The organism is Occallatibacter gabretensis (genome assembly GCF_001449115.1).
Classification (GTDB): domain Bacteria; phylum Acidobacteriota; class Terriglobia; order Terriglobales; family Acidobacteriaceae; genus Telmatobacter; species Telmatobacter gabretensis.
This window is the reverse complement of sequence record NZ_LAIJ01000002.1, coordinates 173015-288357: the sequence shown is the minus strand read 5'-3', so window position 1 is coordinate 288357 and position 115343 is coordinate 173015. Positions and strand designations below refer to the sequence as shown.

Genomic DNA, 115343 nt, shown 5'->3' with positions numbered 1-115343 from the left:
CCGGAGACTGGTGCAGCCGCTGCTCGATGCGGATGGTCAACTTCCGGTGATGCTGCTGGACGGACAGCTCGAAGACGAGATTCTGGCGACGGTGTCGCCTGATCCATCCGGACGGATGCTGGCCGCCTCCGGCGCGGCGGGAACGCCGCTGGTCCGGCGGCTGGCCGATTCTGTGAAATCGCTTATCGGCGGCTCTTCTCCTTCGGCCCCGCCAGTGCTGTTATGTCCGTCACCCGCCCGTTACTACGTCCGGCGGTGGCTTGAACCACTTTTTCCCAGACTTCCGGTGATAGCGGCGGCGGAGATTCCGCCGGAGATTCGACTGAGGCCGGTGGGCACGGTTCGTTAAGAGCATTTCGTTAAGACAAGCCAATGGAGGCGGGCTCATTGCGGGCCTGCAAGCAGGGAATCAGCAAGGCATTTCTTGAAGAGGTAAGGCGGAGCAGATGCTGGAAACGGCGGGAACGACGTCAGGAACGGCTGAAGGCCGAAAGCAGCAAGAGGAACAGGCGCCTGTGGGCGGCTGGTATCCGATGGCGGGGATCAGCGCAAGTGGCGCCGCGATGACGCCGGAGCAGGAGCGTGTGCTTCTCGAACACCTCCCGGTGGTCCGGTTTCTGGCCAGGCGGATTCATGAGCGGCTGCCGCAGCACGTGGAAATCGAGGACCTGATCTCGGCCGGCGTGGTGGGGCTGATGGATGCCTTCGCCAAGTTTGACCCGGAGAAGAAGGTGCAGTTCCGCAGCTACGCGCAGTTCCGTATCCGCGGAGCGATTCTGGACAGCCTGCGGACGCTCGACTGGAGCCCGCGGGAGCTGAGGCGCAAGGGTCGCGCGGTGGAAGAGGCGATCCGGGTGCTGACCAGCCGGCTGGGACGCGCGCCGAGCGAGAGCGAGGTGGCGGCGGAGATGTCAATCTCGCTGGACGACTATCAGCAGCTGCTCGGCGATCTGAAAGGCCTGGAGATTGGCACGCTGCACGTGGAGCGGAATGAGGACTCGGGCGACGAGGAGCTGGCCTACGTGCCGGGAAATCCCGAGGAAGACCCGCTCTTCCGCTGCCTGAGAGGAGAGCTCGAAGACCGGCTGACGGAGGCGATCTCGAAGCTTCCCGAACGGGAGCGGCTGGTGATGACCCTCTACTACTACGAGGAGATGACGATGCGCGAGATTGGCCTGGCGCTGGGCGTGGTGGAGTCGCGGGTTTCGCAGGTGCATGCCTCGGCGGTGGCAAGGTTGCGGGCTTCGCTCAAGGACCTTGCTTCAAAGGGTGTCTTTGAGAAGAAAAGAAAGAAAGCAAGATCAGCGGAAAAGTGACGGGCAGAGCAGACAGGGCAAGGCAAAGACAGAAAGGAGTAGCTGGCGATGGAGAAGATGCTCAAGCAGGACGAGATCGACGCGCTCTTCGAGGCGGCGCGGGCGCAATCCGCGGCCGAATCCGAGGGCGCGACGGCCCAGCCTGAGGTGAAGGCGCGGGTGGTTCCGTTCAGCTTTTCAACGGCGGGACAGATTTCGAACGATCAGCTCAGGGCGATCAGCATTCTGAACGATCTGTTCGCGCGCAACCTGACGCATAACCTGGCGGCATGGCTGAGAACGCGCTTTCATGTGAGCCTTGTTTCCGCCGAGCAGATTCCGTTTAACGACTTTCTGCTGCGGATTCCCGAGGTGAACTACATGGCGGCGGTGCGCCTGGAGCCGCTGGGCGTGCTGAGCGTGATCCAGATGGAGATGGGGCTGGTGCCGCCGATCATCGATCTGCTGCTGGGCGGCGAGGGCCGTGAGGGCGCGTTGCGCGAGCTGACGGATATTGAGGAATCGATCCTGGCCAGTGTGGTGGAGATAGTCTGCCGGGAGCTGTCGATGGCCTGGCAGCCGGTGGGGTTGAGCTTCAACTTTGAGCGGCGTCAGATGCAGACGCAAGCGGCGCGCATCATGCCGGTGAATGAGAAGACGCTCTGCCTGAGCTTTGAGATCCGGATGCCGCATGGGTCGGGATTGTTGAACCTGGCATTTCCGGCGGTGGTGGCGAACACGGTTCTGCGCAGGCTGACCTCGGACTGGGGCAAGAGCCGGCGGCATGCGCCGGAGGTGCGAGCGCGGATGGAGACGTCGTCCAAAAAGATCGCGTTTGGGGCTTCGCTGCAGCTGCCATCGGTACGGGTGCCTCTTAAAACGATTGAGACGATGGAGCCGGGAACGGTGATCCGGTTCAATGTACCCTCCGGCACGGCGCCGGAGTGGCGCGTGGGAGGCCAGCTGCTGGCGACCGCGGAGGCGATTCGGCAAGGCACACGGCGCGCGGCGCGCATGGAACGCCGCAAGGAGGAAGTGGAGGCATGAAGACATTTCTTGATTGCTGGATTGGGGTGGCAAGCGCACTGCTGACACAGGCGCTGGCTGGCGAGTCGGAATTTACCGAATCACTGCCGAAGCCTCTGGCGGGTGGCTCTTTCGGATTTGCAGTCACGGTTACCGGAGAAAAGGAGGGACGGTTCGCCGTCGTGCTGGACGCCGGGGTACTGGAGGTTCCGCTGCTGGGTGAAGGCGTGGACCAGAAGAGCGCCTGGGGCGAGCTGATGAAAGAGATCACGGAATCGGCCGCAGGAGAGCTGCTGGCGGAGTCCGGGCTAAAGGTGACCTTAGGGAAGGTAGAGGAGATTGTTGCCGAGAACAAGATCTCGCGTGCCTTCCAGCTGAAAACGAGTTCAGGGACCTGGACGGTTCTGGTGCGCGACGATGTGCACGCGGCGAAAAAGGTTGAGACGGGGAAGACAGAGGCAGGAAAGGCTGAGACGGCGGGAAAGACGACGAAGACGGCGACAGGGCGCACGCCTGCAGCCGCGCAGCAAAGTGCGGATAGAGCTGTGGCTGCCGGAGTTGCGCCGGGAATTGATTTGCTGCTGGATGTGGAGCTTGAGGCTACGCTGCGTTTTGGCAGCCGGGAGTTGCTGCTGGGTGAGCTGCTGGAGCTGGGACCGGGCGATGTGGTGCAGCTGGACAGGCATATTTCGGACCCCGTGGATCTGATCATCGCCGACAAGATTGTGGCGCGTGGAGACGTGGTGCTGGTGAATGGCAACTTTGGCCTGCGGGTGACCGAGGTTGCGGAACCGCGGCGGCGGCTGGAGACGATTCGATGCCTCTTTTAAATCGACAGAACACGCGGGAGAGCGATCCGGAGTGGAATTTGCAGAGGGATCGAAGTGGACTCCGGAATCCGGACCGGAATCTGGATCCGCATGCGGCGGAGGAGATTCTGCGCCGCGTGGTGGAGCGGAAGGCTCCGGGGAAGAGAACGGTCTCTGCCGAAGAAGGCAAGCGCGGCGGGTTGATGCAGACCTGCGCCAATCCGCAGTGCCGGACGGGATGGATGCAGCTTTGGAGGAACCGGAGCGGACCGGTTTTTGAGGGCGGCTGGAGCTGTTCGGCGGCCTGCACAGAGGCGCGCGTGCGGACGGCCTTGTCGCGGGAGAATAAGGGCCGCACGGGGACGAAGCAGCCGTACCGTCACCGGATTCCGCTGGGGCTGCTGATGCTCGAGAAAGGATGGATCACGGAAAGCCAGCTGCGCGGCGCTGTTACGAGCCAAAAGCAGAACGGCGGACGGCTGGGTGGCTGGCTGGTGCGGCAACAGGGCGTCAGCGGGGAGCTGGTGACGCGCGCTCTAGCTCTCCAATGGAGTTGCCCGGTTCTGCCGACAGCCGGGCATGATCCGGAAGGGCTGGCTCAGCTGGTTCCGCGGTTGTTTGTCGATGCTTTTGGCGCGGTTCCGTTGCGTCTGGCGGCGGGAAAGGTGTTGTACCTGGGCTTTGAGGACAGGCTGGACCCGGTGCTGGCGCGAGCGATTGAGCGAATGACGGGGCTGCGCGTGGAGTGCGGCGTGGTGGCGGATGCGGATTTCGGCGCGGCGCAGGAGCGCGCGTTGCGGACGAAGTATCCGTCAGTGGAGCTGGTGGAGGCTGTGAGCGAAGAGACGCTGGCGCGGGCTATGGGGCGGGCTATTGAGAAGGCTGGTCCGGCAGAGGCGCGGCTGGTGCGGGTGCATGATTTCCTGTGGCTACGCATGCTGCGCAAGGCAGAGCCGGGAGCGGGAATCTTCTCCGAGACGGGAACGGTGGAAGATGTGATCGGAACGGTAGGCGGATAGAGAGCCGACAGGGCGTACTGCCTGACGAGATGGCTGTTTCTGAACACGCAGGGGACGGGTTGAAGAAGCTGCGCCGAGGGCCGATAGAGAGGTCAGGAGGGGGAAGGAAACCTGGGCATGAGTGAGATACGCACGCTGATTGTAGATGACTCTTCCGTGATGCGGAAGATTGTGGAGAGGGCGCTGCGGCAGGCAGGGCTCGACACGCTGGTGGTGCACGAGGCCGGCAGCGGAGCCGAGGGACTGGAAGTGCTGAAGGACAACGCTGTGGACATCATTCTCTCTGATATCAACATGCCGGTGATGGATGGCATCGAGTTTGTGCGCCAGCTGAAGGCGCAGAACCTGGCTGCGGGTGTGCCGGTAATCATGATTACCACCGAATCGAGCGAGGAGCATGTGAAGCAGGCGATCCAGGCCGGCGCGGCGGGCTATATCCGGAAGCCGTTTACGGCCGAACAGGTGAAGGAGCGGGTTCTGCCGTTGCTGAAGGCGGCCTGAGCGTGGAGGGCAGTCGGGTGGAAACAGGAAGGCGCCGGCTTGATCTCGCTGACTTGATCTCGCTAACTTGACCTGCGGGAGCATGGACGGCCGGAGCCGCGCAATGAGATCGAGTGAGTGAGAGAGGGCAGAGAGGATATGGGCGTTTCGTTGCGTGAGTCCGTGGAACTGATCGCGGATCCGAGAAATCTGGATGCAAGTGTGGAAGAGGTATTTCATACGATGATGGGCGGCACGTGCCTGCGCGAGAAGGATCCCGCTGTGCCCTATACGCCGGAGTCGGTGACGGCAGTGGTGGGATTTGGCGGACTCTTCAGCGGCGCCTGCGTTCTGCGTTCGAGTGCGGAGACGGCGCGGTTGTTGGCCGAACGGATGACGGGCATGGAGTTTGTAGAGCTGGACGATACGGTGAGGGATGCCTTCGGCGAGATCTGCAACATGCTGGCCGGAGCGTGGAAGGGGCGTGTGCCGAATCTGGCCGGGCACTGCGGGCTTTCGGTGCCGGCGGTGATTACGGGGAGGGATTACAACATTCATGTGCAATCGCCGGAGTTCCGGGTACACCACTTCTTCAGCCTGGATGGCGCGCGCTTTGACGTGACGATCATCTGCGATGGATTGAGATAAAGGTTTTTCAAATAGAGACGATAGTAGGTTTGCAGTTCCTTTTTCCTCGGCGTGCCCTCACACGCGCCGGGGAATTTTTTTGAAGCAGAGATCAGAGATCAGTCTGTTTGCTTCGAGGCACAATGTTGTTTCAGTATCGTGCGAAGAATTGAAGAGGGCGACTTTTTACAGAGACGTTTTTCTGATCTCTGACCCCTGACCCCTAGTTTTTCCTAATCTTCCCTGCATAGATTTCGGCCATTTAGCTGCACATCTTCTACACGAACAGGAGAGCGTGCGGATGGGTAGCGGGTATTACGCGGCATTGACGGGATTGGTAGCGCGCACACAGGCGCTGGACACTGCGGCCGGTAATCTGGCCAATGCGCAGACGCCGGGCTATCGTGCAGAGCGGGAGTATTTTCGCTCCGTCTTACTTGGTCAGGATGCGCTGGACTCGCAGCTGGGGCACACGGTGAACAACTTTGGCCTGCTGGGCGGCGACATGCTGAACATGGGCCAGGGCGCGCTCGACCAGACAGGCAATCCGCTCGATCTTGCAATCGAAGGTCAGGGATTTTTTGAGATTCAGACGGCCAATGGCGTACGTTTTACGCGCGATGGCAGCTTTCACCGCGCAGGGAACGGCACGCTGGTGACGGGGCGCGGCGAACCAGTGCTGGACGTGAACGGCAAGCCGATTGTGATGCCGCCGGGCGAGGTTTCGATCGGCGCGAATGGCGCGGTCTCAGTGGCAGGCGGCACTGTGGCCACGGTCGGCGTGGTGAGCTTTGCTCCCGGCGTGCAACTCAAGGCGGAGGGTACGAATCGCTACGTTGCGCCTGAGGGTGCGAAGGCGACGCAATCAAAGGATGCGACGGTGCACCAGGGAACGATTGAGGCGGCGAATCAGGATGTGATTCAGGGAACGCTGGACCTGATTGTCATGCAGCGCCAGGCCGAGATGATGCAGAAGGCGCTGACGACCTTTCATACAGACTTCAACAAGTTTGCAACCGAGGATCTGCCGAAGGTGTAGTGGCAGAGATCAGTTGTCAGAGACCAGGGATCAGTAAGTGCGCCACTCAGAAAGAGGAGCGGCGCAAATCAGTGGGCAATACGAACTGGAGACTGAGGCATTGGATCGGGGAAAGACAATCCGATCTCTGATCTCGGATCTCTGAAAACTGCGAGGGAATATGATTCGAGCACTCTATACAGCAGCGAGCGGCATGAGCGCGCAGCAGTTGAATCTGGACACGATTGCCAACAACCTGGCTAACTCCGCGACGACAGGCTTCAGACAGTTGCGCCTGCAGTTTCAGGACATGGTGTATCAGAACCTGGTGACGCCGGGCGCGGCGCAGAGCCAGTCGACGGTCTCTGCCGGGTTGCAGATAGGACTGGGCACGAAGTCCGCGGCGACAGAGGTGATCAACACGCAGGGCTCGTTGAACGAGACCGACAATCCGCTCGACATGGCGATTGAAGGGAATGGATTCTTCCAGGTGCAGCGCCCCGACGGAACGATTGCCTACACGCGCGCGGGACAGTTTCAGTTGAACAGCCAGGGAACGATTGTGACAGCAGAGGGTGATCCGGTTATTCCCACGATCACGGTTCCGGCGACGGCGACGGCGATCACGATTACGCAGTACGGCGTAGTGAATGCGACGATGCCGGGACAGAGCAATCCCTCGCAGCTTGGGCAGATTCAGCTGGCAACCTTTCCCAATCCCGGCGGCCTGGAAAACATGGGCGGCAATTACCTGACTCAGACGCTGAGCTCGGGCGATCCGGTGCTGGGCAATCCGGGCGGGGCCGAGGGCGTGGGCACGCTTCAGCAGGGGTATCTCGAAAACTCGAATGTGGACGTGGTGACCGAGTTTGTGCAGATGGTGCTGGCGCAGCGGGCTTATGAGTCGAACTCGAAGGTGATCAAGGCCGCGGATGACATGTATTCGCAGGTCAACAACATGACACGGTAAGTGAGAGAGAGCAGATGAGCCTTTCCATGCGAACTCGTCACTGGCTTAGGGTTGCAGGTCTCACTGGCATGACAGCGGTGCTGATCTGCGGCCTTACGGCGCAGCAGAGAGCTGCAGATGGCCGGATCGTAAACGAAAGAATCGTGAGTGAAAGAACGGACCCCGGTACTGGCGCGCGCTGGGTGCTGATGCGCGATGCGGAGCATCCTGCGGCGCTGGCTCACTGGGTGCTGGTCGAAGCCGGCAAGGAAAGAGCGGCTGGAGCGGGCGCGGAAGCAACAGGGGAGAAGCTGATGATTCACGCCGGGGACAAGATTGTGGTGGAAGAGCAGACGTCTGTGATGCGTGCATGGCTGGAAGCGACGGCTCTGACGAGTGCGGGGACCGGCGGCGAGTTGCGGGCCAGGCTGGCGATCGGCGGAAGGGTTCTCGCAGTGCGGGCGATTGCGCCAAACACAGCGGAGATGGAAGAGGAGACGCGGTGATGAGCGGAGTGGTGGCAAGACCCTACCGGAGATTTGCCAAAGCGGTCTTCTTCTGGGGCCTGTGCGGAGCGCTGCTGCTCTTCGGCGGGCCGAAGAAAAATCCCTTTTCGCAGGATACGAAGTCATCACTGCCGGAAGAAGCCCTGAAGACATACGTGCAGCGGGTGCGGGCGCAGCAGGCTGCTGAGACGCATGAGGCGGGATCGTTGTGGGCGCCATCCGGGCAACTGGTGCGGCTGGGCACGGATGTGAAGGCTTACCGGCTGCACGATGTGCTTTCCGTGGTGGTGGCCGAGAGCCTGACGGCTGAGACCGATGGCGGCGTGAAGAATGCGCGCGCATCGAACGCGAACTCCGGGTTGACTTCTCTCTTTGGCGCGCTGAAGACGAGCAACGCACTGCAGAATCTCGTAGGCATGAAGGCGTCTTCGGGGCTGACTGCTTCAGGGCAGAGCACGACGGATTCAAGCCTGTTAACGACCTTTGGGGCCGAGGTGATCGATGTGCTGCCGAACGGAATGCTGGTGGTGCAGGCCACGCGCGAGCTGACCTTCTCGCAGCAGACGCAGCTGATCAAGCTGCGCGGGCTGGTGCGACCGGAGGATGTAAGCGCGCAGAACCAGGTGCTTTCAACGGCGATGACGGATCTTGAGCTTGAGGTGACGGGCAAGGGCATTGTGAACGATACAACGTACCGTCAGAATCCAATCGTGCGGTGGCTGCAGAAGATCTTGATCTTCTGATCGATTGCGATCCGAAGATGGGACTAAGGGACATAGGGACTAGGGGACTGGAGCGCGTAATGAAGCGGAAACAAATGCTGTACCTGGTTCTGTCAGGAGCGCTGTATTTTGCAGCATGGACCCAGGCGGAGCCGCAGCAGGCGCGGGTGAAAGACATTGCCTCGATCGAGGGCATCCGCGACAACCAGCTTGTGGGCTATGGGCTGGTGGTGGGGTTGCGCGGCAGCGGCGACTCGCAGCAGACGGTGTTTCCGGCGCAGACGCTGATATCGGCACTGCAGAAGATGGGCGTGACGGTGCCGCTCTCAGGCGGAACGCAGTCTGCGCAGTCTGCGCAGAATATGCAGATTCGCAACATGGCGGCTGTTTTCGTGGTGGCGACTATGCCGCCGTTCAGCCGGTCGGGCTCGAAGATTGACATCACGGTTTCTTCAGCCGGCGATGCGCGCTCGCTTGAAGGCGGCGTGCTGCTGATGACTCCGTTGTATGGGCCGGACGGGCAGATTTATGCGCAGGCGCAAGGTGCGCTGGTGCTGGGCGGTTATACCGTCGCGGCGGCGGGCAATGTCAGGCAGCTGAACCATCCGACGACGGCGCGGATCCCATCCGGGGCTCTGGTGGAGCGTGCGGTGCCATTTGAGCTGAACCAGCTGAAGACTGTTGACGTGGTACTGAATGACGCCGATTTTCATACCTCGGAACGGATGGCGGCGGCGATCAACAAGGCTCTGGGGACCCCAAGGGCACACGCGATCGACAGCCGGCAGGTGGAAATTGAGCCAAAGCCGGAAGAAGACCGCGCAGCGCTGCTGGATGCGGTCGAGGCTGTCGAGGTGGATGTTTCACCGCGGGCCAGGGTGGTGGTGAATGAGCGGACAGGAACTGTCGTGATTGGAGGCATGGTGCGGCTGCAGCCTGTTTCGATTCTGCACGGCGGGCTGGTGGTGAATGTGGTCTCAGAGCCGATGGTTTCCCAGCCGAATCCCTTTGGCCAGGGAACGACCGAGGTAGTGAACAAGACTACGGTAGAGGCACAGGACAAGCCGGTCAACCGGATTGATCTGAAGCAGGGCGCGACGGTGGAGGACCTGGTGCAGGAGCTGCAGCGTACCGGCGCCGGAGCGCGTGATGTGATCTCGATTCTGCAGGCGATGAAACAGGCCGGAGCGCTTGAGGCCGATCTGGAGGTATTGTGATGCGGATTGCCATGCAGCAGCATCATCTGGACCCAGTGCACAATGCGCCCCCCGCTGTTCCTGGAATGGTGGGGAAGCTTGCAGGCGGTCAGGCCGGTACCATTCAGCCGAAGCTGGTGAAGGCGGCGCACGAGTTTGAAGCGCAGCTGATGAAAGAGCTGATGAAGCCGCTGACGAGCGGAGGCGCTCCGGGTGATGACGAGGACGATGACGACGATCGAGGAAGCGGACTTGGTTCGGCTGGAGCGCTGGGCGAATACGCGTCGGAGTCTCTGGCGCAGGCGCTGAGCCTGCAGGGCGGTTTTGGAATTGCGGACAAGATTATCAAGCAGCTTTCCCACCGCGATCTTTCCCATGAAGGGAATGAAACCGAAGCGGCACGCGCTGCCGGGAATGAACGCGACAAGACAAAGATAAAGCCGCTGAAATGACTTCAGTGATTGGATGGCCGCGCCGATGAGTGGGACCAGATAGGCGAAAAACGGGGGGAGACTGCGGATGGTGTGGAGCAATAACAGCAGCCTGAGTGCGGGTTTGAATCCGGGAGTCACGGAGCCGAGACCGGCGCAGCCGTATGGGCGAGCGGTGCAGGATCGCTCGGCGGAAACTTCTGCGCTTGATCCGGACTGGGCGACGCTGAGCACGGCGGGAAGCCAGGCAGCGCATGGCCCGGACGAGGGCGGTGTGCGCGAAGACAAGGTTGCCGCGGTACGGGCAGCGCTGACGGCGGGAACATATTTGGTTCCAGCTTCGCAGGTGGCGCAGCGCGCGATTGGCGCGATGCTGGGGCTGGGCGCGTAATTAAGTGCGTAATTTTGTGAGCAAGAAAAACAGCAAAGTCAACCAAGCCGGCAGGGCCGGCGAGGAAGCGACAGAGGGCCGAGATGGGGGCGCAAAAGGGGAAGGTACGACCGGAGATGAAGGAACTTGTACGCGAGGCATCGGCTGCGCTGGCGCGCCTCGATGCGGAGCGGCTGGAAGAACTGGCGCGATGCTGTCAGGCGCTTAACCGGGATTTGCGAAAGAGATCAGGGGCGCCGGGCGACGACGAACTGGGCGCAGTGCTGGCCGCGCAGGCGCGGGAGGCCGCGGGAGAGTTCGTGGTTTTTACGAGAGTGCTGGAGGCAACGCGGGCGAATCTTGATGTGATGATGCGTCTGCGTGTCTTTCAGCAGGAACAACTGGAGTACGGCGGACAGGCGCGGGTGCATCACTGGGCCCGCCAGGGGGCGAGCGATGGGAACAATTAATTCGGCTTTCAATATCATTTCCGGCGCGCTGGATGCGGATCAGGCCGCGCTTGGCGTGATTGCCAACAACGTAGCCAACGCGAATACGACGGGATATACCGAGGAACAGCCGATCTTTCAGCAGAGCTCGCCGGTCACGATCAATGGATCGAGCTTTGGCGACGGAGTGACGGAAACCGGCGCGGAGTCTTTGCGGGACCGCGTGCTGGAAGGGCGGATTGATCAACAGCAGCAGCTGGAGTCGTCCTCATCGACGCGCCTGACGGCTTTGAATACAATGCAGTCGCTGTTTACACCGGACTCGGGCTCGTCGAGCTCAGAGGCCGGGGACATTGGCAACGACATTACGAATTTCTATGATTCATTTTCAAGTCTCGAATCCAATGCGACAAGTAATTCGCTGCGTCAAGAGGTTATAAGTTCAGCGCAGACGCTGACAGCGGATATATCAAATGCCTCCAATGGGCTGGGCCAGCAGCAACAGGCGCTGGATCAGGAGGCGACTTCTGTCGTGGGCCAGATCAATTCGCTTTCGAGCTCGATAGCACAGCTGAACCAGCAGATTATGTCGACTTCGCCGGATGCTGATGCGGGAACGCTGGAGGATCAGCGGCAATCCGACTTAAGTCAGTTGTCGCAGCTGATCGGTATTAACCAGATCACGACGGAGAACAACGGTCTGACGATTACGACGACCTCCGGGCAGGTGCTCGTTTCGCAGAATATGAGCAACCAGATTACGACGGGCAAGGTGAACGGCGTGACGCACTTCTTTGTGGGCACGACGGATGCGACAAGCAACATGGCAAGCGGTGGCGGCGAACTGGGCGGCTATCTGACAGCACGCGACCAGGACATTCCATCGGCGCTTTCCTCTCTGGACAATCTGGCCTACACCGTTGCGACCACGGTGAACGCTCAGCAAAGCGCGGGAACAGACTACGACGGAAATACTGGCGCCAATATCTTTGCCGAGCCCACGCAGGTGGCAGGGAGCGCGCAGTCGATGTCTGTAGTGATGACGGATCCGAATGGAATTGCGGCTGCGGCTGCAGGCGCAGGAGCGAGTTCGGGAGACAACTCAAATGTGGTGGCGCTATCTGCGCTGCAGACCACGGTGCAGGCGCAGTTGAATGGGCTCGACCCGAACAGCTACTACTCGGATTTTGCGACGCAACTGGGTTCGACGATCTCCGAGGTGCAAACGGAGAACACGGCGCAGAGCGCTTCCGTAACGCAGCTGACAACGCAGCGGAATTCGCTTTCCGAAGTGAATCTGAATAATGAGGCGTCTTCGCTGACAAACATGGAGCGGACCTACCAGGCGGCGAGCCAATTCTTCACCATTCTGGACGCCATCATGGCTTCAGCGCTGAATCTTGGCGAACAGACGGCAGTGTCGTAAAAGAGCCCGGACTGCGAAAGCGAGAAACGCAAAAGACAACCAGAAGAGGAGAGCGAAAAGAGATGCGAGTAGATCCGAGCTATATCAATAACCTTGTGAGCGCACTGGATCAGGCGCAAGGCAATGAGCAGCAGTACTCATCCGAGTTGTCGAGCGGTGCGCGCGTTACGTCGTTGAGTACGGATCCGGTGGCAGCGGGAGAGAATGTGCTCCTGCTGAATCAGATTCAGCAGGACGACTCTTATTCGAGCACGACAAGCCAGATTACAGGGCAACTGCAAGTGGCAGACTCAGCGCTGGGCTCAGTAATCACACAGTTGACGCAGGCGATCTCCCTGGCGACGAGCGCGAATAGCGGCACGATGAATACGAGCCAGGTGAATGCGGTTGGAAGCCAGATACAGGGCATTCTGGGCGAGGTGATACAACTGTCGAACACCTCTTACCAGGGGCAATACATCTTTGCCGGCACGGCGACTACGACAGAGCCATTTGATGCGTCAGGAAATTACACGATTACCGCGGCACAAGGCGGGCAAACGGCGAACTACCTGACGACACCGAATAACCAGAAGATTCAGCTGAATGTGCCCGGCTCGCAGATCTTCAGCGGCGGCGGTAACAGCTCGGTCAGCGTGATGGGCGCGTTGAATGCGCTGATTGCAGACTACTCCGGCACGACTGTGAATGAGGCGCAGGCAACGGCAGACACGAATACACTGAACTCGGCGCTGAACTGGGTCTCGGAACAGCGGGTCACGATTGATAACTCGATCAATCAGGTTTCGGCTTCTTCTTCGGCGGCAACGAGCGAGGCGCTGCAGCTGACTTCCGCGCAGACCAACCTGATGCAGGCGGATGTAGGCCAGGTATCGACGCAGCTGTCGACATCCGAGACGCAGGCGACCGCATTGGAAGACACGATCGCGCAGCTTGGTTCCGGGAGCCTCTTCGATAAGTTGCAATATTGAAAAAGAAGCAGGTCAGATATAGAAATCGTGGGCGGCGGGCTTGAGGCCCGGCCGCCCGCGCTGTTTTTGGAGTGGTGTGCGGTCCGCGTATACTTTTGAGCGAAGGAACCTGAATGTTTGAACCTCTTCGCTTTGTGTGGAACGCGACGCGCGGCGCGCGGTTGACGCCGTGGCGCAGCTCCTATCTGCGCTGGCGCATGGAGACGTATTCCGGCACATGGGCGGAAGAGATTACTGCCGGCAAAATGATGGCATTTCTGTGGGCGGAGCGATGGGAACTGCTCAGGTTTCTTTTCTGGACGGGAAGTGTGCAGCGGGAAGCGCAGAAGAAGCACTGAGGCTGCGAACGTCGAAAGCCAATTCTGAGATGAGGACCTGAAGATGAGTCTTGTGGGCGCGAAGCTGTTGACGCGGAGACAAGTGAGTAAGGCAGCTCTCGGTATGGCCGCTGCTGCCGGGCTTCCGAAATGGCTGCATGCAGGCCAGATCGCGATGAATGCGGTTGGGGCGGATTCGCTGCGTGTGCATGCGTCGGCGCACGGACTGCTGTGTGGGACGGCGGTGGTTCCCGAACTCCTCGATGTGGATGGCTTTGCCGCGGGAACGACTTCCGACGCATACACGCGGCTGGTGGCTGAGCAGGCGAACATCCTGGTAGCGGAAAACTCAATGAAATGGCGTGCGCTACGGCCAACGGCAACGACCTTCGACTTTACGCAGGCGGACAAGCTGGTGAAGTTTGCGTCGCTCGCGGGGCAGAGGGTTCGCGGGCATAACCTCTGCTGGCATGAAAGCATTCCGGCGTGGTTTCAGACGACGGCGACAAAGGACAACGCGAAGCAACTTCTGGTGAACCACATCCAGACCGTGGCGGGGCGGTATCGCGGACAGATTCATAGCTGGGATGTGGTGAATGAGGCTGTGAATCCGAAGGATGGGCGTGGCGATGGGCTCAGGAAATCGCCATGGCTTGAGCTGCTCGGACCGGAATATCTGGAAATTGCATACACGACCGCAGCGGAGGCAGACCCCGAGGCGAAGCTGACTTACAACGAGTACGGAATCGAGCTGGACACGCCGGAAGACACTGCGAAGCGCGCCTATGTCTTGATGCTTTTGAGGAGATTCAAAGCGCGCGGTGTGCCGATTCATGCCGTGGGAATCCAGAGCCATCTGCAGGCGAATGGACCGCAGCCCGGTGCAGGGTTGGTTGCGTTTATCCGTGAGGCGCGTGCGATGGGCCTGGAAGCGTATGTGACCGAGCTTGATGTGAATACACACAAACTGCCCGGAGGGCCCGAGCTGCAGGATGCCGCCGTGGCCGAGGTTTACAAGAATTACCTGAGCCTGGTTCTGGCGGAGCCCAATGTGCTGGCGGCACTGACCTGGGGAATTACAAGCGCGCATTCGTGGATCAACCAGAGCAGGGAGTCGTGGTCGGTGCGTCCAGACGGTGCGCGTCAGCGTCCGCTGCCGTTTGATGACGATCTGCGTCCGACTCCGGCATTCTATGCGTTCCGAAATGCGATCGACACGGCGAAACCGCTTGCAGCTCAGCCGATAACTCCACCGACGGCCCCGACAGCAAAGCCGCAGGATCTGTATAAGCCGTTCACGGTGCCGGGCAGCCCCATTGCTCCCGCAAAGCCGCAAGGCGCGTCCTAAGAAGCGAGCGTCTATCCTGAGTGCAGAGGTCTTTCGCCTTTTGATGAAACCTGGTTATCTTCTTCGCGGCATGATTCTATGCGCGACATTTTTTGCCGCAATGCATGGAGCGGCACAGCAGAAGCCTGCTCCGCAGCAGCCGATTCCTCCGGCTGAACCGCCGCAGCCAATGCCTGGGGCTGAACAGAGCGATCAGGTGCTGCGCGTGACAACGAAGGAAGTGCTGGTGCCGACGCTGGTGGAGAAGCACGACGGTGGCGTGGTGTATGGGCTGAAGGCGCAGGATTTCGTTGTTGAAGATAACGGAGTTTCGCAGAAGGTGCATGTACAGGAGGAGATGGACACGGCTCCTGTGGCACTCGTTGTTGCCGTCGAGCAGGGCGGGATGAGCGTGCTTGAGTTCGACAAGTTCATGAAGCTCGCTCCGCTGCTGGACACTTTCATGACCGACGATAAGAGCCAGGCGGCACTCATCGGCTTCGATTCCGAACCGCATCTGATCAAGGACTTTTCGCATTCGGGTGAAGAATTAAACGAAGGCATCAAGCACATGGAGCCGGGCGATGGCGGCGACGCGATCATGGACACGATCAGCTACGCCGTTGACTTGCTGGGCACGCAGCCGCGGGAGTTTCGCCGCGTTCTGCTGCTGATCAGCGAGGCGCGCGACCACGGGAGCAAGCATACGAAGACCGAGGCGCTGATTCGGAAGATTGGACAGAGTGATGTACTGGTGCTGACGGTTTCATTCTCTCCGGCGCGGGCCGAGTTTCTACATGATGTGAAGGACAGCGGCGAAGAGCGGACGATGAATATGGTTTCCGCACTGGTGATGCTGGCGCAGGCCGTGCGGAAGAATGTGACGAAAGAGATTGCCAACATGAGCGGTGGTGAGTACACCACGTTTACAGGCGATAAGAAGTTTGAGCAGCGGGTTCTGGATGCGGCGAAGCATACGCGGAATCGCTATCTGCTGACGTTCAGCCCTTCGAACCCGACCCCGGGGCTGCATACGCTGAAAGTGCGGCTGGCTAGTGACTACGGGGCACGTATTGTTGCGCGGGCGAATTACTGGGTAGGAGAAGAGGCGCCGGCTGGTGGGGCACAGTGAGCGATGGGCGCTTGCACCAAATCCCCATCGCTCACTGCCTTCTATGCCAGGTTGCGCTGATAGAGCGCGGTTAGCTCGGTCCAGGCGCGCTCCGCGCCGGCCTCGTTGTAGGGCTGGCTACCGCGCACGGTCCAGCCGTGATTGCAGCCTTCAAATACTTCCACTGTGGCTTTCAGCTGCGCGTCGGCAAAAGCCTTTTTCAGGGTGTCTTTGGCGGTGGGGTCGCGCTTGTCATCGTTATCGGCCACACAGCAGAGCACTTCGGCCTTCATCTTGGGAATCATAAGATGAGGACTGTCGGGCTTGTCCGACACCAGGCCGCCGCCATGAAAAGTAGCTGCCGCGCCGATGCGACCGGGAACGGTTCCAGCCGTGCGGAAGACAAGCGGGCCGCCCATGCAGTAACCCTGCACTCCCATCTTCTTGCTTTTGTTGGTCTGCGGCTGCTGGTCAAGGAACGTAGTGTAGTCTTTTGCGTCGCTGATCTGGGCATCCGCTGTCATCAGCGCGGCAAACGGCATGATCTTGGCGCGGTCTTCAGGCTTGGAGAAATCGAATGCGCCGTCCACGACGGGAGCCTTCGCACTACGGTAGAAGGGATTGGGCACCAGAACGACGTAACCCTGTGCTGCCAGGCGGCGTCCCATCTCGCGGAAGACCGGCCGCAGACCCAGGATGTCAGTCCAGATAAGTACAGCCGGCCACGGCCCTTTGCCCTCCGGATAAAAAAGCGCCGAATCCGAGACGCCCGCGGCCATTGGCACGTTCACGTCTTTTTCAACCACCTTGGTTTGCGATTGCGCTCCCGCTACAGCGGAGGAGAGTACGACGGTTGCTGCGGAGTTGACCATAAAGGTCCGCCGGGAGACTGTGGGGTCATGCGTCAATCCTTGATGAATAAACTCATCGCACATCGGCTGGCTCTCTTTCCTTCGGTTGTGAAATAGATTTCGGTCCTGTTTGTGCCTGCTGCTGTGTTGACGTTAAAGCACCAGCCTGGACTCCGGCCTGTGAGGTGCCAAAACCTTACATTGCGATGACAAATCGAATGGCTGATGCACGCGCTGAATCGGACAGGGAAGTGGTGCGGATTCAGGCCCGTCACATCAAAAAAAATCCATTCGGCCGAATCTGAACTTTCGGCAGAAATTGTCTGAATGATATGGAGACATTCTGCCGCGAGAATTGTGGCATAATGTCTTTATGAGTTCCGCCACCACAGCTTCTACCGCTCACGCCTCTGAGAATTTCGCCTACGACTGGAAGGCAGTCGAGAAGGGAATCCCTCTCTCCGCGCTTGAGAAGTTCTCGGCCTACTCCGATATTTCCATGAAGGAGTTGTTGGAGGTGGTGATTCCGCCGCGCACGCTCAAGCACCGCCGCGAGCGCAAGGAACCTCTAAGCCTCGATGAGTCCGACCGTCTTGCGCGGGTAGCCCGGATATATGAGCTGGCAGTGCGAGTGTACGGAGACCGCGACGATGGCAGGGAGTGGCTGACAGGCCCTAAGAAGCGCTTTGAGGGCCGTACTGCTCTTTCCATGCTGCGCTCGGAGAGTGGGCAGCGCGTAGTAGAAGAGTTTCTCTACCAGATTGATGAAGGCGTCTTCGCATAACGCGCGATGGCGATCTTCTGGCGGATTAGCAATCATATAGATCTGGGCGGATGGGGAGGATTGAAATTTTCTTCCCGATGGACCAGCCTGGGCAAACGCATTGTTTATATGGCGGAAACGCCGGCCGGTGCGATGCTTGAAACTCTTGTGCACTTTACAGACCGAGACGATGGGTTACCGCGAACATACACTTTAATCGAAATCGACGCGCCAGACGCGCTGTCCATTCAGGAATTGCTACCCCTGGCCGATACGAACTGGCGGAAACAGCCAAATACGACGCAGCGGATCGGCGATGCGTGGCTTGCATCGTTGAAAACACCTTTAGCGCGTGTCCCATCAGCCATCGTGCCACGGACATGGAACCTGCTGTTGAATCCGCTACATCCGGATGCTGAAAAGATACGGATTGTCTCGGTGATCCGCAAGCGATTCGATAATCGTCTCTTCCTTGGGGGAGCACGTTGATCCGGCAGGACTTGTGCTCTGGATTGAGTGCCTCTTCCGGCACTCTCAGGGGTTTCCCGCAGGGGCCATTCATGGTACTCTCACAGTAGACACTTTGAGAGTGGACACAAGTAGACAAGAGGAGTAACACACGCCGTGCTGGCGACTGCAAAGAAAACCGACCTGATTGAACGCTTCCGCACTCACGCGACAGACACGGGTTCGCCCGAAGTCCAGATCGCGATTCTGAGTACGCGGATTGGTGAGCTGACTGAGCACTTTAAGACCCACAAGAAGGACCACGCATCACGTCGTGGCCTCCTCCAGTTGGTCAGCAAGCGCCGCCGCCTGCTGGATTACCTGAAGACGCATGATACGGATCGCTACCGCGACGTTATCGGCAAGCTCGGAATCCGCAAGTAACTCTCAGAAAGCCCCTATTGACCTGGAAGCGCCCAGACCGCGGATTGGTCACGGCCCTGGTTTCCCTTAGAGACCCGGGCCGTGGTGCATCTCGCGCGAATTTTGAAGCGACAGAGACGCTGAAAGCGTTTCGCGCATACCGCCCCATCCGTAATTCCTTCCATCCATCTCCGGACTGGATTTTGGGCGCCCTTCCTACACACATTTCCCAAGCACAAATGAAAACAAACAGGGTTCCGATTGGAACCGAAAAGAGGACTCTATGTCGACTAAGCATGAAGTAGCCGTCGAACTTGCCGGCGGCAAGCGGCTGGTCTTTGAGACCGGACGCATGGCCAAGCAGGCCTCGGGCGCTGCCCTGGTTACGGCAGGCGAAACCGTTGTCCTGTCTACTGCCGTAGCATCGCCGGACCCTCGCGAGGGTATTGATTTCTTCCCGCTCACGGTGGATTACCGCGAATACACGTACGCCGGCGGACGCATCCCCGGTGGCTTTATCAAGCGTGAAGGCCGTCCCAGCGAGAAGGAAATTCTGACCTGCCGCCAGATCGACCGCCCCATCCGTCCGTTATTCCCTGAAGGGTTCCGCAACGAGACGCAGGTGATTGCCCTGGTTTTCTCCGCGGACAAGGAAAATGATCCCGACGTGATCGGCATTAATGCCGCAACTTGCGCGCTAGCTCTCTCTGACATTCCGTTCAGCGCCACTGTAGGAGCTGTTCGCATCGGCCGCGTCAATGGCGAGTTCATCATCAACCCGACTTACGCAGAGCGCGCTTTGTCCACGCTGAACATCATGGTCGTCGGCCACAAAGACGGCATCGTGATGATCGAGTCTGGCGCCAAAGAAGAGACCGAAGAGGTCATTCTGGCCGCGATTGAGTTCGGTCATGGCGAAATCAAGAAGATTGTCGCCGCGATTGACGAGCTGGTAGCGAAGGCCGGCAAGCCCAAGCGTACTGTTGTAGCTCCGGAGTTTGATGAAGCCTACTATGGCGAGCTAAAGGCCAAGGTCGGCGAGCGTCTGTCAGACGCGCTAGACACCAAGAAGCACGCCAAGACCGAGAGCTATGCACTGGTAAAGCAGATCAAGGACGAGCTGGCCAAGGAACTGCCGGCAGATGATCCGACCGCGAAGAAGAAGCTAAGCACTTACTATGAAGCTCTTCGCGAGCGCAGCTTCCGCGAGCAGGTAACGAAGGATCGCATCCGCCCGGATCGCCGCGCGTTTGACGAGATTCGAGCGATCAGCATTGAGACCAGCGTTCTGCCGCGTACGCACGGATCGGCATTGTTTACCCGTGGCGAAACGCAGGCCCTGGTGACGGCTACACTCGGCACTGCCGATGATGGTCAGCGCCTGGAGAGCTATGAAGGCGAGCAGAAGAAAAACTTCATGCTTCACTACAACTTCCCGCCGTTCAGCGTTGGTGAAACAGGACGTATGACCGGCACTGGTCGCCGTGAAGTGGGCCACGGAGCATTGGCTGAGCGCGCAATCACTGCGGTTCTGCCGGATCCGGGCGAGTCTCCTTACTCCTACCGCGTTGTCTCTGACATTCTGGAGTCGAATGGTTCTTCGTCGATGGCTTCGGTCTGCGGCGCGAGCCTTGCTCTGTACGATGCGGGCATTGCGCTCAAGGGCTCGGTGGCCGGTGTGGCAATGGGCCTGGTGAAGGAGGGCGACAACTACGCCATCCTCACCGACATCGCTGGTGCAGAAGACCACTACGGCGACATGGACTTCAAGGTGGCCGGCACGCGGAAGGGCATTACCGCTCTTCAGATGGACATCAAGATTGGTGGCCTGACGCGACAGATTCTCCAGGAAGCTATGGAGCAGGCTCGCCAGGGCCGCATCTTCCTGCTGGACAAGATGGATGCCGAGCTCAACGGGCCGCGCGTGGAGCGCTCGAAGTACGCGCCTCGCATCGAGACCGTTCAGATTCCTGTGGACAAGATTCGCGACCTCATTGGTAAGGGTGGTGCGACGATTCGCGGCCTCGTGGAGCAGACCGGCGCCAAGATCGACGTGGATGACACCGGCCGCGTCTCCGTTGCATCGAGCGATGCAGACGGTCTGAAGCGCGCACTGGCGATGATTAACGACATCACGGCAGTGCCCGAGTTGGGCAAGATCTACCTGGGCAAGGTTGTCCGGCTGGCGGAGTTTGGCGCATTCGTCGAGCTCTTTCCCGGCACAGATGGCCTGCTGCACATCTCTGAGATCGCAGAGCACCGCGTGAAGGATGTGAAGGATGAGCTGCGTGAAGGCGACCAGGTGATGGTGAAGGTTCTGGCCATCGAAGGCAACCGCATCAAGCTCAGCCGCAAGGCACTCATCAAGGAGCAGAAGGCCAAGCTGGCTGCCACGCAGGGACCAGCTCCGGAGACGGAAGAAGTAGAGGAAAGCTCCTCTGCTCCGGAGGCTCCAGCACGCCCGCGCAACGAGTTCGACGAGCGCCAGCCGCGCTCCAACCAGAGCACGATTCTGATTGAGGGCGGCGACGACTTTGAGGACGACGAGGACGGAGAAGAGATCGACGAGGAAAACGAGCCAAACTTCAACCGTGCTGATGGTACTCAGGCTCCCGCAGCGCCGAGCGCGGGCACAGGACGCGGTCCTGGCGGTCCGGGCGGCCCAGCCGGAAACAATAACCGTCGTCGTCGCCGTCGCCGTCCCGGTGGTGGCAGCGGTAGTGGTGGTGGACGCGGCCCTGGTCAGGGTGGCGGAAGCCAGCAGTAAAACAATAAAAGAGGCCCGGACAAATGTCCGGGCCTCTTTTATTTTGCTATAGGAATTTCAGGATGCCTTGGCGGTGGATACATCAAACTTTACTCCACGCTTTTCCTCATACATGCGCATGTCGGCCTGAATGCAGAGGGATTTCAGGTCCCTGGCGTCATCGGGAAAGAGCGCGACACCAACACTGGCTCCGACTCGCACCGTGTTTTCGTTCAGCCGCAGCGGCTCCTCGAGCATATCTAAAAGTGCGCGGCTTACAAGAGCAGCCTCTTCATGGGTTGTGGGCGGCTCAAGGATGACGGCAAATTCATCGCCGCCTGTGCGGGCAACGGTGTCCGAGTTGCGAATTCTCCCGAGGAAAAGCTTGGAGACGCGCTGCAAAAGCAGATCTCCGGTGTGGTGGCCGTAAGTGTCGTTGACGAACTTGAAGTCGTCGAGATCGACAGTGAGCAGCGCCGCTTGAGTGTCAGAGCGGCGAGCACGTTCAAGCGCTCCTGCAAGACGATCCTGAAAGAGGCGGCGGTTGGGAAGGCCAGTGAGCTCGTCATGAAGAGCCAGATGCTTATTGTGCTCGATCTGCTCTTCCAGCATGAGCAGGGTCATGCCGACAGCAACGATGTATTTCGGCAGATTCCAGACTTCGGGTTCCACTTTAAACGTGGGCAGGAATGCTTCAAGCATGGGCGCGACAACGAAGACCGCGGCCCAGAGCCAGAAGCCGACGATTCCTATCAGGGCTCCGGTGGTGGCCTTGCGATTGTGGTACCAGAAATGGATGGCACAGCCGAAATAAACAGTGAAAAGGATGCCGTTCAGTGCAAGCGATGCGCCGTCCGGCAGACTTTGAACGCGCAGCAGAAAGACCCCGAGAGCGAAATGGAGAATCGACATGCTCCAGCGGAGCTGGGGAACGGCCCAACGCGGAAAAAAGAGTGTCATGAACAGCGGGAAGAAACCCAGCAGGGCTTCCGAGACAGTGAGAAGCCAGCGCGGAGCTTCCAACACCAGATTGCATATGACGAACAGAAAAGCCGCCGACATGACCGGCATCATGACCTTGCCAATTCGCTCTACAGAGAGCAGCTCCGCAACGGAAGAGCGCATGAACTGCATGGCAGCCAGAATGAGGCACATGATGCTGATAATTGTTACGATCTGGCCAATGAGGCCGTCAAACTGGCCAAAGAGCGTTGCCGTGAAGTGCAGAACGATGTAATACCAGCCATAGAGCCAGTTGGTGGACGCGACGGTGCGGCAACGGCGCTCCGCTGAGGCAAATGCCCAGGCCAGAAGGCCGACTGCGATGATATCTGGCAGCTTGCTCCAGTCCACTTTCCACTCCGTGGGTTATGACTCAGTGCATCGAGCGCGCCGGTTCACGCGTTCTCTACATTGAGTTTTACCGGTAGAAGAATTATAGGTCGGCTTCGCAGGAAGAAACGCAATTTTTCCACACCACAGTAATGTGCGGAATCTAATCTTTTGTGCAGTTTGAGAGAGCCTATTCTTCCGCTGGGTCGGGCGCATTGCTTACGCGCTCAATCCGGGCCCCCACGCCGCAAAGCTTTTCTTCGATACGCTCGTATCCCCGGTCCATGTGATAGACGCGATCGAGCACAGATTGTCCCTCGGCAACGAGTGCGGCGAGGACGAGGCTGGCGGAGGCGCGCAGGTCAGAACACATAACATACGCACCAGTAAGATGCGCCGCGCCGCGAACGGTTGCCGTGCGGCCCTCAACCTTGATGTCAGCGCCCATGCGGACCAGCTCCTGCACATGCATGAAGCGGTTCTCGAAGATATTTTCTGTTACCTGGCTCACACCATCAGCCTGCGTGGTCAGCGCCATGAACTGCGCCTGCATGTCGGTGGGGAAGCCGGGGTATTCCTCCGTGGAAATGTCGGTGGCGCGGAGCAGGCTGCCGGCCTGGACGCGGATAGCATCTGCGGAAATGATGTCGACCTGCGCGCCTGCTTCTTGAATCTTGGCGATGACTGCTCCCAGGTGCGACGGGTTGCAATTTGCGACAGTCAGGTCGCCTCCGGTGATCGCTCCTGCAACAAGAAAAGTGCCAGCCTCAATGCGGTCGGGGATGATGGCGTGACGTGCGCCGTGGAGCTTATCCACGCCCTGCACGCGGATCGTCGAGGTTCCTGCGCCTTCAATCTTTGCGCCCATCTTTATGAGCAGCGCGGCCAGGTCGACGACTTCGGGCTCGCGGGCGCAGTTCTCCATGAGGGTTTCGCCTTCGGCCAGGGTGGCGGCCATGAGCAGGTCTTCTGTGCCGGTCACGGTGATCTTGTCGAAGACGATGTGAGTGCCCTTCAGGCGTCCCCCGATCTGTTCCGTCCGGGCTTCCAGGTAGCCGTGCGCCTGCACGATTTCAGCGCCCATCTTTTCAAGGCCCTTGATATGAAGGTCGATGGGCCTTCCGCCGATGGCACAGCCGCCGGGCATGGCGACTCGGGCCAGTCCAGCGCGGGCTACGAGCGGACCAAGAACCAGCGAGCTGGCGCGCATGGTCTTGACGATCTCGTACTTGGCCACAGGATCGGAGAGCACAGCGCAGCGGATGCGGGTGCAATGGTCTTCCGGAAGGCCGACCTCAGCGCCCCCCACCTCGGCTCCCATAGACGAGAGCAGCTTGCGCTCCGTAGCGATGTCGCGGACCTGCGGGATGTTTTCGAGGATGACTTCGTCCTCGGTGAGGATGGCGGCGGCCATGCAGGGCAGGGCGGAGTTCTTTGCGCCGGAGACGCGGATGGTGCCTTGAAGCGGCTGGCCGCCGGTGATCAGGAATTTATCCATTGACTTGCCGAACCTTGAGAACGAATTGGGGAGAGCGAATTGGGGATGCCGAATTTGCCGGAGGTTTCAGTGTAATTACGATAGCCGCTTACTCCAATGTTGAACGATGTACATTGTCATGCGATACGCGCCGCAATGCCTCCAGATAGCTGTATCCCCAGGTAGTGTCAGGCAGCAGCACGTGATCCTCGGTCCACTCATTCCAGGCTGCGATGTAGACGAGATCGTCATGCTTACCCTGGGCGGTATCGGTTGCGACCACATGGCAGGCCCCCCGCAACAATCGTTCAAACTGGTCGGGCGAGCGGTTGATCGCCACAGAAGCAAACTCTTCAAAACGCGGGCTGTCATCCCATCCCACAGAAACGCACGGATGAAACGGAACCGTCACGGTTGTCTGCTTGTGTCGCCACGACTGCACCGCCTCCACGCAGCCCACACCGTACGGAATGCGCGAACCAGCGGGCTTCCCTCCATAGGTCCAGCCGAAGGTGCCGTACTGGGTTGCGCTATCAAAGCCTAGTTCTTTCAGCCGGCCTTCATAGCTGTCGTAACCGTTCGCCACTTGCAGGTGCAGCTTCGGAAAACCGAGCTGGGCGGCGCGAGCACGCATCCGGTCCAGCCCGCGGCGGCAGCCCTCTTCGCCAAGCTGTTGCACCACCTTACCTGAGTCAAAGACGCAGAACAGCGGCGCGCCATCCACGCGGAGATAATTCGGTTCGTGAAAGTAGTGCTCAGCGCAGTATTCGGTCACGCGGTCAAAGTCGGGCAGCGTGTGCACCATCGGCAGCATGGTCGCGGCCTGGTTCGGCGAGCGGGCAGGGTACACATTTTTCCAGTCGTGGTTGGCCCACATCACCGCAAACTCCAGCCGTTTGCGATTGGGCGCCTTCAGAAAGCCCTGCTCCAACTGTTCCTGATAAAACTGCACACCCTCATGCCAGTACCAATCGATCATCCAGGCGTCCACGCCATAGTCGGCTGCCAAATCAATCTCTCGTGCGGCCCACTCGGGGTCTGCTTCGTCGTAGTATCCCCACAGCGGATAGTGAGGCATCGTGTGTCCGGCAAAGAGTGGCCGCGCATTGCGGAGCGTGTCGAACTCGGTCCAGCCTTTACCAAAGCGCGCCTCCATCCAGGGCGACGGATGCCAACTGGGAAAGTTGAAGACTACCGTTTTCAGACGCTTTGGCGCGAGCAGCTTGTCAGTGCCCAGCGTGCGATGGAGCGCAGCCTCGTCAAAATAGCCGTCCATCGCCTGCTGCCCTATGAGTGCGGCAGGCAGGTTTGAGGTCTGCGCTGTCTTTGCCTGTTTAGCATCCGTGGATTGCGCACTCGCACCCCCGCGCAAAGACAACGACGAAAGAAGACCCGCCTGCGCTGCTCGCTCAAGAAAGGTTCTGCGTTGCATGAAAAGCTCCTACAGTGGAGAGCGAAGGAGTTCGAGGACTACTCCATCTTAGGTGAGGATGGCGGCGGCCATGCAGGGCAGGGCGGAGTTTTTTGCGCCGGAGACGCGGATGGTGCCGGAGAGCGGTGTGCCGCCGGTGATTAGGAATTTGTCCATCGACTTGCTGAACCTCTGGGGTGGGAAAAGATGCCTGGGATTCAGTGTAATTTCTGCTTCTGAGCGCCCCAGTATCGAGGGATATACAACATCAAGCGTTGGGTGGGCGAGTGCGGAAGTTTGTAGGCTTCCAACCGATATATTCCTCGCTACTCCGCCAGTTCTATTAGAAAGAAATAGGCAACCTCTATAATGAGGTTGCCTATTTTTCTTAGTAGGGAACAAATTACCAGCTAGTTCGAGAGCGTTTCTTCCTTCGCACGCAGCACGATGTTGGAGGCAAGGGTCCAGTACTCGGTATCAGTCCCTAGCGCGTTTACGCTCTTTGCCGTTCTACTCTTCATCACAAGAGATTTATAAAGTTCCTCTGCAGCCGTCTTGAAAACCTTCTTGTAATCAGCTTTCCACTGATATCGTTCATTCTTGAGCTCGAGCAATTCGCGGAAAGCAGCAGCAATTGGGAGGGACGCCGCAAGGTCCATTTTATGATCGGTAGAAAATGCAGTGCCCGGGCGTATAAATGGTTTTTTTAGTTTGGTAACCGCGCGAAGGTTTCCGAGCTTTCGGCCCTTGCTTTCAGCATGACTAAACTCCGATTGAATGAACTCCGGCAAAGTAACTAGGTCAACGATCACATCATACAATCGTTCGAATTCCAAGCTTGAAGCGTCCGTAGTAAACAACTCAAGAGCTTTACCCTTGGACCTATACATCTGTGTAGGCTGGGTGCTCTTCCAACGGTCCTTGAGAAAACAACCTATACGCTGAATGATTTCGCGCACTTCCCATTCCTTCTCTTCATTTTCACGAAAAGCGATGAGAGAAGTATCAAAACCACCTTTAGCCAGAGCAGCTTTCAGATTTTCGAATTTGTTCTGATACTCATCAATAGTGAACTGTTGCACCTGGGAGGAAGTGTTCAGAGCTTCAACTACCTGCTCGATTTCACCGCTCGCCAAAGCGGCGGCGTCTCCAGCTAGAAAGTGAACTCGGACAAAAGGCTCGGTCCAACCTTCAATTTTCTCAAACTCGTCAGCGCGTTCAATTGTCTTCTTTATTACTTCGAAGGTGTGACCACCATCGGCAATTCCGTATTTGAGCCCGTCGAGTGCATCCGGGTCCTCATCTGGCTCCAACGCGGGATTGGTAATGCGGATCGTACGAGCTGCATTATCAAATTCGAACTTCTCACATCGATAGATAATTCCGCGGTTCTTGATGTGGAACTTCGCTGGATCATTCTCCACGGTCTCCATCATGTCGTGGAATGGCTTTTTGCGCTCAGATGCTGGACGCACGTTTGCATTTCCGCGATCCAGCTTTGCGGCTTCTGTAAATGGAAGCCATGCTTCCAAGTGAAAAATTGAAGGATTTTGGGGATCTTTTAGGCGCTTGCAGTGGTCTACATCAAAAACGGAAACTTCGGAAACTTTCGTGGGATACATCATCAGAACACCTCAGTCGCAGCGTGTGCTGCAAGGTCAATAGTCATCGGAAGCCAAACGGTCAGCCGACGCCAAGGGAAATGTACCACATCCTTGCATTCAATGCAAGATTGACCAATTGACCCGGTCTTCTTCATATCGCGGTGCCGGAGGACAATACCGCAGTTGTAGAAGACAGAACCTGGCACTCGCCAAACTTTGCTCACAGTCTGCATTGAGTGCTCCATCCCTGCCGTCTGGATAGAAATATAAGTACTGTAAATTTCCCATGAGTTATCAGCCGTTACCTTCTGCATTCAAGATGAGTTTCACCAAATGGCCGAATTGGCTGTCCCACATCTGATGCGGGTTTTGGGCGGCGTGGAGGACTGAATCTGACGTGTGGGCATCGGGTTCGTTGTCGAACTGGTTCACGATGACGGTATTCAGGCTGGGGATGACCAGGATGTAATGGCCGCCTGCGCCCTGGGCTGAGTACATGCCGGGCAGTGTGGCTTCCGGGATGTGGATGCCGCCGTACTCGACCCACCAGAGATACTCATAGCCGCCGAGGTTCATGTGGCCGAGATGCACCATTTCATTGGCGTGCGTGCTCTTTTCCACCCAATCTGCCGGGATGATCTGATGGTTGTTCCACAGGCCGTGATTGAGATAGAGCAGGCCGAAGCGAGCCATGTCGCGGGCGGTCATCTGGAACATGAAGGCGGGGTGCGTGGAGACGCTTGCATCGCCGATGTAATAGACGTCGCCGGGCTGAAAGTCCTGCATGCCGATGGGCTTTGCGATGCGCTGGTAAAAGGCTTCGCCGATTTTGAGACCGGTCTTCTTTTCAAAGATGGTGCCGAGGACGTTGAAGTCCCAGTTGTTGTAGAACCAGAAGGTGCCGGGAGCGTGGCTGCCGCGCGCGGGGCGCATTTTGCGCTGGAAGTCTACCTCAAAAGCGGCGGCATGGTAGACGCCGGAGCGTGCGCGCAGCAGGTCTACGATCTTGGCCTGGCGCTCTTCTTTGGTGAGCGGCGATGGAGTGTCGTCAATGGCGGCCTGCTCCAGAGTTTCGTTGATGTCGATCTTGCCTTCGGCTGCGTAGATTCCGTAGAGCGCGCTGATGAGACTTTTGCGTACGGAGAATGTGGTGAGCTTTTTGCCGGTGTCGCCCCACTGATCTACGACTTGCCCGCACTGCACGATCATGACGGAGGAGTCGTGCAGGGAATCGGCGTAGGCGTGTGCTGCGTCAAGCGCGGGTTTGGACCACCCTTTCTGGCTTTCCGGTGAGGCTGGCTTCCAGTCGTGGCCGGGAAACACGGGAGCGCTGCAGGATGCGGGCGGCTTGGCGCTTTCGTTTTGCGCGTGTGCGGCTGTCAGCATGCAGGCGGCGGCGATGGCAAACGCGAAAAGAATTTTCATTTTCATGCAGAGACTCCTATGGGCTGCAGAGAGTATGTTAGTCCGGTCTTCTGTTCACCGCATATTGATTCACTATTGAATGCGCCGTAACCCATCGTGTATTGCGCGGGGATGAAGATTCGTAACATGCTTGCGGACGCTTGACTATGAGTCTGCGAGCGGAATGGAGATTTCCCTATGTCTGAGAAAGCGGCGAATCATCACAAGCAGGCGGCTCATCATCACGGGATGGCCGCACACCACCATACCGAGGCCGCAAAGCATCATGAAGCTGGCGATCATCACAAAGCTGCGCATCATGCGCATCTGGCTCATGCCCATGATCTTCATGCCGGGGACCATGCCGAGCATGCAGCCAAGGAGCATGTAGACGCGCATAGCGACAAGTAAACAATCCACTTAGATAAAGGCGGCCTTTCCTCCTGTTGTGAATCAGCGGAAAGGCCGCAAAGTTTTTGAAAAGTATCCCAATAAGGCAAGTAGGCATTGAGCCGGAGGGAGCAGGGGCCTTCAGGCCACTGAATACCGGAGAGGAAAAGAACAGGGGCTTCAGCCCCGGACTTTACACCAGGTCTTCTCACGCAATTCAGTTGCCGGGCGGGGCAAATACGCCAAGCTGCATCATCAGGCCAAAGATATCCATGAGGATGCGGGTATCTTTGATACGGCCTTCTTCAAGGTGATCGAGGACGATTCCCCAGACGCGCACGGACCGGCCTGTTGCCGGAACGCCGAGGAACGCTGCCGAGTGCGTGCCGGTCCACTCGAAGCGGCTGGCTACTTTATCGCCTTCTGTGACTTGCTCCTGAATGGAAAAGATCAGGTCTGGGAAGGCTGTTCGCATGCCTTGGAGCACATCTTTCAGGCCTTCCAGTCCGGGGCCCTGGCCGGGAAAAGGGACCTGCTCGACGACATCCTCCCAGACATACTGGTTGGCGATCTCCATATTTCCCTGGGTGATGACTTCATCCACAAAGCGGCGAACGATTGCGGAATTGCCGGGCGCAGCGTTGTCGTGCATCTCTGCGTTCTCCTTATGTTTGTTTGAGTTGTGGTTTACGGGCTGAATTATATGTGTCTGGATATAGGTTTGGGCTGGCGCTCGTGTGAAGTTTGCGCGCAACTAGGGATGTGGATGTGTGTTCGAGTAACCATCCGGCTGGTTAAGCACCACATGGACTAGCCCGATGGAGAGAACGAACATGACGAATTCGTGTAAAGCTACTCTATTCCGCCCACTGTTTCTTGCCACATTGCTTGCTACAGGTGCGGCTTTTGCCCAGGCGCAACAGCCCGTTCCGAGCGACCAACAGCCGCCCAGCCAGGTAGCCCCGGCTCCTGCTGGAAACGGGGCAGGTGGCGGGATGCACCGCGACGCCGACCCTACGAAAGAAGCCAAGCGGCTGGGCAAGGAGCTTGGCCTGAACAAGACCCAGGTGACGCAGATCCTGCCGATTCTTGAGGACCGTGCGAACCAGATGCAGACGCTGCGGACGGATGCCTCGGTGGCTCCGGCTGACCGCAGGACCAAGGCCAAGGGCATCATGGATGACTCCAGGGCGAAGCTGGAAGCGGTCATGACGGACCAGCAGAAACAACAGTTCGAACAGATGCAGGCCGCGCGGAAGGCGAAGCGCCAGCAGCAGGGTCAACAGCCCCCGGCTCAGCAGCCCGGAGTGTAATTGAGGTTTGTGCTGCGTCCCAGGTCTCAAACCAGAGACCTGGGAACGCCGGCTGACCACGAATCACGATCCACGTTACTTTGGTCCAATGGACTTTCGTGCTGCGATTGCTCTCAGATAGTTTGCGTAGAATTACCACCGTTTATGGCACACTCATAATCAGCGGGCAGAAGGCCCGAATCCAGTCGGATTCGGGCCTTCTGCTTTTGCTGTATCCGGGCAGTTGCACAGTTTTGGAATGAAGATGGCATAAAGATTTCTCCAGAAACTGTGCAATCGCCTGTAATGGCTTGAAATTACGTCACTTGGAAATCTGTGCTGCACAGGATAACTCACGCAATTTTGAACCGGAACAGATTTTCAACTCCGCAGAGAGCTGCAACGTCCATATAAGGGAAGCGCACACATTAGACTCATCAATGCAGAGAAATACTGCGCTTATCGATACCGGAGGAATGAGAATGTTTTCTGCTGTTCGCGGAGTGGTTTCTGGACGGGGTTTTCGGCTGGTGGTGGTAACGGCTGCGGCGATGGTTCTGGGGAGTGCGGCGTGGGCCGACCCGATTCATGACGCCGCGTTAAAGGGCGATGTAAAGAAGATTCAAGCGATTCTGCAGAGCGACCCGAAGGCCGTGTCTGCGCAGGACAAGAATGGCGATACGCCGCTGCACCTTGCGGCCCTGCATGGACAGGACAAGGCGGTGCAGGCACTGCTGGACGCGGGCGCGGACCCGAATGCGACGAACCACTACGGTGCATTCGGACCATCGGAGTTGGGGCAGGAGTTTGCAGGAGCCGGTACGCATCGCGACCCGGTAGTGCTGCTGAATGTGCACGGAGACCAGGTGACTGGCGCGACGGTTGGCTATACGCCGCTGCATCTGGCGATTTTCTCGATCAACCACAAGAAGATTGTGCAGATGCTGGTGGCCAAGAACGCGAATGTAAATGCGCAGGCGGGAAGCGGCGCCACTCCGCTGTACTTTGCTGTGATGCGCGGCCAGAAAGATGATGCTGCATTTCTGCTGGACCACGGAGCGAATCCGAATCTGACGGATGCGTATACGACCTCAATTCTGGATGTGGCTCTGCAGATGCAGTACAGCGACCTGGTTGAGCTGCTGGTGAACAAGGGCGCGGATGTGAACTTTCAAGACAGTGGCCGGCACAGGCCGCTCTTTTACGCGCTTGGGATGAATGACCACCATCCGGCGGATGTTCTGAAACAGCATGGGGCGCATGAATAAAGCAGGGAATAGGGAATAGAAAAAGCAAAGCCTGAGGCGTATGACGCTTCAGGCTTTGCTTTTTCTATTTGGCATTTGCGGCACGGCTAAAGGCGTGCCCTTTTAAAGCTAGAGTTCGAGGACGTTGTCTTCGATGGCGAGGCGGACGTTGCCGTCGGATTTAGCGAGGCGGCGGACGGCTTCAGGCTTGTCGACGCGCGCCTTGAGCATGACGAGCGCGACGGGGACAGAGCGGCCGGCGGACTTGATGGTATCGACGGCGGTGGCACGGTCGATGTTGCAGGCGCGCATGAGAATGCGGATGCCGCGCTCGACCAGCTTGGAGTTCTGCATGTGCACGTTGACCATGAGGTTTTCGTACACGTAACCCAGGCGGGTCATGGCTCCAGTGGTGATCATATTGAGGATCATCTTCTGAGCGGAGCCGGCCTTGAGGCGGGTGGAACCGGAGACGACTTCAGGGCCGACGTCGGCGATCATGGCGATCTCCGCGGCTTCAGCCAGCGGGGTGCCGTGATTGCATGAGACGGCGGCGGTGAATGCGCCGCGGGCGCGGGCATATGCCGTGGCGGCGACGACGTAGGGCGTGCGGCCGGATGCGGAGACGCCGATGACTACATCTTTGCGCGTGGGCCGGCGGCGGGCGATGTCACGCTGGCCGAGCTCTTCGGAATCCTCATTGACTTCAACGGCGGAAGCGAGAGCTTTGGGGCCGCCAGCCATGATGTATTGAATCTGACCGGGTGCGGTGGAGTAAGTGGGAGGGCATTCGGAGGCGTCGAGGGCGGCGATGCGGCCGCTGGAGCCTGCGCCTACATAGATGAGGCGACCGCCGTCACGGAGAGCGCGAGCAACCCGGTCCATGACCTGGGCAATCTCCGGAATAGCCTTCTTAACCGCGGTAGCGACCTTGGAATCCTCGTGATTGATGATGCGAGCGATCTCGAGAGCAGACTTGGTGTCGAAGCCCTGGGAGGCTTCATTCATGCTCTCTGTGATGAGCTGCTGGAGGAGGGATGCGGGGTCTTGCTTCGCGGTGGTTGAGGTTGATGCGATGTCTGTCTCCGGAGTCAATGTGGTGGTAGCCATCGATTCTGTCCCTATATGTCCCTAATTGTCGATTGTACTCCTGTTACTGGCAAGGCAGAAGTAGTGGAGGGTTACGGAGGTATTTAGAGAGGCACTGCGTGGCCGTGCCTCTCAGGGACGAATGACGAAGGATTAGAGACGAATCAAAGGGCTTCGCGAATGGCGTTATGAAAGGAGGGGCGCACGGTTCTGATGAGCTGGGATTGGCGGTCGGGCCAGGTGCGGTTGGTGAGAAGCACGATGGTGATGCGGGCGTCGAGATCGATCCAGAGCGATGTGCCGGCGAAGCCGAGATGGCCGATGGAGTGTGGCGAGAAATGCGAGCCGGAGGAGGAGTTTTCTGATGGCGTATCCCAGCCCAGGGCGCGGGAGCTGCCGGTGGGAGGCTGACGGCGAGAGAAGAGATCGATGGTTTTGGTTGTGAAGAGGGAGTCGGCCTGGCTGGCGTCGAAGATGGCTTGCGCGAGGCGGAGGAGGTCGGGGACGTTGGAGAAGAGGCCGGCGTGGCCGGCGGCGCCGTGGAGGACGGAGGCGTTTTCATCCTGGACTTCGCCCTGGATGATGCGATGACGGAACCATGTATCCAACTCGGTGGGCGGGATGGCGGCGCGCTGGGCGGGAAGTGGGCAGAAGCATGATGCGGACATGGCGAGCGGGACGAGGATCTCGCGATGTGCCCATTGACTGAGGGGTTCGTGTATGAGGACTTCAAGGGCTTTGCCTAGAAGGATGAATCCGGGATCAGAATATTCGGCGCGCGTGCCGGGAGGGGCTTCAATGGGGAGCTCGAGGCAGGCGCGGAGAAGGGAAGATGGCGTGGAATGCTGCTCAAACAAGCGAACGTAGCCGGGCAGGCCGGAGGAATGCGCGAGGAGATGGTGGATGCGGACGTGGCGCGCAGGTGAGCCGGGTTCGCGACCGATGACGAAACCGGGAAGAAGATCGCCGAGTGGCATTTCGAGATCGAGGATGCCGCGCTGATGGAGGAGCATGGCAGCGGTAGTGGTGATGGCGACTTTGGTGACACTGGCGATGTCGTAGAGCGTGTCTGGTGTGATGACGGGCGAGTTCGCGTCGTAGGTTTGGCGGCCAATGGCGGAGTGAAGCAGGATCTGACCGTCGGCGAGGACGCCGAAGGCGCAGCCAGGGAAGGCGCGGGCTGCAATGGCATCTTCCAGCACGCGCAGGGCCGGGGCGAAGCGCGGATCGCGATCATTGGCGGGTTGGTGCGCGGGCTGCATTGTCTTTGCATCGTAACGCGAAATGCAATTTGGAGAAACTTTTCCATTTTGGGTGAAGCCCGAAACATTTGTAAGCGACGGTATGGTATGGCTAAGGGCGTGCTCTTTAAACACCGCACAAATGAGGCGGAATGGGGCTATCCTTGATTGCAAGACAAGCGTCTATCGAAAGGGAGGGGCAGCTATGCGGGGAGTTGCAGCGGGGATGAGTGTGGCGCTGTGGATGACACTGGGCGTGGCGGCCCAGGGGCAGGATGCTGGACAGGCACCGGCGAATGCTGCGCCGACTCCGGCTACTGCTGGGCAGACTGTGCCAACTCCGCAGCCAATTGCGAGTGGTCTGGCAACAGTTCCGGCGCAGATGACTGCTGTACAGCCGAAGACTTATATTGTGCCGGCGGGGACGAAGGTGCTGCTGCAGCTCAGGAACTCGCTGAATACGAAGAGCGCACGTGCTGGCGACGGGGTGTACCTGGTTTCGACGTTTCCGGTGGTGGTGGGAAGCCGAGTCATGATTCCGACTGGCGTGTATGTGCAGGGCATGGTGGATCGCGTGGAGCGAGCGGGGCATGTGAAGGGTAAGGCGCAGCTGGATATGCACTTTACTTCGATTATTTTTCCGAATGGAAGCGTGGTAGAGATTCCGGGAATTGTGAACAGCGTGCCGGGGGCGAAGAAGCAGTCTGTAAAGGATGATGGCGAAGGCACGATTGAACAGGACAGCGACAAGACGCGGAATATGGGCAAGGTTGCGGAGATTGCGATTCCGACAGGCGGGACGGTAGGCGCGATTGGCGGATTGGGGTCGGGGCATCCGCTGGCGGGAGGCTTGATCGGAATGGCCGGTGGCTTGGCGGCGGCGGGAATTGTATCGCTCTTTACCCGCGGTGCGGATGTGAATATTGATGCGGGCACGCAGGTGGAGATGATGCTGCAGAGACCGCTGACGCTGGAAGAAGCGAATCTGGGCGGAGTGGGCGCGCCGGGAACGGCGACTGTGTTTGTGCCATCCGCGATGCAGGCCAAGCCAATGGAGAAGCCACGCGTGCTTTGTCCGCCGGGCGGGCTGGGATGCCAGTGAAAGTGAGCTAAAGTAGAAGTAGAAGGCAATGATCTCCCAGGAAAATCAGGAAAACGAAGCGGTCCAGGCGCAGGTGCATGAGGTTTCTGCTCCTGTTGTTGCGCCTGAGTCGGGCACGCTTATGCTGTGGGCGCGCGACCTGCTGATTGCGGTTGTGGCGTCAGTTTTCATGATTCTGTTTCTGTATCAGCCGGTGCGGGTGGAAGGTACAAGCATGCTGCCGCGACTGGAGGATCATGACCGGTTGTTCATCAACAAGTTTGTGTACCACTTCAGCGCGATTCAGCGTGGAGATGTGGTGGTGTTTCATTATCCGAGGGATCCGGAGAAGAGTTACATCAAGCGCGTGATTGCAGTGCCGGGAGACCGGCTGCGGATTGATGGCGGGGACGTGATTCTGAATGGGCGGCGGCTGGAAGAGCCGTATGTGCCGGATGAGTATCGAGACAGCCGGTCATTGCCGGAGATGGTGATTCCGCCGGATTACTACTATATGATGGGCGACCATAGGTCGATTTCATCCGACAGCCGGGAGTTTGGGCCGGTGGAGCGGGGTTTGATCTACGGGAAGGCCGCGTTTGTGTACTGGCCAAGGCGGGATGCGGGCGTGGTGAATTAACGAGCATAGTAGCCGGTGCGCGCACGCACGGAATATGCCGGATCCGTGGTTGTGACTACTACCCGACGGAATGTGCCATCCCGTTTTTTGTTTGATGAGTAATATCCGACGGAGTAGAGAGACCGCAGCTCACTGGCAATCTGCTCGAATGCTTCAGAAACATTGATGTGGAGCGCATCGAAGTCTGAGCCGCCTGTTTCAGACGAAAGATGATGTAAAGCCGCAATTCCGTGGTGTGAATGCGGTGTGAGCTGCTTTTCATCCGTATAACGGATGGCATAGATCAGAGTGTCGTTTTCACGCGCGGCGTCAATTGCGTCGAACAGATCGTGGGCGCTTGCGTTTTCTTCGCCATCTGTAAAAAGGATCAATGCACGGCGGCGTCCAGAAGCCTGTGCAAGTTTAGCGGCGACACTGTAATAAATGGCATCGTAGAGCGCTGTTCCGCCGCCGGTCTGATTGTCGCGATGATCTTCGGGCGCAAGTTCGGGATAATTGCGCTCCCCCTTGTCGAAGCGCTCCAACTGTTCCATCACCGAAGCGATGGATGAAGTTTTGTCGCTGGTGACGCGTAGATGGTTTCCAAAGCAAATGCTGAAGACCTCATCTTGCGGTCGCATCACAGTGTTGAGGAATTTTTCGATGTCTTTGTGATGGCGCTTGAAGAATTTGCTTTGGCTATCGCTGACATCTACGAGGAGGCCTAAGGTGAGCGGGAGTTCAGCTTCTTTGCCGAAGAATGCTGGTTTCTGTGGGCTTCCATCTTCCGTGATGATGAAGTCTTCGCGGTTGAGGCCATTTACAAGAGTGCCATCTGAACGACGAACACTGAATGTGAAGTCAACTAAGTGGGTCTCCGTGCGAAAGATAGGAGTTTGCGGCTCCTGCGCCGAGCTGAGATGCGTAAACGCGACAACCCCCATGAATAAGGCGGTAGCGGGTATATGGATCAAACGCAAATTAAACATTATGCAGATGAATACGCGGCAAAATAGCATGGAGTTCCTGAATTCAGATGTGCGGCGCCTGATCTGTTTTCTTTTTGTGGCGGATTGACATAAAGCACATCAAATTTCAGGGTCTCAGCATCTAACGATGCGGAGTGAAACCTGATAAAATCGATTGAATCCACTCCCCGGAGAAGCGATGCAGGCCATACTTGCGCTCGAGGACGGGCGCCTCTTCCGCGGCGAAGGCTACGGCGCACCTGGTGAATGCCAGGGCGAGGTAGTTTTCAATACTTCTCTTACCGGCTACCAGGAAATTGCTACCGATCCTTCCTATGCCGGACAGATAGTTGTTCTTACCAATCCGCAGATCGGGAATTACGGAACGAACCAGGCAGACAATGAAGCGGCGAAGCCGTTTATTGAAGGCCTGATTGTGCGTGAGTTTTCGCGCGTGAGCTCGAATTGGCGCTCCGAGCAGGTAACCGACGAATACATGGAACGCTACCAGGTTCCCGTGCTGGCGGAGATTGACACGCGAGCGCTGGTGCGGCACCTGCGCGATAACGGCGTGATGCGTGGTGTGATTTCGACGGTCTCTTCTGATGTCGAAGAGCTTGTCCAAAAGGCCAGAAAAATTCGCAAGATGGATGGGACTGATCTGGCGAAGGTGGTTTCGACGAAGGCGATTTATACCTTTGACGAATCGGATAGCCATAACCAGACGGACGATCCGCTGCTGACTGTCACCGTTGAGGGACCGAAGCTGCATGTGGTGGCTTACGACTTTGGGATGAAGCGAAACATTTTGCGCATGTTGACTCGCGAAGGCTGCAAGGTGACGGTTGTGCCTGCGCAGACTTCTTCCGAGGACGTGCTGGGGATGAAGCCGGATGGCGTGTTTCTGTCAAATGGGCCGGGTGACCCGGAGCCTGTGGATTATGCAGTGAATGCGATTCGCGGGATGATGGGGCGCGTGCCGGTCTTTGGGATTTGCCTGGGGCATCAGCTATGCGGGCTGGCGCTGGGCGGCAAGACGTACAAGCTGAAGTTCGGACATCATGGCGGGAATCATCCGGTGCGGAATAATGCAACTGGCAAGGTGGAGATTACGGCGCACAACCATAACTTTGCCGTCGATCCGGAGAGCGTGAATGCGAACGAAGTTGAGCTGACTCACGTAGATCTGAACGACAATACGCTGGAAGGCTTGCGGCACAAGACGCTGCCGTTGTTCAGCGTGCAATATCATCCGGAGGCTGCGCCGGGGCCGCATGATTCGCACTATCTGTTTCGGGATTTCCGGAATTTGATGGAGGAGTGGAAGGGATGACGGTTGCGTTGAGCGCTAGGACAGGTATTTCAAGACAGCGGGGCTTTTGGCTCCGCTGTTTTTTGGGTTGTATGCTGGTGGCGCTGGTTTGCGGTGTGGCTCATGCGCAGCAACTGGAAAAAGATGGGCCGATTCGGCTGACGCATGTGGAAGGCGTTGTGGTTACCGGACGTGGTGCGCCGGCTGCAAATGTTGAGGTCACGCTTTCGCAGGATGACAAGGTTCGGATGAGCACGCATACCGATCAGTCGGGAAAATTTCGCATTGATCACGTCCAGGGTGACTATATGTTCCGGGTGGCTCGTACGCTGAATGCGCCGGCTGCGCATGCGATTGTGGTTCGGGCTGAGATCGCGACATATATCGAGCGGAAGAAGCTTTACATTGTGCTTGGGCCGGGGGCCTGCGCGGATGAGTGCTCGTTGGTTGTGACGAGTAAAGAGGAATTTGAACACGCTATTCGGAAGAATGGCGGACGTTAGGTCAGGACACAGGAAGAAATGCCACGCAGAAATGACATTCAGAAGATTCTTGTGATCGGCTCGGGGCCGATTGTGATTGGGCAGTCGGCGGAGTTTGATTATTCCGGCACGCAGGCTTGCAAGGCGCTGAGGCAGGAGGGTTATGAGGTGGTGCTGGTGAATTCAAACCCGGCCACCATTATGACTGATCCGGAGCTGGCGGACCGCACGTATATTGAGCCGTTGACGACTGTTTATGTTGAGGAGATTATCCGGCGCGAGGCGGAGATGCTTGGGCCGGGGTCCGGCAAGTTTGCATTGCTGCCGACGGTGGGCGGACAGACGGCGCTGAATCTTGCGGTCGATCTGGCTGACGCCGGGATTCTGGACAAGTACGACGTGGAACTGATTGGCGCGAAGCTTGGAGCGATCAAGAAGGCCGAGGATCGGCTGTTGTTCAAGGATGCGATGATTCGCATCGGGCTGGAGGTTTCGAAGTCGGCGCTGGTGAATAATCTGCGCGATGGACTGGACTTTGCAAGCAAGATTGGATTTCCGATTTTGATTCGGCCGAGCTTTACGCTGGGCGGCTCAGGCGGCGGCATTGCATATAACCGCGAAGAGCTGATGGAGATTCTGTCGCGAGGACTGGATTTGTCGCCGGTGCATGAGTGCCTGATTGAAGAGAGCGTGCTGGGTTGGAAGGAATATGAGCTTGAGGTGATGCGCGATCTGGCGGATAACGTGATCATCATCTGCTCGATTGAGAACTTCGATCCGATGGGCGTGCATACGGGCGATTCCATTACGGTGGCCCCGGCGCAGACGCTGACGGATCGCGAGTACCAGAAGATGCGCGATGCGGCGATTGCGGTGATGCGCGAGATTGGCGTAGAGACGGGCGGATCGAATGTACAGTTTGCGGTGAATCCAACGAATGGGCGCATGACGGTGATTGAGATGAATCCGCGCGTGTCCCGGTCGTCGGCGCTGGCCTCGAAGGCAACGGGATTTCCGATTGCGAAGATTGCAGCGAAGCTGGCGGTGGGTTACACGCTGGATGAGATTCCGAACGACATTACACGCAAGACGCCGGCATGCTTTGAGCCGACGATTGATTATGTCGTGACGAAGATTCCGAAGTGGCAGTTTGAGAAGTTTCCTGGCGCGGATGACGTGCTGGGACCGCAGATGAAGTCCGTCGGCGAAGTGATGGCGATTGGGCGCACCTTCAAAGAATCGCTGATGAAGGCATGGCGCGCGCTTGAGACTGGCAAGAAGACCGGTGCTGAAGTGCTGGACCCACGGCGGTTAACACAGATGTTGGTGACGCCGAGACCGGAGCGGCTGGGCTATATTCGGTTTGCGTTTGAACGCGGGATGAGTGTGCGTGAAGTGGCGCGGCTGACGGGGATGGACCCGTGGTTCCTGCACCAGATTCGCGAGATTACGCTGGAGCAGCAGACGATTGCCAAGACTACTCCAGAAGAGATTACGGAAGAGGCTCTACGCAGGCTGAAGCGAATGGGCCTGAGCGACGAGCGCATTGCGGCGGAGTGGAAGCTTGAGGGCCATGATGGCGTGAAGCAGGTACGAGAGCTGCGCGAGTCGAAGGGAATCAAGCCGGTCTTTAAGCTGGTGGATACGTGCGCGGCGGAGTTTGAGTCGATGACGCCGTATCTGTACTCGACGTATGACGAAGAAGATGAGTCGCCCGCGACGGATAAGGCGAAGGTCATCATTCTGGGATCGGGACCGAACCGGATTGGGCAGGGAATTGAGTTTGATTACTGCTGCTGCCATGCGGCGTTTGCGCTGAAGGAAGACGGCTACGAAACGATCATGGTGAATTGCAATCCGGAGACGGTTTCGACGGACTACGACACGAGCGACCGGTTGTATTTTGAGCCGCTCGTGCTGGAGGACGTGCTGGCGATTTACAACCATGAGGCGGCGGGCGGCGCAAAGATCGGCATGATTGTGCAGTATGGCGGCCAGACGCCACTGAACCTTGCGCACAGGCTGAAGGCTGCCGGCGTGCCAATTATCGGGACTTCGCCGGAGTCGATTGACCTGGCGGAGGATCGGAAGCAGTTTGGAAAGCTGCTCGTCGATCTGGGGATTCCGCAGCCTGCGGGCGGCACGGCGACGAGCGTGGAACAGGCGCTGGCGATTGGTGAGCGGATTGGTTATCCGGTGCTGGTGCGGCCGAGCTATGTGCTTGGCGGGCGCGCGATGGTGATTGCGTATGACGCCGAGGCGGTGACGAAGTACATGCGCGAGGCCGTGGAGTATTCGCAGGAGCGACCGGTGCTGATTGATCACTTCCTGGAGAGCGCGGTGGAAGTGGATGTAGACGCGCTGTGCGATTCAGAAGACGTGGTGATTGCGGGCATCATGCAGCATATTGAGGAGGCCGGAATTCACTCGGGTGATTCTTCCTGCGTGCTGCCGGCTGTGGGGATTGCAGAGGAGACGCTGGAGACGATTCGGACGCACACGCGGAAGCTGGCGCGGGCGCTGAAGGTTGTTGGTCTGGTGAATCTGCAGTTTGCGATTCAGAAGGATGCAGACGGCAAGGACCATGTGTATGTGATTGAGGTGAATCCAAGGGCTTCGCGCACGGTGCCGTATGTTTCAAAAGCGACGGGCGTGCCACTGGCGAAGGTTGCGGCGCGGCTGATGACAGGACGCACGCTGAAGGAGCTGCTGCCGGAGCAGGTGGCTTCTGGTAAAGACCTGGAGGTTGGAGATCATTATTATGTGAAGTCGCCAGTGTTTCCGTGGAACAAGTTTGCCGGCGTGGATACGGTGCTGGGTCCGGAGATGAAGTCGACGGGCGAGGTGATGGGCGTAGCCGCGAGCTTTGGCGAGGCGTTTGCCAAGGCACAGCTTTCCGCAGGGCAGTTGCTGCCTTCCGGCGGCACGATGTTTATCAGCGTGAATGATGCGGATAAAGCTGGAGCGGTGGAGTTGGCGCAGCGGTTTGTGGGCCTTGGGTTCAAGCTGGTGGCGACTGAAGGCACCGCGAATGCGCTGGAGAAGGCGGGGCTGATTGTGGAGCGCGTGTTCAAGGTAAAGGAAGGCAGACCAAATGTGGTGGACCTGATCAAAGGCGATCGGATTCAGCTGATTGTGAACACGCCGCATGGGCAAGATCCCTTCTTTGATGAGAAGGCGATTCGGCGAGCGGCAGTTCTGGCGCGTATTCCCACGATTACGACGATTGCGGCGGCGCAGGCGGCGGTGGAGGGAATTGCCTCAACGCAGCGCAAGCAGGTTACGGTGAATGCGCTGCAGGAACTGCATGGAGCGCGAGCAAACCGCATGCAATAGAACAGAAAGAGTGCGAGATTGTCACTGGGCCGGGGCGAAAGCTTCGGCCTGAGTTATCTTGCGGACTTTTTTCTGCGGGCTTGCACGATGGCTGCTCCGATGCAGTAATCGATGGTGGCAATGGCGGGCCAGGTGCCGAAGAACGGGCCGTTGTCATCCATAAGCCCGCTGGGAGTGGGATAGCTGAAGAATGAGCGCACGATTTTTTCCGTGGCGTCGCATTGATTGCAAGCATTGGGGCCGGTAGGGAGGTCCAGGAACCAGAGGCTGAGGAAAAGCATCCAGATGATGCCGGCTAGCCAGATGTGCGGGGCAATCTCGCTGAGCCGGGCGCCAACAATGAGTGCGCCGGTGCTGAGGGGGATCAGGAACGAGAGTATGTAGATAACGATCTGCGGGATGTACGCAGGATTGATCACGTAGCCGACCAGCATCATGGTGCCCAGATGGCGACCGCGATCAAGGTGTGCCCGAAAAATGCGAAGACCTGACGTGTAAGCGTCTCGCTGCCGTCGTCGGCTTCGATTGCGATAGTGACAGACTTGGCCATTTGTGGCTCCAGTGAGTTTGCCATTATGTATAAATTGCCACCGACGGGGCGGCAATGGCACGGAAGGGGAAGAGAAGGAAAAAGATTCCAAAGCGTGCCGTTTCCGGACGGGACTGATTCCGAACTTTACAATGTTGGTATGTACATCGAAGGCATTTTTACAGCTGCGACAACTCCGTTTTATGCAGATGAGCGGGTGTATTTCCGTAAGCTTGAGGCCAATGTGGCTCGCTATTCGCGAAGTCTTCTGGCCGGGATCGTGGTGCTGGGGTCCACGGGCGAGGCGGTAGAACTGAATGATGCGGAGTCACGCGAGGTACTGAAGGTTGCGGCGGACGCGGCGGTGGCAGAGAAGGTGCTGATTGCCGGAGTGGCCCGTGAGAGCGTTCGCGGGACGGTTGAGCTTGCAGAGGCCGCGGCTGAGGCGCGCTATGACGCGGTGTTGGTGCGGACGCCGACGTATTACTCGCCGGCAATGAGCGAGGCAGCTGTTCTGCATTACTTCCGGAGCGTGGCGGATCGATCGCCGCTGCCGGTGATCCTGTACAACATTCCGCGGTTCGCGCCGTACAACATTCCAGTCCCTGTGGTGGCCGAACTTGCACAGCATCCGAACATTATTGGCATCAAGGATTCGACGGGAAGTGTGGAGCAGGTGCGGGCGCTGATTGAGGCAACGCAGATTGCTCCTAAACGAACTGTGCCGGTGACTACAATTTTTGAACCGGTGACTGGGCGGATGCTGGAACCGAAGCTCGAGATGGAGAGCGGATTTGTGCCGTTGGGTGATCTGAGCGGCGGAGTTGCGATGGCTGTGACGCAGCCTTCGACACTGCTTAAGACGCGAATGAAAGAGATAGGCTTCCAGGTGTTGGCGGGTTCGGCGGGGACATTGCTGGAGTCGCTGGAGGCAGGAGCAGCCGGCGGTGTGCTGGCGTTTGCAGCTTGCGCGCCGCAAGCGTGCCAGGAGGTTTACTTTGCCTGGAAAGATCACGACCTGGAACTGGCACGGGCAAAGCAGGAGAGAATTGCCGGACCGAGCCAGCGGATTGTGGGCCAGCTTGGGATCAGTGGAGTGAAGTATGCCTGCGACTTTAACGGATACTACGGAGGGAAGGCGCGTGCGCCTCTGCTGGCTCTGAATGTGGAGCAGAAAGCGGAGATTGAGGGCTTGCTGGCGGAGATCCGGAACTAGCCATCAACTAAACCAAAAACAATGCGCTTCTTCTGCAAAGAGTTCTGCTGAAGAAGCGCATCGTGTATTTTGGGGAACGGCTGATGAGTTACTCTTACGGATATGTCACTACCTGATACACAAGTGTTGTGCCCTGGTAGTAGGGGTGATAGTAGACATTGGCGCAGTTGTAATACATTCCATTGGCTGCATTGATCACGGCGCATCCGCTGGGCAGGCCCGGAACTATTGTTCCGACTGCAGGAGCGGCGACTACAACCGTTGTCGATGGGCGAGTTGCAGCCGCGACGACCGCAGTGGTGGCTACCCCAACGGCAGCTCCCGCAGCAAAGGCTCCCCAGTTCCAATCATTATCGTGATAGTAACCGCCGCCACAGTTGTAGCAACCGCCGCCGTGATAATCGTTGTGGACGTTTACGTTCACGTTGCGGTTGACATTCACATTTGTATTGCGGTTGATGTTGGCGTTGCGATTTACATTGGCTGAGCGATTTTGTACATTGACGCGTTGACCGCCGCCACGACGTCCAACCTGCGCCTCAGAAATTGAGGCAGTTAGACAAATACAGAGAGCGAGTGCGACATAGGCCCTCATTTTATTTACCTCCTGGAGTCGGTAGGAGCGTGATCTCGTGTGCGTCCGAAGTTTTGGAGAAAGTGAATTCATTGGGATCCAGAGTCGGATTGAAATCCCAGTCGAGGAATTGAATTGTGGTACGGGGCTTACCGTCCAGCTTCTTATTGACGATCTCACTGCGCACAAAGCGCGGAGTATCTCCGCCAGTTACCCAGAGTTGATAATCCGCATCAGCAGCGGTGAATACGAGCTGATGCACGTCCTGATCGTAAATTTTGACGCGGCCAATCACATATGCGGTGAGCGCTGCCTTGTCTGCAAGCTGGTAAAAGTCGGAACGTAGAAAAGGTCCGATCGGCATATCGATGCCCTTTGCCCTGAGGCTGGCAACATCTTCATCAATGGTGCTCTTTGCGGGCAGTGTGGTGTAGAGCTGAGTATCTGGCGACCACATGGTGGTTTGTCCGTTTGCGGTATAGAAGTCCACGCGCTGACCGCGCCCTCGTAGAACAAGATGAATCTTGTCAGGGCGCTGAACGGTGACATCTACGGTGTGAAAGAAAGTGACTATCTGACCATCTGTGGCCAAATCTTCTTCGCTGACCAATGCCTTGAATCGGAATGCTTTGGCGTTTTCCAAAGGATCCGAGACGGCTTTCAAGACCCGCATCGCCAGAGGGTCGATATCTTTCGCCTGCGGAGCAGTGGGAGATGTGGTTTTCTTATCCTGTGCTGGCTTATCCTGGGCTGGACATATGGCTGCCAGCAACGCCAGAACTACGACAACGGACGCGCACTTGATGCGATACATCTTACCTCCTCGAAAGTACCGAGACATTTAGTTACCGGTTTGGCTCGCATGTGGCATAACTGCTGTAGCGGTGACGGTCGCGACTCAATAGCGGCGCAGCTTGTCGCTACTTAAATGACTGGTATCCGCTTCTGCGAGCCGCGGCCCGCAAAGCCTCACGGTCGAGGCTTAGGTCGGCCACAAGCTGCTTCAGTCGCATGTTTTCTTCTTCTATCTGGCGAAGGCGCTGAGCTTCGTTTACATCCAATACAGTGAACCTCGATCTCCATCGATAGATGGTTGCCGGACTCACGCCATGTTCCTTGCTCAGATCTGCCATCTTCGCTCCTGCCTCCCGCTGCTCGAGTATTCCAAGGATCTGCTCTTCACTGAATAGGCGCCTCTTCATGCCAGATCCTTTTGTCGACGCTTTCACAAATCCATTTCCGCCGAGGTATTGGTTGATTCCTCAAATCAGGTATTCCGGCTCGGTCGCCAATTCTCTGCGTGAAATGGAATTGATTGTCATAACCTGCCAGCCTGGCAGTCGATACATGTCGACGCTTCATAAAACTTTCAATTCCAGCTTAGCCAGACTGCAGCACTGTACAACTGTCACAACTGACAGGACTTTGCTGAATTGTTCAAAGTACGACTTTTCGTTGAAAGGGTTCCGATGTAGTTGCCGCGACTGTTTTGTTGAGACTTCCTAGTCCGACAGGATATTGCGCAGGGAAGGGAGATCTGCTGCCACGGTGACAATCGTTCCCGCACCTAGCTCGGAGTCGACTGTGAGCGTGCCTCCGATTGCTGCTATACGTTCCTGCATTGTCATAAGGCCGAGCCCCTCCTGAACAAAGCTTCTGTCGAAGCCGATGCCAAAATCGCGTATGCGCATGGTAAGTGCGCCGTCACGGACTGCAAGCTCTACCTGAATTCGCAACGCGCCGCCGTGTTTGATTGCGTTATTGAGCGATTCCTGCGCAATGCGAAAAAAACACAAGACAAGGCCCGGCGGAAGTCTACGGGGAATGTTCCTCGCGAGGAAGTCTATGTGTGTGCTGTGGCTTTCGCGAAGCTGTTTGAAGATTTCCCGCAATGCCAAGTCGAGGCCTAGATGCTCGATTCTGGAGGAATGCAGGCTGTGCGAGAGGTTATGCACATCGGAGATCAAAGTATTGAGGTCCCGGAGAGATTCTGCAAAACTGTCGTCCGGATCGTCGACTACATGCAACTGCTGCAGCAACCCAAGCCTAATGGACAACAAGGAGAGCCGTTGTCCGATGTCGTCGTGCAACTCACGTGCGATATGCCTGCGTATGTCTTCATCCGCTTCGATCAACTCCTGAGCGTGCATCCTGCTTGCTGCACTGTAGGGTGAGGTTTGCTTCGAGCGCGCTTTTGTAAAGCTGGTCAAACCTGTCTGTTCCGGCATACATGCAGGCTCCAGAACCGGAGACATCTTACGAAGCTGCGCACTACTAAGCTTTTCTTCTGAAATGATAGGAGTCATCGTTGTCATTTGAATAGCCTCTCTGATTGCGTTTGCGCCTCCTAACAGCAGAAGCTTTCTAACGGTTCAATGGAAGGACCAACCGATCGAGGTTGTTGTGCCGAAGTTGTTGGATGGAGCGCCCGACACGGGCTGGTTATCGTAGTTGTCATAGAAGCTCAGGCTCACGTAGAAGTCGTTTTTAAATTTGTAGTAGATATCCTGGTTTAACGTCATGCGAAAATGACCGGGCGAGGTGAGGCTTGGATAAGCCCAGACCGCCGTATTAAATGATGTTGTCTTAAAGCGGAACATCGAGAATTGAACCGCTGTGGCTGCGTCGATTGAATTCGGGTGCCTGGTGCCTGATTCATTCGAGTCGTCTCGTTCGTGTGTGTAGCCGAGGCCGCCGATAGTAGAGAGGTTGGTGCGATTTGTGAAGATAAGCCGCCTTGCCATCGCACCTCCCAAGGTAGATTGCAGGGCAATCTGCTGCTCGGAACTAGAGAGAAAGTTAGCAATGGCTCCGCCGTACCATTTTGATTCTGATATTTGATGGAAGAAAGCGGCCTTGACCGTTATCTCATTGGTGTTTGTAGCTTTCTCCTGAGTTACGAACTGAGAATTTGAGCTGAGGCTGGCAATATTCCTTTTGGATTGATACTGCAGTCCGCTCTGCACCGTCAGTGTTCCCTGTGAGTTTGAGGCAGTGAAGCTGGTGCCGATGGCGATATTTCCGCTCAGGCTGTTCCAGAAATTGTTCCCCAGCTCACTGATCTCGACTACCGACTCATCGGACAGAGTGTGGCTTTGGCGTCCGACGATTGTGATCGTGCGCGGCTGAATGCCTTCCGCCAGCACACCCGAGTAAGTCTTTCCGTTCGGATCAGTAATGACGAAGAGCTGAGAGCTTTCCAGACGTTCAACTCTTGTCCAGTCGATTACGATTGTGTCCGTCGTGTAGTCAGGTTTGACGTTCAGCTGCCCCTTCTGGAGCGACTGAATTTCGCAGGTGATTTTGTCTCCATTTTTCATGTGAACGATATCGGTTTTCTGGTGAGAAGAAGTGAGACCGACGGCGTTGTGAGGTATGAGAACTACAAGCCAGATGGCGATAGCAGGGAATAGATGGAAGGCGCCACGCAGTGTGGTTCGGAGCGTATCAGCGACGGACTGAGAGAACTCCCCAGGAGCCGCAGAAATCAGAGCAAGTTTTCCCTTTGCCACACGAGCTGGCATAAGCGGATACCCATAGCTTCGCACGACCGTTCGGCCGTTCAAAGCCTCCCCTTTTATGAAAGAAAACCATGGCCCCAAAAGATGACTATGCCGTTGAAACGAGGTGTTCGCGAATCGCGAGCCTGAGCAGGTCCAGATTGGTGTGAAGGTTGAATTGCTCCATGATGGAATACTTGTGAAATGCCACTGTCCTTGCAGTCAGACACAATACACTGGCGGCTTCCTTCATCGTCATTCCTTCCGCCAGTAATTGCAGAACCTCCCGCTGACGGACGCTCAAAGTTTTATTGCACTGTACGGCTGGATCGCGGATGAACTCGCGCTCAATTTGATGTGCTGTGTGTGGCGTGATGTACGATCTGCCAGCCAGGACTTCACGAATGGCAGCGACAAGCTCCGTACCCGCACATTTCTTTAAGAGAAAACCGGATGCCCACGTGCGCAGTGCCTGAACGGCAACTTCGACATCTTCATTCATGGTGACTACTACCAGACGAACTTTGGGCATTATTGCTTTGATTTGGGCGCCCGCGTCCATTCCATTCAGAAGCGGTAACCCCAGATCAATGACGACCAGATCCGGCATTGATGGTGGCGCGAGGCGAATGAGAGTTTTTCCATCTGAGGCAGTTCCGACGACTTCGAATTCGGGTTCCAGAAGTCTTCTGTATGCATCCAGCAGCATGTTATGGTCGTCTGCCAGGAATATGCGCGGTCTTCTCATCAGACGTCCTCCTCATAAGAACTCATTTTCACAATTAAATGAATTATGAATAATGCTGCTGTTAAGGAGAGAATCTCTCAAAGTGTGAATGATAAAAACTCAATTTGATGCAAGAGATGAGGCCCGGTTTCCAGTGGAACGAAACATTAGCATAAAGAAATCATAAAGGCAAGAAACTTTCTCCCTCGGATAATAAAAGGTTGTAACTTCAAGCATGAGAGGGAATTAAGAGCGATAGGTTGCATGTATTAAGTCGATACATTGTGAGCATGAGCCATACGGCCGATGTACATATGATCACTTGATAAATTTATGAGAAACGTTTGCACCTCATTGAGAAAGTTCTCAGATTGAGGCCTTGTGCGGACTAGCGTGCAAGTCGTTCAATAGCCTGCAAGCTTTGAAGACGATCGTCACTGTTCAGTGTGTTGAACTTGAGTTCATTACGCTGACAGAATGCTATGGCTGTCAGAAGTTACAGTACTCCCACAACTGCTCAAGGGCTACGCTACTGGGTGTTTACTGTTCGTGCTACCCAGTTTACGACCGTCGTTCCGTTCGGAGATGCCTTTGTTGACCGATATGCGATTTGTGCTGCCGTGTCGCAGGTATCTGTTCCGCGGAATGGCGCAGTCTTACGAACGCGCAGTCCTGCTTGTAGAAGAAGAGGCAATCATCGCGCTGCCGATTTCGTTCGCCTTCATTCAGCCCTCACTATCTCATACAAGCTACCGGGATCCAACAAACGGTGAGGTAAAACATGCGACGTGAATGCGTGGCTGTTCAAATCGCGATCTCGATCTTGCTTTTACCCCTTGTGCATGGCCAGCAAGCGCCCACGTCCTCTCAGCAGTCTCAGCAAACGACGGCGAAGACTCCCGTACTTTTTGGCACGAATGTCAATCTGGAGAGTGGAAGCGCAAACAAGGGAACGACGCTTGGAGATGCAACAAATCCTGAAGAGAACGCGAGCACTGACAAGCCCCAACGGCGCGGCGAGTGGGCGTTTGCTCCAATCCCCCTGATCAATCCTTCGATTGGGAACGGAGGCGGAGGAGCGGTGATGTACATGAGGCATCTAGAAAATGACATGGCATCTCCTCCGTCCACGTTTGCAGTGACGGCTTTTGGTACCGACGGAGGAAGCTGGGGTGCAGGGCTCGGCGCAAAGCTTTACCTCCATCACGATCGCTTTCGGATACTTGCGGGAGGCGGCGGAGGGGAGTTTAACTATAACTTCTTTGGCGTCGGAAGCGACAGTGGAGAAAGCGGCATCGATATTCCTCTGTCGCAGCGCTCTCGCGGCTTCCTGGTTGAATTCAAGGTTCGTGTCTTCAATCATTTGTATCTTGGTCCCCGTTATCACTTGGTCACAAACCGGATCTCTCTTAACTCCGGTACGCTCAACCCGAGCGATCTCCCGATTCCTCTGCCTTCTGATCTTCGCATTCAAACCGCCGCACTGGGAGTGCGTATTCAGCGAGATTCGAGCGACAATCCGTTTTATCCACGCAAAGGATCTTTGGTCGACCTGACAGCGGACTTCTTTGATCCCGCGGTAGGAGCACAGAGGAATTACAAGAGCATTACCACGAGCTACGACAAATACTTAAGTGCCGGCGCCAAGAATGTTTTTGCGATTCACGGTTCGGTGTGCGGAGTGAGCGATCAGGCACCGTTTTTCGATGTATGCCAGTTGGGATCGTCGAAGGATGTTCGTGGATATCAGATGGGGCAGTTTCGTGACGACCGCATGCTTGTTGGTCAAGCCGAATATCGGCGCGAACTTTTCTGGCGCTTAGGAGTTGTTGCGTTTGCCGGCGCCGGCGCCGTGGGCAAGACCTTTACCCAGTTCGGAGACGCTAAACCGGGCGGCGGCTTTGGAGCGAGATTCGCAATAGCGCCCAAGAACCATATGAATCTGCGTGTGGATTTTGCGTGGGGCGATAACAGCAGAGCTACTTATGTAAGTTTGGGAGAAGCCTTTTAAGAGTGATGCGAACGGCTGTAGACGATGCGCAGAACTAACCAGCGATTGCTCTAATTCATCAATGCGCGAGTTCAGGAGGGGAATCATGGCGGCAGGCAGGAATGTCGATTTGTTATCAGATTTACCAGGACGGCGTTCGACGAACCGCCGGATTCTTGCGCTCGTTGTTGGGGTCGTAGGATTCACTGCATGTTTGGGCGGTCGATCCGCCACAGCGCAGCAAAATGGCCACTATCTCGGAGGCATTACCGGTCTTGGGAACGGCTCTGCGCTTCCTCCGGGGACATACGTTTCATACCTTCCGTATCTGAACCATATCGATTCAATTAAAGGGCCAAACGGAAATACCATTCTGAATCTGGATTTGACAGTTACTGCACACAATATTGTGTTCGCTCAGACAACTCCCAAGAAGTTTTTAGGCGGAACGTATGGCTGGAACTTTATTCTTCCGGTGGTCAATACTCGCTTTACTTCCGATCTCTTTAATGCGTCGGCAGAGCAGGCCGGCATTTCGGACATTTTCTTTTCGCCCCTAGTGCTGGGTTGGGAGAAAGGCCGTGCAGGATTCACAGTCAACTATGGGTTTTATGCACCGACGGGTTCGTTTGATCCATCGAGCTCTATGAATTCAGGCCTTGGTTTCTGGGAACATCAGATTGAGGCAGGCGCCTCATACTCGCTGGATAAACGGAAACTGTGGAACACCTCCGGCCTGACTACGTGGGAGATCAATATGAGCAAGACAGGCCTCGATGTGAAGCCAGGGCCGATGTTTACCGGGGAGTATAGCTTTGGCCGTCGCTTCTTCAAGTATCAGATGAATGCGGGCCTGGCAGGTTATGCATACCACAAGCTTTCCCAGGACTCTGGGAGCGGAATCAATCCGCTGCTCCACGGGATTCTCGACCGCAATTTTGGTATTGGTCCGGAGTGGCAGTACACAAACATCAAATGGCGTTTGGGATTTGATTTTCGTTACGAGCAACAATTTGGCGGAGAGGCCAAGACTTCAGGACCGGAGTATGTCGTCGGGATCACTTATATCACGCCTTATATTCCTCATCATAAGTAGGCGGGATGAGGTACGAGACGATGTAGCCCAGCAACTGATTTCCGCATCGATGGCTATGTGGAGTTTCGACCTGGCCAAGGACCGCTACGACATTTCCAGGAACATATGTTTCGGCGAAGAGGCTCTGCGCATATCTTGAGCAAGAGCCGGTGTTGAGAAAAAATTGTGCGGGACAACAAAATTCACAAGAACAGGAGTAATCCATGAAAGCACTTTTATTTGCAGCGCTACTGGCTTACGTTAATACCGCGACAGTACAGGCGCAAACTCCTCCGAACTCTGCGGCGGCTGGGCAGGGTACGTCTGTTTCTCAACAGACCATGACCCTGAAGCAAGTTATGGAAGCCAATCGGCAGAAACTGGCCAAGTACCAGTGGGTGCAATCGACGGAAGTGAGCATCAAGGGTAAGGTTCGTAAAGACGAGCAGGCGATGTGCCGCTACGGAGCCGATGGTAAGGTAATCAAGACTCCGATGGGGAGCAATGCCGCTCAGACACAGCAGGCGCCGCAGGGCGGATTGAAAGGAAGGATTGTTGCTAAAAAGCAAGCAGAGATGAAAGACGAAGCAGCAGACCTTAAAGAGCTGATCAGTCACTATGCGCCGCCGAATCCCATGATGCTGAAAGAAACGAAGCAGGCGGGTAACGCAAGCTCCGCTTCGTCCGGGGGCATTGTGACGCTAAGTTTTGCAAACTACTACAAGCAGGGCGACAAAGTCTCTATCGGATTTGATCCGAATGCAAAGAAGCTTGTAAGTTATGATGTGGAAACATACTTAAGCAATCCAAAAAATGACGTTGTTACGATGACAAACAGCTTCGCCAGCCTTCCCGATGGCACGAATTATCTACAGAAGACGGTTCTTGATGCCAAGGCAAAGCAAATGCAGGTGACAACTACGAATTCCAGTTACACGCCTGTCGGACCTTAGGGAGCAAGCAGTATTCATACGAGCGCAGACGGAAAGCGCTCGCGAGGAGAGACGATGAATCGAACGATAAAGATTGGACTGGTTGCCTGGTTTCTGCTTTCAGTATTGCAGTCCGGTGCGCAAAGTGCTGGCGAGAAAGCATGGTCTATTCTGCAGGAGGGACAACAGAAAAAGAACGAAGAGAAGATTACTGCTGTGCGCGTGCTGGGGCTGATACAGAGAAACCAGAAGGCCGCCGATTTAGCTCTGGCTGCCCTGAACGACACCAACTCTGACGTACGAGCCGCAGCGGCAAAGTCGTTGGGGCAGATGGGCGCGAAATCGGCGATCCCACGACTCAAGACTACGCTGCACGACGAAAAGGACGTATCTGTGGTCGTTTCCTGTGCGTGGTCTCTCGTCACGCTTGGCGATCCGCTTGGATATGGGGTTTACTATGCAGTTCTCACCGGCCAAAAGAAAAGCGGTGGAGGCTTGCTGGATGACCAGAAGAAGATGCTACATGACCCCAAAAAGATGGCAGAGTTCGGCATCGATGAGGGCATTGGCTTTATTCCCTTTGCCGGACTGGGCAAAGATGCATTCAAGATGCTGACCAAAGACGATTCCTCCCCGGTTCGCGCCGCAGCCGCAGGAATGCTCGAGAAAGACCCGGATCCGAAGACCCGCACTGCACTTATCAGCGCAGCCTCAGATGACAGTTGGCAGGTACGTGTGGCGGCTCTCAACGTTCTTTCACACCGCGGTGATCCTACCGTTATTGTCGATATCCAGCCTCTTCTCTACGATAAGAAAGACGAAGTACGCTATACGGCTGCTGCCGCAGTGGTTCACCTTGAGGATGTCCGGATGCGAAAATCGTCGATGCATAAATAGGGTTCATCCTGGGTCAAGAGTTGATGGACATTTGTAGCCGGCGGTTTTCATATTTCCCATGAACGGTTTGCGTCGCTCTAACCGCCGGTTGCAGTTAGAACAACTGCTGTAAGAATTCCAAGAATCATCACCAGTACGGCGGAAATGAATGATGGCCGAAAAGGTGAAGTGGGCCGCTGGAGCAGTTCTGCCGCAGCGCGAAGATCTTTGAGATAAGCAAAGATTGCCAGCCCAATGAGCACGGTACTCAGCGCAGTAACGCCGATTCCGATGAAATGACCGCTGCGCACCAGAGCTGTTCCGGCCTTTAGACGTTCCTCGTGTAGCAGACGTGCCCCCTGGTCGAAGGCGACGCCTCCGGCCATAAGCGAGAGGGCGGTACGCACCCATGCGAGCAGAGTGCGATCAAGTGCCAGTAAAGTACGAATCGCTGCAAGTTGGGTTCGCTGGTCTGGAACATGTGTGTCAGGAGTGTCGATGTTGAATAGCTCCTTTGGTTCGACTACGCGCTCCGTCCATGATTGAACATTAAAGGAGTTCGAGCGGCGACTGTCAGTTGTAACAGTGCGCACATAGTTTGAAATCGATATCCTGCGTCCTAAGGCGATGTCACTTGCATGCGACCGCCTGCTTGATCAGGAATGCGCATGACTCCACGCGAATCCATCCTTGAACTACAGAAGCAAATAGGAAAGACCGTGCTAGGTCAGGAGGCAATGATAGAGCGCCTGCTGATCGGGCTGCTGGCGAACGGAAATCTTCTGGTGGAGGGATTGCCGGGGTTAGCAAAAACGCGGGCAATCAAGATGCTAAGCCGGTTTCTCGATGCCGGGCTTTCGAGGATCCAGTTCACGCCGGATCTGCTGCCTTCTGATATTACTGGCTCGGAGGTCTATTACACAGCGGAGGGCAAGGGCGAGTTTCGATTTCAGCAAGGCCCGGTGTTTAACAACCTGGTTCTTGCGGATGAAATCAATCGCGCGCCCGCGAAGGTACAGGCAGCTCTGCTGGAAGCAATGGAAGAGAGACAGGTAACGGTTGCGGGCAAAACACATGCGCTGCCCAAACTGTTTCTGGTGATGGCGACACAGAATCCGATTGAACAGGAGGGCACGTATCCGCTACCCGAGGCCCAACTGGACCGGTTTCTGATGCATGTAAGTGTGGGCTATTCAGACAGCAAAGCGGAGCGAGACATCATGCTCCTGGTACGCGGCGAAGAGGCTGACACAACGGGTGGCGGCACGGCGGTGATGCGCATTTCGCAAGATGTAATATTTGCCACGCGACAAGAGATTCATGCAATACAGGTAGCAGATGCAGTTGCGCAGTATATAGTGGCGCTGATCGAAGCGACCCGATACCCGGAAAAATATGACAAAGACCTGAGGAAGTGGATTCAGGTGGGAGCGAGTCCGCGCGGAACTATTGGACTGGATAAGTGCTCACGGGCGTATGCATGGCTGAGAGGAAGAGACCATGTACGCCCTGACGACGTGCAGGCGATTGTGCATGATGTGCTTCGGCACAGGCTAATCTTGAGCTACGACGCACAAGCTGAAGGCATTACACCAAACAAAGTAATTGACAAGATTGTGCAACTGGTTGCTGTGGCATAGCGGAGCATGCTGCATGGGCGCTTATGTTGAATTCGAATCACTAATGGCGCTCCAGTTTAAGGCGAGCGGATTTACGCTGCGACACAGCCAGCCGGTGCACAGCCTGCTGTTTGGCCGGAGAGCATCACATGTGCGCGGGCGCGGCCTTGATTTCGAAGAACTGCGCGGATATGTTGCCGGAGACGACGTGCGCAGCATCGATTGGAAGGTGACGGCACGGGCGCAGAAGCCATATGTGCGTGTGTACTCCGAGGAACGTGATCGTCCGACAATGCTGGTTGTGGATCAGCGGATAAATATGTTCTTCGGCAGTCGCGTTTCCATGAAGTCGGTCACTGCCGCCGAGGTCACGGCTCTGGCTGCGTGGAGATCGCTGCATCAGGGTGATCGAGTAGGCGCGTTTTTGTTCAATGACAATTCTGTAGAACAGATTGTTGCCAAACGAAGTCGTCTTACAGTGACACGGATTCTCAAGAGAATTTCTCACTTCAACAAGATGCTACACGCAGATATGCCGGTACATCCGAATCCGACGCAGCTGAATGACGTGCTTGAAAGTGTGGCGCGGGTATGTCACCACGATGCGCTCATTCTGATTGCCAGCGACTTTGATGGGGCAGATGTGCGCACACGCGATCTTTTGCTACATCTCTCCAGGGCTAATGATGTGGCATGTTGCCTGATTTATGATCCACTGGCTATCCACTTACCGGCTGCCGATCAACTTGTGGTGAGCAACGGAGAATTACAGGTTGAGTTACAACTCGGGCAGGAGAAGGTTCGTAAGAACATTCTGGATGCTTCCGACAGGAGAGTAAGACCGATTCTGGCGTGGCAGCATGAACTGGGAATTCCTGTACTTCCGTTGAGCAATGCGGACGATATCGCGACACAGATAAGGCATTTGCTTGGACATGTGGCTATGAGGCGCCGGCAGCTATGACGAATCCATTGGATAATCTGCACGGTTTTTACGAGCCCGCGCCTCCTACATGGACGCCACAAACAGTTGGATGGTACTGCATGTTTGCCGTTGTCGCCATTACAGCGATATGGATTCTTGTGCGTGAGATTCGCAGATGGATGTTCAATCGCTATCGCCGCGAGGCCCTTAAGGAACTCCAGACGCTGACGGTTGCGGAGTTTTCGGTACTCCTTAAAAGAACAGCTCTTTCTGTGTGGCCACGGGAAAAAGTAGCTTCACTCAGCGGCGTGGAATGGCTGCAGTTTCTTGACGCGACGATTCGTGGGGATGGATTTCTTGCTACGCCAGGCAATCAGATCGAAAATCTGGCGTTCTGTGAAGCGGATCTCTCTGCTGAGGATGAAAAGCAATTGCGAGAGTTAACTGCAAAGTGGATACGGAGCCACCGTGTACGCGTTTAAATATCCGTGGTTGTTGGCGGTGCTGGTCCTGCCGCTTCTGGTGTATTGGCTTATGCCTCCTTACCGGGAGGAGCAGGACTCTCTGCGACTGACATTCTTTCACTACATTACAAAAAGTCTTGGCTTACGGCCGCAGTCAGGCGCAGTAATTCCCAGAAGCAATTGGCTACAGAAGATTATGGCCCCAGTGTGCTGGAGCCTGATCGTGCTGGCCCTGGCCCGACCTCAATTTGTTGAACCTCCGATCCAGAAGATTCAACCTGGGCGTGACCTGATGCTGGCGCTTGATATTTCGCAGTCGATGGAGACACGCGATTTTCTGACGCCAGACGGTAAAAGAATGCGACGCGTAGATGCAGTAAAAGAGGTCGTCGGCAATTTCATTCAAAAGCGCGAGCACGATCGAATCGGGCTGATCGTATTCGGGCAAGCGGCGTATCCAGTGACGCCGTTTACTCTCGATCATCAAGCGTGCCTAAAGATTCTCAGTCAGATCGATGCGGGGATGGCCGGCCCGCAGACGATGATTGGTGATGCGATCGGACTTGCGATCAAGGAGTTCCAAGCGAGCGACACCAAAGAACGTGTGTTGATTCTGCTGACGGATGGAAACGATACAGGCAGCCGCATGCCGCCGCGCAAGGCCGCGGAAATTGCAAAGCAGAATGGCATCACAATACACGTGGTAGGACTGGGCGATCCAGGGATTACACATGGCGCAGATAAGGTGGATTATTCAGCGCTTGCGAGCATTGCTCAAGCCACAGGTGGGCAGGTATTTCACGGAGAGAATCAGGCAGAGTTAGAGAAAGCATACGCCGCACTAGACCGAATCACACCGCAAAACTTTAAGACATTGCGCTATCAGCCACGCCGAGAGTTGTTTGTGTTTCCACTCGGCGCAGCGGTTGTACTTCTGACGGGATGTCATTTGCTGATGATTGTGGTGAGCCTGGTGATGCGGCTCATGGCACGGTGGCGCACAAAGATTGAGACGCCGGTTACATCGAATATATTTCAGGTGCACATATGAGCGAGTGGTGGGGAACCTTGCACTTCCTGCGTCCCCAGTGGCTATGGCTGCTGACTGCGGCTCCGGCAATCTATTTTCTTCACCATGTGCGGAACGATATGCGGGCGCGATGGGATCGATACATTGAGCCGGCGTTACTGGATCACCTGATTGTTACGCGTAAAAGCCACTTGCGCTTTCGGCCAATTCATATGGCATGCTTGCTGATTCTGCTAGGGACGGTCGCGGTAGCCGGTCCAACATGGAGCAGAGAACAGCCACCATTTACTGAAGACAAGGCTCCGCTGGTGATTGTACTGGATCTCTCGCCAACTATGGACGCAATTGACGTGAATCCTACGCGTCTTGAACGGGCCAAGATGAAGATGCGGGACCTATTGAAGGTCCGCAACGGTGGTCGTACAGCGTTGTTTGTTTATGCGGGAACGACTCACATGGTTCTGCCGTTTACAACCGACTTCTCGCTCTTTGATTTGTATCTCAGCTCGCTTTCTACGGAGTTAATGCCTAATTACGACAAGAATTCGGCAAATGCGCTGCGGACTATTGAGGGCTTTCTGAAAGATGAGCCTGTGCCTGGGACGATTCTGTTTGTGACTGATGGTATTGAGCCGCGATCGGTTACTGCATTTCGACAATTTGCCGAACGGCCAGACAATCAGAGCGAGATTCTGTTGCTGGGAGTAGGAACTTCACAGGGAGGTCCAGTGCGCATTGGAGAGAATCGATTCCTCATAGACAGTTCTGGACGGCGCGTTTACAGCAGGCTGGATGTGGATCAGTTGCGCGCGATGAACCGGGAAGGAATATCTTCGGCAACAATCACGCTGAATGACGATGATACACACTGGGTGCAGCGGCATGTGCAACATCATTTAGATGTGCTGCAACAACGCGACAGCAAGATGCGGTGGATTGATGAAGGATACTGGATCACCATACCGATCTGCGCAATTGCAATGTTCTGGTTCAGGAAAGGATGGGTGGTGCGATGGATTTCTGCGGGAATCGCGTTTTTCTTTCTGATGCAACCGTGCCATGCACAGTCGCGGTTCTCATGGATGGATATCTGGCTTACCCACGACCAACAAGGACGCTACTACTACCAATATGGGGATTTCAGAAAGGCTGCAGATCGATTCGATGATCCACTGTGGCGGGGGATTGCGCTGGCGCATGCTGGAGACTATGAGGCAGCTTTGAATGTGTTTTCCCTGAGCGACACTGCGGAGGCCTGGTACAACCAGGGGGATGCGCTGGCTCACCTGAAGCGGTATCCGGATGCGATACAGGCGTTTCAAGAAGCGTTATCGAAGCGACCTTCTTGGACTGAGGCGCGGGAAAATCTTGCGCTGATGAAATCTCTCATACCTAAGCCTCCCCCAAAAAAGAAAAATCAGGAAAGAGAGGAAGAAGCAAATGACCCTCCTGATCAAGTGAAATTCGATGAATTAGGCAAACAGGGCAAGAAGACAGTGCGGCTAAAACTGGATCCAAAGAAGATGGAAGAGATCTGGATGCGAAACATCCAGACGACTCCTGCGGACTTTCTTCGACGCCGCTTTGCAATGCAGGCGGCGCAGGAGCATCATCCATGAGGAGCTCTGTCTTGCTTGCTGTGCTTGCGCTTGCCGGAGTTGCAGCTGCGCAGACGCCTATGATTCGCGCACACCTTGAGCCTGCAGAAAACATCACGGTTGGCGAACCGGTAAGACTTGTTATAACGGTGCTGGTGCCAAACTACTTTACAGGCAGCCCTGAGTTTCCTGAATTTGAAATAGAGAACGCTATTGTTGTGTTGCCGCAGGAGACGCCACAAAACAGTTCTGAACGTGTACAGGGCGTGACATACGCAGCAATCACGGAGACGTACACGCTCTATCCACAACAAGCGGGAGACTTTTCACTGCCGTCGGCGCAGATCGATGCTTCTTATGCGAGCACGCCTCCGAAGAGAGCACTGGCACACCTTACGCTGCCACTGCTTACATTTCGTGCTGAGATTCCTGCGGCGGCAAGAGGCCTGGAATATTTTCTGCCTACGACAAAGCTAACCATTGAGCAACGATGGACACCAGCGCCGAAAGCGCTGCGAGTGGGTGATACGATCGAGCGCACGATTACTGTGACGGCAGCAAAACTGCAGGCAATGTTGATTCCTCCGCTGCAATTTAAGGCTGCTGATGGGATTCGCATTTATGAAGAAGAGCCGAAGGTACACGACGAGAAGTCCAATCGCAATGAGTTTCTCTTCGGGCAGCGCACGCAATCAGCGCAATACCTAATGCAGAAAGAAGGGAGTTATACACTTCCAGCAATTGAGCTGAAGTGGTGGAATGTTTCAACACGAAAAGTCGTCAAAGCGGTGTTGCCTGCGGTTCATTTCGAAGTGGCAGAAAATCCAGCCGCTGCTACTGAGCTGGCTCCAGAACAGCCACAGCCAACAATGGCTCAGCAACCTAAAGTGAATCTTTGGGCTCGATATAAGCGGCAGATTTGGGTTGGAGTTCTATGGCTGCTGGGTGCGCTGCTGTTACTGTGGCTCGCGTGGCAATGGTTGCCACGACTATATCGTTCCGTTCAACATTGGAGAACGCAGAGAAGGGAATTGGAACAGACATATTTTCGCGCTGTTGTGAAGGCATGCAACGAAAATCATCCAAAGGAAGCATACGCTGCTTTGTTGCTATGGCTGAATCGACGCTCTCCAGGAAAATCTCTGGATGAAATCTATGCTTCGAGCCAGGATGCTGATCTCATGAGTGAGATTAATCGGCTGGGAGCCATACTGTTTACGTCCACGAGTGGAGATGCACAGTGGGATGGGCGTAGGCTGGCAGATCTCTTGAGGGTGTGGCGTAAACAGGAAGCTAAAACTCATGACGAGAAAACAGCATTGGTAGCGTTGAATCCCTGAGAAAATTCTTAGAGAACCTTATTCACAGAACCGTAGTTTCGGTTTGTCTGTACGTGCACGAAGAAAGCCACTTGGGACCATGCGGAAACTACGGGTTGTTGTTTCTCGCCATTGTTTGATTTTTCGATTGCCCGTAACGAGCTTGCCATTCCTGTTTTGTCATGACGCAGCGAAAACCGAGATGGTTCGTTCCGGTATCAACATCCCCTTTGCCTCGTGTGCCCACCATGTAGCGGGAGCAGTACTGATCCGTGCATAGGAACGAGCCGCCGCGCTGCACCTTCTTTGAGTGTCCGGGTTCGGTGGGGTCGTAAGCCGTGGTCGGTCCCAATGGATTGTAGGCAATTCCTTGGGCGGCGAGCTGCGTGTAGTAGTCAGGACGATACCAGTCGCTGGTCCATTGCCAGACATTCCCTGCCATGTCATAAAGACCATATCCATTGGGGGGGAACTTTTCGACGGGAGAGGTTGCTGTGTAGCCATCGTCTCCGCTATTGCTGTCGGGAAAGTGACCCTCAAAGGTATTAGCCATCCATTTTCCCTTAGGGCGGAATTCATCTCCCCAGACGTAGGGTTTACCTGACAGGCCGCCACGCGCAGCGAATTCCCATTCGGATTCTGTAGGAATTCGCTTGCCGGCCCACCTTGCATAAGCTTCAGCATCTTCATACGCGATATGTACTACTGGATAGTTATCTTTGCCGATGATGCTGCTTTGAGGACCATCTGGATGACGCCAGTTTGCGCCTGGAATATAGGTCCACCACTGAAAATGATTGTTGAGCGGCACCGGATGATCCGGAGGAGCGAAAACGACTGAGCCCGCCACAAGATTTTCTGGTGAGGCTCCAGGATAGTCCTTTGCATCTGGTTTGCGCTCAGCCACGGTGACATAGCCGGTGGCCCTTACGAAACGCGTAAATTCGGCGTTGGTCACATCTGTCTTATCTATATAGAAACCATCCACGTATGTGCGGTGGATGGGGCTGGAGTCCCGGGTCGCATTCATGCCGACTTCATTCATGCCGGCCATCCCTTGCGCGCCCATGGAGAATTCGCCACCAGGGATCCACGCCATACCTGCTGGAGGATTGCCTGGCGCGGACTCTTTGTTGGGAATGGTTGGCACGAAGGTGGCCTGCTGAGTTGCAGGCATGGTTTTTTTTGTGCTCAGGTCTGGAGTGTTCCCGGAATCTGCTCCAGGATGCGCCGGATTCATTGCGTCGGGGGAGCCGGCCAGAGCTGTTCCCGAACCGGGCTCGCGATAGATGACAACGCATGCCAGGACCGAGAGGACGATGACGCCAGTTACGATCCAGGCTGTTTTTGCATTGCGCTTTTTTAACTGCTTTCCCGGGCGTGTCATCTTTATTTCTCCGCTACGAAGCTACTGGCCACCTGCAAGCCAATTGTAATAGGGGTTCTTGTTGTCACCGGTCATGACTTTCTGCATTGCCTCAGACCATGCATCCCTGTCTCCCTTGTAGGCCGCGAGGCTTGCGGCATAAAACCCGGCGAGGATACTCCGCTCCGTGCGTATCTGAACACGGAGGTCTTCGCTTGCGTTTTCAAGCGGAGGCTCCGTCTGCAAGGCGAGTAGATGGGGAAGCGTGCGGGTAATTTCATTCGGGTGAGTCCAGGCGGCATACTCAATGCGCGGCTCGTTATCGGTGACAGGGCTGACTTTGCCTGCATAGGCCTCCAGTCCCTCGCGGCCGGTTAACCAGGTCGCCAGCAATGCTGCAGGCGATGAAATTCCTACGGCATTGAGGGCGGCAGTGACATTTGGCTGATCGAAACGCTGCTGGATGCGTGAAACATCCAGATCAATCGGAGAGAAGGATCCGATGAGCAGCATCTCGTGCACTTCAGTAGTCCATAGCGTTGCGTATGGAAAGACATCCAGAAAACTGCGGATCAGCGAACGCGTGTCATCTTCATTTTGTGTGGAGATCGGCAGCCATTGTGCAAAGAGACCGTTCGGGGTGAGACGATGCCCGGCGAGTTTATAGAAATCTGTGGAGTAGAGATTCACTACTCCTTCTGCGCTCGGCGGCGGCGGCTCAAGCGTGATCATGTCATATTGCGCAGAGTTGCTGAGTAGTTCCTGGCGCCCATCCCTGATGCGGAGGTTGAGATTTCGATCGGTTCCGGCTCCGTAGTTTTCAGGGAACAGCGAGCTTGCATCGACAACGGCAGACAGCAGTTCTACGCACGTGCGCTGCGTCAGGCCGGTGTAGCGAAGGGTTGCTCCGGCGGTGATTCCAGTACCGAAGCCGATGACAAGCGAGGACTGCGGATTGCCGCGATGAATTATGAGTGGCAGAAGGGCCTGCAGGCGCATGTAGCGCATGGATGGCAGAGTGTCTCCTGAATTCGAAACTCCCTGAATATAGAGGCGCCGAAAGATGTGGTCGGCGTTCTGCTGCTGGCTTATGGCAACTGTTCCGCCTCGGCTCTCACGGTAGAAGACGAGGTCTCCGCCGCCGCGTGTGAGCAGCAGAAGTCGCGCCAGCTTGTCCTGCGGCGTAATCATGCTGGCCGCAACGACACCGACCGCTAGCAATACGATGGTTGACTTCCACCGGACGAGGACACTGGAGCCAAGAAGAACAGCGAGGACGCCCACTGTTGCCGCAATGATGGCGAGAATGCTGAGAGTGCGTACCAGCCCAAGCGTGGGAATGAGAAGAAAGCCGGTGAGCAGGGAGCCGACGATACCTCCAGCAGTGTTGAGTGCCAGGACGGTACCTGTACCGGTTCCGATGCGTGTGCCTCGTGCTACGAGTTGCAGCAATGCTGGAAATGCTGCACCGAGCAGCAGCGTGGGAAGAAAAACTACGCCGAAGGCTGCGACGGCGAATGATGCACACATCCGCGCGAACTCGCTGCCTGTAGATGTGAAAACAAAATGAGCAATGGAGTACTGAATGCGAAGCTGGCCAGTGCCCAGAGCGGCAATTTCGAGCAGAGCAATGGCTCCGGCACCTGTGATCAAGAGAGCAAAGATTCCCCATGTATCGCGCACCATGCGGCCGAAACGGGCGTAGATAGCGCTGCCGATTGCTAGCCCGGCAAGATACGTTGCCAGCTCGACAGAAAATGCGAAGACGCGCGTGCTCATGAATTGCGCCAGTGCCTGCGACCACACGACCTCATAGCCGAGAGCAACTGCACCTGCAACGGCATACAGGCTGAGAGCTAGCGTGGCCTGTCCGGACGGTGCAGGGAAGTCTTGGTCTATTGCGGATGAATGAGTGGGACGCTGCTCTGTAGCAGTGCGGTCGGCGAACCATACAATGGCTGCCGCTGTGAGGTTGAAAATGGCAGCAGCGATAGCTGTGTTGTGGACGCCTGTCCAGCGCAGAAATACGAAGGTGCTCAGAAGCGCCCCCGCAATGCCTCCGGCGGTGTTAACGGCATAGACCCAGCCGCTAGAAGTTGCAACGGAGGATTGTCGCTGCGCAACGTAGCGAATCATGGCCGGCAACGTCCCGCCCATGAGGAATGCGGGAGAGCCTACCAATAGAAAGGGAAGCAGCCACGCAACAGCACCAACATGAGCTTGAAGCGCAACGAATGGCGACGCTGCATGCGGTGAGAGGAATGTAACTAAAACACCCGAGAGCGCGACGCATATTTCAAGGACTCCGTACAGGCGGAGCGGGCGCTGCCAACGATCTGCCATACGACCGAATATGAGACTGCCACCAGCGAGACCGGCGAAGAATGCGCTCACAGCAATCGTGATCGAGTAGACCTCGACACCGACAACCAGCGAAAGCTGGCGGATCCAGAGAATCTGATAAATGAGTGCGGCAGCGCCCGAAAGAAAGAGCGCGATCGATAGGTGAATGCCTACACGGGGCATCGAATTCATCCGCGTAAGCGAGGCCGGTTTATGACCTTCAGATTTCGAGCGAGATCGGCGGACTTCCGGCATGGTGGTTGTCATAGTACCGGACATAGGGAGCATCCCGTTAAATAAGGAAGCGGCTTCCCGAGAAACCTGAGAAGCCGCTTCACAGCTTACTGTTTGCCAGCTTTTGCCTTGATTTGAGCCTCAACAGATTTCTCTATCTGATCGACCGAGAAGCTGGGTGGTGACTGGCTCGGCGGATAGTCGATGAACGTTTGCAGAAATTCCGCACTCTTCGTGACTCCGTAAGCGCCAAGGTAGACGTTCTTTGTTGACCAGTCATAGTACTGATTGGATACAACATCTGCACGTTCATAGGGGTCCATGCGCAGGTTAAAGATCTTGGGCACGCGCAGACATGTCAATGGATTACTCCACACTGCGAAGCCGCCCGGTGCGCGCTGTTCGCACCAAACAAGCTTCCAATCATCGACGCGTGTGGCCACTAATTCTCCGTCGTCATCGAAGTAGAAGAATTCGTGGCGGCGGCCATGCTGCTCCTGTCCGGTGAGGAAGGGCAACTGGTTGTAGCCGTCCAGATGGACTCTGAAGGTCTTGCTGCCGATGCTTGCACCCTTGAGCAGGTGCTCCGTGATGTTGGTATCGCCGGCGGCGGCCAACAGGGTGGGGAACCAATCGAGCCCGGAGAATATCTCCGATGACCATGTATTCGCCTTGATGTGTCCCGGCCAACGTATCAACGCCGGAACGCGGAAGGCGCCTTCCCAGTTCGAGTCCTTCTCGTTGCGGAAGGGAGTAGTAGCCGCATCGGGCCAGGAGAACTGGTTGGGACCATTATCTGTGGTATAGACCACGATGGTGTTGTCGGCGATCTTCAACTGGTCAAGCGAGTCAAGGAGTTTGCCCACATCCTTGTCGTGCTGCACCATGGCGTCGGCATATTCGTTGCCAGGCATACCGCTCTGGCCGCGCTCAGCATCGGTTACATGAGTGTAGACGTGCATGTGAGTAAAGCACATCCAGACGAAGAACGGTGTGTTCGCCGAGACCTGTTTCTTGATGAAGCCTTCAGCCGCATTCTCGAAGTCCTCGTCGGTGGTCTCCATCCGTTTGGATGTCAGCGGGCCGGTATCTTCGATCTTGCCGTCCGCGTAGCTGTGTATGACACCGCGCGGATTGTAGGCCTTGAGAAAGTCAGGATTAGCCTTCATGATGGAGTCCCAGTAAGGCCGCTCCGGCTCCTCTTCCGCATTGAGGTGGTAGAGATTACCGTAGAACTCATCGAAGCCGTGATTGGTAGGGAGAAACTCATCGCGGTCGCCGAGGTGGTTTTTGCCGAACTGGCCAGTGGCGTAGCCCAGCGGTTTGAGGGCCTGAGCAATGGTGACGTCTCGCGGCTGCAGGCCAGCGGGAGCACCGGGAATGCCGACCTTCGACAGGCCGGTGCGCTTGGGCGACTGACCCGTAATGAAGGACGACCGGCCGGCAGTGCAACTATTTTCGGCATAGTAGTCGGTCAATGTGATGCCTTGTTCGCCGATACGATCGATGTTGGGCGTTGAATACCCCACCAATCCGTGGGAGTAGCGGCTTATATTGGTTTGCCCAATATCGTCACCGAAGATGACTAGGATATTGGGTTTCGCTGCCGCACGTGCCTGAACCTGGCTTACCAGGAACAGGCATGCTGCAGCGTAAAAGGCCTTTAACCACCGGCCACTGGCTCTGTTTCTCATCGCTCCTCCTTGCTGCATCTGCAAGCTGTTGCTGCTGCCCTCACAGTCCGATTGGATCCGGACTGGCTAAAAGATTCGCCGACTCGTCATGTCGGATGAATGAGACTTGCCCGGAGGCCCTGCTCAAAATCACCGAATTTGCGAAAAGACCCGCAGTTGCAGTCCTTGTCGTCGTGAGAAGCTTAGCCATTCGTTTGGTGATAGGGAACTGTCAGTTCATGCAATAAAGGAGGAAAGAGTGGTGCCATTTGTCGATTCCTTGATGGATAGGCAAAAACGAAAGGAACGATTGCAGGCAGTGAACTCAGCGCGCACGCCGAGCGAGGAGTGAGGAATAGAGTTTAATCCAGGAATTCCGGTCGTAATCCATTAAGTCTGATAACGGATATTCTGTACATTAAAACTAAAAGACTGAACCTTAAAGGGATTGTATATGGCTAGCCTGGGTCAAAAGGACTCTTCCCTCCAGGCGTCTGAGCTTCAAATATTCCGTGGACAGAATGTGCAGTTGTGTTTGTGCGCCCAACTACATTTTGTAACGGCCTAGATCTTCGTCGTTGAGGCCCTGGAGCCAGCCGCGCAACTGTTCGGCGGACGGGCCGTCAGCTGGGCCGCCGAGATTCAGGCGGGCTGCGTGCATCACGCTCTCATTCACATAGATTGGGCAATCGTAGCGAAGAGCCAGCGCGATAGCGTCTGAGGGACGCGCATCGACTACGACCTGCTCGCCCTGCTGGGTGAGCCAGAGAGCGGCAAAAAAGGTGTTGTCTTTAAGATCATTAATAACTACGCGATCCAGCTCAGCATTCAAGTTTTGAATCATGTTACGGAGCAGATCATGGGTCATGGGACGGGATGCTACGGACTTATCGATCTCGTTGAAGATTGCGTTGAACTCGAAGATACCAACCCAAATAGGCATGACGGAATCCGAAGCGACATCCTTGAGGACAACAACGGGCATGTTGGTGGCGGGGTCCATCATGAGGCCGCGGATTTTGACTTCGAGGTCCATCAGTTCCCTCTTACTCTACCCCTGTTCCGGTTTTCTGGCTAGAGCGCTTCGCCAACCAGGCTGTTTGGATGCGTGGCGGTGATGCGGACCTGCATATAAGTGCCAGGAGCGGGAGCGATGGGCGAGCCGGTGGTGAAGTTTACGGATTTATTCTGGCTGCTGCGGCCTGTAACCTGGCCGCGTGCTGTGTTCTGGCCTTCAACCATTACTTCCATTACTTCCCCTAAATGATTGGAATAATTTGCTCTTTGAATTTCTCGTTGACGTTCAAGTAATACTTGAAGTCTTTGCGATTTCTCGGCTTCGGGGATCGAGTCGATCATGACCAGGGCCGGAGTGTTGGGCCGGGGCGAATATTTGAAACCGAAGACGCAGTCGTACTGAACTTCAGCAAGGAGGTCCATGGTCTGGATGAAATCATCCGGAGTTTCGCCTGGGAAGCCGACGATGATGTCCGTCGAGAGCGAGATTTTGCGTTTTGCGGCTTTCATCCAGGAGATTCGCTCGAGGTACCAGTCACTGGTGTACTCGCGGGCCATGGCTTTCAGGATGCGCGAAGAACCGGACTGAACGGGCAGATGGATGTGGTCGCAGAGCGTGGGGTAGGCATCGATGACTTCGACGATGTCCTTGGTGAAATCACGGGGGTGCGAGGTAGTGAATCGAACGCGGCGAATTCCGGGGACCTGGCCGACTGCGGCGAGGAGTTCGGCGAAGGACAACTTCCCTTCCGGATCGCGGTAACTGTTGACGTTCTGGCCGAGGAGCTGAATCTCGCTGTAGCCGAGATCGGCAATGCGGCGAGCTTCTTCGAGGACCGATGCCGAAGTGCGGCTGCGCTCTTTGCCGCGAGTGTACGGGACGACGCAGTAGGCGCAGAACTTGTCGCAGCCTTCAATGATGGTGATGTAGCCACGATACGGGTTCTGGCGGGCCGTGAACTCGGTCTCGAAGGTCTCGTCGGTCTGGCGGTCATCGAGGCCAGTAATTCGGTTTTCGCCGGCTTCGAGGCGGTGGAGCATCTCGGGGAGCTTGCGGTATGAGGCGGAGCCGGAGACGAGCGAGACGTATGGGGCGCGCTCGAAGATCTTTTCACCTTCCTGCTGTGCGACGCAGCCGAGGACGCCAAAGCGCTTGCCGGACTTGTAGAGCTTTTTGTAGTCGTTGAGGCGATTGAAGACCTTCTGCTCGGCCTTGTCGCGGATGGAACAGGTGTTGTAGAGGATGAGGCCGGCTTCTTCTTCCGATTCCACCCGGCGATAGCCCTCGCGCTGGAGGGTCCCGATGACTTTTTCCGAGTCATGAGCATTCATCTGACAGCCGAAGGTTTCCAGGTAGAAGGTTTTTTCAGGCGACATCACAAGATTCAGTATATCTTGGCTGCAGATTCGGGATCGTAGATTCGACAGAAACAGGAGTTTACTCGCTATGGGGATTGAGGTGACAGGTGTTGCGCCGCTGGTTCAGGTCTTTCATATGCCCACGTCGATTCGGTTTTATCGCGAAAAGCTGGGATTTACGGTGACTGCGTGCTCAAAGGCGATGAGCGAAGATGAGGATGATGTGAACTGGGCGATGCTAGAGTTGGGCGGGGCGGAAGTGATGCTGAATACGGCCTATGATCCGGAGGATGTTCCGGAAAAGCCGGACGCGGCGCGATGGGGCGGACATCAGGACACGTGCCTGTATCTGGGTTGTCCCGATGTCGATGGGGCTTACCGGGAGCTGGTGGCGCGAGGAGTCGAACTCGATCCGCCGAAGACAGCCTGGTACGGGATGAAGCAGCTTTATCTGAAAGACCCGGATGGGTTCGGGATTTGCTTCCAATGGAAGGCGTGACTTTGGATTGTCACGAAGATTGTTTCCCTATTCGGAGAGGAATCGGCTCTCATTCCGCTCTTAGTGCTTCATTCGGATTCACGGACGCGGCGCGCAGTGCAGGAATAGTCGCTGCCACAACCGCTGCCAACACCAGAAGTCCGATGGCAATACACGCAGAAAGCGGGTCAGCTGTGCCGATATCAAAAAGCAAGCCTCTGATGATGCGAGCACTCACCAGCGCTACGCCAACACCTACAGCGAGTCCTGTTCCTGTGAATTGAGCTGCCTGGGCCAGGACGAGGCGCAAGATACGCGCGCGAGTGGCTCCTACCGCCATTCTCACGCCGATCTCCCGCGAACGCTGCGCAACGGAATAGGAAAGAACTCCGTAGATGCCGATCGCCGCCAATGCCAGAGCCACTACTGAAAAAATGCCGAGCAACATGGCCGTCATCCTCTGCCGGGCCGTGGAGTTCGACATGAGCGCATCCACGGTTTGCACGTGATAGATGGGCTGGTTGGGGTCCAGTGTGCGCACTGCATTTTGTACGACTGACTCAACGCTCGCGGGGTCAGCGAAGGTGCGTACAAGCAGAACCGCGTGGAGACCGAACCCCGGTAGATAGATCTCCGGCTGCGCTTCGCTCTCTATTCCGAGGTCATGCGCGTCGGAGACCACTCCAATTACCGGGATCTTCTCCGGATGCGGACTCAACACCCCGAGGAGAATGTTGGCGTCCAGCGGGTTCCTGCCTGCCAGGTACCGCCTGGCAAAGGCGGCATTGACGACAAATGATTTGGTACTGTTCTCAATGTCTTTCTGCTCAAAGACTCTGCCGCTTTGGAGAGCAAGGCCGAAGGTATGAAAGAAGTCGGGACTCACGTATCGGATTTGTGCGGCGGGAAATATGCCCGGCGAAGTGGGAGGCGCACCTTCCACCAGAAACCGCGTCATCACCTGCGAGGGCTTGAGCGGAACAACAGTCGTAGTGGCTGCAGACGAAATTCCCGGAGATCGCGCCAGGTTTTCGAGAAGCTGCTCATAGAAATGATTCGTGATGGAGCTGTCATCGCCGTACTTCGGCTCCGGTAGTGTGATTTCAGCACTGAGCAGATGGTCGATCCTGAAACCTGGGTCAACCGCCAGAAGCTTCTGGAAACTCCTCACCACGAGCGTGCTTAAAAAAAGCACCACGACCGCGATTGCGATTTCTCCCGCGATCAGGGCACTGCGCTTTCTGCTTCGGCTGCCGGTGCTCCCGCGCTCTCCCGTACGCAGGGCCTCGGTCAGGCGCGGCGAGGTGTTCATGAGCGGGAAGATGCTGAACAAGATCGCGGTCATCAAACATGTAAACAACGCGAACAGCAATACGGGAATGTTGAGGCCGATGGATTGAATCATCGATGGGTCGAGAGATGCAGCGTGAGCCAGAGCCATGCGCAGCAACGGCAAAACTCCGGCGGCCAACGCGATTCCAAGCGATCCTCCCAACAGGCAGAGGACAATCGCCTGGGCGAGAAATTGAAAAAAGAACTGCGTGCGGCCAGCGCCAAGCGCCTGGCGAACGGCAATCTCGCGGCGCTGTGCCGTGGCCCTGACCATCAAGAGATTGGCGACATTCGCGCATGCAATCAAGAGCACTAGAAAGACAGCTCCAAACAGGCTGAGCATGGCCGGACGCAGCGTTCCCACCAGTTCCTCGCGCAAGGGCCTCAGCTGTACGCCGATGTTGCGATTGGTGGCCGGATATGCAGCAGCCAGACGCGCCGAAACTGCCTGCAGATCGGCTCTTGCTTCGGGAAACTTAACACCAGGGCGCAGCCGGCCCAGGACCCTGACCGAGTGCCATACGCGGGATGCGCGCGTCTCCTGGTCCAGAAGCGACAGCGGCAGCCAGACCTCTCCTTCTGAAGGATAGGCAGCGCCCACCGGCAAAACGCCAATGATGGTGAAGGCTGTTCCATTGAGGTTGACGCTACGTCCCACTATGCCCGGGTCATTGCCGAAGTAGCGATCCCACGCGGATGCGCTCAGCATTGCCACGTGATCGTTTTCGGGTTTGTCATCCTGCTCGCCGATCAAGCGGCCGATCCGCGGAGTTATTCCCAACACTGAAAAAAAGTTGCCGGAGGCAAGGACGCGATGCACCTGCTGCGCGTGCCCATCTGTTACCAGCGAAACTGTTTCCGGATTGAGTGTGGAGTAGGCTGCGAGCTGCGTGAAACTATGTTGCTGCTCCTTCCAGTCCTCGTAATCGGGATAAGTGGCCTCGATTCCGCCTGTAATTTGCGGATGAGTCTCAGACAAAGCGATGATGCGCCCCGCATCCGTAAAGGGCAACGATTGGAGCAGAAGCGCGTAGACGCAGCTGAAGATGGCTGCAGTAGCACCCACTCCGAGTGCCAGTGTCAGTACTACCGTTGCCGTAAACGCGGGAGACCTGCGCAGGTTGCGCGCGGCGTAACGGATATCCCGATAAAAAGTCTGCATCGCTTGACCCCGTTTAGGAATAAGACGGAATTGCAGATGACTTTGTTACGACTCGGAGTGATAATCCAACGACAGTAGGGGCTGCCTGCGTGGCTAATTTGCTTTGGATTTTGTATCGAGGCGTAGAAAGCGGGCTGCGTTGTTGTACAGGATGTCGCGTTTTTGCGGCGGGGTCAGATAATCCGCATTCTGAATGAAGCTAATCGAATATGCCATCAGCCTGGGCCACTGCATCTGATCTGTGCCGAACATTACGCGGTCTTCAAAGCCGGCGTCCACCAGTCGTTCGATGTACCGGTTCACTTCCTTCGGCGGATAGCTCCAGATCAGTCCTGCAACGTCGACGTAGACGTGCGAATTTGCTCCCAGAAGCGTGAGCATGTTGTCGATCATGGGATATCCCGCATGCATGACCTGCACACGCAGCTTTGGATGGCGTGCGAGCAACTCTTCAAGGAGCAACGGATTGCCCATGGAGCCGCGGAACTTGGGCGTGGTGACGTTGGCACGGCCTGAACCGCCGGTTCCCATGTGGATTGCTATTGGGATATCGAGCTCCTCTGCCAGGGCAAAGTACTTGTCGACTGACGGATCGCTTGGAGAGATGCCTTCATATTGGAGCCCGATCTCACCCATGACTTTGAAGCCGCCTGTTGTGAAATCCTTGCGGAGCTCATCTATATCCACACGCTTCGAATCCGACCCATCGTCTTTGTCAAACGATGTGCCGGGAATGACGCGGTCGGGCGCTGCGTCGCGCCATTTCTGCACGCTGGCCGGGTCGCCAAAGACGACGGCCGTTACGTTCAGCCGCTTCATCTCCGCGATTACGTCCTTCATGTACTCCCCTTTTGCCGAGGGGTAGAGCTTGGGTGTGCATTCTTCCTGAACCCAGCCAACCGGACCTTCCTTGGTCTTTGGATCAGACGCCGTAAAGCCGGATGTATTTGGACACGTAGGGCCGCCGGGCCAGGACTCGTCCATGGCGTGGACATGCACATCAATCACGGGTGGTACGTCTGCCGGTGTGTTCTGGCTTCGCGCCGAGAGAGAGCCAAGTGCAAAAACAGCTGTGGAGATAATGCCTGTTGCGAACTTCCTGACAAATACAGTCATACGGAATCCTTTTGACGCCTGCGAATGCGCAACAAGTCAGCCGGCGAAGCGGGCGGTGCATTTTTTGCTTCTTTTGCTGTCGGTACGACGATACCAGCGGCGGACTCAGTCGACTAGTCCGGGTTGCATTTTGAAGCTCGCCCATATTCTTCACTATCCGTTCGGCGAACCAGAATGGAGTTGTTTCTGGCATTGTTCAGACAAAATATCGAGCAAAAATTCCATTATAGTGAAATATTTACATAGTTCTTGTCTGCCCTGTTTGCTGCAAACTATTGATTTATTGATGTTTCCAGTTTTTCGTAGTTTGGCAGGCTACGTGCTAGTATGTAGGCAAGCTTGTTACCACCGGGCCATTACTCTGGGTCTAAATACATAACCTATAACCCGGCAGAATTTGCCGGCGCTGAAGGGGGTTCTTCATGAACAGTCCAGTATCTTTCTCCCTCCGCGAGATTGTAGAACTTACTTTACTTATCGTTGCGCGTTATATTCCGGTCCAAGAATAGACCGGAAGAAACGGACGGCCCGGCTCCGGATGGAGCCGGGCCGTTTTTGTTTGAACCCAGGGTATTGCGAAAGATCACTGAAGGCAGGTGCTTTCGCTCGTTGCGCCTGGATCTGTTTACTACTTAAATATCTGCAATGGTTACCGAAATAAATAAAAAAATTTGCACTTTTGGCTACAAGCTGCTGATTAGTAGAAGTTTACGAGCAAAAAATGGTGTGTTTTTGTGTGTTCGCTTTTTCTTTGCTCAATTCTTTTAAAATCAATAACTTGCGGGAGCAGCGATCTGTTCTGTGAGTTTTCAGGATAGAGACCAGCCTTCCTCTCTGTGCTGTGCCAGCGCCAGAAAAACAAAGGCCCGATTCCGGTGAGGATCGGGCCTTTTGTTCTGCTGATTATGAGTGTTTCACAAATGGGGCTAATTTCACGCAAAGTTTCTGGAGGCTATTTTGCACGAGAGTCCAATGGACCAAAGTAATGATGGCCGTCCCTTTTCTCGCGGAGCTACTGCTGGATGACGCCGCAGGCGATGCGGTCGCCGGAATTGCCGGAGGGGTCGCTCATCAGATCGTCCGCCTTGGCGTGGATGACGAGCGCGGTCCCACCGTCATGAAAGAGTGAGTTGGGACCGGGGTCGAGCGTGGCGCCGGATACGACGAAGCTCAGCTTGCCTTTGCCCTTTGCGTCGATGGTGAGATTGGGCAGATCGCCGAGATGCGGTTTTGGGTCCGCTGTATTGTGAGTGCCGTGGTGCGCGCTGGTGGGATTGAAGTGGCCGCCGGCTGTGGTGAAGGCGGGGCCTTCGCACTTTCCGACAGTGTGGATGTGAATGCCGTGATCACCTGGGGTTAGCTGCGAGACATCGACGGAGATTTTTACGCCGCCTGAGGTGGCTGAGAGCTTGGCGTGACCGATGGTTGCGCCCTGTGCGTTGGTGAGGTCGGCGTGGGCGGATTTGGTCGCAGCAGAAGCAGAGCCGACTGCGGCGAAGCAGATAAGCGCGGATGCGAGGGGAAGAAATTTGAGACGCATTGGGATCTCCATGGGGGAAGTCAAATAACGTTTACGGCGTGGATGGTATCACAGGCGCGGTACCTGCTGTGTCATTGGATGCCGGTGTGGAGGTAGGCGAGAAGAGCATCCATCTGCTCCTCGGTAAAGCGCCCGGCGAAGGATGGCATCTTGTTTTTGCCGCCGAGTACGGTTCGAATGACCTGTGCGTCAGTGGCGGGCGCTCCACTGGGAAGCGTGGAGTGGCGAAAGAGGTTGCTGAGACTGGGAGGGGGAGGCTTGAGCGCGAGATCGTTTTCCTCGTGGCAGTGCACGCATCGCTCCTGGTACAGGTTTTGCCCTCCTGCTTGTTGCAGTGTGAGTTGAGGGTGCGAGCGACAGCCGGTGAGAATCAAAGCGGGGATCAGGATGAAAAGGATTCTGGAGTTCATAGAGTACGAGCCGGCCCGATAGAATTCGAGCAGGCGTGATGCTTCTATCTTCCTCTATGACAGCGACGAACGAAAATCTGACTCCTATGGCGCATGCGGCGCAGAACCGATGCTTTGGCTGCGGCGAGGCAAACCCGGTGGGACTGCACTTGAAGTTTTTTCTTACCGAAGACGGCACGGTGGTGTGCGATGCGGTGCTTCCTGACACCTATGAAGGGCCGCAGGGGTACGCGCATGGCGGGATTATTGCCACGCTGCTGGATGAGGCGATGAGCAAGGCGGTGCGCTCGCGCGGCGTGGTGGCGATGACGGCGAAACTTGAGGTGGAGTACAAGAGGCCGATTCCCTCCTCTGCCGCAGGCGAACCGAGGCCGGTGCGGCTGGAGGGTCGAGTGGCGCGCAGCGAAGGCCGCAAGCATTGGGTAGAAGCGCGGATTGTGGACGCCGGTGGCATCGAGCTTGCTACGGGCAAGGGTCTGTTTATTGAGATCCGGCACCGCGCTTAAGTTTGCTACGGCAGCTTCTGAAGCCAGTTGAGAACTGCAGCTTCAAGAAAGATGCGGTGATCGCTCCAGCCGTGATCGGTGGCGGCGTGGGTGATTGTGACGTGCTGATTCCCTGCTGCTTTGATGGCTTGTGCGAGAGCTTCAGCGTTCGGGGCCAGGCCGTCGTTCGAGGTAAGAACCAGGAGCGGGATTTTCGCGAGGCCTGGAACTGCGCTTGTGAAAGTACGTGCGCGGACGGTAGCAATAGCGTCGTCTGCGATGCCCTCCGGAGTACCGTTGAGGGACTCGATGTTTTCTTTCATCAGGTCAACGACTTTTTGGCGCGGCTGACTGGCTGCGCGCGCCATGTCGGCAGCGGAGATGAGGATAGCTCCGGCGAGTTCCGGATGATGAGCTGCGGCCTGGGTGGTGACCCAGCCGCCGAGGCTGTGACCGGCGAGGACAATGTGCTTTGTGTCGATGCCAAGGCGGGCGGCGTTGGCGGGATCTTCGATGTAGGCGAGAACGGCGTCGGCATCTTCGAGATCGTTGGCGAAGGTGTAATGGCCGGGACTGCCCCACGAGCCGCGGTAGTTGAAGGTGACGGCGTTCCAACCGAAACGGCGCGCGGCCTGTGCGAGATCGAGGTTTTTCTCATTGCCGGGCAGGCCGTGGCAGATCACGATGGTGCGATGCGGACCTGCGCCCGAGGGCGTGTAGACAATGCCGTTGATCTCGACGCCGTGCGAGGGAATGTGCAGCACGGCCATGCCTGCCGGATGCGCCGCATCCGCTAGAGGATCGGTATAGATAGCGGCGGGAATGGATGGAGACTGGGCTTGCATGATCACTGGGATGCAAAAAGCAGCGGTTGCTGCAAGGGACAGGATGAGTGGGCGCATGGAGGAAGTGTACACGCGGAAACGCCCCGCTGCTTTCCTGGAGCAGGAAGGAAGCAGGGCGTTTACGGCCGCGCGCTGATTGGCGTGCAGGTTGTGGACTCAGGGTTAGTGGATCATCTGGATGGTTTCCTGAGTGATCGTGTCGAAGGTGGTGATGGCTTTTGAGTTGGCCTCAAAGGCACGCTGCGCGATGATGAGATCGCTGAACTCGGCTGAGATGTTCACATTGGAAGCCTCGAGCGCGCCGTCCTCCATGGTGCCGAGACCGGCTGAGCCGGAGACGCCGACGGTGGCCGTGCCGCTGGCCTGCGTGGTTGAGTAATCGCCGTTGCCGTTGGCCGAGAGACCCTGCAGATTGGCAACGTTGCCGAGAGCGATCTGACCGACATTGAGGTTCTGACCGTTGGAGAAGCTGGCCGTGACCGTGCCGTCGGAACCGATGGTGAAGCCGGTGTAATCGCCCGCCGCATAACCGTTGGTCAGAGCGGTGTTGGAAACGGCTGAGGTCTGGTCGACTTGAGAGATGGTGCCGGTGCCATTCGCGTTGAAAAGATCCCAGGTGAAGTTCATGGAGGACGAACCGTCTGAGAGGCCGGCAAAGGAGATTCCGCTGACGTTCGCCGACGGACTGACCAGATTGCCGTTCGAATCGAAGTTGAGCGTGCCGGTGTTGTTGGTCGCGATGGGGTCCTGAATGACAGAGCCTGTCACCGAGACGTTGGCGCCAGAGATGGAAAGCTGGCCGGTGGGCGAGGAGGTGGCGGTAACGCCGGTGATGTTGGCTGCCGTAAGCGCGCCCTGCAGTGCGGTGGCGTAGTCCGAGACGGATTCGCCGGGGGTGATCGTTGGCGCGGTGATGGTGGTTGAAATACCGCTCGTGTTCAGAGCCGTGATGGTCATGTTGCTGCCCGGATCCACCGTGGCAAGCGTGCCGCCGCTGGAACCGAAGTTATAGTTCACGGTGGTAACGCCGGCGGCGGTAGAGGTATTGGCCGTGAGCTTGTCCGGCACCGAGACGCTGTAGGACCACTGATTGGTCGCCGTCTTGGTGTAGTTCACCGAGGCCTGGTAGGAGTTGCCGAGCGAGTCATACACCGTGATCGGCGCGGAGAAGCTGCCACCTACAGCAGTTTCGGAGTCGAGCGTTGCGGTCATGCCGATGGTGTTGGTTGCTGAAGGCGCTTCCGTCTGGCCGACGGGAATGGTGATGTCCGAGAGCGCGCCGTTCGAGTTGACGACGCCATTCGTGGCGGCATAGCCCATGACGTTCAGCCCGTTCGAGGTAACGAGCTGGCCGCTCGAATTGAGGGAGAAGTTGCCGTCGCGGGTGAGGAACTGCTCGCCGCCATTCTGGACGACGAAGAAGCCGTTGCCCTGCAGGGCCACATCGGTATCGAGGCCGGTTGTATTGGGTGTGCCGGCGGAAAAATCTGTCTCGATGTTCGATACCTGTGTGCCGGCGCCCGCCTGGATTGGATCACCGCCAGCGGTGGAACCGAGCTGCTGATAGAAGAGATCGGAGAAGTTCGCGGTCTGGTTCTTGAAGCCGGTGGTGTTCATGTTGGCCAGGTCATTGGCGATGGTGTTCAGCGCCGTATTATCAGCGTTCAGCCCGGTCAGCGGAATGTAAAAACTTGGCATGGTGCATCTCCTCTGTGTATCAACGTTGTGAAGTCAAACGTTGTGAAGTCAAACGTTGTGTATTCCAACGTTGTACGTTCATGGTTCGTTGCGGTTGTGCAAGGGGCCCTCTATGCGTGCCTGGAGAGAGCCCGATCGCTGGTTGCCGGGATGTCAACGCGTAATGCGCTGGCCGTCGAGCGAGCGCGCCACACGAAGCGCTGAAGGACCCGTGGATGGACTGCTCAGATTGCCTGGAGCGAAGCGAACCGGCCCACCAGTTTGTACCGGGATGGGATGGCCTATGGGCCTTGTGGGATCGGGTGACAGGGTATGCGGGCCGTTGGTGGGGGGTGTGATTGCGGCTTGTGCGGCTGCAAGGTTCGACTTCGTGGACGCATTCGACGCGGCTGGTGAGGTTGAGGCAGCCGCTGTGCTGTCGCTGCTGGCGGGGGTGAGTGCCGTACTAAGCGTCTGGTTGATATTGATCAGCTGCTCCAGGCTGTTCACGTTCACGAGCTGATCGATGTATTCGTTCGGATCGGTGTCGGATGTGGGGTCCTGATTCTGCATCTCCGTCACGAGGAGCGTAAGAAAATCATTGGCTGAGATGGTCGTATCGCCGCTGTTGCTGCCGGTGCCGGAGCTGCTCGAAGTGTCGTCCATGGCCTTCGTGCTCATCAGCGGATTTGCCTGCGGCGCCGTGGGCGAATTCCAGATTCCTGAGACTGCTGACATGTTTCCTCCCTGCTTGTGTTGTGTTGACTTATGCGAGGACCGAAATCCGTCCGTTGTGCGTTGGCGTAAAGAGTTCCGGATCTGCGTTGCTTGTGCTGAGCGCAGACGAGATGGATGTTTGTCCGAAGACTTGCTGCGTGGACGATTGTGACGATTCGTTCTGCTGATGTGCTCCGGGTTGCCCTTCGGAGCCTGAGCCAGATTGCTGCATCGAGCGATCCTCCGGCGCGGCCACGGACGCCGTGATGGAGCTGCCGTGATACTCGGCCAGGTAGGCATTGAGACCGGCGAGATGGTTTCCCAGCGCCTGTGCGGCCTCCGGCGAGTTGGGCACGACGGAGGCATGGAGACCGCCTGCGGTGAGATCGGCGCGCACGCTCACCCAGCCGAGTGCTGGGTCCTGATAACCTGCCTCGACCTGGCGCGGACTTGTATGTGTCCACGTTGTGGCGGGCTGGCCGGGATCGGCGTCAAGCGCGGCAAAGGTGTCGCGCGGGGTCGGCGAGGTCAATGTGGACTGTTGCGTTTGCGCCGTGCCGGTTGTGGTGGATCCGCGTTCGGTTGACTGGCCCGACATTCCCGCAGCATCCCGCGCCAACGCGGTATGCGAACCGATGGCAGAATTACTTTGAGAAGCTGTGTCGCCGATGACCTGGTGCTGAAGCGGGTTATGCTCGCGCGTTGCGGCAGTGTGACTGGAAGCGGCACGGGTCTGCTCGGCCTCAGTGGTCGCTGATGTATTTGCCGCGTTGCCGGAAAGAGATTGCTCGGAGGCGGCTTTGATCTGTGACTGAAGGGCGAGGTCACCGGCGGGAGACTGAGCCGGCGCATCCGCATGCTGCAGCGCGGACTGTGCCGTGGTCGCCGTACTCGGGGCTGCGACATGCAACGCCTGAGCCTTCGCTGTGGAGACGCCACTAGCGGTATGAATCGAGTCCTCTACAGCCAATGGGCCGGAAAGATTCTTTCCCTGCGACTCGGATTCTGCTCCGATGGATGTTGATAGCGCGGAAGATGTATAGGGTGCTCTTGCCAAAGTTGCTGAGCCGGATTCCGCACCGGCATGTATCGTCTGCGAGTGCTGCGGCACAGGCGCGGCGGTCAGGTTGAGATTGGAAAGATGAACCGGGGCCAGCGCGAAGCCCTGATTGGATAGGCTGCTGGTCTGTACAGGAGCTTTGTCGCCGTCGTGCGCGGGTTTTGTTTGCGCCGAGCGCTCGCTCTCGGATGACTTGCCCGCAGTCGCTTTGGTCGCAGTGGAAGCTGGAAGCGTCCCTGACTGAGAGATCTGTTGCTCGGCAGCCTGCAATCGCATGGAAGCTGCGCCGTCACTTTTTGCGGGACCAGTTATTGCCGGATTAGTTTTCTCCGAACCAAGATAAACAGATGCCTGCAACCTTTGATCAGCAAGCGGATTGGAGGTTGACTTCACCTGGGAGGCCATCTCGTCTGTCTCGTCCAGGAAGCCGCTCTTTGTATCGGTCCCGACGCCAGCGCCGGTCTCTGCGAGCTGATCCTCCAAAGCTTCGGGCGATGCTGCATTCGAGGCGTGTGTCTGGCTAGCGCTCACCAGAGCCTCCATACCTGTGCGGAAGCTGATGATTGCAGATCCCGCAGTAGAGTTTTTGGTGGAGGATGTCATGGAGGTGCCGGACTGGCTCTGCACCTTCTGCCCGCCGGGAATGATGGATGCAATCGGAAATCCTGCAGCTGCAGTCATGCCCTGAGAAATTGCAGATTGCGTGCCAAACAATAGAGCGGAGAGTTAGAAGAGTGTCAGGTTTGAGGATAGAAATCGGTAAGAAAGGCGTGTACGCTTGGACAATTTTTATTCGCGCTATGCCAGATTTGAGAAATCCTCAGACTCTTCAGGAAATGCGTTGGGAAGTACAGAGTCCCGGCGGTCAGTGCGTGGGCGCGCGAGGTACCAGTCGTCGAGGCTCTTCTGACCTTTCCTTGTGGCTTCGAGGGCGTCGGCGGCCTCCGTCTCTTCAATGAGAGTCTCGGCCTGACGGCGCTCCATGCGCTTCAACAGAAATTCCTGCCGGCGAAGTGCGGCCTGTGCTGCCGCCCGGGAGAGGCGCGGAGCGAGCGCGAGTGCATGGCGTTTGCCGATGGTTGTCTCGACGAGAGCCGATTGCTGCTCGAGCGGCTTACGATACGATTTCTGATCTGGATTCGGATGCAGATTCAAATTTTGATCCAGAACGCTTGCCGTAAAGTCACTGCGACCGCTTCGCTGACGCGCGGCGGCCTGCTCCAGCGCTTTTTCAAGCTGTCGCAGTTCGGCCAGAGCGGATTCAAGCGCACGCTGGTGTTGCTCCTGTTCGAGGTCACGAATACGGAGAAGACGCTTGAGGGCGCTTGAGACTGGCATACGCGCTACACCTCGCCGGCAAGTGACTGAAGCCGCGCGAGCGCCGCATCGAAGCGCACCTGCTCGCGCGCATCCTGGGTGAGAAAGTTGCGAATGGCGACGCGGGCGCGCAAAGCACGATCGAGATCGGGATCGGAGCCAGGACGATATGCGCCGATTCGCACCAGATCCTCCGAGCGCGCGTACACAGCCATGAGACGGCGTACCAGGGCTGCCTGTTCGCGATGAGCCGTTGAAGCAACGGCAGGCATGAGACGGCTGATGGAATCGAGAATCTCGATGGGCGGATACCACCCCTCGGCGGCCAGAGCGCGGGAGAGGACGATGTGACCGTCGAGTAACGAGCGCACGGCATCGACGAGCGGGTCCTGCTGATCGTCGCCTTCCATGAGCACGGTGTAGAAGGCTGTAATCGAGCCGGTGCGGAACTGCCCGGTGCGCTCGACGAGTTTGGCCAGCCGCGTGAAGACGGAAGGCGTATAGCCTTTCGCCGTAGGCGGCTCGCCCGCGGCAAGGCCGATCTCCCGCGCAGCCATGGCAAAGCGCGTGAGCGAGTCAAGAACGAGAAGCACATGCCGGCCTTCGGCGGCGAAGGACTCGGCGACCGTGGTAGCGGCTAGAGCGGCGCGCATCCGCAATAGCGGCGATTCATCGGACGTGGAAACGACAACGACGGAACGCTTGCGTCCCTCATCGCCGAGCGCGTCCTCAAGAAACTCACCGACTTCCCTGCCGCGCTCGCCAACCAGACCGACGACTGTGACATCGGCCTCCGTGTTGCGCGTCATCATGCCGATCAGGGTGCTCTTGCCCACGCCTGATCCGCCAAAGATGCCGACGCGCTGTCCGCGTCCTACGGTGAGCAGCGTGTCGATAGAGCGAATGCCGGTGCCGAGGGGACGCTTGATCGGGACGCGGTCGAGTGGTGGGCGTACTCTCCCGTCGAGTGGAGCTGTTCCGCTAGCGGCCAGCGGGCGATGGCTATCGATCGGTTCGCCGAGCGCGTTCAGAACCCGGCCCATCAGTGCCGAGCCGATCTCGATCTCCGGGTGCGCACCCGATGCCAGCACCTCGTCCCCGTAGCGGATGCCTTCGGTGCTCTCGACCGGCATCGAAAGCACATTCGAGCCGCGAAAGCCGATGACCTCGGCGCGATGCGCGCGGCCATGACGGTCGACGATCTCACAGCACTCGCCGACTGAGGCCAATGGTCCGGAAGACTCAATCGTCTGGCCGACAGATTCCAGGACCTCTCCGCGCCAGCGCCAGGGTTGACTGCGCCTGAGGCGGCTGAAATATCCATCGAGTGTGGTGGAAACCTTGAGACCTGCTTTCAAAGCGGTCATGCGGTTTCCTCCGCAGAGTTCTGCCTGGAGTTATGCCTTGCCGCATGTGCGGCTGCGTGCGAGCCCGGGCGATCAAAGAATCCGCGCTCGATTTCACTCAATTGAGCGCGGACACCCAGATCCACGGAACCCAGTTCGGTCTCGATGATGCAGTCTCCCAGGCGCATTCCCTCCCCCGCGGTCACCTCTGGACGTGAGCCGGGATTGGGAACAAGAGCAATCGCCTCTCGCCATAGTTCGAGATCGCCTTGAGGAACTCTCAGCTTGACGCGGGTGGAAGAAGCAAGCTGCCCCAGCGCGACACGCACCGCCCCTGAGAGCAGAAGCGGATCCATCTGTGCTTCGCGCCGAAGAATGCGTGCCGCAACCGCGAGCGCAAGGCGTACTACCTCAGGCTCAATGTCATGTATGTATTGCTGGCAGGCCGCATCCAGGCTCTCCATCAACCGTGCACGTTCTTCTTTGCGCCGGGCCTCCACTGTATGCGCGAGCGTGGTATTGGCTTCACGCTCGTGGTCGCGCTGTTCCGCACGGCCCTCCTCCCGTCCCTGCTCACGGCCGGCCGCAAAGCCACGTCGCTCAGCCTCCAGGAGCAATTCATCTTCCGCGGAAACGGCTGACCCGGTCGATGCGGACGAATGCTGAGTCTCCGGAGTATCTTCTTCCGCGGCATCCTCCTCTTCAAATGCCCAGCGCGAGCCCATCCCATCCGGCGCCTCCGGTCCCTGCCGATAGGCAAACTCCTCAATGATCCATACGCTCTTCATCGCCGCTTCCGTCACCGTTCCTCCCAGGTTCTTCCCCGTCGTCCTGCGGATCGTCAGACCAGCATCTCGTCCCCGGTTTCGAGTTTGAGAATGACCTTGCCCTCGGCCTCAAGCTTGCGCGCCAGGTTGAGAATCTCCTGCTGCGCCTGCGCAACCTCTCGCGATCGCACCGGGCCAAGCACCTCCATGTCTTCCTGCAGCATCTCCACTGCGCGTGCGCTCATGGCCTTGAATACCTGGGCGCGCAGTTCTTCCTTCGCGCCGCGCAGTGCAAGCGCCAACTGCCGTTTGTCGATCCCGGAGACGATCTCCCGCATTGTCGTGCCCGGAACCGTCACCAGATCCTCGAAGGTGAACATCAGGTTGCGGATGCCAAGGGCAAGCTCGGGCTGGCCTTCCTCAATGCTTTCTAGAATGTGCCGGGACTCCTCAACATGCAGGCGGTTGAGCAGATCGGCTACCGCCTTGAAGCCTGAGTAGCTCTTCCGTTTGGTATCGCCGACGCTTTCAAGGCGGCGGTGCAGAATCAGTGCCACCTTCTGCGCCATCTCGGGTGAGAACTGCCGCATCTCCGCCAGGCGCCGAATGGCGACCACCCTGTGTTCCGGGGTCAGATTGTCGAGCACCATCGCGGCGCGGCGCGGATCAAGGTGGGCAAGCACCAGCGCAATTGTCTGCGGATGTTCGCTGTCGAGCAGCTTGCCGAGTTGAATCGGGTCCGTGCGCTGAAGCTTGGCCAGGTCGCTGTGCGAGGCCTCCTGCGTACGCCGGATCATATGCATCAGGTCGTCGGCGCGCTCCTTGCCGAAGGCTTCGATGAGCAGCCGGTTGGCGTAGTCGAAGCCGCCATGCATGACGAAATTCTGGGTCTCGAGCAGCTCCCAGAACTCTTCGAGAATCTGCGTGGAGACAGCGGGCGGAACGCCGCGCAGATCTGCCAACTCCTCGGTGATCCTCTGCACATCCGCCTCGGGCAGAGCGCGCAGAATCTCCTTGGAGACCTCCTCGCCCACAGCAATGAGAAGAATTGCTGCCTTGCGCGCGCCCTTGATCTGCGCGGTTATTCTTCGCCGCGCTTCGCGGTTTTCCAACTCCAGCTGCGTCGTCAAGTGTGCCTTCCTCTGTGTGTCCTGTGATGGTTGCGGAGCGGCGAGCATTTCAACATGCCCGCGTTACTCGGAGTGAATCCAGCTCTGCAGCAGGCGAGAACTCTGCGCCGGCTCACGCTTCAGTGTTTCGCTTACCTGCGCAAAAATCTCCTGCGCGCGCGCCGCCTCCGGCGACAAAGTGTGGAAGTCGGCCGAGTCCAGCGCGGAGAACCCGGAATCATGCGGTGCGGGAAGCTCCGCGGGTCCAGGGACGGCCGGCTTCTGCTTGCCAAAGCCGGCGCTGCGTAGCGCCGGCCGCACGCCGAGCGCGAGAACAAGAAGGATGGCAACGATCAGCGCACCGTATCGGATCAGCACAGGCGAGTTCTCTGCTCCACGAATTGCGCGTTCCAGAGGAGAAACCGCTACCTGCCCGCGATTGTCGTCAAAGGCCAGGTCTTCAACCGCGACCATATCGCCGCGAGCATTGTCATATCCTACGGCGGCCTGAGCCAGTGCCGTGAGATTCCTGAGTTCTTCCGGCGAGCGCGCCTGCCAGACCGCGGGTTTTGCGCCAGAGGCCGGCTGCGCCATGCGGTCGTTGACGACAATCGCTGCTGTAAGGCGCCGTACTTTGCCCTGGTTTTCAACCGTATGGCGCACAATTTTCGACACGCCGTAGGTGGCCGTCTCGCTCTTGGCCGACTGCGGCGGCGTGTTCACCTGCGGATAGACAGGCAGCGCCTGGGCATTCGGAGCATTCGAAGCCGTGCCGGGAATTCCGGCAGGCACGGGCTGCGATCCCGCCGTCTGCTCAGTACGCTGCATGGTGAGCGGCGCGCTCTTCTCCGGATCGTAGGATTCAGCGGTGACTTCGGTTGCCGAAGGATCGTAATCGAGTGTCACCGAAGCGCGCACATTGCCTGCGCCGGTAACCGGCTCAAGAGTCGCGATGATCTTTTCTTCGAGAGCCTGCTCGGCGGTAAGACGCAGCGCCTCGGCTGTCTTGGGACCGAGCGGCAGGTGTCCGGCAGCATCGACCAGTGAGACATGGTCCGGCGTGAGGCCGTCCACAGCTGAGGCAACCATGTTGCGGATTGCCTCTGCCTCGCCATCGGCAAGAGCTGGATGGCGCAGCTTGAGCACTACAGCCGCCTTGGCCGGACGCTCCTGCTCGCGAAAGAGCGAATCGTGCATCATGACGAGATTCACCCGCGCTGACTCCACATCGGCGAGCGTGCCGATGGTATGCTCGAGCTCTCCTTCGAGAGCCCGCTGATAGTTCACCTGCTCGTCAAACTCGGAACCGACCCAGTTCGGCTTGTCGAAGATCTCAAAGCCCATTCTGCCGCTCTTGACGCCGCCCTTGGCCGCCGTGGCCAGCCGGGCCTTGTCGAGCTGCGCGGCCGGCACACGGATCGAGCCGTCTTTCACACCCACATCAAAGGGAATCTGCGCGGCGGCAAGCGTCTGCTCCATCTGCCGGGCATCGTCTGCGTCGAGTCCCGTATAGAGCACGCGCCAGTCCGTATGCAGCCCATACCAGGCGACAAAGCCTGCCACTGCCGCGAGCAAGACCACGGCTGCGATGGCCCAGAAGCGCTGACGAGGCTCCATCTCTGCCCAGCGCAGGTGCGCGCGCGTCTTGAGCGCCGCCAGCCGATCGGTCCACTGTGCGGATCCCGCTCCGTCGCCGGGCGAGTTGTGGATCGGGGGCGTATTCATCTCCAACTGTGTTCCCGTTGCCATGCTTGTATGCCTTTATCTTCTGGTTCGTCGAGTCATCCCAATCGTGGCCGCTTAATTGCAGACCGCTTCTATAAGAGCAGTGACGCTTAGAACTGCATGCTCATAACCTGCTGGTAGGCCTGCACCGCTTTGTTGCGGACAGCAAGCGTCAGTTCGAAGGCCATCGAGGCCTTCTGTGTGGCGATCATCGCCTGGTGAACATCGACGCCTGTACCACTGATGAGTCCTCTCACGGTGCGACCTGCCTGATCCTGCAGCCGGTTCACTTCTCCGACGGCATCGGTGAGCAGATCGCCGAAAGGCACCGACCCGGCAGCATCCGTTCCGGTCATGTCCGTCATGGGGGAAAGCCCCGGAAGCTGGGCGGGGGCCTGGGACTGCAACTGTGTCTGCAGACCGTTCATGACTGCGGAAGCGTTGGTGTTTGTAATCGCGGTAATTGCCGGCAACATTCGATTCTCCTTGTTTGAGGCGTTGCGGATTAAGCCTTGCCAATCTCGAGCGCCGAGCCGATCATGCTCTTCTCAGCCTGTACGGCTGAGCCATTCAGGCCATAGGCGCGGGTTGCTCCCATAAGATCCACCATCTCGGTGAGCGGGTTAATGTCGGGATAATCAACATATCCGTCGGGACCGGCATCCGGATGGCCTGGATCGTAGCGGCGTAATGGCGCCGCCGGATCCTGGACCACCTGCGCGATATGCACACCGCCGGCAGGCTCGCCCTCCGCTCCGGGAAAGGCGAAAGAGGGCATCGGCGGAGGCGCGATCAGGTTTTGCGGCGAGCCGATGGCCCCGTTCATCGCCAGGGCGAAATTGGGATCCAGTTCCACATTGCCAGTATTGGCAGCAAAGATCACATGCTGGCGGTGGTAAGCGCCTCCGTCGGCAGTACGCGTCGTCTCAGCGTTGGCCATATTGGCCGCAACTACTTCGGCCCGCATTCGCTCGGCCTGCATCGCGCTGCCCGAAGTCTCCAGTAACCCAAAAAGATTCATGATGTTCTCCTGATGACGCACTTAAACCTGAAAAGCGAATTCTGCTTTTGAATCCGGCGCATCATTTACCGTCTATGCGAATTGCATCCATCTCCGCCTGGTACTCGCCTTTGAGGAGCGCGACGCCGGTCTTGAACTTCAACTGCGCTTCGGCAAGATGCAGACTCTCGCGGTCCATCGAGACATTGTTGCCGTCGGGCCGCGTAACCAGGTTCTCCTCCGGACGGAGCCGTACCTTCTGATCGGGAAGCCCCTCTTCGACCCCAAACATCGCAGAACGCATCTCGGACTCGAAGTCCATGCCCATGGCGCGATAACCGGGTGTGTCGATATTGGCCATATTCTCGGCGGTCAATTTCGTCTGATCGTTGGCCAGATCCAGGTAGCGCGCCAACTGATCGCTCATCATCGTTTCGATTTGCATGATGCTCTCCACTCCCCTCTCGCGTTATGCGTGCGCAATGATGCCGAATTCGATCTCGCTTGCGGTGATCACCGGCGCTTCGCCGGCCAGGATAGAAGCACGTTCCAGCACATGCTCAAGCTCGCGCACGTTCCCCGGCCAGGGATGCGCCAGAAGGCGCGTAACAGCTGCCGAGTCGATGCGCTTAACCGGCTCGGTTCGGCCCATCTTGTCCAAGAAGTGCTGGATCAGAAGTGAGAGGTCTTCACCGCGCTCGGCCAGCGAGGGAGTACGGATGAGGAAGACCGCCAGCCGGTAGTAAAGGTCCGAGCGGAAATTGCCTTCAGAGGCATTCTTTGCCAGATGCTGGTGCGTCGCTGCGATGATCCGCACGTCTACGCGGACCGACTCGTTCTCGCCGACGCGCTGTAGTTCGCCGCATTCGACAAAACGCAGGAGCTTGGCCTGTAGCGCCAGCGGCATCTCGCCAATCTCATCCAGAAAGAGCGTGCCGCCATCGGCAGCCTCAATGCGGCCTGTTCTGCCGTGCGTGGCCCCGGTAAAGGCTCCGCGTGTGTGACCGAAGAGCTCCGCTTCCAGGAGCGCCTCCGGTATGGCGGCGCAATTAATCGCGACAAAGGGCTTGCGGGCGCGTGGTGAAAGACGATGCAGAGCCTGAGCCACAAGCTCCTTGCCGGAACCTGTGGGCCCTTCGATCAGCACCGGCGTCGAGCGCGGCGCGACAAGCCGGACGCGGCGGCTGACCTCAAGCATGGAGGGCGCGTTGCCGATCAAGTCGGGAAGGCGGTGGTCCACAAGCCGATGGTCTGGAGTGCGATGCTCCGCAAGCCGGGGATCGGAAAGACGCTGGTCAGTAAGACGCTGATCAAGAGGCCGCGCTTCAGAGACGGTCTCTGTCTTTACTGCTGAAAAAGATGGGACCGCAGGTGAAAGAAATGGCTCCGGTCCCTCTGCAATCTCAGGCGCCGCATTCCACGCAGCCGTATCGGTGAGGACCTCACTCTGGGACGCTCCATCCTGGCTGATCCGCAGAGCGTAGAGCAACTCCTGCCGGTAGGGGCTGCGCGGACCTTCCGAGTTGACTGCGCCCTCAACCGTCAGCACATCAACGCCAGCGAAAGAACGCTGGAACTCCGCGAGAAACTCACCGAGATCAAGGTCAGGGAGCCAGGAATCGACGATGGCCGCCTCAATGGGTATGCCATCGGCAGCCGCCCAGGCCTGCGCACCGGAGGATGCCTCGCGCACCTGCCAGCGCAATCCAATAAGCGTCTCTCGCAACTGTTCGCGGAGGCTGGCATCGGCGCTGATCAGAAGCGCAATGCGCTGCCGCACGCGCGAGATCGGAATGGAGGCCGGTGGAGGGCCAAACGAAAGAGGGCCAAAGGTGGAATGTGATGCGGGTGAGGCCACGTGTGCTTCTCCTTTGTTGCGGTTTCAGTCCTGCGAGTCTTAGAGCATCTCGGCGCGTGCTGCTGCGGGTAAGACGGCGCTATGGAGTGCCGGCGCCAGCACGATAGCCAGCTCAGCATCCGATGGAACCTTGTATCCCTGGCCGCGCACGGTGCGAATCAGATGCCCCGGCGCGGGGTCTTTCAATTTGCGGCGCAGATAATTCACATACACGTCGACGATGTTGGTGGTCTGCGCGGGTTCCATCTTCCAGACCGTATCCAGAAGCTCAACGCGCGAGACGCACTGGCCGCGGTTCAGCATCAGCTGCTCGAGCAACGAAAATTCCTTGTTCGTGAGCTGTATATGCTCGCCCGCGCGGCGCACGGTGTGCTCCATGCGGTCGATCTCAAGATCGCCCGCGCGCAGAAGCAGACGCGCCTCCCGCTTGCGCCGCATCAGCGCGCGGCAGCGCGCGCGCAGTTCATGCAGGCTGAAAGGCTTGGTCATCAGGTCATCCGCTCCAAGATCGAGGCAGCGTACGCGCGTCTCGACTTCACCTCGCCCGGTAAGAATCAGTACCGGCAGATCAGCGTCCAGGCAACGCAGCTCCGCGAGCACCTGCTCGCCATCTTTGACCGGCATGTTCAGATCGAGAATCGTGAGGTCGGGCATCTCCTCACGGAAGGCCTCAACAGCCGCCGCGCCGTTCTGCGCGAGGCGCACCCTGTGACCGTCTGATTCCAGGCCGCGTGTAAGAAATAACCCCAGCGCCGGATCGTCTTCGGCAATTAGCAATCTCATGAATGCTTGCTCTCCTGCTGTCCCGATCTGTTGCAGAATGCTGTCCACATTTGAGTCGTCTGAATTAGAGGACTTTCATGTGCTGCATCTCCACGATTGCGTGAGAGGATTTAAAGCGCAAGATGAGAGAGATGAAAGAGTGAGAGTGGATTCCGTAAGTGGGATAAGAGAAGATGAAGTGTCAAAATGGGCGACAAGACTTCAATGCGGACGCTTGCGCCGATACATGGCGTCATCGGCGCGCTGGAAAAGCTGCTGCATGGTCTCGCCGGGTACGTACTCGGCCGCGCCGATCGAGGCCGTCACGGACAGACGCAGTGCGCCTACAAGATAGTGACCGCAGACCCATGTGCTGACGCGCTCGACGAGTTTCTGCGCGGCCGCGAGAGGGCAATCGAGCACCATCACCCACTCGTCGCCACCCCAGCGCCCGGCGACGTCTGTGGAGCGAAGCGCGTTGCGCAGCTCTCCGCCGAACTGGCGTAGGATCTCGTCGCCGATGAGATGGCCATGATTATCGTTGACGGTTTTGAAGTCGTCGATGTCGATGAGACCGATGCTGAACGGCCGCCCTTCTTCGATGCGCCGGACAATCTCTTTTTCTATGGCGAAACGGTTGGGCAACTGCGTGAGGGAGTCGAGTGAGGCAACGCGTTCGGCTTCCTGGAGGCGATCCCTGAAAGCGGCCATCTGCGTACGCAACTCGGCCAGTTCAGCGTTGCTCTCATCGAGAATTGTGCTGATCGACTTTCTTATCTCTGCTGCGGCGGCGAGGATGGACTCGCGCATGAGCGGGAGATCGTCATAGCGCGCGATGGCATGAAGTTTATGGGTGATGGCCTCAATGTGCCGTGCGCAGCGTTGATCGCGCTCCCCGGCACGCTGGGTGCTCCGGGCCAGCACGAGCAGCATCTCCTTGACCTCGCTGGTCCGGTGCTCGAGATGTTTGGCCATCCCCCGGCCCCAGGCGGTCAGTTGATCATGCACCTTTTTGCCGACTCGGGAGATGGACTCTTCCGTGCTGTCCTGCTCGAGATCAGCGGAGACAGCCTCCATGGCCTCAAGGAGGCCCGTTCCTTCAGCTGTGGAGATTTCCACTCCGCAGCGGCCCATGGTTTCGATGGCATCCCGATAGGCCGCAAGGAGCGCAGAGGGAGTATTTGCCGCGCTGGGGTAGTCCTGGCTGGACCCGGAGGCGCCAAGGGACTTTCGTCCGCGGAGATATTCGCCGATCAAGATCATTCCGCTCTCATGCATATTTCGTACCCGGATGGAGTGGGCTCTTGCTACAGAATCGGCAGCTTGTGGCGGAATCCTGAGGGGGAACTGTATTTCTTTTCAAGAAAATGCAGTACGTATGGAAAGTTACTGGAATGGCGCTACGGAAAATTGGTAATAAAAATCAATTATTATTGCGATTCGCTTTTTATTCGCTATAATGCGCGCAGGGCTGCTGAAACCTGCAGCACGCCGAAGCCGGCACGCACCGGCAGGGAGTGTAAAAGCGGATGGCAGTGACACGACGGCAGAAGGAAGTTCTCGATTTTCTGGAAGGATTTGTGGCGCGCAATGGCTACTCGCCTTCTTTCGAGGAGATTGCGCGCGGCATGGGACTCAAAAGCCTCGCTACGGTACACAAGCACATCACAAATCTCGAAAACAAGGGCATGCTGGACCGCGTACATAACCGCAGTCGCTCGATTGACGTGCTTCCTCCCGGCACGCGTACGCGTTCGAGTGACCGGCTGCCACTGGCTGGGCGCATTGCCGCTGGCCGTCCGGTGGAAACAAGCGAATCCATGGAGTCGATTTCCCTCTTCGACGTGGTGGGTAACCGCGACGTCTTTGCGCTTGAGGTGCGAGGCGACTCGATGCGCGATGAACACATCATCAGCGGCGACTATGTGCTGGTGGAACGTACACGAACTGCACGGCAGGGAGAGATCGTGGTTGCTCTTGTGCATGGATCAGAGACAACGCTTAAGCGGTTCTACTCAGAAGGCAGCGTAGTACGCCTGCAGCCTGCGAATATTGAGATGGAACCCATCTATGTGCCTGCCTCGCAGATTGCTATTCAAGGCCGCGTGCTTGGAGTGCTTCGGAAGTACCACTGAGAATGTGGATAGCGAGCGGAAAGCAAAAATCCCGGCAAATGCCGGGATTTTTGCTGTGTACTGATAGCGACCTTACGCGATCAGCTTCTCGACCTTCTCCGCGATCGCTTCCTGGGGAACATAGCCGATGATCTGGTCGACCACCTTGCCGCCCTTGAACAACAGCAGCGCCGGAATGCCGCGGATACCGTATCGCGAGGGCGTTGCGCCGTTTTGATCTACGTTGACCTTACCCACCTTGATTTTGCCGGCGTACTGCGCCGCCACACCATCCACAAAGGGGGCAATCATTTTGCAGGGACCGCACCAACCTGCCCAGAAATCCACCAGAACAGGCTGCTCGCTGTTGAGCACCTCCTGGTCGAAATTCGCATCAGTAAACTCAAAAACACCCGCTCCCGCCATGATTCTCTCGCTCCTAATTCCTGCAGCCCCCGGTTCGGCCGGTTTCTCTGCAATTCAGTCTCTCATGGGATGCGTAAGACATGCATAAAGTCGCAAGCGGAGAACCCGACGCGATAGCCGCGAATGCCGCCAAGGGGCACAAAATTAAAGCGCCCGGATTCCTATCAAGGAATCTCGGGCGCTAGAGCAGCCCTCCCCCAGAACTGCCCACGATGCGTAGAGTATGGTTTCCGTGATAGAGAAGCAAGCAATCTTAGGTAATCCAAAGGTAATCGAAGTTTCATAATATGGAACACTTTGTTAAAAATTTGAAGCATCTAAGTTGGGAAAAAGGAAGCAAATAGCAAGCATGCAGCAGCTTTCTGTCAGTTTCCTTTCGTAATGATCTTTCGATTACTGCTAAATTTTTGGCCCAAAAGTTGTACCCGAAGCGGTGAAACGGCTGACGACCAGCTCTGCTGGCTGAAGCCCTTTTAGCGCCGACTGAATAGCTGCGGTTGCCGTCTGAATGCGCTCTTCGCTTTCAACAATGACAAGTACAGCCGGACCCGCGCCGCTGAGAGATACGCCGAGGATTCCCTGACCGCCCGCAAGCGTAAGGAGCGGCGGCAGCAAATGACAAATCTCTCCGCGGTAAGGCTGATGGATTCGATCCCGCATGGCGTACGCCAGCAGGTCGCCCCTTCCCTGCGCAAAAGCCGCAGAAAGCAGGGCCGCAGCTTGCAGGTTGGCCACAACGTCAGCGCGCTTATAGCTTTCCGGCAGCACGGCGCGGGCCTTGCTGGTGGCCAGAGGCTCAGATGGCAGGACGACCATAGCGCGCCAGGCTGCCGGCGGAGCTATACTTGCAAACCAGACGCGCTCAGGCCGGGCGCTGCCGGCTAATTGCGCCGCAGCCACGAAGCCTCCATGCCAGCAGGCGGTCGCATTATCTGGATGACCTTCCAGAAGCACTGCTTCCTCAAGAATTCGCTCGGCCGACCAGCCAAGTTCGCCAAAGTGGACGGCCAGAGACAGCGCTGCGAGCCGGCCTGCGGCTGAGGAACCGCAGCCCATGCCGAGGGGAATCTGGTTTCGCATCCGGATGGTCAGCGGGACGACGGGGCGGCCCTCTTTCCCCAGTACATCGCGATAGAGGTCGAGCACCAGGTTATCTGTCAGGCGAGCGCAGCGCTCTGCATCCCGGCCCGTTGCATCGATGGAGAACTGCGCTGCTGGCGCGGCCTCGATTTCAAGATGGAAATCGAGCGCTACGCCCACGGCGTCAAAGCCTGGTCCAAGATTTGCAGAAGACGCAGGAAGCCGGATGAAAAAAGGCTCACTCATGCGCGGGCGTCCTTGATAGCCGCCAATACTGCCGCCGGATCCGCATCCATGGAGATGGCGTTGCGGCGAAGCGGCTCGATGAACTGTTCAAGGCCGGCTTTTTCCTCCTCGCGCAATAACGTGCCGCGGTGAAAATCAATCGTGTAGTCGGCATCCTTGAGCGTGTGCCCCGTGAGTACCAGCACCACCACGTCGCTAGAGCTGATCAGGTTCTTGGCGCGCAGTTTTTTAAGACCGGCCAACGTAACGGCGGAGGCTGGCTCACACCCCAGACCCTCTGCGCCCAGTTCCGCCTTGGCAATGGCGATCTCAGCTTCAGAAACATCGATGCACCAGCCGCCTGTGTCCTGAATAATCCTGACAGCTTTGCGCCATGAGGCCGGGCTTCCAATACGGATGGCGGTAGCGCGGGTGTGAGCTTCCACCGGTTCCAGCGTGGAGGAGCCTTGTGCAAGCATGCGCACCAGAGGGTTGGCGCCTTCTGCCTGAATAATGGAAATGCGTGGAATACGAGCGACAAGACCGAGGTCTTTCAGCTCCTTGAAGCCCTTGCCAAGCGCAGAGCTGTTGCCGAGATTGCCGCCGGGCACGATGAGATGATCGGGCACATTCCAGTCCAGTGCTTCAGCAATCTCAAAGGCGGGAGTCTTCTGACCTTCCAGACGATACGGATTCACGGAATTGAGAAGGCAGATCGGTTCCGTCTGGACAATCTCCGTGAGCAGACGCAGGCAGCCATCGAAGTCCGTTTTAAGCTGGCAGGTGACGGCGCCGTAGTCCATGGCCTGCGAAAGCTTACCCCATGCAATTTTGCCTTCGGGAATCAGCACAAGGCTGCGCAGACCGGCCCGCGCGGCATAGGCCGCCATTGCGGCTGAGGTGTTGCCTGTGGAGGCGCATGCGACCCACTCAAAGCCACGCTCGCGCGCGACGCTGAGCGCAGCCGTCATGCCGGTGTCCTTGAAAGATCCGGTGGGGTTCATGCCCTGGTGCTTGGCAAAAAGTTGATCGATGCCAAGGGCTTTTGCAGCACGAAAGAGTGGATATAGGGGTGTGTTGCCTTCGCGGAGCGTGACGGCATTGCCGTAGCTATCCAGAAACGGCAGCAGTTCACGGAAGCGCCAGACACCAGAGTGATCGAGTGTCTCTGAGGAGCAACGGCGCTCACGCCAGAGCCACTTGAGCGCGCCTGGATTGGGGCGATTCGACGAGCCTTTCTGCGCCCAGCCTGGATACTCCACCTCAAACAGATCCCCGCAGACCTCGCAGCGAAAGTCCGGACGGGCCTCCGTGCCCGCGATGCGCGCACCGCAGCCGAAACAACTTAACTGATGCAGGTTGTCGTTCATCTCTGGTGTTAGCCTATCAGCGCGAGCGAGCATTTGCCTTTACAGGGAGATGGACGAGTAATGAGAACTGCCCGAATTGCACTGATTTTCATCGCGGGAATAGTGACATGGCTAAGCGGGGCGGCGCAGACGCCGCTGCGTGTGGCTGCCGCGGCCGATCTGGAGCCTGTACTGCCGCCAATTTTGACTGCATTTCAGCAAGCGACGGGGATTCATGCAGAGGCGACTTATCAGGCGTCAGCGATGCTGACCACGCAGATTGAAAATGGTGCGCCCTTCGATCTGTTTCTATCTGCCGACCTGAGCTATCCGAGACGATTGATTGACGCGGGGCTTGCGGATGCGGCTGGTACGGCTGACTCATCCACACCGATTACCTACGCAAAGGGAACGCTGGTACTGTGGGCTCGCAAGGATGGCGGATTGGCGACCCCTTCGCTTGAGCTGCTGCGGAGCCCGGCGCTGAAGCGGCTGGCGATTGCTAATCCAGATCGCGCGCCGTATGGCCGTGCGGCAGTGGCGTCGCTCAAAAGCCTGGGGCTCTATGATGCGCTGAAACCGAAGCTCGCGACTGCGGAGAATATCGCGCAGGCGGCGCAGTATGTGGATTCGGGAAATGCGGATGCCGGGCTGATTTCGCTGACATCCGCTTTGACTCCGAGGATGTCTTCCTCCGGAAGTTATTTTGTGATTCCGCACGATCTGTATCCGCCCATCGAGCAGGGCGCTGTGATTATCAGCAAGACTACGCAGCGCGAAGCTGTGCACAAATTCCTCGATTATCTGCTCTCGCCCTCAGTACAGGCGCAGCTTGCGAAGAGTGGATTGACGCCTGCCAAGTAGCCGTAGACACCGTATTCTGTTGCATACATGGATTGGCAGGCACTTCTACTCACGCTGAGGCTGGCTACGCTGACAACCGCGATCCTGCTCGTTGTCGCCGTGCCGCTGGCCGCGTTGCTGGTGCTGGGCCGCTCGCGTTGGCTGGTGCTTGTGGAAGCACTGACTGCTCTGCCGCTGGTTCTGCCGCCTACGGTGTTGGGCTTCTTTCTGTTGGTGCTGCTGGGACCGCGTACCGCGTTGGGGCGAGTCATTATCGGTGTGCTCGGCCATCCGCTGGCGTTTTCTTTCTCCGGGCTTGTTGTTGGAAGCGTAATTTACAGTCTTCCATTTGCTGTGCAGCCTATTACTGCGGGCTTTGCAGCGGTGAATCCCGCACTGGTGGATGCAGCGCGACTGTTAGGCGCGGGCACGCCGCGGCTTGTGAGCACGGTGCTGTTGCCGCTGGCGCGACGGTCCATTGTTGTTGCGGCGGTGCTTAGCTTTCTGCATACGGTGGGTGAGTTCGGCGTGGTTCTGATGCTGGGCGGAGATATTCCCGGCGCTACGCGGACGCTGTCGATTGTGCTGTACGACCAGGTGGAGAGCTTTGATTATGCCGCGGCCATGCGGACAGCAGTAGCACTACTGACGATGAGCATTGTGGCGCTTGTGGCAATCTATGCTACTGGCGCTGGAAGAAGAATGTCGCAGGGAGATCGCCGTGGTTGACTGCTCATTTGATCTAAGGCGTGGCGGATTTCATTTGCGGATCGCATGCCGCTTTGCGTCAGAGTGGACGGTGATCTTTGGTCCTTCCGGCGCGGGTAAAAGCACGTTGCTGCGGATGCTAGCTGGTCTTGAGCGCGGCGGCGCGGCACGCATCGGAGTAGAAGACAAGGAGGTTGCGGATCTGCCGGCGGGTAGACGGCGGATTGGGCTTTTAACGCAGCAGGCCGCGCTCTTCCCTCACCTAAGCGTGAGTGCGAATGTTAGCTATGGGTTGCATGGAATGACGCGCGAAGCGCGCTCTGTGCGCGTGAAGGAAATGTTAGAGCTTGTCGAGGCGAAAAACCTGGCGGATCACCGTATATCAGATCTCTCGGGCGGTGAGGTGCAGCGTGTTGCACTGGCCCGTGCGCTTGCTCCCATGCCGCGATTGCTACTGCTGGATGAACCGTTCTCGGCGCTGGACGGCAAAGCGAGCAATGAGTTGTTGATGCGGCTGCAGCCCTGGCTGCGGGAACGCAATATCCAGGTGATACAGGCCACGCACGATGCGACCGATGCATTTCTAACTAATGCTGAGGTTGTGCTGCTCCAAGATGGGCAGATCGTGGCGCAGGGCCCGGCTTTTGAAGTTCTGCAAACAGAGCGGGAGCGGCTGACGCGAAACTTAAGTGCAGCTCAGAAATCCGCAAGCTAAAAGCCGATCTGTACCGGCTCCATCTCCAATGTGACGCCAAAGCGGGAGGCCACGGCTGCTCGGATCTCTTCTGCGAACTCAAGGATTTCTTCAGCGGTTGCGCCGCCGCGATTAACGAGCGCCAACGTGTGGCGCGTGGAGATGCCGACTGCACCTCGCGAAGAACCCTTGGTGAATCCGGCTTGCTCGATGAGCCATGCAGCGGGAATTTTTCTTTCATTTGGACCGGCATCGTAAGTTGGCGGTGAGGTGCCTGCAACTGACGTGATTGTCTGCATGGCTTGCACGGGCACGATGGGATTCTTGAAGAAGCTGCCGGCGCTGCGGCAGTCTGCGTCGCCTTCGACGAGGAGCATTCCTTTGTTCTGACGGATGCGGCGAACTGCGGCGGCCACTTCGACGAGTGTTGGAGTAGCGTCTGCCGCAAAGAGGCGCTGTAGATCAGCGTATTTCAGCGTCGGTGATCCGCCATGTTGAAGCCTGAAATCGACGCGGGTTACGATATAGCGGCCTTTGTCTGTTGAGTTGAATCGGCTGCGGCGGTAGGTAAACTCAGACTCCGCTGCTGAAAATTCGACGAAAGCCCGCTCTTCTTGATCAAAGACCCGCACGCGCTCAATTACTGACGCGACCTCCTGCCCGTACGCGCCGACGTTCTGCACTGGGGTGCCACCGACGGTTCCGGGAATGCCGGCCAGGCACTCGATTCCAGCAGAACCAGCCTCAACAGTCTGCTGCACGAAACTGTCCCAATCCTCTCCTGCTGCTACGCGAAAGAGAACCTGATCCGCGCTTTCGCTTTCAATGACTTCCACTCCGTGCAGAGCGATGTGAAGAACAAGCCCATCGAAGCCCTTGTCGGATACGACAAGATTGCTGCCTCCGCCGAGCACGAAGAGTGGAATCCCGTGTTTTTGTGCCCATGCGCTGCCCTCAAGGATCTCTTCTTCTGAGCGCGTCTCAAGAAAGTAACGCGCCGGGCCGCCGACTCCTAAAGTTGTGAGCGGCGCTAGTGGCTTGTTCTCTATCAGATGCATCCTTTCAAGGCTACACCGGACACTGCGCGTGCGGCGAACTGCGCCTCTGGTGCTTGAATTGACCAGCAGGCTGATAAAATTGGGATAGGCGAGTTCTCTTGCCCGGAGGCAGCAATGTACCCAGAGATTATGGTGATTCCTATGCGCGAGGAGTTGGTCCGCGCAGGAATCGTGGAAACGAAAACGGCGGACGACGTGGATGCGGCTATTGCTCAGTCCGGAACCACGATGGTGGTGGTGAATTCGATCTGCGGCTGCGCAGCGGGTAAGATGCGCCCTGGTGTGCGGCTGGCTCTGGCGAATGCCACCACGCAGCCCGATCAGAAGATTACCGTTTTTGCCGGGCAGGACCGCGAGGCCACGGAGCGCGCACGCGGCTACTTCGAAGGCCATCCGCCGACGTCGCCTTCCATTGCGATTATGCGCGATGGCAAGCTGGTGTACATGATGCCGCGCTTTGTGATTGAGCAGGCCACGGCGCAGCAGATTGCAGGCGAGCTTGTCCGCGCGTTTGACGAGCACTGCGCGAAGGCTACGGCGTAACTTCTGCTTCCCTGATCAAACAGAACGGCCTCCCACACGGGAGGCCGTTCTGTTTGTACTGCAGTGTTGACTAGTCGCCTTGCGAAGCAGCGGGCAGCGCCTGAACCTTGCTGTGTTTGATGGAATAGGTGAAGTAGATTCCCAGGCCGATGATAAGCCAGATGATCATCACGATCCACGTGATCGCTGAGAGCCGCGACATGAGATACAGTGCTGATGCAATGCCCAGGAATGGCACCAGCGGCACCAGCGGCGTTTTGAAAGGCCGCTCCATGTTCGGATGGCGCACGCGCAGAATCCATACACCTGCCGAGACGATGGTGAAGGCCAGAAGCGTGCCGATATTCACCAGTTGAGAGAGCTTGTCGATGGGTAGAAATGCCGGCATGATAGCCGCGAACGCTCCAAAGATAATGGTCGTAATCCACGGAGTGCGGAACTTGGGGTGAATCGCTGAAAACGCTTTGGGAAGAAGACCGTCGCGCGACATGGAGTAGAAGACGCGCGTCTGGCCCAGAAGCATCACCAGCATCACCGTCGCAAGGCCAAAGACCGCGCCGATCTTTACCAGCAATGAACCCCAGCCTACGCCGGTTGCATCCATCGCGAGTGCTACAGGCGCTGATACATTCAGCGTTTTATAGCTAACCAGGCCGGTGAGCACCAGCGAGACGAGGATGTAAAGAATTGTGCAGATGACCAGCGAGCCGAGGATGCCGATGGGCATATCGCGCTTGGGATTCTTGGCTTCCTGCGCGGCTGTGGAGACAGCGTCAAAGCCGATGTAAGCGAAAAAGATGGATGCGGCTGCGACGGGAATGCCGCCCCAACCGAAGTTTCCGTGCCCATCCGGCGGCGGAATGAAAGGATGCCAATTGGCATGAGCCACCTGAGGATGGTGGAACAGGAAGAGGCCACCTACAACGATGAAGACGCCGACGATTCCCAGCTTCACGATGACGATAGCCGAGTTGAAGTTCGCTGACTCCTTGATACCGATGACCAGGATCGTGGTGACCACCAGAACGATCAGCACTGCGACCAGATTGAAGAGCCCTGTCACGTGCGGCAATCCAACATCGGTTATGCCTGGCGGAAGAGACATCCTGTCGATCCAGATTCCGTTGTACTGCACAAGCACATTGCCGGTGGTGGTGGTCAGTGCGGGTGGAATGGTAACGCCGATCTGCTGCATCAGGCTGGTGAAGTATCCCGCCCAACCGGAGGCCACCGTGGATGCGCCAAAGGCGTACTCCAGCGTCAGGTCCCAGCCGATGATCCACGCCACCAGCTCACCCAGGGTGGCATAGCCATAGGTATAGGCTGAGCCGGCGATGGGGATAATGGAAGCGAACTCCGCATAGCAGAGACCGGCAAATGCGCATGTCAGGCCAGCCAGCACAAAACTCAAGGCAACGGCCGGCCCGGCGTGCAGCGCGGCTGCTTGACCGGTGAGCGTGAAGATGCCGGCGCCAATGACCGCGCCAATGCCGAGCGTGACCAGGTTCAACGCTCCAAGTGAGCGCTTGAGCGTGTGTTCTCCCTGTTCACCCGCTTCCTGCGTGAGCATCGACAAGGGTTTTATGCGAAGCAGCCTAGACATAGATGAGGGTGTTCCTCCCCAGATGAGTTAATCGGAATTTGAAACTTGCCGGCCGACTGAGTTCCGCGACCAGATGAAATAAACCGGTATACCGAGCATGACAATAATCAAGCCGGGCCATGTATATTGCGGCTTAAACCGCAATAATACGATACAGACCCACGCAGCCATCAAAATGTATATGGCAGGCAGGACCGGATAGCCCAGTGCCTTATATGGCCGCTCGGCATTGGGCCGCTTGGCGCGCAGCACAAAGATGCCTGCAATGGTGAGGATGTAGAAGACCAGTTCGGCGAAGATGATGTAGTCGAGCAACTGGCCATACGATCCTGAGATGCAGAGCGCTGCCGACCAGATTGCCTGTACCACAATGGCTGCAACCGGTGTGCGCCATTTGGGATGCAGCTTGCCGACGGATTTGAAGAAGAGGCCATCTTTGCTCATGGCGTAGTACACGCGTGCACCGGCCATCGTCAGGCCATTCGCGCAGCCAAAGGTGGAGATGAGCACCGCTGCAGCCATAAGTGCTGCACCGCCCGAGTGGAATATCTGCTCCAGCGCTGCGGTGCCGACGCGGTCTTCCGTTGCATGCTGGATGCCGCGCGCCAGAACCGATGTGCCAGCGGGATCACCATGCATGGGCAGCACTACGAGATACGCGAGCGAAGCCAGGAAATATACGGTGACGACGAAGCCGGTTCCAAGAATGAGCGAGAGCGGAATGTTGCGCTTCGGATTCTTAACTTCACCTGCAGTGAAGGTGATGTTGTTCCAGGCATCGGCAGAAAAGAGTGAACCAACCTGCACCACGGCGAGGACGATGAAGAGATTGACCATTGCAGTCGGCCCGCCCACACCAACCTGAACCGGGTGCAGATCATGCCAGCCCGCGTTCTGCCAGAAGTTGTGCCAGCCGGGACCGAAGTTCGATGCAATAGCCGTGGCGCTGATGCCGACGGTAAAAGCCAGCAGGATCAACGCGGCAAGCGAGAGCGACTTGGCCGTGGTGAAGATGTTTTGAACGATCGATCCGAGTCGAATTCCAAAGAGGTTGATGAAGGCGAGGAGAAAGACAACGACGATGCCGGCGAGATTTGCCGTGTTGACGCCGATGTCCATGTTGCCCAGGACCATTGGGCCAACGGGAATCGACGGAACATGGGCAATCTTCCAGAGCCAGTGTGTTGTGGAGACCGATGGAAAGAAGACGCCGAGAAATTTGCCGAAGGCGACGCAGACAGCGGCGATGGTTCCTGTCTGGATGACAAGAAACATCGTCCAGCCGTAGAGAAATCCCCAGACCGGGCCGAGCGACTCGCGCAGATACACGTACTGGCCCCCGGCGCGGGGCATCATCGCTGCCAGCTCGCCATAGCTGAGCGCGGCGATGGTGGTCATCAATGCGGTCACTACCCATGCGCCCAGGTAGAGCGCCGGGGAGTCCGTAACGCGGGCAATTTCCGCATCGACCAGGAAGATACCTGAGCCGATCATGGAGCCAATGACGATGGCCGTGGAGCTGAACAGGCCAAGGCTCTGAACGAGCTTGTTGGATGGCTCTTGTGGCAGAGCTGCTTTTGAGGATTGCGCTACGGTTGGGCTCGGATTCGGAGTGGTCACTGGAAAGATTTTTACCCGATCTTACGTGGCTTTGTCTCCCAGATTCTATCCGGCACGGTATGAGTGCGGCATAAGCAAACGCGTCTATGAAGATTTGCCTGCATTTAATGCAGATTTATGTAAGCATCTTTCGCCAGCGGCGGAACTCTGCTGCTGGATTCGCAGCGTGAAAGATGGCGGCTGCAACAGCAACCATGTTGGCGCCGGCCTCAATCACCAGCGGCGCTGTTTCCAGCGTGATTCCTGCTGCGGCGCTCAACAGAGGTGCGGGTCCGGCTTCTTGGCGGAGCTTGCGGACGCCTTCCAGGCCAATGGGCGGTTTATCCGTTTGTTTGGTGGTGGTGGTAAAGACAGGGCCAATTGCGAAGTAGTCGGCAGGCTGGATGAGAATGCCGGGGATTAGCGAATCACTTCCGGCAAATGTTCCGATGATTCGATCCGGGCCAAGAATCCGGCGGGCCTCTGAGACGGAGACATCTCCCGCATCGACGTGAACACCGTCAAAGCCAACTTGAATGACTAGATCGGCGCGGTCGTCCAGAATGAGCTTGGTGGCGGGCATTGTGCGGCGAAGGATTTCGGCGTCTGAAGTGAGTTCCGCAACTGAGCCCGTCTTGTTGCGATATTCGAGCAGCTCAACCCCGGCGTCTGCCAGAGATTGGCCCAGCGATTCGAGAAACTCAGCACGGTCTGTTTGCGGGATGACGGAGGAATCAAGAATCGGATAAACGCGAGGGAACGAAAAGGCCATGCATTCAGCTTAGTATTCCGAAATACTTTTCGTCCCTCGCCGTGAAACCGACTTCCCTGCTTACATCTCGTCGCCTGAGGGGCCGTAGCAACCGGGCAGCTTGCCGCCGAGGATGCGGACATAAGCACCGAGTTGCGCGCGGTGATGCACCAGATGGTTCATCACGAAGGATCTCCACACCTGATACTTCGGTTGATCGATAAAGACCTGCCCTCCTGCAGCGAAGATCCAATGGCGGTCCCAGTTCGCTGGGTCAAAGCCCTCAATCGCCGCTTTGGATTTCGGCACGGCTGTCTCAAATGTTTCAAGAACCTCTGCTTTGTTCTCAGGCACTTTGGGCCGCTCTTCCGGATTCCAGTCGAGGCGATCCTTCTCAAGCGTCTTCAGCGGCCACTCTCCAGTAAGTTCGGCGACATGACCGGCCAGACGGCCCAGCGTCATCGACTTTTCATGCGGCTTCCACGTGAAATCGGCAGTATCGGGGATAGCGTTCAGAATCTTGCGCGCGTTCTCCACTTCCGTATTGAACTCGGCAATCAGCTCCTTTTGAATATCCATTCTGCAGCCTCCTTTCGGCGCGGCAATCAGCATATCGTGACTGCTCCGCTTCAGGCGAAGACAAAGCGTAAAATCTTTGCGAATTTGTGATGCCGCGAGTAGTTACTTGTGACTGGGCAATGCAAAGGCGACATAAATCCCGCCTTGAGGCTCATTCGGAGTGCGGGCGTTGCTGGTGGCAATCACAACATATTGGCGGCCATCGACCATGTAAGTTGCCGGCGTAGCCACTCCGGAAAACGGCAGATCCGCGCGCCATAGCAGCTTGCCTGTGCCTGTATCAAAGGCGCGGATTGTGTGGTCGTAAACCGTAGCGCTGATGAAGAGAACACCACCTGCAGTGACAACCGGTCCGCCATAGTTCTCTGAGCCGGTATTGGCCAGCCCTTGCTTTGCCAGCGCTGGGTACTCACCGAGATTGACCTTCCACAGATACTTGCCAGTGGTGAGATCAATCGCGTTCAATGTGCCCCACGGCGGCGTGAATGCTGGGTAGCCATCGGGATCTAGGAACTTGCGGTAGCCGGAAAAAATATAGTCAGGCGGAACGTTCTTTGCCTCTTGAGTTTCACTGCTCTTGGCTCCAACCCCGAGATACCGCAGCAGAGACTCCAACTCCGCGCCTTGGAGTGCCGGCATGGGCGGCATGCGGCCCTTGCCTTTGTGGATCAGGTCAACTGTTTGGGTTGCCGATAGGCGGGTGCCCAGGCCGATCAGCATGGGAAATGAAGGCGGAATGCCTTCGCGCTTTTCTCCGTGGCAGATGGCGCATCGTTCCTGATAGGTCGCCTGGCCGGCAGCATCGGTGGATGTTTCTGCGCCCAGAGCTGCTGCCATCTCCTTCTTGTCTTCCGCGCTGGGTTTGGTGCGGAGAAAGGCAACGAGATCGGTTAACCCACTGCCATCAAGATTTGGAAACGATGGCATGCGTCCGGTTCCCTGCCGGACGGTTTGTCGAATCTTCTCTTCGCCGAGGCGCGGCATGGCATCGAGCAGCGCAGGAAAGGCCGGGGGTGAACCCGTGCGATCGAGGCCATGACAGATGGCGCATTGTGAGCGATAAATACCCTCGCCGGGGCTGCTGACTTTCCCCGCAGGCGCCAGGCCGCCGGTCCACACCATTTCGTTGGCGTTGACGTAGAGAATCTTGTGTACCGGATCGATTGCCGGGCCGCCCCATTCCGCGCCGCCGTCGAAGCCAGGGAAGATCACCGTCTGCCGCTCCACGGAGAACGGAATGAACTGTCCGTCACTCTTGAATTCGCGGAAGGTCTTTACGGCCCACTCATGCGCGGCAGGGGTGCGCGTAGTCAGATCGGCTTCCGTGAGCCGTTGGCGCGCGAAAGGCTGTGGCCAGTCCGGTAGAGGCTGTGTCTTCGACGCCTGCTCGCCGGGAACATTGCTCGCGGGATATTCGTGTTCGTGAATCGGAAAAAGTGGCTCGCCGGTAAGCCTATTGAAGAGATACAGCCATCCCTGCTTGGTGGTCTGCGCCATGGCGGGAATGGTTTTACCATCGCGCACTATGGTGAAGAGCGCAGGCGGCGACGGAAAGTCGCGATCCCAGATGTCGTGATGCACATCCTGAAAGTGCCAGATTCGCTTGCCTGTGTTCGCATCCAGAGCCAGCAACGTGTTGGCGTAGAGGTCGTCGCCAATCCGGTCGCCGCCATAGAAGTCCATCACTGCGGAGCCGGTGGGGACATAGAGAATTCCACGCTCCTCATCGAGCGCCATGCCTGCCCAGTTATTTGCCGCCCCGGAACGCTTCCACGCATCTGCGGGCCAGGTTTCATAACCCGCCTCGCCGGGGTGCGGAATGGTATGGAAGACCCAGCGCAATGCGCCCGTATGCACATCGAAGGCTCGCACATCGCCCGGCGGCGCGGGATGCGCCTCGGGATTGCGGCCGCCTACAATGATCATGTCCTTCCACAGCATCCCCGGCGTGGTCAGCACAATCGACTGCTGCTCCCACGGTTCTCGCAGCCCTTTGCGTAAGTCGATTCGGCCTTGCTCACCGAAGCTCGCAATCGGTTTTCCCGTTGCCGGGTCGAGGCAATAGAGAAAATTCATGATGCCGACAAGAAGGCGATTTTCCTTGCCGTCCGTCCACCACGACATGCCGCGCGCAGGCTGTGTACCGACGACGCCGGAATCAAACTTCCACTTCAGCTTGCCTGTCGCCGCATCCAGCGCAACGATCTTTTCGGTTGGCGTGTACGCATAGAGCGTACGGCCGATGATCAGCGGATTATCCTGCATCCCGCCTTTTTCGCCAGTGTCAAAGGTCCACGCAACTTGAAGCTGATTTACATTTGCGCGATTGATCTGCGTGAGCCTGGAGTAATGATCGCCTTCGCGCCCGCCATTGTAGCTGGACCAGGGAACGTCTTTCTGTGCGGCGCAGATTCGCCCTGCAAGTGCCGCGATCACAAAGGCTGCCAAGATCGAACGAATCATCGACGCTTATCCCACATACTTGATCAACTGCATGAAGCCGAGGTCCATGTGCAACTGCTGATGGCAATGCCACAAAGTGTCGCCGGGGTTGTCAGCAACGAAGTCGATAGCCACTGTATCGAGCGGCATCACGTTGATGGTGTCTTTGCGCAGTCCGCTCATCTGTCGCTTGCCGATTTGGGTAACCTCAAATGTGTGGCGATGCAGATGAATCGGATGCTGATCGCCGCTGCCGTTGCGCAGCAACAGCCTGTATCGTTTGCCTGCATGCACTTCAATCGGATCGATCTTGGGCCATGACTGATTGTTAATCGTCCAGTAGTCGAATTGGCTTCCATTCACCTGGCCAATGTCGCGGAAGGTCAGCGTAATCGTCTCATCCGGAGCTGCAGCCGGTGTCGCATTCGCAAATTGCATGTAATCCCACTGCGCAGGCGCCGGATTGCGCCACAAAGGCGCGCCTTTGCTGCCCGCGTACTCCACGACCACTCCAAGCCCCATCTGGCGCGAGTCCGCGAGCGTGGACCCAAGCACCCACACGCCCGGCGAGTTCATCTCTACGATCGCGTCTACCCGCTCGGCCACCGCAATGCTCAGCCGCTCGACGGATTGGGGGCGCGGAACGGGGTTGCCATCCATTGCCACCACTTTGAAAGTGTGCCCAGGCAATGCAAGCTCCACATTCTCTGTCGCGCTCGCATTCAAGATATGCATCAGGACGCGCTGGCCTTGCTTTACGCGAAGCGGTTCGCCAACGCCGAGCTTATGCGCGTTGATGGTAGCGTGCTGATAGCCCACATCCGAGCCCGCGGTCAGTGGAGCATTCGCGCTTGCCTGCCGCATCGAATCCACCATCGGAACAAAGCGCGGCTCCCAGTGATGAATTGCCAGGAAAATCTCCTGATCGAACTTCCCTTCGGCCGCAAAGCCCGATCGTCCCTCTACCATCAGGAAACCGAATTGCCCGCTGTAGGTGCCCCGGTTCAGATCGGTACCCGCGCTGGCATGCGTGTGATACCAGCGCGTCCCGGCAGGCCTTGGCGTAAACGCATAACGCTGCTGTCCGCCCGGCGCAATCATGGGCGAGCCTTCTTCCATTGCGCCGTCATTGAGTGAGTCAATTGCGAGTCCGTGCCAATGGACCAGATCTGGATTCTGGCTCGCATTTGTCACATCCATGGTGACAGGAACGCCTTCGCGCAGCCGCAGAATTGGGCCGGGAACCTGGCCGTTGTACGCGGTGGTCTTCACCGTCACGCCCGGAGCAATGTCGAGCGTGCAGGGCTCAATGCGGAGAGAATAGTCCGCTTTGCCGGCGGCGGCTTTGGGAGCGGCTCGCAAAGGCAAAGCTGCAGCCGCTAACGACCAGCCCGCGGTCTGAAGAAAGTGACGACGTGTAAGCATCGATGCTCAACAGAGTATCAGCTTACGGCCACCGTTGAGCATTGACGATTGCGCTACTGCCGCGCCGCCAGAAACCGTTCCATGAACTTGGTGTCGAACTCGCCTTTGCGGAAGTTCTCATCCTCAAAGATTGCCTGATGCAGAGGAATCGAGGTCTCTATTCCCTGCACCACAAATTGACTCAGTGCGCGCTGCATCTTGTTCATGGCTTCCTCGCGCGTATCGCCGTGCACAATGAGTTTGGCAATGAGCGAGTCGTAATATGGGGGCACAACGCCTTCAGCATATTGCGCTGTGTCGACTCGTACACCGTTGCCGCCGGGAACATTAAATGCGGTAATGCGCCCCGCGGAGGGCGTGAACTTTACCGGGTTCTCCGCGTTGATGCGGCACTCAATTGCATGCCCACGCATCTCCAGTTTTGCCGGCAGAATATCGCTCAGCCTCTCGCCGGAGGCAATCCGCAACTGCGCCTTCACCAGGTCGATGCCCGTGATGAACTCTGTTACCGGGTGCTCCACCTGGATGCGCGTATTCATTTCGATGAAGTAGATCTGCCTGTCCTCGTCCATGAGAAATTCAACGGTTCCGGCATTCTGGTATCCGATTTCCGTGAGGCAGCGGCGAAGGGTCGCATCGATCTCCTCGCGGATCTTGGGCGTCACCTGTAGCGACGGCGCTTCCTCAATCAGCTTCTGGTGCCGCCGCTGAATGGAGCACTCGCGTTCAAAGAGAGTTCTGACGTCACCGTGCTCGTCAGCCAGCACCTGGAACTCAATATGCCGCGGCCGCTCAATGAACTTCTCCATGTACAGCTCGCCGTTGCCGAAGGCATTTGCGGCCTCGGTCGATGCGGCGTGATAAAGATTCGGCAGCTCTTCGGCGGTGCGCACAATTCTCATACCGCGCCCACCGCCGCCGGCTTTGGCCTTGAGAATTACTGGAAAGCCGACCCTCTGAGCCCACTCCTGCGCGTCTTCTTCTGAATCGACTACGCCATCAGATCCCGGCAGAATCGGCACCTTGGCTTTCTTCATCGCCTGGCGGGCTTTTTCCTTTTCGCCCATCAGGCGGGTCACCTCTGGTGGCGGCCCAATGAACTTGATATTCGATGCGCGGCAGACCTCAGCGAAGTTTGCGTTCTCGCTTAGCAGACCATAGCCCGGATGAATCGCGTCTACATTGGCGATCTCTGCGGCTGAGATCACCGCCGGGACATTGAGATAGCTATCCGCCGGGCGCGGCGGACCAATGCAGATTGCCTCATCGGCAAAGCGCACGTGGAGCGAATTGCGGTCTGCTTCACTGTAGATCGCAACTGTGCGTATGCCGAGCTCTCGGCAGGCATTGATGACGCGCAGCGCAATTTCGCCGCGATTGGCAATCAGAACCTTGCGAAACATTTTTATCCTTAGTAGAGCAAAAGGCGCGCTTAGGCCGTGCGAACCGAAAACAGTGGCTGGCCGTACTCTACCGCTTGACCATTGGTTACCAGCATCTTAACGATCTCTCCGGCAGCGTCGGACTCAATCTCGTTCATGAGCTTCATGGCCTCGACAATGCAGACCACTTGCCCTTTCTCCACGCGTTCTCCGGGTGAAACAAACATCCCTGCTCCAGGTGAGGGCGAACCGTAAAAGGTTCCCACAATCGGCGACTTGATGATGTGCAGGTTTTCTTCTGCGCTGGGGGCGGGAACAGCCGCTGGTGCCGGGGATGTTACAGAAGCGGCAGCAGACACAGGGGGAAGCGCAGCCACGGGCGCAATAGATGGAGTAAATGCAACCATGGGAGCCACCGGTTGCACAAACTTGAGCCGGACCTTCACATCTTCGCGCTCGAGGTCAAACTCGGCGACGCCATGTTCCTTGAGGAACTCGATCAATTGCTGCAGATCCTGAATATCTTCTTGTTTCATTCGTTCCTTCTATATCAGAAGCCTACATGGGCAAAAAACTATTCAAAGCTCAATCAGGGCCTTGGGCGCAGGGGTAAAAATCTCACCGCCCGTGCGCGTCACTGCCACCATATCTTCAATGCGGATGCCGAACTGCCCCGGCAGGTAGACACCCGGTTCGATTGTCACCACCATGCCGGCCTCAAGGCGGGTGGTTTGCCCGGAAGCGATGCGTGGCGGCTCGTGAATCTCAATACCCACGCCGTGGCCTGTCGAGTGCGAAAACGCCTCAGCAAGTCCGGCGCGGCGGAGCACACTTCTTGCGGCTTCGTCCACGTCACCGCAGCGTACTCCTGCCGCAACAGCATCCACCGCAGCTTGCTGGGCTTCAAGGACCGCCGTATAAGCGGCGCGCTCATTTGCCCGGGGCTTGCCAAGGTACACCGTACGGGTCATATCGCTGCAGTAACCCTTGTGGATTATACCGAAGTCGAGGGTAAGAAAGCCTCGGCGGGGCAGGCGCGCTTCCGACGCATGTCCATGCGGAAGTGCCGAGCGGGGTCCGGAAGCCACGATCGTGTCAAACGACATTCCCTCTGCGCCTGCCATGCGAGCTGCGTGTTCCAGTTCCGCTGCTACTTCTACCTCGCGCAGACCTGGACGTAGAACGCCGAGAATGTAGTCAAAAAGTCGCGAACCGATCAGCGCGGCTTCGCGCAAAATCGCCAGCTCGGCTTCGTCCTTCACAAGACGCAGAGGCTCAACCAACGGATTTGGCAGCGCCACAAAAAATGTTCGCCGCAGGCGTGCCGGAAGTGCTCCTCTCCATCGCGCGAGCTCAGCCACAGTGGTGTGTGCTGGATCAAATCCTGCAGACTCCGATGCCGGTTGCACAGCCAGCCATTCCACCGCAGCAACAGCAGCTGAGCGAGCAACAATCTCCACATCCGCAGCTTTTACTTCTTCAGCTGCCTGCGTACGATAGCGTCCATCGGTAAACAGCCGCGCCCTGCGGCCGGTAATTGCCAGCGAAGCACTCGATCCGGTAAAGCCACACAGATACCGCACATCCGGAAGATGCGTCACCAACAGCCCCGACAATCCGGTGCGTCTCAGTTTGCGGCGCAAATTCCCGATACGGCGCGAGTAATCCACCCGGTCAGTTGTATCACGCGCGGCCTCCTTTACAATCGCAGCCATGCGTGCAGCCAGCACCGGCCCAGCCGGAACAGACCAGCCGGATAGCTCTCCTCAACTCCAACGCAGGCTCACGCTGCTGCCAGCCACCGCTCTGAACATGATTGACATGGTCGGCGTTGGCCCCTTTGCTACGCTGCCGCTGATGGTCAAGGCCATGGGCGGCTCGCTCGCTCTTGTTGGTTGGATTGCCGGAGCTATTATTGCCATTGCAGACGGTCTCATCTGGGCCGAACTCGGTGCGGCACTCCCTAAAGCCGGCGGGACATACGAATACGTAAAGGAAATCTACGGACGCGAAAAGTTCGGCAGGCTTCTCGCATTTCTCTTCACTTTCCAGCTCATCTTCACTGCGCCTGTCTCCATCGCTACCGGATGCGTCGGCCTTGCAGGGTATGCCTCTTACCTCTTCCCGTCACTCCAGCATGTATTCTTCAGCCGCTCACTCGGATTTCATTTTCTCGGGGATGTCACACTCAAGCTTGAAATCTCCGCTGCAACACTCACCGCAATTTCCGCGGCAGTGCTCGCCACCATCCTTGTTGCTCGCGGCATCGACGGCATCGCGCGCATCTCTAAATACCTTTGGATCGGCGTTCTCGCAACACTGGCCTTTGTCATCTTCACGGGACTTACGCATTTCCATCCTGCGCTGGCCTTTCCGCAAGGTTGGTCGCATCAGTCGCCGCCCAACGGATTCCTGATCGGCTTCTCCGGGGCTCTGCTCGTCGCTCTCTATGACTACTGGGGCTACTACAACATCTGCTTTCTTGCTGAAGAGGTCGTCGATCCTCCGCGCACCATTCCGCGTTCCATGATTCTCTCCATCTTGATCGTGGGCGTGCTTTACCTGCTCATGAACGTCGGCATCCTCGGTCAGTTGCCCGTCGCCGAAATGATTCGCATGACGAATGCAACCGCCGGAAACTATCCCGCAGCGCGCGCCGCGCAGATGGCCTGGGGTAACTGGGGCGGCGATCTTGTTGCCGTCGCCGTTGTCTGGACAGCCTTTGCGTCAGTCTTCGCGTTACTCACCGGCTATTCAAGAATCCCCTTCGCCGCCGCGCGTGATCATAACTTCTTCTCCGCCTTTCAGCGTCTGCATAAAACCAAAGGCTTCCCTGTTGTCAGTGTCGTGTTCATGGGCCTGCTCGCAGCCGCCTTATGTATCTTTCAGTTGGGCAGCTTGATCTCCGCTCTGGTCATCGTGCGGATACTGATGGTTTTTCTTGTGCAGGCTTTAGGCATTGTCTACTGGCGCATTACAAAGCCTGCCGCGGAAAGGCCGTTTCGCATGTGGCTTTATCCTCTGCCTGTCATCATCACGCTCATTGGATTCGCATTTGTATTCACTGATCCGGAAAGGCAAAAGATCATGGCGCGCGGCCTCGCTCTCGGGCTGGCTGGCGTGATTCTATTTCTTGTGCGCGCATTTTTCCGCAAACAATGGCCGTTTGTACCAAAGCAAACGAGCGCAGCCGAATAAGCTAGCGTTCTGCCGCGTACAGACGGACGCGATAGATGCGGACTGCCTGCGAGTCCAGTGTGAGTTGACGCCCCTGGTTGCTCTGATCGCCGTTGAGTCGCGTGACGACCTTCCAGTCCGAGCCGGATCTTGTCACTTCTTCAATGCTCGCGATCCCTGCCACCCTTGCATCGGTATCCGGATCACGGCTTATCTTCACCGTAAGGCCAGTGCCAATGGCAAGAAACTCATCTGTCCCGTTTGTCATGAGTAACATCGCGCCATTCTGTGATTCCAGCGCGCCCGTATTCCACACACGCGATAAGCTCGCCTGGAAGAGATATCCTCCCAGCGTGACTGTCTGCGTTCCGCGTGCGCTGTTGGCGTAAAGGACAATGCCACGCGTCTGATTTGCATGCTGCGCCTCTGCCAGCGACGGCCCCAGGCTTTCCAATGCCCCATACACCTGGGCAATCAGCGGGTTCTCTGCTTTCAGAGAATCAATCCCAAACGGACAGAACCCAAACGCCTGCACTGCCCCGTATGCGTAGAGCGCGTTATACGGAGCCGCTTCAAGCTTTGCCTCCGGAACAAAGACCGGCAATCCAGCAGCGCGATACCTGTTCACCCAATAAGCAAACTCCGGCCAGTAAATGTCCGGCGAGTAAAAATCGATATGCTGCGCCGTCGCGCGATAGACATCAAGAAAATATGGATGCGGACCGCCGCTCGGATAATCCCCTGCCCGCTCCATGTATGCCGGCAGTTGCGCGTTCATGTACATGGGCAAGTCATACTGCTTCTTCCCGGCTTCAACCACCGCATCCACAAACATTGCATAGCGCCAGGCCATGAAGACTTCGCTCGCAGCATCACCAAAGACCTCGCGCCATGTTTTGCCTTCCGGATGGAACTGCGCAGCCAACTCCGGGGAAAAATGACCTTCGCGCGCTGTAAGCTTCTCATGCAACTGCGCCGGAACAGCTCCAGCAAACGCGCGATTCGCATCTTCAGAGCGGTCGCGCTCTGCTCCGAGCATTCCGACCTCATTCTCCACTTGGATCATCAGCACAGTCTGTTGTGCTGCATCTTTTTCTTTCAGATGAGCCGTCAGCGCTGCGAATGCGCGACTATCTGCCCGCAATGTCTCTGGGCCAAGCGTCGACAGAATCTCAGTCGGTGCGCCATTCGCAGTCCGCGCACGAGGAAAGCGCTTGGTGTCAGCCTTTACCCACGCGGGTGCATACTCTGAGAAAGCATTCTTCCAGCTTCCAAACCACAGTGGCACCAGATGCATATTCTGCGCGCGGGCCTCGTCGATCCAGTGGTCGAGAATCGCAAAATCAAACTTCCCTTCCGCCGGCTCAATCTGCTCCCACGCCACCGGCATGAGCACCGTGTTCAGATGCATATGCGCCATGCGCGGCAGAATCTCATCTGCCTGTGCTGCCGTCCCTGCAGACGAGTTCCCCAACTCACCGCCTAAGATGACATACGGCTTGCCGTCCACCAGAAGTTGTCCGGCTGCCATATCCACACGCACGGGTGCAGGCTGCGCTGCAGCAAGAACAACTGCTGAAGCGCAGACGAAGGCGAAAAGGAATCCTCGAAAGCTCCGCATGATCTTCGATTATTGCGCGCTGTGCCCCATGGCCTTGTCAGCCCACTGAATGAACCACTTCATATTGGGTGCATCCGTATGGCCGCCATCATGCTGACGCCAGGCAAGCTGCCCGTCCAGCCACCCGGTATTCACCGGAGGCATCTTGGCCGTGTGGTAATCCTCTGTCACCGGCAATCCCTTGGCTCCCAGCAGCCCAAACACGCGGTTCGCGTCTACTGTGGCCATAAAGCTGCCTTCATGGTCCAGCCAGTGCGCATCGCCTTTTTCCGGGATGCCGTAACTGATAAACGTAAGTCGAGGCGCACAGAGCGCAATCAACTCATTCGAGTCCACCGGTAGCTGGCCCGGATTGCCGATGCCGAAGCTCGCATCAGACGCGCCATACTTCATGAAGTTGCCCGCCATCCAGTGATATTCGCCGCCGGTCAGGCTCTCCACGGCCTCGCCGTAGTTGCGGCGAAGCAGTGTCGCGCCGCCCTTGCCTGAGGAGCCTACCAACACCATGTAAAAGCGCTGATCGAAGGCCATCGTAATCAGCGCAGCTTTACCATAGCGAGAAACACCGTCAATGCCCACATGCTTTGCATCGACTGATGGGTCTGTCTCCAGGTAATCCAACGTACGGCCTGCACCCCATGCCCACGCACGCAGCGCACCCCAGTCTTCCGGCCTGCGCGGCTGTCCTTTGTTCACCAGGCCAATAATGCCCCGCGTCAGGCCTGCGCCGTTGTCAGCCTGCACTGTCGCCGGATCGAGCAATACAAAGCCCCATCCGGCTGCCACTAGCTGCCATGGATTTGGCGGATCGCCGTCTTCATTCAGTTGCGGAAAGGTAAACGGAGTGTTTTTGAATGGCAGCCATGCCGGATGCTCGTCAAAAACCTTCTGCAGTCGCGGGTCCTGCTGAATCAGCAGTGTCTTCATTGCTGCGTTCATTTCTGTCAAGGCTTCGCCGCGCGGCTCATTGGGGCTGGGAAACCCCGCAGGTCCAAACATGATCAGTGTCGGCACCGGGCCCTTCGCATTCGCAGGCACTACCAGCGTGGCGTGAATCTTCACGCTGATCTCCGGATACGCCGAGTTGTCCACCGTGCCAATCAGGTCTTTAGCAATGACAGGCGTAAAGCCGATCATCTCGTGATCCACCGTCGCCGACCACGTGACCTTTGGCACATTGTTCGGGACCCGGCCATAAACATACTTCGAATACATCTCTACGATCTCAGGACGACGCTTATCCCACCATTGCTGAGCCGTCGTCACCTTGTCGCCGTTGTTCATTGTCAGCGGATCGGGAAGATTCGGATACGGATTCGCCTTCGACTCATCGTAGTTGGCGTGGTTAGGAGCCTTCTCGTTTCCGCTCGGTCCCGGGCGTAGTGCCTTGATGCCGAGTTGATCCATCATGTTCTTCTGGTCCTGGTCGGATGTGAACGTGACCGGCGCAGGACTGCTCTGAGTAAATGCAGCAGTGGCGAAGACAAGCATCAGCAAAACAGGTATCGATTTCAGCACCAGACGCACGACATCCTCCGCGAGTGATATTCTTTCTGCGCTTTCAGAAAAGCGATTTATTCAGGCGATTCATCCTACACGGTCCTGCATGAAGATTGCACATCAAGCGAATCTCTCGTTGGCGGCGATACTGCTGCTCCTATTCGGTACTCCCTGCGGCGGAGCACAAGCCGGCAACTGGATCGTCTCCTGGGGGGCTTCTCAGCAGATCCCCGAACCGGGAAACGCGCTACCCGTAGACGATCTTCGAGATGCGACTCTACGGCAGATTGTGCATCTTTCCGTTGGCGGTCCTACGCTGCGCGTCCACATCTCAAACGCGTTTGGAACCGACGCTCTGCACTTTACCTCCGTGCATATTGCGCGTCCGGTCTCGTCGTCATCCTCCGCCATTGACCCGGCAACGGATGAAGCGCTCTCTTTTGCCGGAAAGAATGATGTCATTGTTCCGCCCGGAGCAGAATTTGTTTCCGACCCGGTTGATTATCCCGTTGCTCCTCTTAGCGACGTCGCGATAAGCCTGCACCTCGATACGCCGCCTGCACGCCAGACCGGCCATCCCGGCTCGCGTGCAACCACGTATTACATCCATGGCGACGCAGTCTCTGCCGCAAATCTAACGGAGGCTAAGCACGTCGACCACTGGTATCTGCTTTCGGACATAGACGTGCTTTCTTCCGCCAAGGACTCGGCCACAATTGTCGCTCTCGGTGACTCCATCACAGACGGGCACGGCACGACGACCAACGGCAATGATCGCTGGACTGACGTGCTTGCCGCTCGCCTGCAGGCAGACAAGAAAACGCACGATATCGGCGTTACGAATCAGGGCATCGGCGGCAATCACCTGCTCACTGATGGCCTCGGGCCCAATGCGCTCGCCCGTTTCGACCGCGATGTGCTTGCCCAGGCAGGCGTGAAGTGGGTGATCGTCTTTGAAGGAGTTAACGACCTCGGCGGGCTCACCGTACAGCATCCGGTTTCGCAGCAGGAGCATGACACCTACGTTGCCCGCATCATCGCCGCCTATCAGCAGATGATTGCTCGTGCCCATGCTCACGGAATCCGCGTCATCGGCGCGACCATCACTCCCTATGCCGGCTCCGGCTACTACCATCCGGACGCAATCAACGAGGCTGACCGTCAGGCGGTAAATGCATGGATTCGCGCGGCGGGCCACTTTGATGCGATCGTCGATTTTGATGCCGTGATCCGCGATCCGCAAAACCCAGACCGCATGCTTCCTGCCTACGATGGCGGGGATCATCTGCATCCCGGCCCAGCAGGTTATAAAGCCATGGGAGAAGCCATTCCATTGAACCTGTTTAAGAAATAATTCTCCGCTGCGCGGAATTCAATCCGGCAGTACTCTGTTCGTTTTTGAACACAGGAATGCGGCTTCGAACAGTTACAGTACGTAACAGTCGCGTAACCATCTGATTCTGAAGAGCGAAATCTTCGCTACACGTGGAACCTCACGTGCATCTCCAGCGTACGTACAACTGTGTTTTCTGGAGGGGTAGATGAGAGTTCTCATGCAGGATGTGGTTTACGCCCTGAGGCAGCTTCG

112 protein-coding genes and 1 pseudogene (2 of these 113 running past the window's edge) are annotated in these 115343 nt (G+C 57.3%); 54 read left to right on the top strand and 59 right to left on the bottom strand.

Translation table 11 applies throughout. The annotated features are described in order from the left end of the window. From VO84_RS03100 to VO84_RS03005, 20 genes are all read left to right on the top strand, one after another. Positions 1-349: the final stretch of a flagellar biosynthesis protein FlhA gene (locus VO84_RS03100; RefSeq protein WP_231737751.1), read on the top strand. The gene continues 1784 nt to the left of window position 1, outside the view; 349 of the gene's 2133 nt are visible here — the last part of the coding sequence; its start codon lies beyond the left edge, outside the window; the stop codon is at positions 347-349. 97 nt (positions 350-446) lie between these two features. Next, positions 447-1316, top strand: coding sequence for a FliA/WhiG family RNA polymerase sigma factor (locus tag VO84_RS03095; RefSeq protein ID WP_082661650.1), 870 nt, complete (start codon positions 447-449; stop codon positions 1314-1316). A gap of 48 nt (positions 1317-1364) precedes the next feature. Then, a complete protein-coding gene (locus tag VO84_RS03090; protein ID WP_058185813.1) occupies positions 1365-2342 on the top strand; it encodes a flagellar motor switch protein FliM in 978 nt (325 codons plus the stop codon). Next, positions 2339-3151, top strand: a complete 813-nt coding sequence (locus tag VO84_RS21990) for a FliM/FliN family flagellar motor switch protein (protein WP_231737750.1) — start codon at positions 2339-2341, stop codon at positions 3149-3151. Before VO84_RS03090 ends, VO84_RS21990 begins: the two co-directional genes overlap by 4 nt. After that, entirely contained in the window at positions 3139-4149 is a 1011-nt protein-coding gene (locus VO84_RS03080) for a GspE/PulE/PilB domain-containing protein (protein ID WP_058185812.1), read from the top strand. The genes VO84_RS21990 and VO84_RS03080 overlap by 13 nt, the downstream gene beginning before the upstream one ends. Positions 4150-4266: 117 nt before the next feature. Next, a complete protein-coding gene (locus VO84_RS03075) occupies positions 4267-4650 on the top strand; it encodes a response regulator (protein ID WP_058185811.1) in 384 nt (127 codons plus the stop codon). Between the two features lie 117 nt (positions 4651-4767). Continuing rightward, positions 4768-5277 (top strand): chemotaxis protein CheX, encoded by a 510-nt coding sequence (locus VO84_RS03070; protein WP_157439695.1) that lies wholly within the window; start codon positions 4768-4770, stop codon positions 5275-5277. Between the two features lie 280 nt (positions 5278-5557). Further along, the gene (locus tag VO84_RS03065; protein WP_058185809.1) at positions 5558-6295 is read left to right on the top strand and encodes a flagellar hook-basal body protein; all 738 of its coding nucleotides are present in this window, start codon (positions 5558-5560) and stop codon (positions 6293-6295) included. Between the two features lie 160 nt (positions 6296-6455). Next, positions 6456-7244 carry a flagellar basal-body rod protein FlgG gene (flgG, locus tag VO84_RS03060; protein ID WP_058185808.1) on the top strand — a complete coding sequence of 263 codons (789 nt, stop codon included), beginning with the start codon at positions 6456-6458 and terminating at the stop codon, positions 7242-7244. A 26-nt stretch (positions 7245-7270) separates the two neighbouring features. Next, positions 7271-7729 carry a hypothetical protein gene (locus tag VO84_RS03055; protein WP_157439694.1) on the top strand — a complete coding sequence of 153 codons (459 nt, stop codon included), beginning with the start codon at positions 7271-7273 and terminating at the stop codon, positions 7727-7729. Beyond that, on the top strand, positions 7729-8472 hold the full coding sequence (locus VO84_RS03050) for a flagellar basal body L-ring protein FlgH (protein ID WP_082661649.1): 744 nt from the start codon (positions 7729-7731) through the stop codon (positions 8470-8472). The genes VO84_RS03055 and VO84_RS03050 overlap by 1 nt, the downstream gene beginning before the upstream one ends. A 59-nt stretch (positions 8473-8531) precedes the next feature. Continuing rightward, entirely contained in the window at positions 8532-9668 is a 1137-nt protein-coding gene (locus VO84_RS03045; RefSeq protein WP_082661648.1) for a flagellar basal body P-ring protein FlgI, read from the top strand. Next, positions 9668-10099, top strand: coding sequence for a hypothetical protein (locus VO84_RS03040; RefSeq protein ID WP_058185806.1), 432 nt, complete (start codon positions 9668-9670; stop codon positions 10097-10099). Before VO84_RS03045 ends, VO84_RS03040 begins: the two co-directional genes overlap by 1 nt. A gap of 67 nt (positions 10100-10166) precedes the next feature. Beyond that, positions 10167-10469 (top strand): flagellar biosynthesis anti-sigma factor FlgM, encoded by a 303-nt coding sequence (locus tag VO84_RS03035; protein ID WP_058185805.1) that lies wholly within the window; start codon positions 10167-10169, stop codon positions 10467-10469. Between the two features lie 116 nt (positions 10470-10585). Further along, positions 10586-10918, top strand: a complete 333-nt coding sequence (locus VO84_RS03030; protein ID WP_058185804.1) for a hypothetical protein — start codon at positions 10586-10588, stop codon at positions 10916-10918. Continuing rightward, entirely contained in the window at positions 10905-12323 is a 1419-nt protein-coding gene (gene flgK / locus VO84_RS03025; protein ID WP_058185803.1) for a flagellar hook-associated protein FlgK, read from the top strand. The genes VO84_RS03030 and flgK overlap by 14 nt, the downstream gene beginning before the upstream one ends. 62 nt (positions 12324-12385) lie before the next feature. Continuing rightward, entirely contained in the window at positions 12386-13294 is a 909-nt protein-coding gene (locus VO84_RS03020) for a flagellin N-terminal helical domain-containing protein (RefSeq protein WP_058185802.1), read from the top strand. A gap of 113 nt (positions 13295-13407) precedes the next feature. Beyond that, a complete protein-coding gene (locus VO84_RS03015; protein ID WP_058185801.1) occupies positions 13408-13632 on the top strand; it encodes a hypothetical protein in 225 nt (74 codons plus the stop codon). A gap of 43 nt (positions 13633-13675) precedes the next feature. Then, the gene (locus VO84_RS03010; RefSeq protein ID WP_231737749.1) at positions 13676-14959 is read left to right on the top strand and encodes an endo-1,4-beta-xylanase; all 1284 of its coding nucleotides are present in this window, start codon (positions 13676-13678) and stop codon (positions 14957-14959) included. Between the two features lie 43 nt (positions 14960-15002). Beyond that, positions 15003-16070: a VWA domain-containing protein gene (locus VO84_RS03005; RefSeq protein ID WP_058185799.1), complete on the top strand. Its 1068-nt coding sequence runs from the start codon at positions 15003-15005 to the stop codon at positions 16068-16070. Positions 16071-16111: 41 nt separating this feature from the next. Here the strand turns inward: VO84_RS03005 and VO84_RS03000 are convergent, their stop codons facing one another. Continuing rightward, entirely contained in the window at positions 16112-16984 is an 873-nt protein-coding gene (locus VO84_RS03000) for a dienelactone hydrolase family protein (RefSeq protein WP_058185798.1), read from the bottom strand. A gap of 289 nt (positions 16985-17273) precedes the next feature. Between VO84_RS03000 and parS the strand changes: the two genes are divergently transcribed. The 4 genes from parS (at position 17274) to pnp (ending at position 21300) form a co-directional block, all read left to right on the top strand. Continuing rightward, positions 17274-17684 (top strand): type II RES/Xre toxin-antitoxin system antitoxin, encoded by a 411-nt coding sequence (gene parS, locus VO84_RS02995; RefSeq protein WP_058185797.1) that lies wholly within the window; start codon positions 17274-17276, stop codon positions 17682-17684. 6 nt (positions 17685-17690) lie between these two features. Beyond that, on the top strand, positions 17691-18152 hold the full coding sequence (locus VO84_RS02990; RefSeq protein WP_082661647.1) for an RES family NAD+ phosphorylase: 462 nt from the start codon (positions 17691-17693) through the stop codon (positions 18150-18152). Positions 18153-18287: 135 nt separating this feature from the next. Next, positions 18288-18554 carry a 30S ribosomal protein S15 gene (rpsO, locus tag VO84_RS02985; protein WP_058185796.1) on the top strand — a complete coding sequence of 89 codons (267 nt, stop codon included), beginning with the start codon at positions 18288-18290 and terminating at the stop codon, positions 18552-18554. 262 nt (positions 18555-18816) lie between these two features. Beyond that, on the top strand, positions 18817-21300 hold the full coding sequence (pnp, locus tag VO84_RS02980; protein ID WP_058185795.1) for a polyribonucleotide nucleotidyltransferase: 2484 nt from the start codon (positions 18817-18819) through the stop codon (positions 21298-21300). A gap of 57 nt (positions 21301-21357) precedes the next feature. On the opposite strand, the gene VO84_RS02975 is transcribed toward pnp, so the two are convergent. The 7 genes from VO84_RS02975 to VO84_RS02940 form a co-directional block, all read right to left on the bottom strand. Beyond that, a complete protein-coding gene (locus VO84_RS02975) occupies positions 21358-22632 on the bottom strand; it encodes a GGDEF domain-containing protein (protein ID WP_058185794.1) in 1275 nt (424 codons plus the stop codon). A 169-nt stretch (positions 22633-22801) separates the two neighbouring features. Further along, a complete protein-coding gene (gene murA / locus VO84_RS02970) occupies positions 22802-24109 on the bottom strand; it encodes a UDP-N-acetylglucosamine 1-carboxyvinyltransferase (protein WP_058185793.1) in 1308 nt (435 codons plus the stop codon). A gap of 88 nt (positions 24110-24197) precedes the next feature. Next, entirely contained in the window at positions 24198-25520 is a 1323-nt protein-coding gene (locus tag VO84_RS02965; RefSeq protein WP_058185792.1) for a glycoside hydrolase family 99-like domain-containing protein, read from the bottom strand. Positions 25521-25909: 389 nt separating this feature from the next. After that, positions 25910-27124 carry an AIPR family protein gene (locus VO84_RS02960; RefSeq protein ID WP_058185791.1) on the bottom strand — a complete coding sequence of 405 codons (1215 nt, stop codon included), beginning with the start codon at positions 27122-27124 and terminating at the stop codon, positions 25910-25912. A gap of 273 nt (positions 27125-27397) precedes the next feature. Beyond that, the gene (locus VO84_RS02950; protein WP_058185789.1) at positions 27398-28534 is read right to left on the bottom strand and encodes a serine hydrolase domain-containing protein; all 1137 of its coding nucleotides are present in this window, start codon (positions 28532-28534) and stop codon (positions 27398-27400) included. Positions 28535-28672: 138 nt separating this feature from the next. Continuing rightward, positions 28673-28906: a hypothetical protein gene (locus VO84_RS22725; RefSeq protein WP_058185788.1), complete on the bottom strand. Its 234-nt coding sequence runs from the start codon at positions 28904-28906 to the stop codon at positions 28673-28675. Positions 28907-29114: 208 nt separating this feature from the next. After that, a complete protein-coding gene (locus VO84_RS02940; RefSeq protein ID WP_058185787.1) occupies positions 29115-29549 on the bottom strand; it encodes an ester cyclase in 435 nt (144 codons plus the stop codon). Positions 29550-29730: 181 nt separating this feature from the next. Here VO84_RS02940 and VO84_RS02935 point away from each other — a divergent pair, with 181 nt between their 5' ends. After that, entirely contained in the window at positions 29731-30210 is a 480-nt protein-coding gene (locus VO84_RS02935; RefSeq protein ID WP_058185786.1) for a hypothetical protein, read from the top strand. A gap of 461 nt (positions 30211-30671) precedes the next feature. Further along, on the top strand, positions 30672-31457 hold the full coding sequence (locus VO84_RS02930) for an ankyrin repeat domain-containing protein (RefSeq protein WP_058185785.1): 786 nt from the start codon (positions 30672-30674) through the stop codon (positions 31455-31457). Between the two features lie 108 nt (positions 31458-31565). Here VO84_RS02930 and murQ read toward each other — a convergent pair whose 3' ends face one another. Then, the gene (gene murQ / locus VO84_RS02925; protein ID WP_058185784.1) at positions 31566-32546 is read right to left on the bottom strand and encodes an N-acetylmuramic acid 6-phosphate etherase; all 981 of its coding nucleotides are present in this window, start codon (positions 32544-32546) and stop codon (positions 31566-31568) included. Positions 32547-32689: 143 nt separating this feature from the next. Continuing rightward, entirely contained in the window at positions 32690-33787 is a 1098-nt protein-coding gene (locus VO84_RS02920) for a serine hydrolase domain-containing protein (protein ID WP_058185783.1), read from the bottom strand. A gap of 184 nt (positions 33788-33971) precedes the next feature. On the opposite strand from VO84_RS02920, the gene VO84_RS02915 reads away from it, so the two are divergent. After that, positions 33972-34868: a hypothetical protein gene (locus VO84_RS02915; protein ID WP_157439693.1), complete on the top strand. Its 897-nt coding sequence runs from the start codon at positions 33972-33974 to the stop codon at positions 34866-34868. Between the two features lie 28 nt (positions 34869-34896). Then, a complete protein-coding gene (gene lepB / locus VO84_RS02910) occupies positions 34897-35487 on the top strand; it encodes a signal peptidase I (RefSeq protein WP_058185781.1) in 591 nt (196 codons plus the stop codon). On the opposite strand, the gene VO84_RS02905 is transcribed toward lepB, so the two are convergent. Further along, on the bottom strand, positions 35484-36440 hold the full coding sequence (locus VO84_RS02905) for a VWA domain-containing protein (protein ID WP_197413870.1): 957 nt from the start codon (positions 36438-36440) through the stop codon (positions 35484-35486). The genes lepB and VO84_RS02905 overlap by 4 nt on opposite strands. Positions 36441-36633: 193 nt before the next feature. Here VO84_RS02905 and carA point away from each other — a divergent pair, with 193 nt between their 5' ends. The 3 genes from carA to carB all read left to right on the top strand — a co-directional run bounded on the left by carA (position 36634) and on the right by carB (position 41564). Further along, positions 36634-37767, top strand: coding sequence for a glutamine-hydrolyzing carbamoyl-phosphate synthase small subunit (gene carA, locus VO84_RS02900; protein WP_058185779.1), 1134 nt, complete (start codon positions 36634-36636; stop codon positions 37765-37767). A gap of 71 nt (positions 37768-37838) precedes the next feature. Beyond that, complete coding sequence (locus VO84_RS02895) at positions 37839-38249, top strand: carboxypeptidase-like regulatory domain-containing protein (protein ID WP_058185778.1); 411 nt, start codon at positions 37839-37841, stop codon at positions 38247-38249. A gap of 18 nt (positions 38250-38267) precedes the next feature. After that, positions 38268-41564, top strand: coding sequence for a carbamoyl-phosphate synthase large subunit (gene carB / locus VO84_RS02890; RefSeq protein ID WP_058185777.1), 3297 nt, complete (start codon positions 38268-38270; stop codon positions 41562-41564). 53 nt (positions 41565-41617) lie between these two features. On the opposite strand, the gene VO84_RS02885 is transcribed toward carB, so the two are convergent. Both VO84_RS02885 and VO84_RS22720 read right to left on the bottom strand, forming a co-directional pair. Continuing rightward, complete coding sequence (locus VO84_RS02885; protein ID WP_058185776.1) at positions 41618-42001, bottom strand: hypothetical protein; 384 nt, start codon at positions 41999-42001, stop codon at positions 41618-41620. Beyond that, entirely contained in the window at positions 41998-42138 is a 141-nt protein-coding gene (locus tag VO84_RS22720) for a hypothetical protein (protein WP_197413868.1), read from the bottom strand. Before VO84_RS22720 ends, VO84_RS02885 begins: the two co-directional genes overlap by 4 nt. 115 nt (positions 42139-42253) lie before the next feature. Here VO84_RS22720 and VO84_RS02880 point away from each other — a divergent pair, with 115 nt between their 5' ends. Then, positions 42254-43309, top strand: a complete 1056-nt coding sequence (locus VO84_RS02880; RefSeq protein WP_058185932.1) for a dihydrodipicolinate synthase family protein — start codon at positions 42254-42256, stop codon at positions 43307-43309. Between the two features lie 94 nt (positions 43310-43403). On the opposite strand, the gene VO84_RS02875 is transcribed toward VO84_RS02880, so the two are convergent. From VO84_RS02875 to VO84_RS02850, 6 genes are all read right to left on the bottom strand, one after another. Further along, entirely contained in the window at positions 43404-43904 is a 501-nt protein-coding gene (locus VO84_RS02875) for a hypothetical protein (protein WP_058185775.1), read from the bottom strand. A gap of 1 nt (position 43905) precedes the next feature. Beyond that, a complete protein-coding gene (locus tag VO84_RS02870; RefSeq protein WP_058185774.1) occupies positions 43906-44697 on the bottom strand; it encodes a DUF2092 domain-containing protein in 792 nt (263 codons plus the stop codon). 106 nt (positions 44698-44803) lie between these two features. Then, entirely contained in the window at positions 44804-45085 is a 282-nt protein-coding gene (locus VO84_RS02865; protein ID WP_058185773.1) for a transposase, read from the bottom strand. A gap of 300 nt (positions 45086-45385) precedes the next feature. Further along, a complete protein-coding gene (locus VO84_RS02860) occupies positions 45386-46198 on the bottom strand; it encodes a sensor histidine kinase (protein WP_058185772.1) in 813 nt (270 codons plus the stop codon). 57 nt (positions 46199-46255) lie between these two features. After that, positions 46256-47407, bottom strand: coding sequence for a DUF481 domain-containing protein (locus VO84_RS02855; RefSeq protein ID WP_157439692.1), 1152 nt, complete (start codon positions 47405-47407; stop codon positions 46256-46258). Between the two features lie 85 nt (positions 47408-47492). Then, entirely contained in the window at positions 47493-48131 is a 639-nt protein-coding gene (locus VO84_RS02850) for a response regulator (protein WP_058185770.1), read from the bottom strand. 573 nt (positions 48132-48704) lie between these two features. On the opposite strand from VO84_RS02850, the gene VO84_RS22715 reads away from it, so the two are divergent. From VO84_RS22715 to VO84_RS02825, 5 genes are all read left to right on the top strand, one after another. Further along, positions 48705-48902 (top strand): hypothetical protein, encoded by a 198-nt coding sequence (locus tag VO84_RS22715; protein WP_058185769.1) that lies wholly within the window; start codon positions 48705-48707, stop codon positions 48900-48902. Further along, positions 48892-50121, top strand: coding sequence for a BamA/TamA family outer membrane protein (locus VO84_RS02840; protein ID WP_058185768.1), 1230 nt, complete (start codon positions 48892-48894; stop codon positions 50119-50121). The genes VO84_RS22715 and VO84_RS02840 overlap by 11 nt, the downstream gene beginning before the upstream one ends. Positions 50122-50206: 85 nt before the next feature. Continuing rightward, on the top strand, positions 50207-51196 hold the full coding sequence (locus VO84_RS02835; RefSeq protein WP_058185767.1) for a SphA family protein: 990 nt from the start codon (positions 50207-50209) through the stop codon (positions 51194-51196). A gap of 203 nt (positions 51197-51399) precedes the next feature. Next, entirely contained in the window at positions 51400-52128 is a 729-nt protein-coding gene (locus tag VO84_RS02830; protein WP_058185766.1) for a hypothetical protein, read from the top strand. Between the two features lie 54 nt (positions 52129-52182). Then, positions 52183-53004: a HEAT repeat domain-containing protein gene (locus VO84_RS02825; RefSeq protein WP_058185765.1), complete on the top strand. Its 822-nt coding sequence runs from the start codon at positions 52183-52185 to the stop codon at positions 53002-53004. Between the two features lie 77 nt (positions 53005-53081). Here the strand turns inward: VO84_RS02825 and VO84_RS02820 are convergent, their stop codons facing one another. After that, positions 53082-53576 (bottom strand): YidH family protein, encoded by a 495-nt coding sequence (locus VO84_RS02820; protein ID WP_058185764.1) that lies wholly within the window; start codon positions 53574-53576, stop codon positions 53082-53084. 75 nt (positions 53577-53651) lie between these two features. Between VO84_RS02820 and VO84_RS02815 the strand changes: the two genes are divergently transcribed. From VO84_RS02815 to VO84_RS02790, 7 genes and pseudogenes are all read left to right on the top strand, one after another. Beyond that, on the top strand, positions 53652-54623 hold the full coding sequence (locus VO84_RS02815; protein WP_058185763.1) for an AAA family ATPase: 972 nt from the start codon (positions 53652-53654) through the stop codon (positions 54621-54623). A 13-nt stretch (positions 54624-54636) separates the two neighbouring features. Continuing rightward, positions 54637-55566, top strand: coding sequence for a DUF58 domain-containing protein (locus VO84_RS02810; protein ID WP_058185762.1), 930 nt, complete (start codon positions 54637-54639; stop codon positions 55564-55566). Continuing rightward, entirely contained in the window at positions 55563-56009 is a 447-nt protein-coding gene (locus VO84_RS02805) for a DUF4381 domain-containing protein (protein WP_058185761.1), read from the top strand. Before VO84_RS02810 ends, VO84_RS02805 begins: the two co-directional genes overlap by 4 nt. Beyond that, entirely contained in the window at positions 55996-57042 is a 1047-nt protein-coding gene (locus tag VO84_RS02800) for a vWA domain-containing protein (protein WP_058185760.1), read from the top strand. The genes VO84_RS02805 and VO84_RS02800 overlap by 14 nt, the downstream gene beginning before the upstream one ends. After that, a pseudogene (locus tag VO84_RS23255) lies at positions 57039-57635 on the top strand (VWA domain-containing protein); the annotation flags it as partial. The gene VO84_RS02800 and the pseudogene VO84_RS23255, both read left to right, overlap by 4 nt. A 114-nt stretch (positions 57636-57749) precedes the next feature. Then, positions 57750-58640 (top strand): tetratricopeptide repeat protein, encoded by an 891-nt coding sequence (locus tag VO84_RS22980; protein ID WP_231737748.1) that lies wholly within the window; start codon positions 57750-57752, stop codon positions 58638-58640. Further along, positions 58637-59959 carry a BatD family protein gene (locus VO84_RS02790; protein ID WP_058185758.1) on the top strand — a complete coding sequence of 441 codons (1323 nt, stop codon included), beginning with the start codon at positions 58637-58639 and terminating at the stop codon, positions 59957-59959. The genes VO84_RS22980 and VO84_RS02790 overlap by 4 nt, the downstream gene beginning before the upstream one ends. 88 nt (positions 59960-60047) lie before the next feature. On the opposite strand, the gene VO84_RS02785 is transcribed toward VO84_RS02790, so the two are convergent. The 5 genes from VO84_RS02785 to miaB form a co-directional block, all read right to left on the bottom strand. Next, the gene (locus VO84_RS02785) at positions 60048-61325 is read right to left on the bottom strand and encodes a formylglycine-generating enzyme family protein (RefSeq protein ID WP_058185757.1); all 1278 of its coding nucleotides are present in this window, start codon (positions 61323-61325) and stop codon (positions 60048-60050) included. A gap of 21 nt (positions 61326-61346) precedes the next feature. Beyond that, positions 61347-63830 carry a fused MFS/spermidine synthase gene (locus VO84_RS02780; RefSeq protein WP_231737747.1) on the bottom strand — a complete coding sequence of 828 codons (2484 nt, stop codon included), beginning with the start codon at positions 63828-63830 and terminating at the stop codon, positions 61347-61349. A 158-nt stretch (positions 63831-63988) separates the two neighbouring features. Beyond that, positions 63989-65575, bottom strand: a complete 1587-nt coding sequence (locus VO84_RS02775; protein ID WP_082661638.1) for an arylsulfatase — start codon at positions 65573-65575, stop codon at positions 63989-63991. Positions 65576-66101: 526 nt separating this feature from the next. Beyond that, positions 66102-66590, bottom strand: a complete 489-nt coding sequence (locus VO84_RS02770; protein WP_058185755.1) for a bifunctional nuclease family protein — start codon at positions 66588-66590, stop codon at positions 66102-66104. A gap of 38 nt (positions 66591-66628) precedes the next feature. After that, positions 66629-67948 (bottom strand): tRNA (N6-isopentenyl adenosine(37)-C2)-methylthiotransferase MiaB, encoded by a 1320-nt coding sequence (gene miaB / locus VO84_RS02765; RefSeq protein ID WP_058185754.1) that lies wholly within the window; start codon positions 67946-67948, stop codon positions 66629-66631. A gap of 70 nt (positions 67949-68018) precedes the next feature. Between miaB and VO84_RS02760 the strand changes: the two genes are divergently transcribed. After that, positions 68019-68429 (top strand): VOC family protein, encoded by a 411-nt coding sequence (locus tag VO84_RS02760; protein ID WP_058185753.1) that lies wholly within the window; start codon positions 68019-68021, stop codon positions 68427-68429. A 49-nt stretch (positions 68430-68478) separates the two neighbouring features. On the opposite strand, the gene VO84_RS02755 is transcribed toward VO84_RS02760, so the two are convergent. From VO84_RS02755 to VO84_RS21980, 4 genes are all read right to left on the bottom strand, one after another. Continuing rightward, positions 68479-70902 carry an ABC transporter permease gene (locus VO84_RS02755; RefSeq protein ID WP_058185752.1) on the bottom strand — a complete coding sequence of 808 codons (2424 nt, stop codon included), beginning with the start codon at positions 70900-70902 and terminating at the stop codon, positions 68479-68481. Positions 70903-70995: 93 nt separating this feature from the next. After that, a complete protein-coding gene (locus VO84_RS02750) occupies positions 70996-72018 on the bottom strand; it encodes an amidohydrolase family protein (protein ID WP_058185751.1) in 1023 nt (340 codons plus the stop codon). Between the two features lie 1012 nt (positions 72019-73030). Continuing rightward, complete coding sequence (locus VO84_RS02745; protein ID WP_058185750.1) at positions 73031-73558, bottom strand: superoxide dismutase family protein; 528 nt, start codon at positions 73556-73558, stop codon at positions 73031-73033. Between the two features lie 71 nt (positions 73559-73629). Further along, entirely contained in the window at positions 73630-73968 is a 339-nt protein-coding gene (locus VO84_RS21980; RefSeq protein WP_082661637.1) for a c-type cytochrome, read from the bottom strand. A 38-nt stretch (positions 73969-74006) separates the two neighbouring features. Between VO84_RS21980 and VO84_RS02735 the strand changes: the two genes are divergently transcribed. Then, positions 74007-74474 (top strand): PaaI family thioesterase, encoded by a 468-nt coding sequence (locus VO84_RS02735; RefSeq protein WP_082661636.1) that lies wholly within the window; start codon positions 74007-74009, stop codon positions 74472-74474. A gap of 5 nt (positions 74475-74479) precedes the next feature. Here the strand turns inward: VO84_RS02735 and VO84_RS02730 are convergent, their stop codons facing one another. The 15 genes from VO84_RS02730 to VO84_RS02655 form a co-directional block, all read right to left on the bottom strand. Continuing rightward, positions 74480-75355 (bottom strand): alpha/beta hydrolase family protein, encoded by an 876-nt coding sequence (locus VO84_RS02730; protein ID WP_197413865.1) that lies wholly within the window; start codon positions 75353-75355, stop codon positions 74480-74482. 105 nt (positions 75356-75460) lie between these two features. Continuing rightward, on the bottom strand, positions 75461-76996 hold the full coding sequence (locus VO84_RS02725; protein WP_058185746.1) for a flagellar hook protein FlgE: 1536 nt from the start codon (positions 76994-76996) through the stop codon (positions 75461-75463). Positions 76997-77149: 153 nt separating this feature from the next. Continuing rightward, positions 77150-77713: a flagellar hook assembly protein FlgD gene (locus tag VO84_RS21975; protein ID WP_231737746.1), complete on the bottom strand. Its 564-nt coding sequence runs from the start codon at positions 77711-77713 to the stop codon at positions 77150-77152. Positions 77714-77741: 28 nt separating this feature from the next. After that, positions 77742-79433, bottom strand: a complete 1692-nt coding sequence (locus VO84_RS02715; protein ID WP_157439691.1) for a hypothetical protein — start codon at positions 79431-79433, stop codon at positions 77742-77744. Positions 79434-79550: 117 nt separating this feature from the next. Further along, on the bottom strand, positions 79551-80090 hold the full coding sequence (locus VO84_RS02710; RefSeq protein WP_157439690.1) for a hypothetical protein: 540 nt from the start codon (positions 80088-80090) through the stop codon (positions 79551-79553). Positions 80091-80095: 5 nt separating this feature from the next. After that, positions 80096-81436 carry a FliI/YscN family ATPase gene (locus VO84_RS02700; protein WP_058185742.1) on the bottom strand — a complete coding sequence of 447 codons (1341 nt, stop codon included), beginning with the start codon at positions 81434-81436 and terminating at the stop codon, positions 80096-80098. Beyond that, positions 81433-82218: a FliH/SctL family protein gene (locus VO84_RS02695; protein ID WP_058185741.1), complete on the bottom strand. Its 786-nt coding sequence runs from the start codon at positions 82216-82218 to the stop codon at positions 81433-81435. Before VO84_RS02695 ends, VO84_RS02700 begins: the two co-directional genes overlap by 4 nt. A gap of 38 nt (positions 82219-82256) precedes the next feature. Beyond that, positions 82257-83312: a flagellar motor switch protein FliG gene (gene fliG / locus VO84_RS02690; RefSeq protein ID WP_231737745.1), complete on the bottom strand. Its 1056-nt coding sequence runs from the start codon at positions 83310-83312 to the stop codon at positions 82257-82259. Positions 83313-83375: 63 nt separating this feature from the next. Beyond that, complete coding sequence (fliF, locus tag VO84_RS02685; RefSeq protein WP_058185740.1) at positions 83376-85040, bottom strand: flagellar basal-body MS-ring/collar protein FliF; 1665 nt, start codon at positions 85038-85040, stop codon at positions 83376-83378. Between the two features lie 86 nt (positions 85041-85126). Continuing rightward, positions 85127-85492 carry a flagellar hook-basal body complex protein FliE gene (fliE, locus tag VO84_RS02680; protein WP_058185739.1) on the bottom strand — a complete coding sequence of 122 codons (366 nt, stop codon included), beginning with the start codon at positions 85490-85492 and terminating at the stop codon, positions 85127-85129. A gap of 29 nt (positions 85493-85521) precedes the next feature. Further along, complete coding sequence (gene flgC / locus VO84_RS02675) at positions 85522-86037, bottom strand: flagellar basal body rod protein FlgC (protein ID WP_058185738.1); 516 nt, start codon at positions 86035-86037, stop codon at positions 85522-85524. Between the two features lie 61 nt (positions 86038-86098). Then, positions 86099-86461, bottom strand: coding sequence for a flagellar basal body rod protein FlgB (gene flgB, locus VO84_RS02670; RefSeq protein WP_058185737.1), 363 nt, complete (start codon positions 86459-86461; stop codon positions 86099-86101). 24 nt (positions 86462-86485) lie between these two features. Beyond that, a complete protein-coding gene (locus VO84_RS02665) occupies positions 86486-87874 on the bottom strand; it encodes a sigma-54-dependent transcriptional regulator (protein WP_231737744.1) in 1389 nt (462 codons plus the stop codon). Positions 87875-87913: 39 nt separating this feature from the next. After that, positions 87914-88657: a response regulator transcription factor gene (locus VO84_RS02660; RefSeq protein ID WP_082661669.1), complete on the bottom strand. Its 744-nt coding sequence runs from the start codon at positions 88655-88657 to the stop codon at positions 87914-87916. A gap of 201 nt (positions 88658-88858) precedes the next feature. Next, the gene (locus VO84_RS02655; RefSeq protein ID WP_058185736.1) at positions 88859-89899 is read right to left on the bottom strand and encodes a GGDEF domain-containing protein; all 1041 of its coding nucleotides are present in this window, start codon (positions 89897-89899) and stop codon (positions 88859-88861) included. Positions 89900-90165: 266 nt separating this feature from the next. Here VO84_RS02655 and lexA point away from each other — a divergent pair, with 266 nt between their 5' ends. After that, a complete protein-coding gene (lexA, locus tag VO84_RS02650) occupies positions 90166-90771 on the top strand; it encodes a transcriptional repressor LexA (protein WP_058185735.1) in 606 nt (201 codons plus the stop codon). Positions 90772-90843: 72 nt separating this feature from the next. Here the strand turns inward: lexA and trxA are convergent, their stop codons facing one another. From trxA to thrC, 3 genes are all read right to left on the bottom strand, one after another. Continuing rightward, positions 90844-91176 carry a thioredoxin gene (trxA, locus tag VO84_RS02645; protein ID WP_058185734.1) on the bottom strand — a complete coding sequence of 111 codons (333 nt, stop codon included), beginning with the start codon at positions 91174-91176 and terminating at the stop codon, positions 90844-90846. A gap of 399 nt (positions 91177-91575) precedes the next feature. After that, positions 91576-92502, bottom strand: coding sequence for a homoserine kinase (gene thrB / locus VO84_RS02640; protein ID WP_058185733.1), 927 nt, complete (start codon positions 92500-92502; stop codon positions 91576-91578). Continuing rightward, the gene (thrC, locus tag VO84_RS02635) at positions 92499-93851 is read right to left on the bottom strand and encodes a threonine synthase (RefSeq protein ID WP_058185732.1); all 1353 of its coding nucleotides are present in this window, start codon (positions 93849-93851) and stop codon (positions 92499-92501) included. Before thrC ends, thrB begins: the two co-directional genes overlap by 4 nt. A 60-nt stretch (positions 93852-93911) precedes the next feature. On the opposite strand from thrC, the gene modA reads away from it, so the two are divergent. The 3 genes from modA to VO84_RS02620 are packed head-to-tail and all read left to right on the top strand — an operon-like array spanning position 93912 to position 96096. Continuing rightward, positions 93912-94694 (top strand): molybdate ABC transporter substrate-binding protein, encoded by a 783-nt coding sequence (modA, locus tag VO84_RS02630; protein ID WP_058185731.1) that lies wholly within the window; start codon positions 93912-93914, stop codon positions 94692-94694. Positions 94695-94721: 27 nt separating this feature from the next. Then, a complete protein-coding gene (modB, locus tag VO84_RS02625) occupies positions 94722-95402 on the top strand; it encodes a molybdate ABC transporter permease subunit (RefSeq protein ID WP_058185730.1) in 681 nt (226 codons plus the stop codon). Then, complete coding sequence (locus tag VO84_RS02620; RefSeq protein WP_058185729.1) at positions 95395-96096, top strand: ABC transporter ATP-binding protein; 702 nt, start codon at positions 95395-95397, stop codon at positions 96094-96096. Before modB ends, VO84_RS02620 begins: the two co-directional genes overlap by 8 nt. Here the strand turns inward: VO84_RS02620 and VO84_RS02615 are convergent. Beyond that, complete coding sequence (locus VO84_RS02615) at positions 96093-97133, bottom strand: UDP-N-acetylmuramate dehydrogenase (protein ID WP_058185728.1); 1041 nt, start codon at positions 97131-97133, stop codon at positions 96093-96095. The two genes, VO84_RS02620 and VO84_RS02615, sit on opposite strands and share 4 nt — an antisense overlap. A 114-nt stretch (positions 97134-97247) precedes the next feature. Between VO84_RS02615 and VO84_RS02610 the strand changes: the two genes are divergently transcribed. Continuing rightward, positions 97248-97676 (top strand): BrxA/BrxB family bacilliredoxin, encoded by a 429-nt coding sequence (locus VO84_RS02610; protein ID WP_058185727.1) that lies wholly within the window; start codon positions 97248-97250, stop codon positions 97674-97676. A 70-nt stretch (positions 97677-97746) separates the two neighbouring features. Here VO84_RS02610 and VO84_RS02605 read toward each other — a convergent pair whose 3' ends face one another. The 9 genes from VO84_RS02605 to VO84_RS02565 form a co-directional block, all read right to left on the bottom strand. Next, on the bottom strand, positions 97747-99279 hold the full coding sequence (locus tag VO84_RS02605; RefSeq protein WP_058185726.1) for an amino acid permease: 1533 nt from the start codon (positions 99277-99279) through the stop codon (positions 97747-97749). A gap of 27 nt (positions 99280-99306) precedes the next feature. Continuing rightward, positions 99307-100899: an APC family permease gene (locus tag VO84_RS02600; protein WP_157439688.1), complete on the bottom strand. Its 1593-nt coding sequence runs from the start codon at positions 100897-100899 to the stop codon at positions 99307-99309. Positions 100900-101014: 115 nt separating this feature from the next. Beyond that, positions 101015-101650, bottom strand: a complete 636-nt coding sequence (locus VO84_RS02595; RefSeq protein WP_058185725.1) for a thiamine phosphate synthase — start codon at positions 101648-101650, stop codon at positions 101015-101017. Between the two features lie 60 nt (positions 101651-101710). Next, positions 101711-102208 carry a DinB family protein gene (locus tag VO84_RS02590; protein WP_058185927.1) on the bottom strand — a complete coding sequence of 166 codons (498 nt, stop codon included), beginning with the start codon at positions 102206-102208 and terminating at the stop codon, positions 101711-101713. Between the two features lie 102 nt (positions 102209-102310). Then, a complete protein-coding gene (locus tag VO84_RS02585; protein ID WP_058185724.1) occupies positions 102311-104671 on the bottom strand; it encodes a c-type cytochrome in 2361 nt (786 codons plus the stop codon). Between the two features lie 6 nt (positions 104672-104677). Further along, the gene (locus VO84_RS02580) at positions 104678-106075 is read right to left on the bottom strand and encodes a multicopper oxidase family protein (protein ID WP_058185723.1); all 1398 of its coding nucleotides are present in this window, start codon (positions 106073-106075) and stop codon (positions 104678-104680) included. A 53-nt stretch (positions 106076-106128) separates the two neighbouring features. After that, positions 106129-107478, bottom strand: a complete 1350-nt coding sequence (gene accC / locus VO84_RS02575; protein WP_058185722.1) for an acetyl-CoA carboxylase biotin carboxylase subunit — start codon at positions 107476-107478, stop codon at positions 106129-106131. A 29-nt stretch (positions 107479-107507) separates the two neighbouring features. Next, positions 107508-107993, bottom strand: a complete 486-nt coding sequence (gene accB, locus VO84_RS02570; RefSeq protein WP_058185721.1) for an acetyl-CoA carboxylase biotin carboxyl carrier protein — start codon at positions 107991-107993, stop codon at positions 107508-107510. Between the two features lie 42 nt (positions 107994-108035). After that, positions 108036-109172 (bottom strand): M24 family metallopeptidase, encoded by a 1137-nt coding sequence (locus VO84_RS02565; protein WP_082661630.1) that lies wholly within the window; start codon positions 109170-109172, stop codon positions 108036-108038. Between VO84_RS02565 and VO84_RS02560 the strand changes: the two genes are divergently transcribed. Further along, on the top strand, positions 109171-110655 hold the full coding sequence (locus tag VO84_RS02560; protein ID WP_058185720.1) for an APC family permease: 1485 nt from the start codon (positions 109171-109173) through the stop codon (positions 110653-110655). The two genes, VO84_RS02565 and VO84_RS02560, sit on opposite strands and share 2 nt — an antisense overlap. A 1-nt stretch (position 110656) precedes the next feature. On the opposite strand, the gene VO84_RS02555 is transcribed toward VO84_RS02560, so the two are convergent. Further along, the gene (locus VO84_RS02555; RefSeq protein WP_058185719.1) at positions 110657-112255 is read right to left on the bottom strand and encodes a GH35 family beta-galactosidase; all 1599 of its coding nucleotides are present in this window, start codon (positions 112253-112255) and stop codon (positions 110657-110659) included. Between the two features lie 9 nt (positions 112256-112264). Next, positions 112265-113782 (bottom strand): glucuronyl esterase domain-containing protein, encoded by a 1518-nt coding sequence (locus VO84_RS02550; protein WP_231737743.1) that lies wholly within the window; start codon positions 113780-113782, stop codon positions 112265-112267. A 79-nt stretch (positions 113783-113861) separates the two neighbouring features. Here VO84_RS02550 and VO84_RS02545 point away from each other — a divergent pair, with 79 nt between their 5' ends. Beyond that, the gene (locus VO84_RS02545) at positions 113862-115109 is read left to right on the top strand and encodes an SGNH/GDSL hydrolase family protein (RefSeq protein ID WP_058185924.1); all 1248 of its coding nucleotides are present in this window, start codon (positions 113862-113864) and stop codon (positions 115107-115109) included. 187 nt (positions 115110-115296) lie between these two features. Further along, positions 115297-115343, top strand: partial view of an ABC transporter permease gene (locus VO84_RS02540; protein ID WP_058185718.1) — the 5' portion only. It continues 2503 nt past the right edge of the window; only the first 47 of its 2550 coding nucleotides appear in the window; the start codon lies at positions 115297-115299; its stop codon lies beyond the right edge, outside the window.

Coding starts and splice junctions, on each gene's coding strand:
- VO84_RS03095 (WP_082661650.1), top strand. CDS start 447: ATGCTGGAAACGGCGGGAACGACGTCAGGAACGGCTGAAGGCCGAAAG.
- VO84_RS03090 (WP_058185813.1), top strand. CDS start 1,365: ATGGAGAAGATGCTCAAGCAGGACGAGATCGACGCGCTCTTCGAGGCG.
- VO84_RS21990 (WP_231737750.1), top strand. CDS start 2,339: ATGAAGACATTTCTTGATTGCTGGATTGGGGTGGCAAGCGCACTGCTG.
- VO84_RS03080 (WP_058185812.1), top strand. CDS start 3,139: ATGCCTCTTTTAAATCGACAGAACACGCGGGAGAGCGATCCGGAGTGG.
- VO84_RS03075 (WP_058185811.1), top strand. CDS start 4,267: ATGAGTGAGATACGCACGCTGATTGTAGATGACTCTTCCGTGATGCGG.
- VO84_RS03065 (WP_058185809.1), top strand. CDS start 5,558: ATGGGTAGCGGGTATTACGCGGCATTGACGGGATTGGTAGCGCGCACA.
- flgG (WP_058185808.1), top strand. CDS start 6,456: ATGATTCGAGCACTCTATACAGCAGCGAGCGGCATGAGCGCGCAGCAG.
- VO84_RS03055 (WP_157439694.1), top strand. CDS start 7,271: ATGCGAACTCGTCACTGGCTTAGGGTTGCAGGTCTCACTGGCATGACA.
- VO84_RS03050 (WP_082661649.1), top strand. CDS start 7,729: ATGAGCGGAGTGGTGGCAAGACCCTACCGGAGATTTGCCAAAGCGGTC.
- VO84_RS03045 (WP_082661648.1), top strand. CDS start 8,532: ATGAAGCGGAAACAAATGCTGTACCTGGTTCTGTCAGGAGCGCTGTAT.
- VO84_RS03040 (WP_058185806.1), top strand. CDS start 9,668: ATGCGGATTGCCATGCAGCAGCATCATCTGGACCCAGTGCACAATGCG.
- VO84_RS03035 (WP_058185805.1), top strand. CDS start 10,167: ATGGTGTGGAGCAATAACAGCAGCCTGAGTGCGGGTTTGAATCCGGGA.
- VO84_RS03030 (WP_058185804.1), top strand. CDS start 10,586: ATGAAGGAACTTGTACGCGAGGCATCGGCTGCGCTGGCGCGCCTCGAT.
- flgK (WP_058185803.1), top strand. CDS start 10,905: ATGGGAACAATTAATTCGGCTTTCAATATCATTTCCGGCGCGCTGGAT.
- VO84_RS03020 (WP_058185802.1), top strand. CDS start 12,386: ATGCGAGTAGATCCGAGCTATATCAATAACCTTGTGAGCGCACTGGAT.
- VO84_RS03015 (WP_058185801.1), top strand. CDS start 13,408: ATGTTTGAACCTCTTCGCTTTGTGTGGAACGCGACGCGCGGCGCGCGG.
- VO84_RS03010 (WP_231737749.1), top strand. CDS start 13,676: ATGAGTCTTGTGGGCGCGAAGCTGTTGACGCGGAGACAAGTGAGTAAG.
- VO84_RS03005 (WP_058185799.1), top strand. CDS start 15,003: ATGAAACCTGGTTATCTTCTTCGCGGCATGATTCTATGCGCGACATTT.
- VO84_RS03000 (WP_058185798.1), bottom strand. CDS start 16,984: ATGTGCGATGAGTTTATTCATCAAGGATTGACGCATGACCCCACAGTC.
- parS (WP_058185797.1), top strand. CDS start 17,274: ATGAGTTCCGCCACCACAGCTTCTACCGCTCACGCCTCTGAGAATTTC.
- VO84_RS02990 (WP_082661647.1), top strand. CDS start 17,691: ATGGCGATCTTCTGGCGGATTAGCAATCATATAGATCTGGGCGGATGG.
- pnp (WP_058185795.1), top strand. CDS start 18,817: ATGTCGACTAAGCATGAAGTAGCCGTCGAACTTGCCGGCGGCAAGCGG.
- murA (WP_058185793.1), bottom strand. CDS start 24,109: ATGGATAAATTCCTGATCACCGGCGGCCAGCCGCTTCAAGGCACCATC.
- VO84_RS02965 (WP_058185792.1), bottom strand. CDS start 25,520: ATGCAACGCAGAACCTTTCTTGAGCGAGCAGCGCAGGCGGGTCTTCTT.
- VO84_RS02960 (WP_058185791.1), bottom strand. CDS start 27,124: ATGATGTATCCCACGAAAGTTTCCGAAGTTTCCGTTTTTGATGTAGAC.
- VO84_RS02950 (WP_058185789.1), bottom strand. CDS start 28,534: ATGAAAATGAAAATTCTTTTCGCGTTTGCCATCGCCGCCGCCTGCATG.
- VO84_RS22725 (WP_058185788.1), bottom strand. CDS start 28,906: ATGCGCGTCTACATGCTCCTTGGCTGCATGCTCGGCATGGTCCCCGGC.
- VO84_RS02940 (WP_058185787.1), bottom strand. CDS start 29,549: ATGCACGACAACGCTGCGCCCGGCAATTCCGCAATCGTTCGCCGCTTT.
- VO84_RS02935 (WP_058185786.1), top strand. CDS start 29,731: ATGACGAATTCGTGTAAAGCTACTCTATTCCGCCCACTGTTTCTTGCC.
- VO84_RS02930 (WP_058185785.1), top strand. CDS start 30,672: ATGTTTTCTGCTGTTCGCGGAGTGGTTTCTGGACGGGGTTTTCGGCTG.
- murQ (WP_058185784.1), bottom strand. CDS start 32,546: ATGGCTACCACCACATTGACTCCGGAGACAGACATCGCATCAACCTCA.
- VO84_RS02920 (WP_058185783.1), bottom strand. CDS start 33,787: ATGCAGCCCGCGCACCAACCCGCCAATGATCGCGATCCGCGCTTCGCC.
- VO84_RS02915 (WP_157439693.1), top strand. CDS start 33,972: ATGCGGGGAGTTGCAGCGGGGATGAGTGTGGCGCTGTGGATGACACTG.
- lepB (WP_058185781.1), top strand. CDS start 34,897: ATGATCTCCCAGGAAAATCAGGAAAACGAAGCGGTCCAGGCGCAGGTG.
- carA (WP_058185779.1), top strand. CDS start 36,634: ATGCAGGCCATACTTGCGCTCGAGGACGGGCGCCTCTTCCGCGGCGAA.
- VO84_RS02895 (WP_058185778.1), top strand. CDS start 37,839: ATGCTGGTGGCGCTGGTTTGCGGTGTGGCTCATGCGCAGCAACTGGAA.
- carB (WP_058185777.1), top strand. CDS start 38,268: ATGCCACGCAGAAATGACATTCAGAAGATTCTTGTGATCGGCTCGGGG.
- VO84_RS02885 (WP_058185776.1), bottom strand. CDS start 42,001: ATGATGCTGGTCGGCTACGTGATCAATCCTGCGTACATCCCGCAGATC.
- VO84_RS22720 (WP_197413868.1), bottom strand. CDS start 42,138: ATGGCAAACTCACTGGAGCCACAAATGGCCAAGTCTGTCACTATCGCA.
- VO84_RS02880 (WP_058185932.1), top strand. CDS start 42,254: ATGTACATCGAAGGCATTTTTACAGCTGCGACAACTCCGTTTTATGCA.
- VO84_RS02875 (WP_058185775.1), bottom strand. CDS start 43,904: ATGAGGGCCTATGTCGCACTCGCTCTCTGTATTTGTCTAACTGCCTCA.
- VO84_RS02870 (WP_058185774.1), bottom strand. CDS start 44,697: ATGTATCGCATCAAGTGCGCGTCCGTTGTCGTAGTTCTGGCGTTGCTG.
- VO84_RS02865 (WP_058185773.1), bottom strand. CDS start 45,085: ATGAAGAGGCGCCTATTCAGTGAAGAGCAGATCCTTGGAATACTCGAG.
- VO84_RS02860 (WP_058185772.1), bottom strand. CDS start 46,198: ATGACAACGATGACTCCTATCATTTCAGAAGAAAAGCTTAGTAGTGCG.
- VO84_RS02855 (WP_157439692.1), bottom strand. CDS start 47,407: ATGCCAGCTCGTGTGGCAAAGGGAAAACTTGCTCTGATTTCTGCGGCT.
- VO84_RS02850 (WP_058185770.1), bottom strand. CDS start 48,131: ATGAGAAGACCGCGCATATTCCTGGCAGACGACCATAACATGCTGCTG.
- VO84_RS02840 (WP_058185768.1), top strand. CDS start 48,892: ATGCGACGTGAATGCGTGGCTGTTCAAATCGCGATCTCGATCTTGCTT.
- VO84_RS02835 (WP_058185767.1), top strand. CDS start 50,207: ATGGCGGCAGGCAGGAATGTCGATTTGTTATCAGATTTACCAGGACGG.
- VO84_RS02830 (WP_058185766.1), top strand. CDS start 51,400: ATGAAAGCACTTTTATTTGCAGCGCTACTGGCTTACGTTAATACCGCG.
- VO84_RS02825 (WP_058185765.1), top strand. CDS start 52,183: ATGAATCGAACGATAAAGATTGGACTGGTTGCCTGGTTTCTGCTTTCA.
- VO84_RS02815 (WP_058185763.1), top strand. CDS start 53,652: ATGACTCCACGCGAATCCATCCTTGAACTACAGAAGCAAATAGGAAAG.
- VO84_RS02810 (WP_058185762.1), top strand. CDS start 54,637: ATGGGCGCTTATGTTGAATTCGAATCACTAATGGCGCTCCAGTTTAAG.
- VO84_RS02805 (WP_058185761.1), top strand. CDS start 55,563: ATGACGAATCCATTGGATAATCTGCACGGTTTTTACGAGCCCGCGCCT.
- VO84_RS02790 (WP_058185758.1), top strand. CDS start 58,637: ATGAGGAGCTCTGTCTTGCTTGCTGTGCTTGCGCTTGCCGGAGTTGCA.
- VO84_RS02785 (WP_058185757.1), bottom strand. CDS start 61,325: ATGACACGCCCGGGAAAGCAGTTAAAAAAGCGCAATGCAAAAACAGCC.
- VO84_RS02780 (WP_231737747.1), bottom strand. CDS start 63,830: ATGCCCCGTGTAGGCATTCACCTATCGATCGCGCTCTTTCTTTCGGGC.
- VO84_RS02775 (WP_082661638.1), bottom strand. CDS start 65,575: ATGAGAAACAGAGCCAGTGGCCGGTGGTTAAAGGCCTTTTACGCTGCA.
- VO84_RS02770 (WP_058185755.1), bottom strand. CDS start 66,590: ATGGACCTCGAAGTCAAAATCCGCGGCCTCATGATGGACCCCGCCACC.
- miaB (WP_058185754.1), bottom strand. CDS start 67,948: ATGTCGCCTGAAAAAACCTTCTACCTGGAAACCTTCGGCTGTCAGATG.
- VO84_RS02760 (WP_058185753.1), top strand. CDS start 68,019: ATGGGGATTGAGGTGACAGGTGTTGCGCCGCTGGTTCAGGTCTTTCAT.
- VO84_RS02755 (WP_058185752.1), bottom strand. CDS start 70,902: ATGCAGACTTTTTATCGGGATATCCGTTACGCCGCGCGCAACCTGCGC.
- VO84_RS02750 (WP_058185751.1), bottom strand. CDS start 72,018: ATGACTGTATTTGTCAGGAAGTTCGCAACAGGCATTATCTCCACAGCT.
- VO84_RS02745 (WP_058185750.1), bottom strand. CDS start 73,558: ATGCGTCTCAAATTTCTTCCCCTCGCATCCGCGCTTATCTGCTTCGCC.
- VO84_RS21980 (WP_082661637.1), bottom strand. CDS start 73,968: ATGAACTCCAGAATCCTTTTCATCCTGATCCCCGCTTTGATTCTCACC.
- VO84_RS02735 (WP_082661636.1), top strand. CDS start 74,007: ATGCTTCTATCTTCCTCTATGACAGCGACGAACGAAAATCTGACTCCT.
- VO84_RS02730 (WP_197413865.1), bottom strand. CDS start 75,355: ATGCGCCCACTCATCCTGTCCCTTGCAGCAACCGCTGCTTTTTGCATC.
- VO84_RS02725 (WP_058185746.1), bottom strand. CDS start 76,996: ATGCCAAGTTTTTACATTCCGCTGACCGGGCTGAACGCTGATAATACG.
- VO84_RS21975 (WP_231737746.1), bottom strand. CDS start 77,713: ATGTCAGCAGTCTCAGGAATCTGGAATTCGCCCACGGCGCCGCAGGCA.
- VO84_RS02715 (WP_157439691.1), bottom strand. CDS start 79,433: ATGACTGCAGCTGCAGGATTTCCGATTGCATCCATCATTCCCGGCGGG.
- VO84_RS02710 (WP_157439690.1), bottom strand. CDS start 80,090: ATGCCAGTCTCAAGCGCCCTCAAGCGTCTTCTCCGTATTCGTGACCTC.
- VO84_RS02700 (WP_058185742.1), bottom strand. CDS start 81,436: ATGACCGCTTTGAAAGCAGGTCTCAAGGTTTCCACCACACTCGATGGA.
- fliF (WP_058185740.1), bottom strand. CDS start 85,040: ATGGCAACGGGAACACAGTTGGAGATGAATACGCCCCCGATCCACAAC.
- fliE (WP_058185739.1), bottom strand. CDS start 85,492: ATGTTGCCGGCAATTACCGCGATTACAAACACCAACGCTTCCGCAGTC.
- flgC (WP_058185738.1), bottom strand. CDS start 86,037: ATGAATCTTTTTGGGTTACTGGAGACTTCGGGCAGCGCGATGCAGGCC.
- flgB (WP_058185737.1), bottom strand. CDS start 86,461: ATGCAAATCGAAACGATGATGAGCGATCAGTTGGCGCGCTACCTGGAT.
- VO84_RS02660 (WP_082661669.1), bottom strand. CDS start 88,657: ATGAGATTGCTAATTGCCGAAGACGATCCGGCGCTGGGGTTATTTCTT.
- VO84_RS02655 (WP_058185736.1), bottom strand. CDS start 89,899: ATGATCTTGATCGGCGAATATCTCCGCGGACGAAAGTCCCTTGGCGCC.
- lexA (WP_058185735.1), top strand. CDS start 90,166: ATGGCAGTGACACGACGGCAGAAGGAAGTTCTCGATTTTCTGGAAGGA.
- trxA (WP_058185734.1), bottom strand. CDS start 91,176: ATGGCGGGAGCGGGTGTTTTTGAGTTTACTGATGCGAATTTCGACCAG.
- thrB (WP_058185733.1), bottom strand. CDS start 92,502: ATGAGTGAGCCTTTTTTCATCCGGCTTCCTGCGTCTTCTGCAAATCTT.
- thrC (WP_058185732.1), bottom strand. CDS start 93,851: ATGAACGACAACCTGCATCAGTTAAGTTGTTTCGGCTGCGGTGCGCGC.
- modA (WP_058185731.1), top strand. CDS start 93,912: ATGAGAACTGCCCGAATTGCACTGATTTTCATCGCGGGAATAGTGACA.
- modB (WP_058185730.1), top strand. CDS start 94,722: ATGGATTGGCAGGCACTTCTACTCACGCTGAGGCTGGCTACGCTGACA.
- VO84_RS02615 (WP_058185728.1), bottom strand. CDS start 97,133: ATGCATCTGATAGAGAACAAGCCACTAGCGCCGCTCACAACTTTAGGA.
- VO84_RS02610 (WP_058185727.1), top strand. CDS start 97,248: ATGTACCCAGAGATTATGGTGATTCCTATGCGCGAGGAGTTGGTCCGC.
- VO84_RS02605 (WP_058185726.1), bottom strand. CDS start 99,279: ATGTCTAGGCTGCTTCGCATAAAACCCTTGTCGATGCTCACGCAGGAA.
- VO84_RS02595 (WP_058185725.1), bottom strand. CDS start 101,650: ATGGCCTTTTCGTTCCCTCGCGTTTATCCGATTCTTGATTCCTCCGTC.
- VO84_RS02590 (WP_058185927.1), bottom strand. CDS start 102,208: ATGGATATTCAAAAGGAGCTGATTGCCGAGTTCAATACGGAAGTGGAG.
- VO84_RS02585 (WP_058185724.1), bottom strand. CDS start 104,671: ATGATTCGTTCGATCTTGGCAGCCTTTGTGATCGCGGCACTTGCAGGG.
- VO84_RS02580 (WP_058185723.1), bottom strand. CDS start 106,075: ATGCTTACACGTCGTCACTTTCTTCAGACCGCGGGCTGGTCGTTAGCG.
- accC (WP_058185722.1), bottom strand. CDS start 107,478: ATGTTTCGCAAGGTTCTGATTGCCAATCGCGGCGAAATTGCGCTGCGC.
- accB (WP_058185721.1), bottom strand. CDS start 107,993: ATGAAACAAGAAGATATTCAGGATCTGCAGCAATTGATCGAGTTCCTC.
- VO84_RS02560 (WP_058185720.1), top strand. CDS start 109,171: ATGCGTGCAGCCAGCACCGGCCCAGCCGGAACAGACCAGCCGGATAGC.
- VO84_RS02565 (WP_082661630.1), bottom strand. CDS start 109,172: ATGGCTGCGATTGTAAAGGAGGCCGCGCGTGATACAACTGACCGGGTG.
- VO84_RS02555 (WP_058185719.1), bottom strand. CDS start 112,255: ATGCGGAGCTTTCGAGGATTCCTTTTCGCCTTCGTCTGCGCTTCAGCA.
- VO84_RS02545 (WP_058185924.1), top strand. CDS start 113,862: ATGAAGATTGCACATCAAGCGAATCTCTCGTTGGCGGCGATACTGCTG.